Origin of the sequence: Ochrobactrum sp. SSR (genome assembly GCF_030067775.1) — a bacterium.
Taxonomy (GTDB): domain Bacteria; phylum Pseudomonadota; class Alphaproteobacteria; order Rhizobiales; family Rhizobiaceae; genus Brucella; species Brucella teleogrylli.
The window spans coordinates 1-115,343 of record NZ_CP125969.1; the positions used below are offsets into that span (position 1 = coordinate 1).

Genomic DNA, 115,343 nt, shown 5'->3' on the forward strand with positions numbered 1-115,343 from the left:
TCTCCGACGATACCTTTACGGAAGAGGATGACGCATGCCATGAAGATGATGCCGGTGACGATTGTGACGGGGAAGTCGGACGTTGCGAGATAGTTCTGCAAGGCGACGACGAAGGCAGCGCCAACGATGGGCCCGATCAGCGTGCCGATCCCGCCAAGCAGCGTCATCAGGATCACTTCACCCGACATTTGCCAGCCGACATCGGTGAGCGTTGCAAACTGGAAGACGAGCGCCTTCAGACCGCCTGCAAGGCCCGCAAGAGCAGCCGACATCACGAAAGCGGCCAGCTTGTAGCGATTGACGGAGTAACCGAGCGATATGGCGCGGTTTTCATTCTCGCGCACCGATTTCAGGATCATGCCGAAGGGCGAGTTGATGATGCGCCAGATGGCAAACACGCCGAGCACGAACAGCGCCAGCACAAAGTAATACATGTTCATCGGATTGTTGAGATCGATGAAGCCAAACAGATATCCGCGCGGCACGCCCTGCAAGCCGTCTTCGCCATGGGTGAAGGCAGCCTGCAGGCAGAAGAAGAAGAACATCTGCGACAGCGCAAGCGTGATCATGGTCGAATAGATGCCCTGTCGGCGAATGGCCAGATAGCCGATGACGAGGCCAAGCGCTGCGGCGGCAAGAATGCCGAGGATCAGGCCCACTTCCGGCGTCACGCCCCATTCCTTCACCGTATGCGCGGTGATATAGGCCGCACCGCCGAAGAAGGCTGCATGGCCAAACGAGAGAATGCCGGTATAGCCGAGCAGCAGGTTGAACGCCGAGGCAAACAGCGCAAAGCACAGCATCTTCATCAGAAAGATCGGATAGACCACGAAGGGTGCTGCGGCCAGTGCGACGATGGCGATGATGAGGATGGTGGCCGACAGGCTGTTGATCGCCGGTGCCTTGGCGGCATTGACGTCATGCGTCGCAGCCGTTGCTTTAAGAGCGGTATCAGCCATATCAGGCCTCCTTCCCGAACAGTCCGGCGGGTCGCACCAGAAGGACGATAGCCATGATGACGAAGATGACGATGCTGGAGGCTTCCGGGTAGAAGACCTTGGTGAGCCCTTCGGCCAGTCCCAGCACATAGCCGGTGATGATGGCGCCGAGGATCGATCCCATGCCGCCGACAACCACCACGGCAAAGACCACGATGATGATGTTCGAACCCATCAGCGGGCTGACCTGATAGATCGGGGCGGCCATGATGCCGGCAACGCCCGCAAGGCCAGCACCCAGCGCATAGGTGAAGGTGAGAAGCAGCGGCACATTGATGCCGAAGGCCTTGACCAGTGTCGGGTTTTCGGTGGCGGCGCGCAGATAAGCGCCAAGCTTGGTCTTTTCGATCAGAAGCCAGGTGCCAAGGCAGATGATCAGCGAAGCCACCACCACCCAGGCGCGATAATTCGGCAGGAACATGAAGCCGAGATTGTTGCCGCCTGCAAGCGACGGTGGCACCGCATAGGGCTGTCCGGCAGCACCATAATAATAGCGGAACGTGCCTTCGATCACGAGCGCCAGGCCGAAGGTGAAGAGCAGGCCGTAAAGCGGATCGAGATTATAAAGCCGTGACAGCGCCACGCGCTCGACAATCGCGCCGCCGAGACCGACGATGATCGGGGCCAGAATAAGCGCTGGCCAATAGCCGATGCCAAGCCAGCTCAACAGCAGATAACCGACAAAAGCGCCCAGCATATATTGCGCGCCATGGGCAAAATTGATGATGCGCAACAGCCCGAAGATGATGGCAAGGCCAAGGCTCAGCATGGCATAGAACGAGCCGTTGATGAGACCGACCAGCAACTGGCCGAGAAGCGCTTGCAGGGGGATTCCAAAAATCATTGTCATGTCAGACTCCCAGCGCTTCGTTCAGGGCCGCCATGCGGTCGGGCAGCTCGGCGGTTGGGAAGTTCTCCGTCACCACGCCATGGTCCATCAGATAGAAGCGGTCTGCGACCTTGGCGGCAAAGCGGAAGTTCTGCTCGACCAGAAGGATGGTCATGCCGCGCTTCTTCAGTTCCACCAGCACATCGCCGATGCGCTGCACGATGACAGGCGCCAGACCTTCGGTCGGCTCGTCCAGCAGCAGCACCTTGACGCCGGTGCGCAGGATGCGCGCGATGGCCAGCATCTGCTGCTCGCCGCCCGACAGCTTGGTGCCGGGGCTATTGCGCCGTTCATGCAGGTTCGGGAACAGCGCGTAGATCTCGTCAAGCGACATGAGGCTGTCGCCATCTTTGGCGACGACCGGCGGCAGCAGCAGGTTCTCGTGCACGCTGAGCGTGGCGAAGATGCCGCGCTCTTCCGGCACGAAGCCAAGACCCGCATGGGCGATGCGATGCAAAGGCACGCGCATGATGTCTTTGCCCTCCAGCGTGATCGTGCCGGTGCGCTTGCGGATGATACCCATGATGGCGCGCAAGGTTGTCGTCTTGCCGACGCCGTTGCGGCCCAGAAGCGTGATGGTTTCGCCCGGCCAGATGTCGAGATCGACGCCATGCAGGGCATGGCTTTCGCCATACCAGGCATTCAGCCCGCGCACAGACAGGAGCGGTTGGCCTTTATTCATGTTCGGTTCCCATATAGGCGGTGCGCACGCGCTCGTCCTTCGAGACGTCGGCATAGCTGCCGGAGGCGAGGATCTCGCCGCGTTGCAGCACCGTGACATGGTGGGCGATATCGGCCACCACCTTGAGATTGTGTTCCACCATCAAAACGGCGCGGTCCTTCGCGACATCGGCAATGAGGGCGGCAATGGTGTGAACGTCTTCATGGCCCATGCCAGCCATCGGCTCATCCAGCAGCAGCACTTTCGGATCAAGCGCCAGCGTGGTGGCGATTTCGAGCGCCCGCTTGCGGCCATAGGACAGATCGGCAGCCAGTGCATGACGGGCATCGGCAAGGCCGACGCGCTCCAGAAGCTCGACGGCTCTCGCATCCAGCCGGTCCAGCGCGGAAAGCGAACGCCAGAATTGCGTGGCAAGACCGTTCGGGCGTTGCAGCGCCACCTTGACGTTTTCCAGAACCGTCAGATGCGGGAAGGTGGCCGAAATCTGGAACGAACGCACCAGTCCCATCCGCGCCACTTTGGCCGGGTCGGTTTTGGTGATGGTTTCGCCCAGAAGCGTGATCTCGCCGCTTGTCGGCTGCAAAAACTTGGTCAGAAGATTGAACACCGTCGTCTTGCCAGCCCCGTTCGGGCCGATCAGCGCATGAACGCGGGCATGTTCCACATCAAGATCGACATTCTTCACCGCATAAAAGCCGCCAAACGACTTGCCCAAGCCGCGCGCCGACAAAACAGGACGCGCAGCGGTCCGCGATAGAGAAGTCGAGGTCGCCGGCCCTGCTTCACGCAGAGCCGTCACATTGCCAGTCGAAGCTGTCATCCAAAAAGCCTCTTTACTGCGTGACCAAAGGGCAGCCGCTTTCCGAAGGCTTCATGTAAGCCTGATCGCCGGGGATGGTTGCCAGCACCTTATAATAATCCCAAGGCGCCTTGCTTTCATCCGGCTTCTTCACTTCCATCAGATACATGTCATAGATCATGCGTCCATTGGCGCCGACCTTGCCGTGACGGGCAAAGACGTCTTCAACCGGCATTTCATGCAGCTTCTTGGCGACGGCTTCGGTTTCATCCGTGCCTGCTTCCTTGATCGCCTTCAGATATTGTGTGACGGCAGAGTAGGTGCCCGCCTGGATCATATTCGGCATACGGCCGGTGCGGTCGAAGAAGCGCTTGCCGAAGGCGCGCGATTCATCGTCGCGATCCCAGTAGAAGCCTTCGGTGAGCGTCAGGCCCTGTGCGGCTTCGAGGCCGAGACCGTGCACTTCCGACAGGGTGAAGAGCAGGGCGGCGAGGCGCTGGCCGCCGGCCACGATGCCGAATTCTGCGGCTTGCTTGATGGTGTTCGACGTGTCGAGACCCGCATTGGCAAGGCCGACAACCTTGGCGCCTGAAGCCTGGGCCTGCAGCAGGAAGGAGGAATAATCCGTGTTGGACAGCGGATGGCGGACGGAACCGAGCACCTTGCCGCCCTTCGATTCCACGAATTTCGTGGTCTGCTCTTCCAGCGAATAGCCGAAGGCGTAATCGGCGGTCAGGAAGAACCAGGTATCGCCGCCCTGCTGCACGAGCGAACCGCCGGTGCCAACCGCAAGCGCGTGGGTGTCATAGGCCCAATGGAAGCCATAAGGCGTGCACTGCTTGCCGGTCAGTTCCGAAGTGGCGGCACCTGTATTGATGGTGATCTTCTTCTTGTCCTTGGACAAGGCCTGTACGGCGAGGCCGACGGACGAGGTCGTCAGTTCCATGATGGAATCGACCTGTTCGGTGTCGTACCACTGGCGCGCGATGTTCGATGCGACGTCCGGTTTGTTCTGATGGTCGGCGGTGATGATTTCAATCGGCGCATCCAGCACCTTGCCGCCGAAATCCTCGGCGGCCATCTTCGCCGCTTCATAAGACCATTTGCCACCGAAATCGGCATAGACGCCCGACTGGTCGTTCAAGATGCCGATCTTGACTTTACCATCGGAAATTTCCGCAGCCGACGCGATGGCGGTTGCAGCCAGCAGTGCTGCCGTTGCGAGTGCAAGACGCTTCATAAAATACTCCTCCCAATAATTCCCTTGACCCCTCGACAAAATCGAACGGTATCCTCCAGAGAAGCGGCCTTTTCCAGACAGGATGACCGACCTCCTCAGATCGATCATCTTTGTGCTTCCGCCCGATATGTTCCTCCATTCGGGTTTTCGATTGGAACGGTAGCATTGACAAATGCGTACAAGAACAACAATTTTTGAACAGCGTCTGTTCATAAATGTACAGATGCCATAGGGAAAATGCGGGCAGACTATAGGGAGCAGTATGTGCGGCAGTTTACATGGGACGATCTGCAATATTTTCTGGCTGTTGCGCGCACGGGGCAGCTCTCCACCGCGGCGCGGCAATTGCGCACCAGCCACGTGACGGTGCTGCGCCGTATCGACCGGCTGGAACAGGCGCTGGCCACCAAATTATTCGAGCGCAACCCGCGTGGTTATCTGCTGACGCCGATGGGCGAACGTCTGGTCGAGCCTGCGGAAATCATGGAACGCGAGGCCATGAAGTTCCAGACCGAAGCCACCGGCAATCTCGCGGCGCTGTCGGGCGTTGTGCGTCTTTCGACGCTTGAGGGTTTCGGCAATTTCTTTCTGGCCGACCGCCTGCCGGTTCTGGCGCAATCCTATCCGAGCCTGTTCGTGGAAGTGGTGACGATCCAGCAGATCATGTCGCTTTCGCGCCGCGAGGCGGAACTGTCGATTACGCTGCATATGCCGCGCAACGGGCCTTATCACAGCGAGAAGCTCACATCCTACCGGTTGTTCATCTATGGCCATCGCGACTATCTGGCCCGGCATCCGCCGATCCGCAGCAGGGACGATTTGGCGCGCCATCCCTTCATCGGCTATATCGAGGACATGGTGTTCACGCCCGGCCTTGATTACATGCGCGAGATCCTGCCGGGCCAGCGCTGCACGTATCAAAGCTCCAGCATTCACGCGCAGCTTGTCGCCACGCAGACCGGCTATGGCCTGTGCGTTCTGCCGTTTTTCATAGCCAGCAAGCATCCCGAACTGGTGCCTGTTCTGCCGCACGAAATGCATCTGGAGCGCGAATACTGGATGAGCTGCCACGTGGATGTCATGGCAGCGCCGCGTATCCGGGTCATCAGCGATTTCATGGTTCGCGCCGTGCGGGACTTCTCAGGTGATTTTCTCGGCGAAAGTCTTTTGCCTGCGGTCAGAGATTGACGCCCGTAAAGGCGATAAAACACGCCACGGCGAGAGCGATGCAACCAAACAAAATAATGGATAGACTGAGCGTGTTCATGGTCCCCCTCCACTTTACGCAACGTAAAGTGGGTATGCGGGGCTTCGACGTTCGAGTCCAGCTGGAATATCTGCCAGTCAGACGAAAGTCGTAGGCGCAAAATGAAAGCCCCGGACGAACCGGGGCTTTGGATTATTTCTGCTTGGCGAGGCCTTGTTCCCGCATCTGGCTCAGTGACATTTTTGGCGAAAGCGCTTCGGGATCGATGCGGATCTCGATCAAGGCGGGCTTGCCGGATTGTTCGCAACGCTCGAAAGCGGCTGCAAAATCGGCTGTCGCTTCGACCGTTTCGCCGTGCAGGCCGTATGCCCGGGCGAGGGCTGCGAAATCGGGATTGGCGAGGCCTGTGCCGGAAACGCGGCCCGGATAGGTGCGCTCCTGATGCATGCGGATGGTGCCGTACATGCCGTTATTGACCACGACGAAAATCGCCTTCGCATTATATTGCGCGGCGGTCGCCAGTTCCTGACCGTTCATGAGGAAGCAGCCATCACCGGCAAAGGCCACGACGGTGCGCTCCGGCGCCGCCAGCTTGGCGGACACGGCAGCGGGAACGCCATAGCCCATGGAACCGTTGGTGGGTGCCAACTGGCTGCGATAGGTGCGGTACTGATAAAATCGATGCGGCCAGGCGGAATAGTTGCCAGCCCCATTAGTGATGATGGCATCGGCTGGCAGATGCGCGCGCAGCCATTCCATGATTTCGCCCATCTGCACCGCGCCCGGTATGACCGGCGTTTTCATGTTGTCGCGATAATCGGCATTGGCCGTCTCAGCCCATGCCTTGCTGCGCGGTGCGGCGATGGGGGCAAGCTTTGATGCAGCGCGGGCAAAGGCCGGCATGCTGGCATTGATCGGCAGATCGGCGTGATAGACGCGGCCCAGTTCTTCGGCACCCGGATGGATGTGGATCAGCTTTTGCTGCGGCACCGGAATGCTGACAAGCTCATAGCCCTGCGTGGTCATTTCGCCAAGCCGCGCGCCGACCACCACGAGAAGGTCGCTGTCGCGCACGCGCTGCGCAAGCTTCGGGCTGATCGATGTGCCCATTTCGCCCGCGTAAAGCGGATGGGTGTTGTCGAACATGTCCTGACAGCGGAACGAAGCCGCCACCGGCAGATGCATGTTTTCAGCGAATGTTTGCAGGTCGCGCACAGCTTGCCTGTCCCAACCGCCACCGCCGACGATCATCAGCGGGCGCTCGGCCTTTTCGATCAGTTGCACCATGTCCTGCAACTGGTCCTGACCCGGATGCATTTCGACCTTCTTATAGGCCGGGGCATCGCTGACGGCGGCATAAGATGTCAGCATATCTTCCGGCAGGGCAATCACCACCGGGCCGGGGCGTCCGTTGACGGCGCGATGAAAGGCCTGACTGACCAGTTCAGGAATGCGGGCGGCATCGTCGATCTGCACCACCCATTTGGCCATCTGGCCGAACATGCGGCGGTAATCGACTTCCTGAAAGGCTTCGCGTTCCACCTGATCGCTGGCCACCTGACCAATGAACAGCAGCATCGGTGTCGAATCCTGAAACGCGGTGTGCACGCCGACAGAGGCATTGGTCGCGCCCGGTCCGCGGGTGACAAAGCAGATGCCGGGCTTACCCGTCAGTTTGCCATGGGCGTCGGCCATATAGGCAGCACCGCCTTCCTGACGGCAGACGATCAGTTCGATTTCATCCTGCACATCGTGAAAAGCGTCGAGCGCGGCGAGATAGCTTTCTCCGGGAACGCAGAAAACACGGTCCACGCCGTGAATGCGCAACGCGTCTACCAATATCTGGCCCCCGTTACGCGTATTGGGTTTGCTGGTCATCTGATGCATTTCCTCACTCTCAAAATGCGGACGATTGTTCGTCTCTTGTTTGGATGGCATGCGATCCGTAGGTTACTGACATAACAGCATAGCCCCCGGCGCGAATACAGACTAAACATGATGACCAAAACGGATGATCTCATGTCGGGAGGACAAGATGGCGCAAGCAAACTCTGGCAAGATTCGTGTCGGCATTGGCGGCTGGGCGTTCGAGCCGTGGGATGAAAGCTTTTATCCCGAAAAACTGGCGAAGAAGCGCCAGCTGGAATACGCATCCAGCAAGATGACCTCGATCGAGATCAACTCCACCTATTACGGCCCGCAAAAGCCGACGACTTTCGCCAAATGGCACGACGAAACACCGGAAGGCTTTGTCTTTTCGCTGAAGGCGCCCCGCTTTTCGACCAATCGCCGCGTGCTGGCGGAAGCGGGCGAAAGCATCGAGCGCTTTCTCACCGGCGGCGTGATGGAGCTGAAGGAGAAGCTTGGCGTCGTCAACTGGCAGTTCATGGGCACGAAGAAATTCGATCCCAAGGATTTCGAGGCCTTCCTGAAACTCCTGCCGAAACGTCTCGATGGGCGCGATCTGCGCCATGCGGTGGAAGTGCGCCACGACAGTTTCAATGTGCCGGAATTTACAGCGCTTCTGCGGGAATATGGCGTTGCGGTGGTTATTGCAGGCGATAGCGCATTTCCGCAATTTGCCGATATGACGGCACCTTTCGCCTATCTGCGCATCATGGGCACCAAGGAAAGCGAGCCGCTTGGCTATAGCGAGGCCGAACTCGACCAGTGGGCGAAGCGGGCAAAAGCGATTGCCGAAGGCCAGAAGCCGGACGGGCTGAAAACCGTCACGCCGCCGGTGGCCGATAATATAGCGCGCGATGTCTATCTCTATGTCATCAGCGGCTATAAGGCGCATAATCCGCACGCGGCCATGGCCTTGATTGATCGGCTGAAATGATGCCTCCTGACGGCTGTTGATTTTCATCTGAGTCGTCCGAGTTCCATCATGCCGCATCTCGATCTTCCCGCCCTTCGCGCCTTCGTCGATACTATTCCGCAGAACTATAAGGGGCCGGGCGGTGTCGTCGCCGTCGTCAAGGATGGCGAAGTTGTCATCAGCCATGCGTGGGGCTTTGCCGATCTGCGCACGCGCCAGCCGATGACGGCGCAAACGCGGATGCCGATCTGTTCGGTCAGCAAGCAATTCACCTGCGGCGTGCTTCTCGACAGCGTGGGCGAGCCGGAAGCGCTGGACGATGCGCTTCGCACTTATCTTGCCGATTTCGTGGGTGAACGCCCGCGCGCGCGGGACCTGTGCAACAACCAGTCGGGCCTGCGTGATTACTGGGCGCTAACAGTGCTGTGCGGCGGCGACCCGGAAGGCGTGTTTCTGGCCGAAGATGCCCAGAAACTGCTGCGCGGCCTGAAAACCACGCATTTTGCGCCGGGCAGCCATTATTCCTACTGCAATGGCAATTTCCGCATTCTGGCCGATCTGATCGAAAGCCATACGGGCCGTTCACTGGTCGAGCTTCTGGCAGCGCGGATTTTCCAACCGGCTGGCATGAAGACGGCGGAACTCATTCCCGATACGGCGCTTTTCACCGAATGCACCGGCTATGAGGGCGATACGGTGCGCGGGTTTCTGCCCGCCACCAACCGCATTCACTGGATGGGCGATGCGGGCATTTGCGCCTCGCTGGACGACATGATCGCCTGGGAAAAGTTCATCGACGCGACACGCGATGACGCGAACGGACTTTATCGCCGTTTGAGCGGACCGCAGACGTTCAACGATGGCGCAGCCGCCCCTTATGGCTTCGGCCTGAAATTCGAAGAGGTGGGCGGCAAGCGGCTGACCGGCCATGGCGGCGCTTTACGCGGTTGGCGCTGCCAGCGCTGGCATTGCGCCGATGAGCGGATTTCCACCATCGCCATGTTCAATTTTGAAGGCGGTGCATCCGATCTTGCAGCGAAGCTGATGAAGCTCGCGCTCGGTGTGTCATCGGCGGAATCGCAACCCGTTGAGGCCGATGCGGGCTGGTTCGGCTCATGGTTAGATGCCGAAACCGGTCTGGTGCTGAGCCTTGACGATGCCGGGCGTGGGCGCATGAAGGCGCGTTTTGGAACCAGCCCGGAAGTGATGGATGTGGTGAGCAAGGATGAAGCGCGTTCATCCACGACGGCTATCCGTCGCGAAGGCGATGTGGTCCATCTCACTCGTGCGGATGAAAATCTCTCCCTCACCATGCATCGTGTGACGGGCGAGGCCAAACGTGACATTCTTGGACGTTTCCGCAGTGAGGAGCTTGGCGCAAGTCTTCTTCTCGTGGCCGAAGGTGGCGCGATTTATGGCGCTTTCGAAGGGTTCCTTGGCAAAAGTGACATGTATCCGCTTTATGCGGTCGGTTCCGATGTCTGGCTTTTGCCGGTACAGCGTTCGATGGATGCGCCGTCGCCGGGCGAATGGAAGCTGGTCTTCCGTCGTGATGACAAGGGCGATATTTTCGCAGTTTCGGTCAGCTGCTGGCTGGCGCGGGCTATTGATTATCTGAAGGTTTTCGACTGAACGAGGAAATTCATGAGCGAGCTCAAGGTCAGAACCCGCGAGACGGGAGCGTTTGCCGCAATGCCGGATGGCCGGTTGCCGGTGATCACCACGCCGACGGGCGGCAAGGTCGAGCTTGTGACGAGCGTCAGCCAGCCGGGCTTCAACCCGCTTGATCTACTCTATGCATCAGTCGCCGCCTGCATGGCGCTGAGCGCGCGGATCGCTGCGGGCAAGCTTGGCCTGCGCGAAAAGCTGGGTGATGTCCGTGTCGAGGTCACAGGCGACAAGACGCATGAAAGCCCGTCGCGGATCGAGCGGTTCCATATTGCGTTTCACTTCGACGGCGATCTTTCAGCCGAAGAGAAACAACACATCGCCGAACTGGCTGAGGAAATCTGCACCGTCAGCAATACGTTGCGCAGCAATCCCGCCTTTGACCTGAAGGTCGAGTAGCAAAAAGCCCGGTCGGAACCGGGCTTTTCCTTGAGGTGGTTGGCTATCAGACCGCTTCGTCGTTCGCGGGCTTTTCCCAGAGGTTCACGCCGCCTTCGACCGCATATTTATCGATCTCTTTCAGCTCGTCTGCCGAGAAGGAGAGATTTTCCAGCGCCTTGACGTTTTCGACAATCTGCTCTGGCGAGCTGGCGCCGATCAGCGCCGAGGTCACGCGTGGATCGCGCAGCACCCAGGCCAGCGCCATCTGAGCGAGGCTCTGTCCGCGCTTCTTGGCGATTTCATTGAGACTGCGGGCGCGCTCGATATTGTCATCGCTCAGATGGACCGGACGCAGCGATTTATTGCCCGGCTGGTTGATGCGCGCATCCGCCGGAATGCCGTTGAGGTAGCGATTGGTCAGCAGACCCTGCGCCAGTGGCGTGAAGGCGATGACCCCTGCGCCGACATCGTCGGTGGCCGACAGAAGATCTTTTTCGATCCAGCGGTTGAACAGGTTGTAGGACGGCTGGTGGATCAAGAGCGGCACGTTGCGCGCAGCGAGGATTTTGGCGATTTCGCGTGTCTTGCCTGCAGAATAGGACGAGATGCCGACATAAAGCGCCTTGCCCTGTTCGACCGCGCTTGCAAGCGCGCCAGCCGTTTCTTCCAGCGGCGTATTGGCGTCAAAACGGTGTGAATAGAAAATATCCACATAGTCGAGGCCGAGGCGCGACAGGCTCTGGTCGAGGCTCGCAAGGATCGCCTTGCGCGAACCGCCGCCGCGCCCATAGGGGCCGGACCACATTTCCCAACCGGCCTTGCTGGAAATGATCAGTTCGTCGCGATAACGACCAAGATCGCTTTTCAGGATCTGGCCGAAATTGCGTTCTGCCGAGCCGGGAGGCGGGCCGTAATTATTGGCAAGATCGAAATGGGTGATGCCAAGATCGAAAGCCTTGAAAAGCATTGCCTTTTGACGGTCGAGCGGAATTCCGTCGCCGAAATTGTGCCAGAGGCCAAGCGAAATGGCAGGCAGGACGAGACCACTGCGCCCGACGCGGCGAAAGGTGGCGTTGTCGTAGCGATCGGAAGCGGCGAGATAGGACATGAAAAACCCTGTCGTGCATGAGGTGCGTTCGGTGCACCTTGTAGGAATTGTCGGAAGGAATCAGGTTTCTTTCCGGCGGCAAGTTAAGCTCAAACGAATTATAGGTCGAGGCCGTGGCGGATTTCTTTCAAAATCCGCACGACTCTTCTCCTTCGTCAGATCACGTTGCGGATGCGTTCCACCCCGAGCTTGATGACGCTTTCCATCGCGGCGCGGGCTTTTTGCGGATCGCGGGAGGCGATGGCGTGGGCAATGCGCAGATGATTGGCCGCACATTCGGCGATGCCTTCATGCGATGCAGCGGGAGAAGAGAGCTGGAAGGACACGGCGAGCGCCGCCTCGATCAGCCCGCTGACCGAGCGCATGAACGGATTTCCTGACATGCGGGCGACCGCGAGGTGAAACTCCAGATCGACCTTGGCGATCGTTTCCGGCGTGTGCTGCGGATTGTCGAACTTGGCGGCGAGCGCATAGAGTTCCACGATTTCGTCGCTGGTGGCACGCTCGGCTGCGGCTGCGGCTGCAGCGGGTTCGAGCGCCATGCGCATTTCGGCCAGATGATCGACGAAGACCTCGTCGAAGCCGGCCTCGAAGCGCCATGTCAGGACATCGGGATCGAAGAAGTTCCAGCTGGCATGGCCCAGGACACGGGTGCCGACCTTGGCCTTGGGTTCGATCAGGCGTTTGGCGGCGAGCGTCTTCATCGCCTCGCGCAGGACCGTGCGGGAAACGCCGAAGCGCAGCGACAATTCGTTGTCGCCGGGCAGGATCGAACCTTCGGGAATGGTGCCCGCGACGATGCCGCGCCCGAGTTCCCCCACGACGACAGCGTGGCTGTTATGCCGCTTGCGTCCGGTTATGGCCGTTTCCAGCAATCCCAATTCAGGCCTCCTTCATGCGTTGACGCGCCAGTCTTAAGTCGGAGAACCACAGGAGTCCTCGTTGCAGAGCGATGAACAGGAACAGCAATATACCGATTGCGATTTTCGTCCACCAGGAAGACAGCGTGCCGTCGAAAACAATATAGGTCTGTATCAGCCCCTGTATCAGAATGCCGACAAATGTTCCCGCAACCAGTCCCGCGCCGCCGGTCAGAAGCGTTCCGCCGATGACCACCGATGCGATGGCATCCAGTTCCACGCCCACCGTCGCCAGCGAATAGCCGGACGAGGTATAGAGCGTATAGACGATACCGGCGAGGCCGGAAAGCACGCCCGACATGGTATAGATGCCGATGGTCGTGCGACCGATGGGAACGCCCATCAGTTCCGCCGATTGCTGATTGCCGCCAAGTGCATAGATGTTTGCACCAAAGCGCGTGCGATGGGCAATAATGCTGCCGACGATGAACACGGCCAGCATAAGCATGGCGATGAACGTCAGCCTGCCGCCGCCCGGCAGCCGGAAATAAAGCCCCTGCAACGTGTCGATGAAGGGGTGTGAGATCGGCACCGATTCCGTCGAGATCAGGAAGGCCGCGCCGCGCGCGAGGAACATGCCGGCCAGCGTCGCGACGAAAGGCGGAATGCCGAGATAATGGATCATCATGCCCATCCACGCGCCAAAAAGCGCGGCGATGGCGAGAACAAGCGCGAATGCGAGCAGAGGATGCACGCCGAGTTTACCCACGAGAACCGCGACGAAAACGCTGGTGAAGGCGATGACCGAGCCGACCGAAAGATCAATGCCGCCGGAAATGATCACGAAGGTCATGCCGACCGCGGCAATGCCGAGAAAGGCATTGTCGGTCAGGAGATTGCCGATCACCCGTGTCGACAGCATGTTCGGGAATTGCACTGCGCAGATCGCATAGGCGATCAGGAAAATCGCCACAGTGGTCAGAAAGGGCAGGTTGCGAAGAATTCTCATTGTCCTGCTCCTTGATGAGTGTGTCGGGTGCCGTTGACGGCGGCGCCCTTGCGCTGCGAGCGCAGGAAGCCGATCAGGTTGACGATGGCCGCCGACTGGAAGGTGAGCACCACGATGATGATGCCAGCCTTGATGATGAGGTTGAATTCCGGCGGAAAGCCCGCCATCAGAATGCCGGTATTGATCGACTGGATGATCAGTGCGCCGAGCAGCGAGGCGGTGATCGAAAAGCGTCCGCCATTGAGCGATGTGCCGCCGATGACGACCGCCAGAATGGCGTCGAGTTCAAGCCACAGACCGGCATTGTTGGCGTCCGCGCCACGAATGTCGGCGGTGGCGATCAGGCCTGCCAGGGCTGCGCCAACGCCGGAAACGGCATAGACGCTGAACAGCAGGAACCGCGCCTTGACGCCCGCCAGCATAGCGGCGCGCCGATTGATACCGGTTGCCTCGATCAGGAAACCGAGCGCGCTGGAGCGCACCGCAATGCCGACGACCAGCCCGGCCAAAAGCCAGATCAGCACCGGAATGGGTATGCCGAGAAACGAGCCGGAGCCGAGCGCGGCGAAGGCGTCATTGTTGAAGGTGAGGATGGCGCCTTCGGTGATAAGCTGGGCGATGCCGCGCCCCGCCACCATCAGGATCAAGGTGGCGATGATCGGCTGGATATCGAAGACGGCGACCAGAAAGCCGTTCCACAGCCCACACAACAGGCCGACACCGAGTGCTGCGGGAATGACGACAGCCAGCGGATAGCCCGCAACGATCAGCGATGCGGCGAAAGCGCCGCTGATCGCCATGACGGCGCCGACCGAAAGGTCGATGCCGCGAGTGGCGATCACCAGCGTCATGCCGACGGCCAGAATGGCGACCGGTGCTGCGCGCACCAGAATGTCGATCAGGCTGCCATAGAGGCGACCGTTCTGGAACGAAATGTCGAGAAAGCCGGGCGAGATGACGGTGTTTGCGGCAAGAATCAGAATGAGGGCTGCGAGCTGCGGCGCCAGTCTTTTGAATTTTCTGGATATGCGGGCAATCATGCTGCAGCTTCCTTCTGGCTTGCAGAAGCAGTTTTCGGACCGGTCTCCGCAATGGCGCGCACGATATTGTCGGCGGTGATTTCTTCACCGTGCAATTCGGCGACATGGCGACGGTCCGACAGAACCACCACGCGATTGGCGACGGCGGCCAGTTCCTCGAATTCGGATGAGATGATGACGAGCGCCATGCCTTGTCCGCAGAGTTCGCCGATGAGTTTCAGGATTTCGGCATGCGCCCCGATGTCAATGCCGCGTGTCGGTTCATCGAGAATCAGCAGGCGGGGATCGGTGGCGAGCCAGCGCGCCAGAATGGCCTTTTGCTGGTTGCCGCCGGATAGAAACTTGATCGGCTTGTGCGGATCGGGCGGACGGATATCGAGCGCCTTGATGTAGCGGTCCGCGAGCGCGGCTTTTTCGCGCGAGGACAGCGGCTTCGACCAGCCGCGTTTGCCTTGCACGGCAAGCGCGATATTTTCCGCCACCGAAAAATCGCCGATGATGCCATCGGTCTTGCGCTCTTCCGGACAGAAGGCGAAGCGCTCTGAAATGGCGGCAACGGGCGAGGGCAGCTTGATCTCCTTGCCATCGACGGTGAGCTGGCCGCTATCGGCTTCATCAACGCCGAACATGAGAAGCGCGGTCTCGGTGCGGCCCGAACCGAGCAAGCCTGCAATGCCCACAGCTTCGCCGGGCTTGATGGCGAGATCGAATGGCGCAACGCTGCCTTTCTTGCCGTAGCCTGCAAAGCGGATCGGCGCGACCGTGTCGTCGCTGACCTCCTCGGTCAGCTGACGGCGCACGGTTTCCTGCAACTGGTGGCCGAGCATCATGGAAATGAGATCGGTGCGCGGCAGTTCCGACAGGTTGCGGCTGCCGACCAGACGGCCATTGCGCAGTACGGTGGCGCAATCGGCAATCGCATAGACCTGATCCAGAAAATGCGTGATGACGATGATGCCGAGTCCTTCGGCCTTCAACTGGCGCAGAACCGTGAACAGCATTTCGACTTCGCGCGCATCAAGGCTGGCGGTCGGCTCGTCAAGGACAAGCACTTTGCCCGACAGATCGACGGCGCGCGCAATCGCGATGATCTGGCGTATGGCCACGGAATAGGCCGACAGCGGCGCGCTGACGTCGATGTCGAGACCATAACGCGCGAGGAGCGCCGTTGTGTCCTTTTCCATGCGCCGACGATCCACGAAGCCGAAGCGGCGCGGCTGGCGACCGAGAAAGACATTTTCGGCGACGGTGAGGTTTTCCAGCAGGTTTACCTCTTGATAGACGGTGCCGATGCCGAGCGTCTGCGCTTCCGCTACGGAGGCAGGCGCAATGGGCTGGCCGTCAAGCAGGATCGACCCGTCAAAGCCATGATAGGCGCCGGTCAATATCTTGATGAGGGTGGATTTGCCCGCACCGTTTTCACCAAGCAAGGCATGGATTTCGCCGCGTTTGAGCGCGAAATCGACATGGTCAAGTGCGGTGACGCCCAGAAAGGATTTGGTGATCGAGCGAGCTTCGAGAAGCGGTATAACCGACGCCGGTTGAGCGCCTGTTTCGGGGCGAGCCATGGCAGTCTTCCGTTTGCGAATTGCAACGATACCCTTCGCCAAAACGGGCCGAAGGGAAACCGGGCCGCCGAAAGCTGGCGGCCCGAATGACACGAAGATTAGTAGCCGAGGCCCTTCTTGGCTTCGTATACGGCCTTCGGATCGTCAGCCTGTGTGTAGAGCTTGGATTCCGTCTGGATCCACTTCGGCGGAACGGTGCCCTTATCCTTGAACGCCTCGATGGCGTCGAAAGCCGGACCGGCCATGTTCGGCGTGAGTTCCACGGTGGCATTGGCTTCGCCATTGGCCATGGCCTGGAAGATATCCGGCACGGAATCGATCGACACGATCTTGATGTCGGTGCCCGGCTTCAGACCGGCTTCCTTGATGGCCTGAATGGCGCCGACGGCCATGTCGTCATTATGGGCATAGACTGCGCAGATATTCTTGCCGCCGCCTTCAGCCTTGATGAAGCTTTCCATGACTTCCTTGCCCTTGGTGCGGGTGAAGTCACCGGTCTGCGAACGGGAAATCTTGATGTTGTCGTGACCCTTGATCGCTTCCTCAAAGCCCTTCTTGCGGTTGATCGCAGGCGACGAACCGGTCGTGCCCTGAAGTTCGACCACATTGCAGGACTTGTCGCCGATATCCTTCACCAGCCAGTCACCGGCAACCTTGCCTTCATGGACCTGATCGGAGGTCACGGCGGTGAGATAGAGATCTTCCGGCGAATCAATCTGGCGGTCGAGCAGGACGACAGGAATTTCAGCTTCCTTGGCTTCCTTGAGGACCGCGTCCCAGCCGGTGGAGACGACCGGGGCGATCAGGATCGCATCGACGCCCTGTGCGATGAAGCCGCGCACGGCCTTGATCTGGTTTTCCTGCTTCTGCTGGGCATCGGCGAATTTCAGCGTATAGCCGCGCTTTTCAGCTTCCTGCTTGGTCAGGGCGGTTTCTGCGGCGCGCCAGCCCGATTCCGAACCGATCTGCGAGAAACCGACAGTCAGCGATGCGGCGGATGCGCTTGAAATCAGTGCGAGCGAAAATGCGGCTGACAGAGCCGCGAGACTGCGTTTCATAATATTTCCTCCCAATAAGGCCCTCCCGGCCTTGAGGGATATGAAGCATATAATATTACTTTATGGCAAGCACCTTTGAAGAAAATTGCGCGATAATCGCCTGCGACAAACAGGCATTTTGATTATTAGAATATTAAAATCAATGAGTTGAATCTTGTGGAGGGTGTTGAAGACTGCAAGCCTGTGTATGTGGGGTCTTCGCTTGCTTGACAAAGGCGGCCTTGGCAAAATAGTCATATTAATAAGGTGAGCCGTCGCAAGGCATGAAAGTGTTTTCAAACGGCCGGTATGGAGTTTCCGCGATTCGTCGCGGTCTGGGAGGTTTAATGTTACGTCTGGTACAGTTCCGCGATGCGGGCGGTGAAACGCGTGTGGCTGCATGCGGTGATGAGGGTGCGGCCCATATCGTCAAAGGCGCTTCGACGACCTATGAACTGGCCTGGGCGGCAATTGGCGCGGGAATCAGCCTTGCAGAGCAGGTGGAGCGCAATGGCAAGGGCGAAGCCGTCGATATCGACGCCGCTCTGGCTGCGGGCCGCGTGGGCCTGCCGATCACCCATTCCGATCCAGCACATCTGATCGTTGCAGGCACGGGCCTCACGCATCTTGGTTCTGCTGATGGTCGCGACAAGATGCACAAGGCTGCGCAGGCTGCCGAAAAGCCGACCGATTCGATGCGCATGTTCCTGATGGGCGTCGAGGGCGGCAAGCCGAAGTCCGGTCAGACGGGCGTGCAGCCGGAATGGTTCTACAAGGGTGACGGTTCTGCGCTCGTCGCCACCGGTGGCGAACTGGTTTCGCCTTCCTTCGCGGAAGATGGTGGCGAAGAGCCGGAACTGGCGGGCATTTATCTGATAGGCCCGAATGGTCAGCCGCATCGTATCGGCTTCTGCCTTGCCAATGAATTTTCCGACCATGTGACCGAAAAGCAGAATTATCTCTGGCTTGCCCATTCCAAGCTGCGTCAGGCATCGCTTGGACCGGAGCTTTATGTGGGCGCACTGCCGGATCATGTCGAAGGCGTTTCGCGCATTCGCCGCGGCAATGACGTGATCTTCGAAAAGCCGTTCCTGTCCGGCGAAGCGAACATGTCGCACACAATAGCCAATCTTGAACATCACCATTTCAAATATGAGCTGTTCCGCCGCCCGGGCGATATTCACGTGCATTTCTTCGGCACGGCGACCCTGTCCTTCTCGGAAGGCGTGAAGACGCAGACCGGCGACCAGTTCGAAATTTCCGCCAAGCCGTTCCGTTATCCGCTGGTCAACAAGCTGGCTCAGGCGACGGCCAAAGACGTTGCCGTGAAAGCGCTTTGAACATGGCTATCCAATCCAACATCGCCTTAGCAATCGTCGGTCTCGGCAAGATCGCGCGCGACCAGCATCTGCCGTCCATCGAGGCGGTGGATGGTATCGCGCTTGCCGCTGTCGCCAGCCGCAATGCCGGACTGGATAGCGTGCCGTCGTTCAACGATATCGAGCAGTTGCTGGCATCCGACGTGGCCATCGATGCCGTGTCGTTGTGCACGCCGCCGCAGGGTCGCTTCGCCCAAGCCTATGCCGCTTTGAAAGCGCGCAAGCATGTGATGCTGGAAAAGCCGCCCGGCGCGACCATTTCCGAGGTGCAGGCGCTGGACCGTCTGGCCAAGGCGGAAGGGTTGTCGCTTTACACCACCTGGCATTCGCGCGAGGCGGCTGCGGTGGAACCGGCCCGCGAGTTTCTCAAAGATGCCGTGATCCGTTCGGTTGCCGTTGCGTGGAAGGAAGACGTGCGCCATTGGCATCCCGGCCAGCAATGGATCTGGGAGCCGGGCGGGCTCGGTGTATTCGATCCGGGCATCAATGCGCTGTCCATCGTGACGCATATTCTGCCGGAACGCTTTTTCCTCACGCAGTCGGACCTCTATTTCCCGGAAAATCGCGCCGCGCCGATAGCGGCTGACCTTCAGTTCCAGACGGAAAGCGGCATCCCGGTTTCGTTTGAGCTGGATTGGCGCCAGACTGGCCCGCAGACCTGGGATATTCGCGTCGAAACCGACAAGGGTACGCTTCAGCTCAGCCATGGCGGCAGTCGCCTGACTATTGCTGGCGATGAAAAAATGGCTGAGCCGGACCGCGAATATCAGCGCCTTTACAAGCATTTTGTGCAATTGATCGGTGAGGGGCGTTCGGATGTCGATCTCGCTCCCCTGACTCATGTGGCCGATGCGTTCCTGTTCGGAAAGCGCCACGCGGTCGAAGCATTTGTAGATTAGGAAACGGGGTCGTTCGCGGCCTCTTACCCAGCAGGACAAAGACATGAACAAGCCCGTCACTCCGAAAACGCCAAAGTTCCGCTCGAGTGCATGGTTCGACAATCCGGACAATGTCGATATGACGGCGCTCTATCTTGAGCGCTACATGAATTATGGCTTGAGCCAGGAAGAATTGCAGTCGGGCCGCCCGATCATCGGCATCGCGCAGACGGGTTCGGACCTGTCGCCCTGCAACCGTCACCATCTGGAACTGGCCAACCGCGTCCGCGAAGGCGTGCGTGAGGCGGGCGGCATCGTCATCGAATTCCCGGTGCATCCGATTCAGGAAACCGGCAAGCGTCCGACCGCCGGTCTCGATCGCAACCTTGCCTATCTCGGCCTCGTGGAAGTGCTTTACGGCTATCCGCTCGACGGCGTCGTTCTGACAATTGGCTGCGACAAGACCACGCCTGCCTGTCTTATGGCTGCGGCGACGGTCAATATTCCGGCGATTGCGCTTTCGGTCGGCCCGATGCTGAACGGATGGTTCCGTGGCGAGCGCACCGGTTCGGGCACCATCGTCTGGAAGGCGCGCGAATTGCTGGCCAAGGGCGAGATCGATTATCAGGGCTTTGTGAAGCTGGTTGCGTCCTCGGCCCCCTCCACCGGCTATTGCAACACGATGGGCACGGCCACGACCATGAACTCTCTGGCCGAAGCGCTCGGCATGCAGCTTCCGGGTTCCGCCGCCATTCCGGCACCTTACCGCGACCGGCAGGAAGTGGCCTATCTGACGGGCCGCCGTATCGTCGAAATGGTCTATGAAGACCTCAAGCCGTCGGATGTTCTGACCAAGGATGCGTTTGTGAACGCGATCCGCGTGAATTCCGCCATTGGCGGTTCGACCAATGCGCCGATCCATCTGAACGCACTCGCCCGCCATGTCGGCGTTGAGCTGACCGTGGACGACTGGCAGAAATATGGCGAGGAAATTCCGCTTCTGGTCAATCTCCAGCCAGCCGGTGAATATCTCGGTGAAGATTATTACCATGCCGGTGGTGTGCCAGCAGTCGTCAACCAGCTGATGGGGCAGGGCCTCATCAACGAGGATGCGCTGACCGTCAACGGCAAGACCATCGGTGAAAACTGCAAGAACGCCACCATTGAAGACAGCAATGTCATCAAGACCTATGACCAGCCGCTGAAGAAACATGCCGGTTTCCGCGTGCTGCGCGGCAATCTGTTCTCGTCTGCGATCATGAAGCTCAGCGTTATTTCGGACGAATTCCGCAATCGCTACCTTTCCGACAGCAAGGACCCGAATGCCTTTGAAGGCAAGGCGGTCGTTTTCGACGGACCGGAGGATTATCATCATCGCATCGACGATCCGTCACTGGAAATCGACGAGCATACGGTTTTGTTCATGCGCGGCGCTGGCCCGATCGGCTATCCGGGCGCTGCGGAAGTCGTCAATATGCGCGCACCGGATTACCTCTTGAAGAAGGGTATCAGCTCGCTGCCATGCATCGGCGACGGTCGCCAGTCGGGTACGTCGGGTTCGCCGTCGATCCTCAATGCTTCGCCGGAAGCGGCGGCTGGCGGCGGTCTGGCCATCTTGCGCACCGGCGACCGCGTGCGCATCGATCTCGGTCGCGGTACGGCGGATATCCTGATCTCGGATGAGGAACTGGCCGAACGCCGCAAGGCTCTGGAAGCCGCTGGCGGCTACAAATATCCGGAAAGCCAGACGCCTTGGCAGGAAATCCAGCGTGCCGTCGTCGGCCAGATGGAAACGGGCGCGGTTCTGGAAAACGCGATCAAGTATCAGGACATCGCGCATACGCGTGGCCTGCCGCGCGACAACCACTAAGGCTTGTTCGGATGGCTCTCGATAAAAAGCCGTTTGCAGCCGTCGCCGACTGGGGCACAACCCGGTTGCGGCTCTGGACGCTGGATGCGGACGGTGCCGTGCTGGGCGAAAGCCGCGGCGATGACGGTCTGCTGCGGGCGAAGGAAGCCGGTTTCGAGCCAACGCTTGAACGGCATCTGGCTACGCTCAGTGCGCCCGACGATCTGCCTGTGGTGATCTGCGGCATGGCCGGATCGCGCACCGGCTGGATCGAAGCGCCCTATATGAGCCTGCCTGCCGGGCTGGACGGCATCGTCAGGGCTGCGGTGCGCGTGCCTGCGCGCCGTCATGTCATCATGCTGCCGGGCGTTGCGCGGCGGGATGAGGCGGCGCCGGACGTGATGCGCGGCGAGGAAACAAAACTGCTCGGCCTCGTGCATCGCGGCACGCGTGATGCGGTGGTCGTCATGCCCGGCACCCACGCCAAATGGGTGCGGATCGCCGATGGTGGTCTTGCCGATTACCGGACTTTCATGACGGGCGAATTGTTCGCGCTTTTGAAAGACAAGTCGGTGCTGGCCGGGGCGCTGGAAGGTGCAGGCGCGGTTGACCCGCACGGCGCGGCTTTCGCGGCAGGTGTGAAGGCCTCGCTCGAAACGCCTGAACTGATCGCCAATGCGCTGTTTTCGGTTCGCGCGGGCTGGCTTGTGCATGACCGCAAGCCGACCGACCAGCTGGCGCGGCTTTCCGGCCTGTTGATCGGGCTGGAAGTTGCAGGCGGACGCACGCTTTATGGCAAGCCGCAGCAGGTGCTGCTTTTGTCCGATGGCATGATGGGTGCGCTTTATGCCAGCGCGCTTGACATTGCCGGGCTGGCCGTCAAGCGCATCGAGGCGGACGAACTGGTGCGCGACGGTCTGTTCATGGCGGCAAGACACGCTTTTGCGGGAGTTTTACAATGAGCGCGCGTGTTGCATGGCCAAAGCTGCGCTATCCGCTGGTCGCGATCCTGCGCGGCATTCGTACCGAAGAAACCGAAGCAATCGTCGAAGCGCTGATTGAGACGGGTTTTGAAGCCATCGAAATCCCGCTCAATTCGCCGGACCCGTTCGTGTCGATTGGCAAGGCTGCAAAGCTTGCACCGGCCAATGTGCTGATCGGTGCGGGCACTGTGTTGAGCGTCGAGGATGTGGACCGGCTGCACGATGTTGGCGGCAGGCTGATGGTCAGCCCCAATGTCGAGCCGGACGTCATTCGCCGCGCAAGCGGCCATGGCATGGTGACGATGCCGGGCGTGTTCACACCGACGGAAGCCTTTTCGGCAATCCGCGCAGGCGCATCGGCACTGAAATTTTTCCCGGCCAGCGTGCTGGGCGCAGATGGGATCAAGGCGGTTTCCGCCGTCTTGCCGAAGGATGTTCCGCTTGGCGCTGTGGGCGGCGTTTCGGAAAGCGATTTCGCAACCTATGTCGCGGCTGGCGTGAGCTGCTTCGGCCTTGGATCGAGCCTTTACAAGGCTGGTTTCACCGTGGCCGATGTGCGCGAGCGCGCCCGGCGCGCTGTGGCTGCATGGGAGGCAGTTGCGGGCTGAAGGAGGCGCGCAATTTGTTAGGGTTTAGGCATTTTTGAAGAGGGGTTAAACCCTTGTTCAGAAATGGACTTGGAGGCATTCCGCAATCTGCAGGCCAACAATTTGGGCGGGGCGCGGGAGTTTGGGAGAACGGCAGGTTTCGAGGCGAAGCCTGTCCCAATTTTTGGGAGTGTAACAATGGCAGGTATGAAAACTCTAACCCTGGCAGTCGCGATGGCCGCGCTTGCCTTCACGGGCATGGCCCGCGCCGAAGACAAGGGTCTTGTGGCGGTTGCCATGCCAACGAAGTCGTCGGCGCGCTGGATCGCCGATGGCGACAACATGGTCAAGGTTCTGAAGGAACGCGGTTATCAGACCGACCTTCAATATGCTGAAGATGATGTGCCGAACCAGCTGGCGCAGATCGAAAACATGGTGACCAAGGGCGCCAAGGTTCTCGTCGTTGCGTCCATCGACGGCACCACGCTGTCCGACGTGCTGGCCAAGGCGCACGACGCAGGCATCAAGGTTATCGCCTATGACCGTCTGATCCGTGACACGCCGAATGTCGATTACTATGCGACCTTCGACAATTTCCAGGTCGGCGTGTTGCAGGCACAGTCGATTGAAAAGGCACTCGACCTGAAGAACAAGCCGGGCCCGTTCAATATCGAACTCTTCGGCGGCTCGCCTGACGATAACAATGCCTACTTCTTCTACAATGGCGCAATGTCCGTGTTCCAGCCTTACATCGACAGCGGCAAGGTTGTGGTCGCCAGCGGCCAGACCGGCATGGACAAGGTTGCAACGCTGCGCTGGGACGGCGCAACGGCTCAGGCCCGTATGGACTCCATCCTGTCCGCTTTCTATTCGGACAAGCGCGTCGATGCAGTTCTGTCGCCTTATGACGGCATCTCCATCGGCATCCTGTCGTCGCTGAAGGGCGTCGGCTATGGCAGCGGCGACATGCCGATGCCGATCGTTTCCGGTCAGGACGCCGAAGTGCCTTCGGTCAAGTCGATCCTCGCCGGTGAACAGACCGCGACGATCTTCAAGGACACCCGCGAACTGGCCAAGGTCACGGTCGATATGGTCGATGCGCTGATGAGCGGCAAGGAACCGGAAGTCAACGACACCAAGACCTATAACAATGGCGTCAAGGTTGTCCCGGCCTACCTGCTCAAGCCGGTGATCGTCGACAAGTCGAACTGGAAAGAAGTCCTGATCGACAGCGGTTACTACAAGGAAGACCAGATCAAGTAATCTGGTCCTGACAGGGCGTGTCGGCGTGCCGTCCAGCACGCCCGACACCGCCCCTTGCATATGCGCGGTTTCGGGCCGAAAATCCGGTAGTTTTCCGGCTTCGTCCGAAACAGCATCGAATTTCTGTAATGCCATTGCCTCAATCCCAGGCTTACCTCAGTTTTGAACTGGGGTAGGCTGCTAGATTGACAGCGTTGTCTTTTTTAGGCTGTGCTTTGAAAGAAGGCTTTCGCCTGTGCGCAATGGCATTCGGAAAACCTGTGGCATCGCGTGAAGCAACCGGAACGGTTCTTCGGATGGGCAGGTTCAACAGGGTTTGGAGCGTCGTGGTCAGCACCCGGAGGGATGCGGGGCGCTCTATCGGGAGTGAGCGATGAATGTAGCCAATCCTGTCCCGCTTGAGGAGCAGGGCGGCCAGCTGAATGCGGCTGGCAAACCTATTCTTGAAATGCGCGGCATCAGCAAATCCTTCGGGGTCGTGAAGGCGTTGAGCGACGTCAATTTCACGGTCATGCCGGGGGAGATTCACGCATTTGTCGGCGAAAACGGCGCGGGCAAATCCACACTCATGAAGGTGCTGTCGGGCGTTTATCCGCATGGCAGCTATGAAGGCTCGATTTTCTTCGACGGGGAAGAACGACAGTTTCGCGACATCAACGATTCCGAAGCGCTCGGCATTGTCATCATCCATCAGGAACTGGCGCTGATCCCACTGATGTCGATTGCGGAAAATATTTTTCTGGTCAATCCACCGGCCAGCCATGGCGTCATCGACCGCAGTGCGGTGCATATGCGCACGCGGGAACTTTTGAAAAAGGTTGGCTTGTCGGAATCGCCCGACACGCTGATCACCGATATCGGCGTCGGCAAGCAGCAGCTGGTGGAAATCGCCAAGGCGCTGTCGAAGCGCGTACGCTTGCTGATCCTCGACGAGCCGACGGCCAGCCTGAACGAGACGGACAGTGCAGCGCTTCTGACGCTCCTGAAAGAGTTTCGCGCGCAAGGCATCACGTCGATCCTGATTTCGCACAAGCTCAATGAAATTCGCGAAGTCGCCGACAAGATCACCGTGCTGCGCGACGGCAAAGCCGTGGCGACGCTCGATTGTCATGCAGGCGAGGTCGAGGAAGACGATATCATCCGCAAGATGGTCGATCGTGATCTGGAAAGTCGCTATCCGAAGCGCGAGCCGAAGATCGGCGATGTGATTATGGAGGTCGACAACTGGTCGGTCTATCATCCGCTGCATCCGGAGCGCCATTCGGTCAAGAACGTGTCGTTCCAGGTCAAGGCGGGCGAAATCGTCGGCATTGCAGGCCTGATGGGCGCGGGCCGCACCGAATTCGCCATGAGCCTGTTCGGGCGCTCCTGGGGCACGAATATCACCGGCGAGGCCCGCATCAATGGCAAGGCTGCGGATATTTCCACGGTGGCGCGGGCGATCAAGTCCGGGCTTGCCTATGTGACCGAGGATCGCAAGAAGCTCGGCCTCGTACTGGGCGAAAACATTTCGCGCAACATATCGCTGGCTAATCTGCGCGGTGTCAGCCCGAAGGGCGTCATCGACGATATTCGCGAAATGAAGGTTGCCGGTGATTATCGCAATCAGATGAGCATCCGCAGCCACAACGTCTTTCAGCAGACGGGCACGCTTTCCGGCGGCAACCAGCAGAAGGTGGTGCTGTCGAAATGGCTGTTCACCGGGCCGGATGTGCTCATCCTCGACGAACCGACGCGCGGCATCGATGTCGGCGCGAAATACGACATTTACACCATCATCAATTCACTGGCGGAGAGCGGCAAGGGCGTGGTCGTCATTTCTTCGGAAATGCCGGAACTGATCGGCATCTGCGACCGCATCGTCGTCATGCATGAAGGCGCTTTCGTCGGCGAAGTCGCCGGCGAGGAAGCCACGCAGGAAAACATCATGCGCGCCATCATGCGGAACAAGGGAAAACGGCAATGAGCGAGACTATCATCGGAAGCAACCAGACCAGTAGTGTGGGGCGTTATCTCAAGAACAATCTGCGCGAATCCGGGATGCTGCTCTCGCTCGTCGCGATCATGATCTTCTTCCAGATCGTCACCGGCGGCGTGCTGATGAAGCCGCTGAACCTGACCAATCTGGTGTTGCAGAACAGCTATATCGTCATCATGGCGCTCGGCATGCTGCTCATCATCGTGACCGGCCATATCGACCTGTCGGTCGGTTCGGTGTGCGGTTTCATCGGCGCGCTGGCCGCGGTGATGATGGTGAAATGGGGCGTGCCTTTCCCGATTGCCGCCATTCTCTGCCTGCTGGTCGGTGGGCTGATCGGCGCGTTGCAGGGTTTCTGGGTCGCCTATTTCAACATACCGTCCTTCATCGTCACACTGGCGGGCATGCTGGTGTTCAAGGGCCTGATGCTGGCCGTGCTCGGCGGCCAGTCGGTCGGTCCGTTCCCGGTCGTGTTCCAGAAACTTTCCTCGGGCTTCATTCCTGAAATCATCGGCACCACCGCGGGCGGCGTCTATCTCACCTCGCTGATCATCGGCGTGCTTCTGGCCGGTTTCATGATCTGGCAGAATGCCAAGTCCCGTGCGCGCCATATCGCCCATGAGGTGGAAACGGAGCCGTTCAGCCTGTTCGTCATCAAGAACATCCTGTTCTTCGCAGCGATTGCCTATCTGTCGCTCTTGATCTCCATGCATCGCGGCCTGCCGAACGTGCTGATCATCATGGCGGTGCTGATTGCAGCCTATGCGTTCCTCACCAACCGCACGGTGATCGGTCGCCAAATCTATGCGGTCGGCGGCAACCGCCATGCGGCCAAGCTCTCCGGTGTGAAGACCGAACGGCTGACCTTCCTTGCCTTCGTCAATATGGGCGTGCTGGCGGCCCTAGCCGGTCTGGTTTTCGCAGCGCGTCTCAATACGGCAACACCCAAGGCCGGTATCGGTTTCGAACTGGACGTGATCGCGGCCTGCTTCATCGGCGGCGCATCGGCCTATGGCGGTGTCGGTCGCGTGACGGGTGCGGTGATCGGCGCGCTGATCATGGGCGTGATGAACAACGGCATGTCGATCCTCGGCATCGGCATCGACTATCAGCAGGTCATCAAGGGGATCGTGCTGCTGGGTGCCGTCTGCATCGACGTCTACAACCAGAAGCGTTGATATTTCGGCTCTGGCGGCCTGCAAATGGCGTTGTTTTGCGCTTCCGGTGCTCACGTACCTTTAAGTACGCTGCGCGCCGGTTCTCAAACTCCACCATTTTCGGCTCGCCATAACCAAAATACGCCTGATGTTTCGCCTTTGCGGGGGCTGGCGAAGCTCGAAACCGCGCCGGAAGCAATTCCGGCGCGGTTTTGTTTTGAGCGCGACGCATGTCCCTCATCCTGAGGTGCGGAGCGAAGCGAAGCATCATCCTGAGCTTGTCGAAGGGTCGAAGCACGAGGGCAGGCGCTGTGGGTTTTCCCTCAGCCCTTCGATCCTTCGACAAGCTCAGGATGAGGAGGGAGGGAAAATGGGTGCGTCACAACTCAGATCGCGGTGCGGCGTGCGTGGTTGAGATAGATCTCGCGCAGGCGCTGGGCGACCGGGCCGGGCTTGCCGGTGCCAATAGTCTTCTCGTCGATCACGGTGATCGGCGTGACGAAAGTACCTGCGCTGGTGAGAAAAGCTTCCTTGGCCGCATAGGCTTCATCGATGGTGAAGAGGCGCTCTTCCAGCTTCATGCCGGTCTCGGCGATCAGTTGCAGCAGCGACAGGCGCGTGCAGCCGGGCAGGATGGCATTGCTGTTGGGGCGTGTGACGACGACATCATCCTCGGTCACGATATAGGCGGTGGACGATGCGCCTTCGGTGACATAGCCGTCCTCGATCATCCAGGCTTCGTCGCAACCGGCATTTTTGGCGATTTCCTTGGCGAGCGCTTGCGGCAGCAGGCACACCGTCTTGATATCGCGGCGCTTCCAGCGCAGGTCGCCCAGCGAGAGTACGCGCGCGCCGGTTTTCAGCGCAGGCTTGTCGAGCAGGTTCGCTGCCTGCGTGAACAGGACCACCGACGGTTTCAGGTCCTTGCCCGGCACGAAATCGCGGTCGCGACCATCGCCACGGGTGATCTGGAGATAGACCATGCCTTCGGTCAGACTGTTGCGGCGCACCAGTTCGCGCTCGATGGCGACGATTTCGTCTTCGCTCAACGGCATCGGAATGCCGATTTCGCCGGTGGAGCGGCGCAGGCGCGTCATATGCGGGCCGCTGTCAATCAGCTTGCCCTCCAGCACGGCGGTCACTTCATAAATGCCGTCGCCGAAGAGAAAACCCCGGTCGAAGATGGAAATGCGGGCATCGCGCGCGGCAACATAGTCACCGTTGACGTAGACAATACGGTTCTCGAGGTCTTCTGCTGAAACGGCCATTTGGGTTTGTCCTGAAAAGAAAGGGCCGCGACGGATGTCGCAGCCCTTTCATAGAGCATTTCCAGCAAAAGTGCGAAGCGGTTTTGCGTAGGATAATGCGTGAAAACAAATGGATAGAGCAGTTCCGACGTTTCCGTAAAATAGAAACGGCTCTATCCACCCGATATTCTCAAGAAACCGTTATTTTCAGGCAGCCTGTCTGGCTGCTTCAATGGCTTCGCTGCGGATTTCTTCCGTCAGTTTCAGGCGCAGTTCGGAAAATTCCGGGCTTGCCTTGATGTGGTAGGAACGCGGATGCGCGATATCGACCGGCGTGATCGATTTGATCTTGCCCGGCCGCGCCGTCATCGTGACCACGCGCGTGGCCATGAAGATCGCCTCTTCAATATCGTGGGTGACGAAGAGCACTGTCTTCTGCTCGCGTTCCCAGATGCCGAGCAGCAATTCCTGCATCAGACCGCGCGTCTGGTTGTCGAGTGCGCCAAACGGCTCGTCGAGCAACAGGATTTTCGGATCATTGGCCAACGCGCGGGCAATGGCTGTGCGCTGCTGCATGCCGCCCGAAAGCTGTTTCGGCCAGTGATTTTCAAAGCCGCGCAGCCCCACCTTGTCGATATAGCTATCGACGATTTCGCGGGCCTCCTTTTCCGGCGTACCCTTTTCGCGCAGGCCGAAGCCGACATTCTGGCGGATGGTGAGCCATGGAAACAGCGTATAGGACTGGAACACCATGCCGCGATCAGCACCCGGTCCGGTAACTGGCTTGCCTTCCAGCGTCACCGTGCCCGTCGTCGGCTTGTCGAGACCGGCGATGATGCGCAGAAGCGTTGACTTGCCGCAGCCCGAAGGGCCGAGAATGGTGACGAAGTCGTTCTTCGGAATGATGAGATCGGTTGCCTGTAGCGCCAGCGTCGGCTTACCGCCGTGCACGCCGGGGAAGGTACGGCTGACGCCCTTAACAACCAGTTTCTGATCGGTCTTGGGAGCCATTACGCGAACCTCCATGCAAAGAGCCAGCGGTTGAAATATTTGAAGGCAAGGTCGGAAATCAGGCCGATCACACCGATGACGATGATGCCGAAAATGATCTGGCCGGTGGCCATCAGCGCCTGACTGTTGATGATCATATAACCGATGCCCGACGATGCGCCGATGAGTTCGGCGACGATCACATAGGTCCACGCCCAGCCGAGCACGAGGCGCAGCGTTTCGGCAATGTCCGGAGCGCTGGCAGGCATAAGCACGCGGCGGATGATGCCGCTGTTCGATGCGCCAAGCGTATAGGCGGCCTCGACCAGATCGCGGCGGGTATTGGCGACGGTGACCGCGATCATGAGGATGATCTGGAACACCGCGCCGATGAAGATGACAAGCAGCTTTTGCGTTTCGCCGATGCCGGACCACAGGATCAAGAGCGGCACGAAAGCTGAAGCCGGCAGATAGCGCGCAAAGGAGACGAAAGGCTCCAGCAGCGCTTCGATGGGCTTATAGGCGCCCATGGCGACACCGAGCGGGATGGCCACGATGCTTGCAAGCACGAAGCCGCCCAGCACGCGCCAGACCGTCATGCCGATATCGGACAGGAAGCCCTGATTGGCAATGAGGTCATAGCCGTCTTTCATCATGGTGATGGGATCGGCGAGGAAGGTTGAGGAGACGAAGCCGCCAAGCGTGGCGATGCCCCAGAACACAAAAAATAGAATGAAAAACAGGATGCCCAGTAAGATCCGGGTCGTGTTGCCTATCGGCTGCAAAGGCTGCATGACATTGTCCGTTCAGTCGCGCGCCCGTCTTCACAGGAAGACGGAAGGGGAGAGGTCGGTCCGGGCGTCGCCGCCCGGAACTGTTGCAGAAACCGATCTTACTTGATGAAGCTCGTATCCACGATGTCATCGAGGTTCGGCTTCGACTTGATCACGCCAGCCTGCAACAGCAGATCAGCCGCTTCGGCGGAGAATGCCTTGAAATCGCCTTCGAAGAACTTGTGATTGGCGGCCTTGTCCTGCCAGCGCAGATATTCGGCAGAAGCACCGAATTCCTTGCCCGACTGCTTCACGTCCTTGCCCATGATTTCATAGGCCTTGTCCTTGTCGGCAGCGATCAGCTCCAGCGCTTCGAAATAGCTGTCGGCAAGCGCCTTGGCAGCTTCCGGGTTCTTTTCGAGGAAGGCAGGCGTGCAGCCAACCGTATCCGTCACAGCCGGATAGTCGAGCGTGGTGGCGAGAATCTTGCCCTTGTCGGGCGCAGCGCGCACGGTCGAGAGATAAGGTTCATAGGTCATGGCGGCGTCATTCTGGCCAGCCACGAATGCCTGTGCTGCCGGTCCCGGCTCCATGTTGACGACCTTCACATCCTTGGTGGTCATGCCGTTTTTGGCGAGCATGAAGGCCAGCAGGAAGTAAGGCGAGGTGCCCGGTGCGGAAGCGGCAATGGTCTTGCCCTTCAGATCGGCGAAGGAATTGACGTCGGCGCGCACGGCAATGCCGTCGGCACCGTAGGACTTGTCCATCTGAAAAATCTGCTTGGACTTCACGCCAGCCGCGTTCCAGACAATCCAGGTTTCAACGGTGGTGGCGGCGCACTGAATGTCACCCGATGCCAGCGCCAGATGGCGGCTTGCCTGCGGAATCTTGTTCAGCGTGACGTCCAGTCCGTGCTTCTTGAAAATGCCCGCTTCCTTGGCGAGCGTCAGCGGGCCAAAACCCGTCCAGCCCGAAAAGCCGATGGAAACGGCAGTCTCGGCCTGAGCGGCGGAAGCAAAAGCGAATGCTGCCAGTGCAACACCTGCAAACCACGATTTCTTCATGAATAGTACCCCTTTTATGTGATTATAAGCCTATACATATCGATCCGAGCAAATTAGCAGGACCGTCCTTCCTGTCCAGAGATGCCGACAAAGATTTCTTTGCGGGCATTTCTGTTGGAAATTATTTAAATCCCTGATCCGATTGCAATAATCGTAATCAGGAACAGGTCTCCCTTACCCTTTATTTCGATAGCGCTCGCCGCAAGACCGTCTAGGACCACCGCATCATGGGAACCCAGATGCGTGAGCCCGGTATCGGACTTGAGTGCAAATTCTCCTTCTGCACAGAAAATAAGCAGCGTTTCGCCCTTGGCCCTGGTTTCCAACGTCGCCGCAGCTTCGTTGCCGGTGATGCGGCGGACGTGATGTGTATAGCGGCCACGCCGGGTCATGACATTGAGGTCGGTGATGACCGAGCCGATCAGCTGCGCCGACGACTGGCTGTCGGCAGCAAAGGCAAAGGGTTCGCTTTCGCGGGTGAGGGTGCTTTTGTGGCCTTCGACATCAAGCACAATGCCGTCGCCCTCGAGCACCGACAAGCTGCGGTCGATGCCGGGAAAGAGGGAAAACGGACCGTCATTTGCGACGCTCGCCATGGAGACGCGCCAGTCGAAATCATCGACGGACGCCCCTTGCGGGTGGATCGCGATCTCGACCGTCACGCCGCCGCCATTTTTCCACGGCATGCGGCGATGATTTTCAGCTTTTAGAAGAGCGACGGCCATTCGACCTCAGTTCCCCAGAATGCCGGGCAGGCGCAGGCCCTGCTTTTTCGCCCAGTCGAGCGCTTCTTCATAGCCCGCATCGGCATGGCGCATGACGCCGGTGGCCGGATCGTTCCACAAGACGCGCTCCAGACGGCGGTTCGCATCTTCCGTGCCGTCGCAGCAAATGACCATGCCCGCATGCTGGCTGAAGCCCATGCCGACGCCGCCGCCGTGATGCAGCGACACCCAGGTCGCGCCCGAAGCGGTGTTGAGGAGGGCGTTGAGCAGCGGCCAGTCGGATACGGCGTCCGAACCGTCCTTCATGGCTTCCGTTTCGCGGTTTGGCGAGGCGACGGAGCCGCTGTCGAGATGGTCGCGACCGATGACGATCGGCGCTTTCAGCTCGCCATTGCGGACCATTTCGTTAAAGGCGAGGCCGAGACGATGGCGATCACCAAGGCCAACCCAGCAAATGCGCGCGGGCAATCCCTGAAAGGCGATGCGGTCACGCGCCATGTCCAGCCATTTGTGCAGGTGCTTGTTGTCGGGCAGCAGTTCCTTCACCTTGGCGTCGGTCTTGTAGATATCTTCCGGGTCACCGGAAAGGGCAGCCCAACGGAATGGGCCGACACCACGGCAGAACAGCGGGCGAATATAGGCAGGGACGAAGCCGGGGAAGGCAAAGGCATTTTCAAGGCCTTCTTCCAGTGCCATCTGACGAATATTGTTGCCATAGTCGAGGGTCGGAATGCCCATGTTCCAGAAGTCGACCATCGCCTGCACATGGAGTTTCATCGAAGCGCGCGCGGCCTTTTCGACGGCTTTCGGGTCGCTTTCCTGTTTCGCGCGCCATTCGGCGACGGTCCAACCGAGCGGCAGATAGCCATGCACCGGGTCATGCGCGGAAGTCTGGTCGGTGACGATATCCGGCTTCACGCCACGCTTGACGAGTTCCGGGAAGATTTCCGCCGCATTGCCGATCAGCGCGATGGACTTTGCCTCGCCTGCCTTGGTCCAGGCTTCGATCTTGGCCAGCGCCTCATCGAGGCTGTCGGTCTTTTCATCGACATAACGGGTGCGGAGGCGGAAATCGGCGCGGGTTTCGTCACATTCCACGGCGAGGCAGCAGGCGCCAGCCATGACCGCCGCTAAGGGCTGCGCGCCGCCCATGCCGCCAAGGCCGCCGGTCAGAATCCACTTGCCGGTGAGGTTGCCGCCAAAATGCTGGCGACCGGCTTCGACAAAGGTTTCGTACGTGCCCTGAACGATGCCCTGCGCGCCGATATAGATCCAAGAACCGGCGGTCATCTGGCCATACATGGCGAGACCCTTCTTATCCAGTTCGTTGAAATGATCCCAGGTCGCCCAATGCGGAACGAGGTTGGAATTGGCGATCAGAACACGCGGCGCATCCTTGTGGGTGCGGAAAACGCCGACCGGCTTGCCGGACTGTACCAGCAGGGTTTCATCTTCATTGAGCGTCTTGAGGGTCGCGACGATGCGATCGAAATCGTCCCATGTGCGGGCCGCGCGGCCAATGCCGCCATAAACCACCAGCTCATGCGGACGCTCGGCCACATCGGGATCGAGATTGTTCATCAGCATGCGCAGCGGCGCTTCGGTCAGCCAGCTCTTGGCGTTGAGTTCGTCTCCGCGCGGCGCTCGGACTTCGCGCTCGTTATGGCGTGGGTTCGACATGGTGTTCTCCTCAGGATTTCAGGTCGTGCGCGAGCTTTTCCAGCCGCTGCAAAAGGGTTTTGAGATGGACGCGCAGCCTGTCCGCCTTGGCCTCGTCATAGGCGAAGGGAACGGCTTCCGTCGCAAGATGGGTCGATTGGGCAAGCTCCATTTGGATGGCGTGGACGCCGGTTTCCGGCTTGCCGTAATGGCGTGTCGTCCAGCCGCCCTTGAACCGGCCATTGAGGATCGACGTGTAACCTTCCGCCTCGCCGGTCACTTCGACGACCGCCGCCTCGATCTTGGGATCGCAGGTCTTGCCCATATCCGTACCGATGTTGAAATCGGGCAATTTGCCTTCAAACAGGAAGGGAATATGCGACCGGATCGAATGGCAATCATAGAGGATGGCGACGCCGTGGATTGCCTTCACACGGCTGATCTCGGCGGCCAGCGCCGCGTGATAGGGGGCGTGAAAGCGGGCGACACGGTCGGCAATGTCGGCTTCGGTCGGCGCTTCTCCATCCTTCCAGATCGACAGCCCGTCAAAGTCGGTTTCCGGGATCAGCGTGGTGGTGTTCTGCCCCGGATAGAGGCTCACACCTTCCGGGTCGCGATTGGCGTCGATGCAATAGCGGTGGAAGGTGGCGCGCACCATGGTCGCGCCGTCGATGAGACCGTCATAAAGCCTGTGAATATGCCAGTCGGTGTCGGCAAGAATTTTGCCATTGTCGTTGAGCCGCGCAAAAATATCCTGCGGCACATCGGTTCCGGTGTGTGGAAGGCCAAGAATGACGGGCGAAGTGCCCTGACGAACTTCGAACGGGCTCATGATCACGCCTCCAGCGCTGGCAGGATGCGGTCCGAAACCGCCCCGGCAAGCGCACCGTCAGCCACCAGCTCGGCGGCATTCTTCAGGTCGTCGGCCATATAGCGGTCGTCCTCCAGTGTCGGCACGCGCCCGCGCAACACGGCGATGACCTTGGCCAGTTCCGGGCTGGTGGTCAGCGGCTCGCGCAGCTCGACGCCGAGTGCGCCGGTCAGCGCCTCGATGCCGATAATGGCATTGAGATTGGCCGTCATCTGCAACAGGCGGCGCGCACCGTGGCAGGCCATGGACACATGGTCTTCCTGATTGGCCGAGGTCGGCGTGGAATCGACCGACGCCGGGTGCGCCATCTGCTTGTTTTCGCTCATCAGCGCGGCGGAGGTGACTTCCGCGATCATGAGGCCGGAATTGAGGCCCGGCTTGCGGGCGAGGAAGGCCGGAAGGCCAAACGACAGCGCCGGATCGACCAGTAGCGCGATACGGCGCTGGGCGATAGCGCCGATTTCGCAGACGGCAAGCGCAATCTGGTCGGCGGCGAAGGCAACCGGTTCGGCGTGGAAATTGCCGCCCGATACGGCACGTCCGTCCGAGAGAACGAGCGGATTGTCGGTAACCGCATTGGCTTCGATTTCCAGCGTGCGGGCTGCCTGCCGCAGAATGTCGAGGCAGGCACCATCGACCTGCGGCTGGCAGCGGATGCAATAGGGGTCCTGCACGCGCTGGTCGCCTTCGAGATGGCTCTGGCGAATGACCGAGCCCTCGAGCAGGCTGCGCAATGCCCGGCCCGCATCGATCTGTCCCTTATGACCGCGCAGCGTATGGATTTCCTCATGGAACGGCGCATCCGATCCCATAGCCGCATCGGTGGACAATGCGCCGGTGATCAGTGCCGTCTGCGCGGCACGATGGGCGCGGAAAAGCCCGGCCAGCGCAAGGGCAGTCGAAGTCTGCGTGCCGTTGATCAGCGCCAGACCTTCCTTGGCGGCAAGCACGACAGGCTTCAGACCGGCCTTTTCCAGTGCTTTTGCGCCGGAGAGGCGCTCGCCCTGATAGAAGGCTTCACCTTCGCCAATCATGGCGGCAGTCATATGCGCCAGCGGTGCAAGGTCGCCTGACGCGCCGACGGAACCCTTTTCGGGGATCATCGGGATCACGCCTTTTGCCAGCATGTCTTCGAGAAGCGTGATGACTTCAAGCCGCACGCCGGATGCGCCACGACCGAGCGAAATCAGCTTCAGCGCCATGATGAGGCGCACGATATTTTCCGGCAAAGCGTCGCCAACGCCGCAGCAATGCGACAGGATCAGGTTGCGCTGAAGCGTGGCGACATCGCCCGCCGCAATGCGGATCGAGGCGAGTTTTCCAAAGCCGGTATTGATGCCGTAAACAGGTTCGTCACCGGCTGCGATTTCGGCAATGCGCGCAGCCGCCTTTTCGACACCGGCATGAAAGGCGGGGTCAATGCGCACGGGAACCGCAACGCGATAGATGGTTTCCAGCGTTTCAAGCGGGACAGAACCAGGCTTGAGGATGATGGTCATGACAGGCTCCGTTGCGGATAGTTAGATATGGCCCTTGAAAACCCGCTTCCACAGCGGGTTGAAGCCAATGCGATAGACGAGTTCGGCGGGGCGCTCGACGTTCCAGATGGCGAGATCGGCGTCCTTGCCGGTTTCGAGCGTTCCGGTCTGGTTGAGAATGCCGAGCGCCCGCGCAGCCTCGCGGGTGACGCCCGCGACGCATTCATCCACCGTCATGCGAAACAGAGTTGCGCCCATATTCATGGTGAGCAGCAGCGAGGTCAGCGGCGATGTGCCGGGATTGTTGTCGGTGGCAAGCGCCATCCTTGTGCCCGCTGCGCGGAAGGCTTCGACTGGCGGCTTCTGGGTTTCGCGGATGAAATAGTAAGCGCCGGGAAGCAGCACGGCGACTGTTCCGGCCTTGGCCATGGCGGCGGCACCATCCGCATCGGTATATTCGAGATGGTCGGCGGAAAGCGCACCATAGGATGCGGCAAGGGCTGCGCCATGAAGATTGGAAAGCTGGTCGGCGTGAAGCTTGACCGGAATGCCATGCGCCTTGGCCGCATCAAACACACGGGCGATTTCATCCGGCAGAAAGGCGATGCCTTCGCAGAAACCATCCACCGCATCGGCCAGTTGTTCAGCTGCGATGGCGGGCAGCATATCGTTGATGACGCGGTCGATATAAGCGGCCTTGTCGCCGTTCATTTCCGGCGGCAAGGCATGGGCGCCAAGGAACGTGGTGCGGATTGCAACGTCGCGTTCTGCACCCAGCCGACGGGCGGCTTTCAGCGACTTGATTTCGCTGTCGCGGTCGAGACCGTAACCGGACTTGACTTCAACCGTGGTGGCGCCTTCGGCAATCAGCGCATCGAGACGGGGCAGGGTTTCACGCACCAGATCGTCTTGGCTGGCCGCGCGCAGGTTCTTGACCGATGAAACAATGCCACCACCGGCGCGGGCAACTTCTTCATAGGAAGCGCCCTGCAAGCGCAGCTCGAATTCATGCGCGCGATTTCCGGCATGGACGAGGTGCGTGTGACAATCGACGAGGCCCGGCGTGATCAGCCGGTTTTCGCAATCGATTCTCTCATAAGACGCATAGTCTTCGGGCAGAGCGGACTGCGGGCCGACATATGCGATCTTGCCGTCCTTAACGGCAAGCGCTGCATTCTCGATGAGGCCAAGGCCGTCCGCGTCTTCCTCCAGCGTCGCAATCCGCGCATTGATAAAAACGATGCCTGAATTCTTGAGCATGAGCGTTTTCTCGCTTCCCCTGTTTTTTGATAATGTATATACATATCAGAGGCGCAGCCAAGAGAAAAAATGCGCGGGAACATTCGAGGAGTTAATTTTCATGTCAGCAGCCAAGTCTGAACAGCGTTTCATCCATGCCGGTCAGGCGCTTCTCGATAATGGCTGGGCTGAGAATGTTCGCATTGGCATTGCCGGTGGAAAGATCACCTCGTTGGAGGCGGATAAAGCGGCGGGAGCTGGGGACGAGCGCCACGCGGCGATCATCGCAGGCGTGCCGAACCTGCACAGCCACGCTTTCCAGTACGGGATGGCGGGGCTTGCCGAAAGGCGCGGGCCGTCTGCCGATTCGTTCTGGAGCTGGCGCGAGATCATGTACAAATTCGCGCTCGCCATGTCGCCCGAACAGGCCGAAGCTGTGGCTCTGCGACTTTACGTCGACATGCTGGAAGCCGGATTTACCCGCGTTGGCGAGTTTCATTATCTGCATCACGACCGCGACGGCACGCCTTACGCCAATCTCTCCGAGATGGCCGACCGCATTGTGGCTGCAGCCAGCGCGGCGGGCATAGGCCTGACGCTGCTTCCGGTTTTCTATGCGCATTCGGGTTTCGGCGGCAGCGCGCCCAATGAAGGCCAGCGCCGTTTCATCAATGATCCGGACCACTTTGCGCGACTGATCGAAGGCTGCAGCCGAGCGCTGGCCAATTTCGACAGCGCAGTTTTGGGCGTTGCGCCGCACAGCCTGCGCGCCGTAACGCCGGATGAACTGGACGTCGTGACGAAGCTTTTGCCCGATGCGCCGGTGCATATCCATGTGGCCGAACAGGTAAAGGAAGTGGAAGACTGCATTGCCTGGGCGGGCAAGCGTCCTGTCGAGTGGCTTCTCGATAATCAGGAGTTGTCCTCGCGCTGGTGCCTCATCCATGCGACCCATATGACCGACGATGAAACCCGGCGCATGGCCGCAGCCGGTGCTATTGCCGGTCTTTGCCCGGTGACGGAAGCCAATCTCGGCGACGGAACCTTCAATGCGACGGTTTTTGCGGAAGCAGGCGGCAAGTTTGGCGTCGGTTCGGATTCCAATGTGCTGATCGGTATTGGCGACGAGTTGCGGCAGCTTGAATATTCGCAGCGCCTCCAACATCGCGCCCGCAATGTGCTGGCCGAAAGCGAAGCCTCCACGGGGCGCGCCTTGTTCGAAGGCGCGGTGCGCGGCGGCAACATCGCGATGGGTCGCGCCGATGACGGGTTGAAGCTTGGCGCGTCGGCGGATTTTGTCGCGCTGGATATGGCGCGGCTGCCTCATGCCAAGGGCGATGCCGTGCTGGATGGCTGGATTTTTGCCGGTCGAGCCCAGGTCAGTGACGTGTGGGTACGCGGCGTGAAACAGGTGGAGGGCGGTCGTCACCGCTTGCGGGATCAGGCGGAGCGTGCTTTTCAGAAAACGATTGGCGAATTGCTCGGCTGAAGAAATTCCTGCAAAAGTGGGAAACAAAGGGGGGAATAGCATGGCGGATGACGGTTCAGCGGCAAAAGACGGCCCGGTGCTTTCACTGCATCAGCGTATTTTGGACGATATTGAATCGCGCATCCTGTCTGGAGAGTGGGCGCCGGGGCACCGTATTCCGTTCGAACATGAACTGACCGAGCAATATGGCTGCTCGCGCATGACGGTCAACAAGGCGCTGACTCAGCTTGCCAAGGCCGGTCTGATCGAGCGCAAGCGCAAATCGGGCAGCTTCGTTTCGTTTCCGAGTTCGCAGGCCGCCATTCTAGAAATCCATGATATTCGCGATGAGGTTGCAGCACTTGGCGCGCCCTATCGCTTCGAACTGCTCAAGCGCTGGGACCGTCTGAGCGGGCCAGCCGACGCGCAGAAGATCGATATTCCGCGCCACACGCAGATCATCGATTTGGTCTGCCGTCATCATGCCGGGCAGCGGGTGTTTGCGTTGGAAGAACGCATCATCAATCTGGCCGCCGTGCCGGATGCGGCGGGGGCGGATTTTTTCCGAACACTCGCCCGGTCCATGGCTCGTGGCCTGCGTGCCGTGGAGTAGCGCCCAGCACTCCATTCGCGCCATTGCCGCTTCTCCGGAAAATGCCGCATTGCTCGATATTGCGCCGGGCTCGCCCTGTCTGGTGATCGAACGCCAGACCTGGAATGCCGATCTGCCGGTGACGCATGTGCGCTTCACCTATCCCGGCGACAGCCACGCGCTGGTGGCCAGATTCACGCCGTCGCAGGGGTAATTCCAAAAAGAAAAAAGCCGCCGCAGTGGGAGCGGCGGCCAAGAGGCGGCGTGATCGGGGTGGCGATCACACCGCGCGTTTCACTACGCCTTAAGCGGCGCGCTTCAGGGCGTCGCGGATGACCGAAACGATCGTGTCGATCTGTTCCTTTTCCACGATCAGCGGCGGCGACAATGCAATCACATCGCCGGTGACGCGGATCAGCAGACCCTTCTTGAAGCAATCCACGAAGACGTCATAGGCGCGCGCGCCCGGTGCGTCCTTGCGCGACGACAATTCGATGGCGCCGACCAGACCGAGGTTACGGATGTCGGTGACATTCGGCGCGTCCTTCAGCGAGTGCAGCGCTTCCTGCCAATGATCGGCAAGCTGCGCACCACGGGTCAGCAGGCCTTCCTCGGCATAGATTTCCAGCGTTGCGAGACCAGCAGCGGAAGCGACCGGATGGCCGGAATAGGTGTAGCCGTGGAAAAGCTCGATTGCGTTTTCCGGGCCGGTCATCAGGCCGTCATGGACCTTGCGGCTCGCAAAGACCGCGCCCATTGGAATAGCGCCGTTGGTCAGGCCCTTGGCGGTGGTGACGAGATCGGGAATGACGCCGAAATAATCGACCGCGAACGGGGTGCCGAGACGACCGAAACCGGTGATGACCTCATCGAAGATCAGCAGGATGCCGTGCTTGTCGGCGGTGGCGCGGATGCGTTCCAGGTAGCCCTTCGGCGGCAATATGACGCCAGCGGAACCGGACATGGGTTCGACGATGACGGCGGCAATCTTTTCAGCGCCGTGTAGTTGGACCAGACGTTCCAGATCGTCGGCCAGTTCGATGCCATGCGCCGGCAAGCCCTTCGAGAAGGCATTGCGCTCGATATCCAGCGTGTGGCGCATATGGTCGGCGGGAATCTGCGGGAAGACGCGGCGGTTGTTGACCAGCCCACCCACCGAAATGCCGCCGAAACCAACGCCGTGATAGCCTTTTTCGCGACCCAGAACCATGGTGCGGGTGCCCTGACCGATGGCGCGCTGATAGGCGATGGCGATCTTCAGTGCGGTATCGACCGATTCCGAACCGGAATTGGTGAAGAATACGCGATCAAGCTGCGCAGCCGGACCACCCGGCGCAATCGCGGCGAGTTTTTCGGCAAAGTCGAAAGCAACATTGTGGCCCATCTGGAAGGTCGGCGCGAAGTCCATCGTGGAAATCTGGCGCTCAACGGCTTCAGTGATCCGCTTGCGGCCATGACCGGCATTGCAGCACCAAAGACCTGCCGTACCGTCGAGAACCTGATTGCCGTCGGTGTCGGTGTAATACATACCCGAAGCGCTGGCGAGCAGGCGCGGCGCGGCCTTGAACTGCCGATTTGCGGTGAACGGCATCCAGAAGTTTTCAAGGCTGGGCGCGTTGGTTTTGGTGAGCATGGGAACCTCCTATTTTCAGGCAGGAGGACACGCTTTCTTGAAGGCAACAAGCCCTTTTCTTCAAGGATTTAAGCTATTGATTTTATGAGGATGGTTTCAGAAAATTATGCTATATCGAACATGATAAACACAAAGGGGAATGCCCGATGAGCATCGATATCGGCGGAAGGTTACGCTATGTGCGCATGCGGCAGAATCTGTCGCAGCGGGAGCTTGCAAAAAAGGGCTGGTGTGACCAACTCGACCATATCGCTGATCGAGGCCAACCAGTCCAATCCGTCGGTCGGCGCTCTCAAGCGTATTCTCGATGGTATTCCCATCGGCATGGCCGAGTTTTTCGCGCTGGAGCCGGATACGCCGCACAAGGTATTCTATCAGGCGGAAGAGCTGGTGGAAATCGGCAAAGGTCCCATTTCCTACCGGCAGGTGGGCGACCATCTGTTTGCGCGCTCGTTGCAGATATTGAAGGAGCGGTATGAACCAGGCTCCGATACGGGCAAGGTGCTGCTGATGCATGAGGGCGAGGAGGGCGGCATCGTCATATCGGGCCGCATCGAAGTGACGGTGGGCAGCGACCGGCGCATATTGGGACCGGGCGACGCCTATTATTTTTCCTCAAAACTGCCGCATCGCTTTCGCTGTATCGGACCGACAGCCTGCGAGGTGGTCAGCGCCTGCACGCCGCCGAGTTTCTGACGGCGCGCAGGCGGGTCTTTTAGTTGTAGCGCGAGATACCGAGATCGTCGGCGCGGATGTCGGGCTTATTGCCGCTGACCAGATCGGCCAGAAGCTTGCCCGAGCCGCAGGACATGGTCCAGCCCAGCGTACCGTGACCGGCATTGATGAACACATTGTCGTAGCGGGTTCCGCCGATGATTGGCGTGGAATCCGGTGTCATCGGGCGCAGGCCCGACCAGAAGGTCGCGGCCTTGAGGTCGCCCCCGGGGAACAGATCGCTGACCGACAGGTCGAGCGTGGCGCGGCGCGCTGCCGGAAGGTCTTTGGTGAAGCCGGACACTTCGGCCATGCCGCCGACACGGATACGGTCGCCGAGGCGCGTGATGGCGATCTTGTAGCTTTCGTCCAGAACCGTCGAGACCGGTGCGCGGCTTTCGTCGATGATCGGTGCGGTGATCGAATAGCCCTTCACCGGATAGATCGGCGCGTTGAGACCCAGCGACTTGATGAGCGCGGGCGTATAGCTGCCGAGCGCAACCACATAGCGGTCGGCTGTCAGAATACCGTCTGACGTTTCCACGCCGGAAACGCGCCCGCCGGATAGAACCAGCGACTTGATATTCACGCCGAAGCGGAATTTTACGCCCATACCTTCGGCAATCTTGGCCAGCGCATTGGTGAATTTGAAGCAGTCGCCGGTTTCATCATGCGGCAGGCGCAGGCCGCCGACGAACTTGTCCTTCACGCGGGCCAGCGCCGGTTCGATTTTCGCGCAGTCGTCGCGGTCGAGAACTTCGAACGGCACGCCGTCCTGACGCAGCACCTCGATATCCTTGCCGATGCCGTCGAGCTGGTATTGCTCGCGGAAAAGCTGCAACGTGCCCTGCATACGCTGGTCATATTCGATGCCGGTATCCTTGCGCAGCTCGACAAGTACATCGCGGCTATATTCTGCCACGCGCACCATGCGGGTCTTGTTGACCTTGTAACGGCTGTCCGTGCAGTTGGCGAGCATCTGCATCAGCCACACATACTGCTTGGGATCGGAAGTCGGGCGAATGACGAGCGGCGCATGTTTCTGGAACAGCCACTTTGCTGCCTTCATCGGAATGCCGGGCGCGCCCCATGGCGAGGCATAACCGGGCGAAACCTGACCGGCATTGGCGAAGCTGGTTTCCAACGCCGGACCTTCCTCGCGGTCGATGACCGTCACTTCATGGCCGAGCTTGGCCAGATAGTAAGCCGTTGTGACGCCAATAACGCCGCTGCCGAGTACGGTAATCTGCATGTTCGCCTCTTATTGTTATGTGTTTTGGCTCGACAGCGCACTATCCACGTAGATACGAGCATAGCGATGACCGAGCGCAGTCAGAATTTCATAAGGGATCGTGTCGCATTGGCTGGCCACGTCTTCCAGCCGCTGGTGCGGGCCGATCAGTTCCACGAGGCTACCGAGCTTGAGCGTGCCTTCCGGCAGCGCGCTTACATCGAGCGTGATGGAATCCATCGAAACGCGCCCGACGATGGGCAGCCGGGTGTCGCCGTAAAAGGCCGAACCCTTGTTGCTGAGCGCGCGGAACCAGCCATCGGCATAGCCCACCGCAATGGTGGCGATCCGCATGGGCGCTTGTGCGATATAGGTGCCGCCATAACCGATGGCCGCGCCCTTATCCACGTCGCGCACCTGAATGACGCGGGCCGACAGTGTCAGTACCGGCACGATAGCGCTTTTGGGGCCGACGCCATAAAGCGCGACACCGGGGCGGGCGAGGTCGAAATAATAGGCTTTGTCGAGAAAGCTGCCGCCCGAATTGGCGAAGGCCACCGGCAGCTTCGGCAGCCGAGCCAGAGCGGCGCGCATGGTCGCAAGCTGGCTTGCATTGGCCGGATTTTCCGGTTCGTCGCCGCTCGCCAGATGGCTGATGATGAAGCGTACGTCAATGCCGTCGAGCAGCGAAAGATTGTCCGCCAGCCGGTCTAGCTCTTTGGCCGAAAGGCCGAGGCGCGACATGCCGGTATCGACCTGCAAAAGTGCTGGCAGTTTCTTGCCGCTGCTGGCTGCGAGTGCGGCCCAGTTTTCCACCTGTTCCAGCGAGTTGAGCACCGGCACGATGCCTTCGCGGGCGCAGGCAGCTTCCGTTCCGGGCTGCAAGCCGTTCAGGACATAAAGTGTGGCGTCGGGGTTCAGGGCGGGCCGCAGCGCGATGGCTTCGCCCAAATGCGCCACAAAGAAGTCGCGGCAACCCGCTTCATAAAAGGCAGGCGCAACGCGATGCGCGCCAAGGCCATAGGCATCGGCTTTGACGACCGCCGCCGCACGGGTCGGCGCGATATGGCGGGCGACGGCAGTATAATTGTGCCGCAAGGCCGCAAGGTCGATGGTCAACACGCCGCCAGCGGCGAGATCGCTTTGCTCTTTCGAAAAATGCATCGACATTTCAACCATATCCATTGCGCAACGGTCATTGCCCTTATCCGCCGAACGCGTTGCCGCATCCCGACAGGGTATCGAAATATATTAATCGAAGACTATTCGAATGTTTTTGCTATCTGTCGCAGATTATGCGAATTTTGGCACATCTTGCGCACGTTTTAGCTTTTCATTCGAAGAATCTGCATGGCCACACTCGACAGTATAGACCGGAACATCATTCGCTGCCTGCGCCGCGACGGGCGCATGACCAACAGTCAGCTTGCCGCCGAGGTGGGGCTGTCACAATCCGCCTGTCTGCGGCGGGTGCAGATTTTGGAAGAGGGCGGTGTCATCCGTGGCTATACGGCCATTGTGGGTTCATCGGGTGGTGACGAACGGCTGGTCGCCATTGTGCGCATCACGCTCGACCGGCAGACGGAAGAATATCTCAACCGCTTTGAAGAGGCGGTGCGCCGTCACCCGGAAGTGCAGGAATGCTATCTGATGACGGGGGATGCAGATTATATTCTGCGCGTTGAAGCCGAGAATGCGGCGGCTTACGAGATCATTCACAAGGAAATCCTGTCGCGCTTGCCGGGCGTGGCGCGCATCCATTCCAGCTTCGCCATTCGCACGGTGCTGCTTTCGAAAGCGCCGTCATCGCGGGCGTAATGTCATTGATTAATGCATCCGCCACGCATCTCCCTCATCCTGAGGTGCGAAGCGAAGCGAAGCCTCGAAGGGCGAGGGCAGGCGCTGTGGCTGTTTTCCCTCGCCCTTCGAGACGCTCTTCTTCGACAGGCTCAGGAGAGGCTCCTCAGGGTGAGGGAAGAAGAGGCGTGGTCGTTTAAAAATCGACCGAGTGCAGGACCGATGCGTCAATGGTGTTGATATCGCGCTTGCCGCAAAGAGCCATGGTGACGTCGAGTTCCTTACGGATGATTTCGAGCGCCAGCGTGACGCCTTCCTTTCCCATGGCGCCGAGGCCATAGAGGAAAGGGCGACCGATGAAGACGCCCTGAGCGCCAAGCGCGCGGGCTTTCAGCACGTCCTGACCGGAGCGGATGCCTCCATCGACATGCACTTCGATCTGATCGCCAACGGCATCGACAATCGGCTTCAGCATGGAGATGGACGACGGCGCGCCGTCGAGCTGGCGACCGCCATGGTTGGACACGATGATGGCATCGGCGCCGGTCTTGGCGGCCATCTTCGCGTCTTCCACATCAAGGATGCCCTTGAGGATCAGCTTGCCGCCCCATTGTTCCTTGATCCAGGCCACGTCGTTCCAGTTCATCTGCGGGTCGAACTGTTCTGCCGTCCAGGAGGACAGCGAGGACAGATCGGTCACGTTCTTGGCGTGGCCGGCAATGTTACGGAAGGTGCGGCGTTGCGTACCCATCATGCCCATGCACCAGCCCGGACGGGTCGCCATCTGCCAGATATGCTTCGGGGTGAACTTCGGCGGGGCGGACAGGCCGTTGCGGATATCCTTGTGGCGCTGGCCGAGAATTTGCAGATCGAGCGTCAGCACTAGAGCCGAGCAGCCTGCCGCCTTGGCGCGACCGATCAGGTTCTTCACGAAGTCGCGGTCCTTCATCACATAAAGCTGGAACCAGAACGGCTTCTTCGTCACCGAGGCAACATCCTCGATGGAGCAGATGCTCATGGTGGAAAGCGTGAAGGGCACGCCGAAAGCTTCCGCAGCCTGTGCGGCCAGCATTTCGCCATCGGCATGCTGCATGCCGGTAAGGCCTGTCGGCGCAAGCGCGACCGGCATGGCCACATCCTGACCGATCATGGTCGTTGCCAGCGAACGGTTGGTCATGTCGACCAGCACGCGCTGGCGAAGCTTGATCTTCTTGAAGTCGTCCTCGTTGGCACGATAGGTCGACTCAGTCCAGGCGCCCGAATCCGCATAATCGAAAAACATTTTCGGGACGCGGCGCTGGGCGAGCCGCTTCAGATCGGCGATTTCAACGATGTTGGACATGACTCTTGCCCCTTGTGGTAAGTTTTCTTGACCAATCGCATGAAGGATCGCGCGACCGAAATCAAGTGCGAAGCTACAAAACACCGACATCAATTGGTCGTCAATTGAAGGGAGCGGCAATTCTGCTTATGCTATTTGCTTCATGGTATGCGTTCGCAGTGCAACAAGGATTTCGAGATGAGCAAGGATGGCAAGGGTTCCAAAACCGGTTTCATCGGCAAAAGCTCAAGTGCTGCCGGTGGCTGGGGCGCTCTGAAAAGCTGCGGCAAGCAGTTGCTTGCCAGTGGTGCGCCTCTGACGGGCGCCCGTGCCTTGCTCAAGGCCAACCAGCCCGATGGTTTTGACTGCCCCGGTTGTGCATGGGGCGATCCGGAACATGGCTCATCCTTCGAATTCTGCGAAAACGGCGTCAAGGCGGTGGCATGGGAGGCGACCGACCGGCGCACCACGCCCGCCTTTTTCCGCGAGCATACGGTTTCGCAATTGCGCAACTGGACCGATTACGATCTGGAAAACACTGGTCGTCTGACGCATCCGCTGCGCTACAATGCGGCGACTGACAAATACGAGGCCGTCGAATGGGATGCTGCGCTCGCCCGCATCGGCGAGCTTCTGCGCGCCTTCGACAACCCCAATCGGGTAGAGTTCTATACGTCGGGTCGGGCCTCCAACGAGGCCGCCTTTCTCTATCAGCTTTTCGTGCGGTCCTATGGCACCAATAATTTCCCTGACTGCTCCAATATGTGCCACGAAGCGAGCGGCGTGGCGCTGAAGCAGTCGGTCGGCGTCGGCAAGGGCACGGTGCTGCTGGAAGATTTCGAACAAGCCGATGCGATTTTTGTCGTCGGGCAAAACCCTGGCACCAATCATCCGCGTATGCTGGGCGATCTTCGCCGCGCTGCCGAACGCGGCGCGCGCATCGTTGTGTTCAATCCGATCCGCGAGCGCGGGCTGGAGCGTTTTGCCGATCCGCAAAACAAGCTTGAAATGCTGCATGGCGGCAGCGAAGCGATAGCCAGCGATTATTTCCAGCCACGTCTGGGCGGCGATCTGGCGGCGTTTCGCGGCATGGCGAAGGCAGTGTTCGCAGCCGATGACGCGGCGCTCGCCGCAGGTGAGCCGTCCATTCTCGACCGGGAATTTCTGAGCGCCCATACCGCCGAGCTCGAAGCCTATCGCACTGCCGTGGATGCGACGACGTGGGAGGAGATCGAGGATCAGTCCGGTCTGTTGCGGCAATCGCTGGAGCGGGCGGCAGAGATTTATATGCAGGCGGAAAAGGTCATCTGCACCTGGGCCATGGGCGTGACCCAGCATCGCCATTCGGTGATCACCATCCGCGAGATCACCAATTTCATGCTGTTGCGCGGCAATATTGGCAGGCCCGGCGCTGGCCTTTGCCCGGTGCGCGGCCATTCCAATGTGCAGGGCGACCGCACGGTCGGCATCACCGAAAATCCGCCGCAGGCATTTCTCGATGCGCTGGAAAAGGAATTCGGTTTCGATGTGCCGCGTGAGCCGGGCCATAACGTCATCGGCGCCATTGGCGCCATGCTGGACGGAACGGCACAGGCCTTTATCGGGCTTGGCGGCAATTTTGCCCGCGCGACGCCAGACAGCCCGATCATCGCGAAAGCACTGTCGAGCCAGCGTCTGACCGTGCATATCGCAACCAAGCTCAATCATTCGCATCTGGTGCCGGGGCAGGAATCCTTCATTCTGCCGTGTCTCGGACGCACCGAAATCGACCTGAATTCCAAGGGCGTGGCGCAGATCGTCACGGTTGAGGATTCCATGAGCATGGTGCACGGATCGGGCGGCATCAATTCGCCAGCCTCGCCGCATTTGCGTTCGGAAGTGGCGATCATTGCGGGCATGGCCAATGCGACGCTCGGTCCCAAGCCCGTCAATTGGCTGGAAATGGCTGATGATTACGACCTGATCCGCGACCGCATTGCGCGGGTGCTGCCTGATTTCTACGATTTTAACAAGCGTGTGCGCGTGCCGCGCGGTTTCCATCTGCGCAATACGGCGCGTGAACTGGAATGGAATACGACGAACGGCAAGGCCACGTTCTGGACCGGCGCGCTGCCCGAGGCCATCGAGCATCAGCAGGCGCGGGGCAAGCCGGGCCGCTATGTGTTGCAGACCTTCCGCAGCCACGACCAGTACAATACCACTATCTACGGCATGGATGACCGTTATCGCGGTGTCTATGGCGAGCGGCAGGTCGTGTTCATGAACCCGCTCGACATGGCGGATATCGGTGTCGAGGCGGGCGACCGCGCCGATATTGTCGGTGAATTCATCGATGGTCTGGAACGGGTCGCGCGCGACTTCCGCTTCGTGCCCTATGATATTCCGCGCGGCTGCATCGCTGGCTATTATCCGGAAATGAATGTGCTGGTGCCGCTTGGCAGCTCCGGCGACGAGAGTTTCACGCCGACCTCGAAATCGGTGATCGTTTCGTTCCGACCGGTTCAACCGGTCGCCGCTTGATGGATGGAACCGCTGCCGACTATATGGCGCTGGTCGAGAGGCTCGTTGCCACTTCGGAAAATCTTTCACCATTTAGCGCGGGCATCATCGCCGCACTGGCGCTGGGCGTTGCCGCCGACAGCCGGACTTTTGCCCGCGCGCTGGGTATCGAGCATGCGCTGGTGCTGCGTGAGGTGAATCTGCTGGGCGCAGACGGTGGCTATATCCGGATTTCGCAACGAGACCCGCGAACCCAGCGCACACGCTACGAACTCAGCCCTGTTGGTCGGCAGCTGGTTGAGAAAATCTAGAACCAATCCGCTTCCAATTTGAACAGTTCTTCGGGTGCTTCCTGCTTGACGCGGCCCTATTGCGCCGAGCGTTTGCAAAAATAGCCAGCGGGAATGGGCGCTTGCGTATTTCATAAAAACATCACTTGCTATTGGTTCTATATAGGTTCTATTATGTCGGATATGAATAGAACCACCTTAATCACATCCATCGAAGAGCGCGGCCTGCACGATCCGCAGCGGACGGGGCCGCTTTATCGCAATCTGGCGCGTATTCTCGGTGAACTGATTGAAGAGGGGAAACTGGCCCCCGCTGTCGGTCTGCCGCCGGAGCGCGACCTGGCCGAGGAGCTTGGGCTGGGGCGCATCACGGTGCGCAATGCCTATAAGGAATTGCTGGCGCAGGGTGCGGTTGAATCAAGGCGCGGCAGCGGTACATTTGTTGCGGAGCGCCCCGTGCGCATCAGCCAGCATTTGTGGCGGCTGACATCGTTTTCGGAAGACATGCTGTCGCGTGGCAAGGAGCCGGGCGCGCGCGTGGTGACGAACCGCCTCGACAAGCCGTCGCCGGATGAAGCCTTTCGGCTCGGCGTCGGCGTGGATACGTCCATTGTACGGCTCGACCGCCTGCGTCTTGCCGATGGCGTGCCGATGGCTTTTGAACGCGCCGTGGTGCCGCGCCATTATCTGGATACGGATCGTGTCGATGAAGCGTCGCTTTATGGCGCGCTGACGCGGCGCGGTTACAAGCCGGTGCGCGCCTTGCAGCGGTTGACCGCCGTGACTCTCGATCCCGGCACCGCGCGCCTTCTCGGCGTGCATCGCGGCGCTCCGGCGCTTTTGATTGAACGCATCTCGCATCTCGATGACGACCGTATCGTCGAATATACCCGCTCGCATTATCGCGCCGACGCCTATGACTTCGTCGCCGAACTGAAAATTGGAGAATGACCATGGTAAGCCAACCATCCCTGATGTTGCAGGAAACCGAGCAATCGCCTGCGGTGGTTGCAACGCTTCTGGAAAAGGAAGCCGGCACGCTGGCCGAGATCGCAAAGATTTTCGCGAAGAATGAACCGGCAGTCATCACCACGGCGGCGCGCGGTTCTTCCGATCATGCGGCGACATTCTTCAAATATCTGATGGAAATCACGCTCGGTATTCCGGTCGCCTCCATCGGGCCTTCGGTTGCTTCGGTCTACGGCTCGAAGCTGAAGCTTGCGCGCGGCGTGCATTTTACCGTTTCACAGTCCGGTGCCAGCCCCGACATCGTGGCAGCACAGGCCGCAGCCAAAAAGGGCGGCGCGACGACGATTGCCGTGGTCAATGTGGTGGACAGCCCCTTGGCGAAAGAGGCGGATCTCGTGCTTGCGCTGAATGCCGGTGAGGAAAAGAGCGTCGCGGCCACAAAGTCCTTCATTGCCGCAGTGGCTGCCCTGTCGGGCGTGGTCGCGGCTGCAAGCGGCGATGCCGATCTGCGCGCCGGTTTAGAGCGTCTGCCGGAAGCGCTTGCCGCAACCCGCCCCGATGGGCGCGAAGCTGTCGAAAACCTTCTTTTCAATGCGCGCTCGCTTTACACGGGCGGTCGCGGCACGGCCTATGCCATCGCGCTGGAAGCCGCCCTGAAGGCCAAGGAAACCGCCAATATTCATGCGGAAGCCTTTTCGCTGGCCGAACTGATGCATGGCCCGATGCGACTGGTGGAGGAAGGTTTCCCGATCATCTCCTTCTTGCCGCGCGACGAGGCTTTCGACACCAATATCGCGGCCTTGAAGCGGTTGCATTCCTTCGGCGCCAGCATCGTGACCTTGTCCGATGCCGAAACGCCGGGCTTCCGTCTGCCATCGGCCAGCACGGGGAGCCCGCATCTTGATCCGCTGGTTTCGCTCATCAATTACTACCGCGTCATTGAAGCGGTTACGCGCCGCAAGGGTTTTGATCCCGACAAGCCGCGCAATCTCAACAAGGTGACGGTGACGGTATGACAAAAAAATCAGCAATAGCCGGTGCGCGGATTTTCGACGGCGAGCGGTTTCACGATCAGTCTGCCCTTGTTTTCAGCGACGGCAAGGTCGAGGCCATTGTACCGGAGGCGGCACTTGGCGAGGCCCATCAGGTCGAGCGCGTGAAGGGTGGCGTCATTGCGCCGGGTTTTATCGATGCGCAGGTCAATGGCGGCGGCGGGCGGATGCTCAACGATCAGCCGACGCCGGAAACCATGTTCGTGATTGCCGAAGGGCATCGCAAATATGGCACCACCAGCCTGCTGCCGACGCTCATTACCGATACGACTGTCGTGCGTGACCGCGCCATTGAGGCGGCCGTTGAAGCGGTGAAAGCCGACAAGGGTGTCGCAGGCCTGCATCTTGAAGGGCCGCATCTGGCGCCTGCACGCAAGGGCGCGCATCTGGCCGAACTGATGCGTCCGGTCGATGACGCCGATATCGCTCTTTATATCCATACGGTCGAACAGATCGGTACATTATTGGTGACCATGGCCGCCGAACAGGTGACGCCGGAACAGGTGCGCCGTTTGAGCGATGCCGGTGTGGTGGTCAGCATTGGCCACAGTGACACGACGGCGGAAGAAGCTTTCAAGCGTTTCGATGCCGGTGCGCGCAGCGTTACCCATCTCTTCAACGCGATGAGCCAGATCGGCCATCGCGCGCCCGGTCTTGCCGGGGCGGCGCTCGACCATCCGGAGATCTGGTGCGGGATCGTTGCCGATGGCCACCATGTTGATCCGATGGCGCTGCGTCTGGCGCTGCGCGCCAAGCGCGGCGACGCGCATCTGTTCTTCGTCACCGACGCTATGGCGCTGGTCGGCTCCAATGCGGAGAGTTTTGAAATCAACGGTCGCGCCGTGCGGCGCGTACCGGGCGGCATCTGCTCCAAGCTGATCCTGTCCGATGGCACCATTGCCGGTTCCGACCTCGACATGGCCTCGGCGGTTCGGTTCGGCGTGGCGGAACTGGAATTGACGCTAGCCGAAGCCCTGCGCATGGCAAGCCTTTATCCGGCCCGTTATTTGCGGCTCGCTGATCGCGGATTGCTGCGCCCCGGCACGCGCATGGATGCGGTGCATCTTGATGACGGGTTGTTCGCGAAAACAACCTGGCGCTCCGGCGTGAAACAGGCAGCCGGGTAAGGGGCAGACAGATGACAGCTATTACCGACCGTTATTTCAACGATCTGATTGCCCGTCTGGCGAGCCTGCGTGACCGCCTGGCCGAACCGATGGAAAAGGCCGCCGACCTGATTGCCACCGCCGCGCGCGCCGACCGTCGGGTCTATGTGTTTGGCACCGGCCATTCTCACATGATGGCGGAAGAGCTGCATTATCGCGCCGGCGGTCTGGCGATCACCGTGCCGATCCTTTGCGGTGCGATCATGCTGCAGGATGGGGCCGTAGCCAGCTCGCATTTCGAGCGTATCGAAGGCGCGGTGCTGCCGATCCTCGACCGCTACGGCATTCAGGAAGGCGATGTGCTGATCGTCGTGTCCAATTCCGGCGTCAATGCCGCGCCAATCGAAGCGGCGCGCTATGCCCGCGAGAAGGGCGCTGCGGTGATCGCAGTCACTTCGGTGACTTATTCCAGCGCGATTGCCAAAGGACGCACGCAGTTGCTTTCGCTGGCCGATGTCGTTCTCGACAATGATGCGCCTGCGGGCGATGCCGTGTTGGAAGTGGAGGGCAGCGCTCTGAAAGTCGGGCCGGTTTCAACGGCACTGGGCGTTACGATCCTGAATGCGATCTTTGCCGATGTTGCGTCCCGCCTCGTGGATGACGGCAGTGCGCCGATCTATCTCAGCGCGAATATGCCGGGTTCCGGTGATGTGAACCGGGAACTTGTCGCGCGGTACAGGGACCGCAATCCGCATCTTTGATCAAATAAGAGCAATCTTTCTTCCAAAGTTGCTTGATAGCGCAATCCGGTCAGTGCATTACGCATTCTGGCATGGCGGAGACCGCATCGTGAACTAGTTTCAAGGCGCGCGCTTTGGCCTGCGCCTTCGAAAACTGAGGAAGTCCGATGCATAATTTTGTCCTGACCGTCACCTGCAAGTCCACCCGCGGCATCGTTGCCGCAATTTCGGGTTACCTTGCGGCTAAGGGTTGCAACATCATTGATAGCGCCCAGTTCGACGATCTCGATACGGGTCGTTTCTTCATGCGCGTCAGCTTCATTTCGGAAGAAGGTGTGGCGCTTGAAACCCTTAGCGAAGGCTTCCAGCCGGTTGCGGCACCATTCGAAATGGATTTCGATTTCCACGACAACGCCAAGCGTACCAAGACGCTTCTGATGGTCTCGCGTTTCGGCCATTGCCTCAACGATCTGCTCTATCGCTGGAAGATCGGCGCGCTGCCGATCGACATTGTCGGCGTGGTGTCGAACCATTTCGATTATCAGAAGGTGGTCGTGAACCACGATATTCCCTTCCATCATGTGGCCGTCACCAAGACCAACAAGCCGGAAGCCGAACAGCGCCTGATGGATATTGTCAACGATACCGGCACGGAACTGGTCGTGCTGGCGCGTTACATGCAGGTTCTGTCCGACCAGCTTTGCAAGCAGATGTCCGGCAAGATCATCAATATCCACCACTCGTTCCTGCCATCTTTCAAGGGGGCGAACCCCTACAAGCAGGCCTATGAGCGTGGCGTGAAGCTGATCGGCGCGACGGCGCATTACGTCACCGCCGATCTCGATGAAGGCCCGATCATCGAGCAGGACGTGGCGCGCATCACCCATGCGCAGAGCGCTGCGGATTACGTCTCCATCGGTCGCGATGTCGAGGCGCAGGTACTGGCCCGCGCAGTCCATGCGCATATCCACCACCGTTCATTCCTCAACGGTAATCGCACGGTCGTCTTCCCGGCGAGCCCGGGGTCGTTCGCTTCCGAGCGTATGGGGTGATATTGCCGCTCTGGCGCCCTGCAAATCGCGTCTTTTTGCGTTTCCGATACTCACGTGCTTCAGTACGTTGCGCGCCGGTTCTCAAAAGCCACGATTTTCGGCTCGCCATAACGACAATCTCGCTAGTCGCCAATACAAATCCAATAAAGAACCCCGCTTTTGCGGGGTTTCTTTTTTATCAATATTTGTGAGTGAGTTCTTGGAGTGGATTTTAAGAAAAAATAATATAAAATCTAAAATGTAAATAAATATTAGAGGGTTTTATGAAAAAGTATTCTTTATTTTTCTTTGCATTGTCGACTTTTATCGCTTCAGGATATGCTTATGCCGGACAACAGGCTTCAGTACAGATGGCATCACCTTCGATAAACAACACATCACAACAGGTGTATCGGGTTTCTCAAGCGGTGCCGAAGAAACGGCGCTTCGTTTCAGATCGCAAGCAAGTGCATCATTCTTCGACGCAATATCCCACTCTTGATGCATGCAAGAACAGCGGGTGCCCTGAATCTCATTGCCTCCAGACATGCCATGGGTGGCAGTGTGCAAGTGAGTAGAGAGCCTTCGGCAGTTGAAATAGCAAGCGATGGTGTCAAACCAATCCGCAGCTTGATCCCGGTCCGAAAATACGTAGGACTACAACACAAAAAAACCCCGCCGAAGCGGGGTTTTCTTTTGAGCTTATTTCAAGATCAGTCGATGTCGAAGGAAACGCCCTGTGCCAGCGGGAGTGCCTTCGAATAGTTGATGGTGTTGGTTGCGCGGCGCATATAGCCCTTCCACGCATCCGAACCGGACTCACGACCGCCGCCGGTTTCCTTCTCACCGCCGAATGCACCGCCGATTTCGGCGCCCGAAGTGCCGATATTGACGTTGGCGATGCCGCAATCCGAACCTTCAGCCGAAAGGAAACGTTCCGCTTCCTGCAGGTTTAGCGTGAAGATCGAGGACGACAGGCCGGCGCCAACTTCGTTATGGCTCGCCAGAACGTCGTCGAAGTCGGAATATTTCATCACATAAAGGATCGGAGCGAAGGTTTCTTCGAGAACCGGGCCTTCCTGTTTCGGCATTTCGACGATGGCCGGACGCACATAGTAAGCGTTTTCATGGCCGGTATCGACGCGCTCGCCGCCCTGAACCTTACCGCCATGGGCGGAAGCTTCCTTGAGGGCCTTCTGCATGTTGTCGAAGGCAACCTTGTCGATCAGCGGACCGACCAGAGCGGTGGTTTCAAGCGGCGAACCGACGGAAACGCTGGCATAGGCTTTCTGCAGACGTGGGACGAGAGCGTCATAAACGCTTTCATGAACGAACAGGCGACGCAGCGTGGTGCAGCGCTGGCCAGCGGTGCCCATGGCGCCGAAAGCAATTGCGCGCAGTGCCATGTCGAGATCGGCCGACGGGCAGACGATGCCGGCATTGTTGCCGCCGAGTTCGAGGATCGCGCGAGCGAAACGCTTGGCAAGACGCGGGCCGACTTCGCGGCCCATGCGGGTCGAGCCAGTGGCCGAGAGAACCGGAACCTTCGGGCTGTCCACGAGCACTTCGCCGATTTCGCGGTCGCCGAGCAGGACCTGCGAGAGGCCTTCCGGCGCATCGCCGAAACGCTTCAGGGCGCGCTGGAAGATCGCGTCGCAGGCGAGAGCGGTGAGGAGGGTCTTTTCAGACGGCTTCCAGACAACCGAGTTGCCGCAAACGATGGCGAGAGCCGCGTTCCACGACCAGACGGCCACAGGGAAGTTGAAGGCGGAGATGACGCCGACAACACCGAGCGGATGCCAGGTTTCCATCATGCGATGGCCAGCGCGTTCGGTTGCGATGGTAAGGCCGTAAAGCTGGCGCGACAGACCGACGGCGAAATCGCAGATGTCGATCATTTCCTGCACTTCGCCGAGGCCTTCCGAAGTGATCTTGCCAGCTTCGATCGAAACGAGACGGCCCAGATCTTCCTTGGAAGCGCGCAGTTCTTCGCCGAGCAGGCGGATCAGTTCGCCGCGCTTCGGCGCCGGAACGTTGCGCCAGACGCGAAAGGCTTCGTCGCCCTTGTCGATGATCTTGGCGGCGTCGTCCTTGTTGTGGGTCTTGACCGATGCGATCTGCTCGCCCGTGACCGGGCTGAAACCGGCAAGGTTGCCTGCGGTGTAAACGGCAGCGTCAACACCGAGCTTGGCGAGAAGCTCTGCGGCTTCCTTCTTCACGTCGACTTTTCTGACAGCGGTGTTCATAGCTTTCCTCTCTATGTCTTAACTTTATTCTGCCGCTTCAAGGCCGCCGAGGCGGGCCTGTACGGCTTCGATGGATTCGCGTTCGATGCGGGCATAATGCTCGAATTCGTTGAGAACCTTGGCGCCAAGGTCTTCTTCAAAACGCTTCTGGTTCGGGCTTTCCACGAATTCCTGCGTGTCGTCATCGCCCAGATTGGACTGGAATATACCGGCTGCACTGACCGGCAGGAAGTCTTCATAGGTCAGCGGGTCGAACTGCACCGCGCCAGCGGCGACGAGAAGCTCGATATCCGTGTTCGGCTTGAAACTTGCAAGCTTCGCGGCATCTTTGACCGAATAGGCGAAGTAGCCGAGACCCGCTTCGCGAATGCCAGCCCAGGTGTCCGGGAAAGCCGCAAAGGTGTCGCTCAGCGCCTTGACGTAAGCGCTTGCATTGGAGCCATCCGGAGCCGGACGGGCAATGGCGCGTGTGTCGTTGAGAAGCTTGTCGTAAAGGCCGCGACCTTTGGGCGTCAGCGCAATGCCGCGCTGTTCGATTTCACCAAAACGGGCAGTGTGCGAACCGGCGGTCCATTGGCCGTCGCTGCCGATGAAGGAGACTTCTTCTTCCAGCGCCTTGAACGAGGTTTGGCGCAACAGGATCGGGCACTTGCGGGTTGGCGGGCCTTCAACGACAGCCTTCGGATTGATGCCGCGTTCCGGCATCTGGTCCTGCACGGCGTCGATGTCGAGCGTGCGCGGCGTCAGATGGTTGATGTGCGGGCCCTTGAACGACACAACGTCGGCAATCAGGCGATGCGCATCATGCAGGCGATGGTAAAGCTCGGCGGAAACATTGGCGTGGTCGTGCCAGCGGAAGGTTTCCAGTACTTCAGCCACGAAAGCCTTGGCGTCGGCATCGTTGAGGCCGCCATTGGCTTCGGCCTTCTCGACCAGAGCAACGGCGCCAGTGGTGAAGATGTTGCGCTTGGCAAGAACGTCTTCAGACTCTGCGCGCAGCTTCTCGTCGGCAATGAGGTCGAGACGCAGAAGCGAGGTGAAGACGCGGAACGGATTGTGTTTCAGCGCGGCATCGTCGATCGGACGGAAAGCGGTGGAATGCACGGGAACGCCAGCCGCACTCAGATCGTAATAGCCGACCGGGAACATGCCCATCACCGCGAAGACGCGGCGCATCATGGAAAGTTCGGCGGCGGTGCCGAGACGGATGGCGCCATGGCGCTCTTCGGAAATACGCTCCAGCGAGTCAGTTTCCGTCAGGCGTTCGTGCAGATGGCTGTCGTCGGCGAGAACCTTGCTGTTCACGTCCGCGACGAGTTCCATCAGCGTGCCGTAGGCAGGCACTTCTTCCCTGTACATGCCGGACATCGCAGCCGAAAAAGCGGAACGAATGGCGTCTGGCGATACGAATTTCTGCGCGTTCATGGCGTATGCTTCCGTGGAACCTAAACTGTCTTTGTAGGGGTCATATTCAGCAATGCGAAAACATGACGGGATTATGATGAAAATGTATCATATCAGCCGTTTTCCGGTTATGATCGCGCTGAAAGCAACTATGTTAATGCGAGATTGGAATGAAGCTAAGCAGGAGACTGATTCCGGACATCGCCACTTTGCAAGCCTTTGAATGTGCTGCGCGCCATGGCAGTTTTACCCAGGCGGCCAATGAACTCAATCTCACCCAGAGCGCCGTCAGCCGCCAGATCAAGGATCTGGAAAGCCAGCTCGGCGTGCTTTTGTTCGAGCGTATCCGCCAGCGCATTCTCCTGTCCGATGCCGGGCGCAAGTTTCTGCCGGAAGTGCGGCGTCTTCTCAACCAGACCGAAGATACGATGTTGCGCGCGATGGCTTCAGCACAGTCCACGTCTTCGTTCAGCGTCGCCACGCTGCCGACATTCGGCTCGCGCTGGCTGATGCCGCGTATTCCGGATTTTGTCGAGAAGCACCCGGGCATCGCGATCAATGTCGCGTCGCGTTCCGGCGTGTTCGATTTCGAGGAAGAGCCGCACGATCTTGCCATCCATTACGGGCAGCCGGTCTGGGCGCATGCGACCTGCAGCTTTTTGTGCAGCGAGGTGATTGTGCCGGTTGCAAGCCCGCGCCTGCTGGAAACCCGCCATCCTTCCGCGCCGGAAGAACTTGAAAGCGAACCGCTTCTGCATCTCGCGACACGCCCGAAAATGTGGGCGCAATGGTTTGAAAGCTGCGGTGTCGAGGGGCAGTCGGCCTATCGGGGGCATCGTTTCGACCAGTTCTCGATGGTGATTGGCGCGGCTCTGGCCGGTCTCGGCTTTGCGCTTCTGCCGCTTTACCTGATCGAGCAGGAACTGCGCGATGGCGAGCTGGTGCTGCTTTTCGAGAAGCCCATGCGCACCGAGAATGACTATTATCTCGTCGTGCCGGAAGGAAAACTGGAAAATCCGCTGACGCAGATATTCTGCCAGTGGATTGCCGGTCAGGTCGGCAATACGGACTATTCGGCACTGGTTCATTCCAAACCGGAATGAATTGTTGCGCAATTAGCGCTGTCCAACCGGCTTTCGCGGCGTGAAATAGATGCAGTCCGGCACGCGATGTGCCTTCCACGATACGAAATGGTTGTTGCTCTCAATGTTGAACGATCCGCGCTCTCATGGTCTTTGGGAAAAGACCGCTCCGGCTGCTCCGAAGACGACCTCGCTGCAAGGCGACCTGACGGCGGATGTGGTGATTGTGGGCGGCGGTTTCTCCGGTCTTTCCACGGCCTTGCATCTGGCGGAAAAGGGCGTCAAGGCGATCGTCCTTGAAGGCATCGAGATCGGCTATGGCGGTTCGGGTCGCAATGTCGGTCTGGTCAATGCGGGCATGTGGGTGATGCCCGATGATCTGCCGGGCGTTCTCGGCGAAAAATACGGTGCGCGCCTGCTCGATGTTCTAGGCAATGGCCCGAAGCTGGTTTTCGAAATAATCGAGAAAAACAAGATTGCCTGCGAAGTCGAAAAGCAGGGCACGCTTCATTGCGCTGTGGGCGCGAAGGGTCTCAAGGAACTGGAAGACCGCTGTGAGCAATGGGCGCGCCGCGGCGCCAATGTGAAGCTGCTGGACGCGAAGGAAACGGAAGCCAAGGTCGGCACCAGGGCCTATGCGGGTTCGCTGCTTGATCTGCGCGCCGGAACAATCCAGCCGCTGGCCTATGTGCGCGGTCTGGCCCATGCGGCCGTTGCCGCAGGCGCACAGATTTTCACGGGCAGCCCGGTGGTCGGCGCAAGCGAGCAGAACGGCAAGTGGACGGTCAAGACCGCCAAGGGTTCGGTCACGGCGGATTGGGTGGTCGTCGCCACCAATGCCTATACCAACGCGCCATGGGCCGAAGTCCGAGCCGAACTGGTGCATCTGCCCTATTTCAATTTCGCGACCACGCCGCTCTCGGACAATCTGAAGAGGACCATTCTGCCGGAACGTCAGGGCGCATGGGACACGAAAGAAGTTCTGTCGTCCTTCCGTTTCGACCAACAGGGTCGTCTGGTTTTTGGCAGCGTCGGCGCGCTGCGCAATACGGGCGCTGCCGTGCACAAGGCCTGGGCGAAGAAGTCGCTCAAGCGCCTGTTCCCGCAGATCGGCAATGTCGAGTTCGAGGCGGAATGGTATGGCAAGATCGGCATGACCAATGACAGCCTGCCAAAGTTCCATCGTCTGGCGCGCAAAGTGGTGGGTTTCTCCGGCTATAATGGTCGCGGCATCGTGCCGGGCACCGTGTTCGGCAAGATATTGTCGCAGCTCGTTTCGGGAGAAATCACCGAAGACGATCTGCCGCTGCCGGTCAGCGATCCGAAGGCGCAGAATTTCCGTGGTGTTCGCGAAGCCTATTACGAGGCGGGCGCACAGATCGCGCATGTCGCAGAAATGGTCATCTGATTTTTTTGCCCCTCTGCGGCTTGTCATAAAACCGCAGCGCAAATCCTCTATTGCGGTGCGCGTCGCCTTCATGTCGAAGGGATGCGGATCGCTGATAGGCAAAAATATTCAATGCCTTATAAGCCTTCCGATGGACGTGATTCCGCCGGAAGGCTTTTTGTTTTCCGCAGACCAGATCGCAGGATGTTTGACAGGTGCACCATGAATGGAAATGATCGTGCCTATCGCCATAACAGTATCTGCGCGTTATCAGTTCGCACGCGGCAGGGCTGCGCTGGCATTGCCGGCCATGCTGGCGAGCATTACACCGAAATCCGAGGAGCAAATCCCATGAACAAGATGCTGAAGCGGGCCGTTGCCGTACCTGCGCTTCTTGCTCTATCCATCGCTGTGGCACAGGCCGACACGCTGACGCTTTATACCTCGCAGCCCGAAGCGGATGCGACCAAGACCGTCGAGGCTTTCCGCAAGGCCAATCCGGAAACGGAAGTGCAGATTTTCCGCTCCGGCACCAGTGAACTCCTCACCAAGCTTGCCGCCGAATTCGCCGCCGGTGCGCCGCAGCCCGACGTGCTTTTGATCGCCGATGCCGTGACCATGGAAGGACTGAAGAAGGACAAGCGCCTGCTCGCCTATCCGGAAGCCAAGGTCGATGGTTTTGCCGCCGACTCCTATGACGCCGACAAGACCTATTTCGGTTCCAAGCTGATTACCACCGGCATTGCCTATAACACCGGCGCTACGCAGAAGCCGGAACATTGGGCCGATCTCGCCAAGGCCGAGTATAAGGGGCAGGTGGTGATGCCGAGCCCGCTTTATTCGGGGGCTGCGGCCTATCTCCTCAGCGGCTTTGCGCTCAACAAGGATCTGGGCTGGGATTATTTCAAGGGCCTCAAGGCCAATGAACTGGCAAGCGTGAAGGGCAACGGCGCGGTACTGAAGTCGGTTGCCAGCGGTGAAAAGCCTTATGGCATCCTCGTCGATTTCATGGCGCTCAATGCCAAGGCCAAGGGCTCGCCGGTCGAGTTCGTGTTCCCGTCGGAAGGCGTGCCAGCCGTGACCGAGCCGGTCGCCATCATGGCCACTGCCAAGAATGTCGATGGCGCCAAGAAGTTCGTTGATTTCATCCTCTCCGACGGCGGCCAGAAGCTGGCGCTGGAACAGGGCTATCTGCCTGCCAAGGAAGGCGTTGGCCGTCCTGCCTGGCTGCCGGAAGGCACCAAGATCAACATCATGTCTATCGACACCCAGAAGGTTCTCGATCAGACTGATGCCGACAAGAAGCAGTTCTCCGAGCTGTTTGGCGGATAAGGCATTTCGATGCGTATCATAAAGACCTTCAGGGCCGCGATGCGGCCCTGATTGTTGGCGTAACGCTGATCGTGGCGGTTCTGTCGCTTCTGCCGATGGGCCGACTGCTGGTGGAACTTGTTGCGCCGCAGGGGCAGTTTTCGACTTCCGTTCTGGTGGAGACACTGGGCAGCCAGTCGACATGGGTTGCAACCTGGCATTCCCTGCAAATCGGCATTGGCGGCGCGGTGCTGGCGCTTGCCTTTGGCATTGCTGCTGCCTTGCTGGTCGGTCTCACCAATATGCGCGGGCGCAATGTCTTCGTGCTTTTCTATGTGACGCCGCTTCTGATCGCGCCGCAGGTGACGGCGCTGGCCTGGCTGCAGCTTTTTGGGCCATCGAGCCAGTTTCTCAAACTCCTCGGCATGGCGCCGCCGCTTGGCAGCCGCAATCCGCTCTATTCCGTCTGGGGCATTATCTTTCTGCTCGGCGTGCAATATGGGCCGCTGGTTTTCCTCATTGTGCGGGCGGGTCTGCGCAAGCTGCCGCGTGAACTGGTCGAGGCCGGTTTGAGCGCAGGTGCCGGCAAATGGACCGTGCTGCGCACCATCATATTGCCGCTGATGACGCCATCGATCATCGGCGCTGCCGCTCTGGCCTTTGTCTCCTGTGTCGGCAATTTCGGCATTCCGGCCTTTCTTGGCATTCCGTCGAATTATCTCGTCCTGCCGACGCTTATTTATCAACGCCTTGCCGGTGGCGGGCCATCGGTTCTGTCGAGCGTTGCTGTGCTGTCGGTGCTGATTGGGCTGATCGCCATGGCGGGCATCGCGGCGCAGGACTATGCGTCACGCAGGCGCGATTTCCGCATCGTCTCCACATCGCTGCCCGCAGCGCCCTTTGCGCTCGGACGCTGGCGACTTCTGGCGGAAGTGGCGGCATGGCTGATGATCGTCATCGTGCTGCTGCTGCCGCTGATCGGACTGACGCTTTCGGCGCTGGTCCCGGCCTATGGCGTACCGTTGACTTTTGCCACCGCGACATTTGAAAATTTCCGCTTTGTGCTCATGGAACATGGTGGGGCTGCGCGCGCCTTCGGCAACAGCATTCTGCTGTCGCTGGTTGCAGCACTCTTTGCGGTTCTGATCGCCGTACCGCTCGCTTATATGCTGGCATGGCGCAAACGGCGCTGGACCCCGGTGCTCAATTTCGCAGCCGAGCTTCCCTATGCGCTTCCGGGCGTCGTGCTGGCGATTGCCTGCCTGTTGATGTTCCTGAAGCCGCTGCCCGTGATCGGCGTCAGCCTCTACAACACGCTCTGGATCATCCTTTTTGCCTATCTGGCGCGGTTTTTTGTGCTGGCGCTGCGTCCCACGGTTGCCGGACTGCACCAGATTGACCGCGCCATGGAGGAAGCGGCACGGGTTGCGGGCGCGGGGCTTTTCTATCGGCTGCGCACGATTATATTTCCTCTTGTCGCACCGGCGACGCTTGCAGGCGGCGTGCTCATCTTCATGACCGCGTTTTGCGAGCTGACGGTTTCGGCACTTCTCTGGGCGTCGGGGTCGGAAACGCTGGGTGTGGTGATGTTTTCTTTCGAACAGGCGGGTGATTCCGCCTATGCGGCTGCCATATCCATTCTGGCCGTTGCGGTGACATTCATGCTGATGCTTGCAACAAATCTGTTTGCGCGGCGTCTTCCAAACGGAGTCCTGCCATGGCGCGACTGAAGATCGACCAGGTATCCAAGACGTTCAACGGGTTTCAGGCCCTGTCCGGCGTGACGCTGGATGTGAATGACGGCGAGTTCGTTGCCATTCTCGGGCCTTCCGGCTGCGGCAAGACCACATTGCTGCGCATGATTGCGGGCTTCGAAGAAGTGGACGGCGGCGAAATCCATATTGGTGACAGCTGCGTTTCCCATGCGAGCGGCAATGTGCCTCCGGAAAAGCGGCAGGTCGGCATCGTCTTCCAGAATTATGCGCTCTGGCCGCATATGACCGTGGCGGAAAATGTCGGTTACAGTCTGCGCGTGGCCAAGGTCGCCAAGGCCGAGCGTGAACGCCGGGTGAGGCAAGCACTGGCGCTGGTCGATCTCGACGGGTTCGGTGATCGCCGCCCCGCCAATCTTTCCGGCGGGCAACGCCAGCGCGTGGCGCTCGCCCGCTGTCTGGTGGCAGCACCGTCGCTGGTACTGTTCGATGAGCCGCTGGCCAATCTCGACGTGCATCTGCGCGCTTCGATGGAAGACGAGTTTGCCGCTTTCCATAAGCGCACCGGCACGACGATCATCTACATCACCCACGATCAGGCGGAAGCCATGGCGCTGGCCGACCGCATCGCGGTGCTGGATCACGGCAAGCTGCAGCAGTTCGATACGCCGCGAAAGCTCTATGAAGAACCCGCCAGTGAAATGGTGGCCTCCTTCATTGCGCATGGCATGGTTCTGCCTGCCGAAGTGCTATCTTTTGCGCAAGCGGGCCATTGCGAAGCGCTGGTGCTGGGCAGCCGCGCACAGGTGCGGTGTTCGGGCACCGAAATGCCGCGCGCCAATGCACAGCTCTGCGTGCGGGCCGCCGACCTGAAACTCACCGAAACCGGCGGCATTCCGGTCCGCGTGAAGCGTTCTGTCTATCGCGGCGGAGGCTCGCGCCTTGAGGCCGAAGTCATCGCCAAGCCAGAGATTTCCTTGCATTTCGAAGTGCGTGATCCCGTCCGGCTGGAAGAGGGCGACGAGGTGCGCATCGCCATTTGCGGCGGCTGGATCATCCCCACCGAGGACATGCCGGTGAGAAAAGCCTCAACCGGCTTTCCGATCGGCAACAAGATCTAACTTAACTCCAACAGACTGATCGTGAGCTTGGCTCAGCCCTAGCCACAGCCCAGCCCCTCATCCTGAGGGGCTCCTTGAGTTTTGCGAAAGGAGCCGTCTCGAAGGAGAGGGGCGGTTTCTGTGTTTTTCCTCGCCCTTCGACCCTTCGACAAGCTCAGGGTGAGGGCGAGGGGGAAGCTGAGGGGTGAGGGCGGGCGGAGGCTCAGCGCGAGAGCGAGCCAACGCCCGGTAGACTGCCTTATTTCTTCTTCATCGCTTCCAGTAGCGCTGCGCCAAAACCGCCGGTCGAAGGCTGTTCCTGTTTGCGTTGCGGCGTGAAGTTCTTGGCAGGCCTTGGATCGCGTTGCGCGTTGTTGCGCGGGGCAGGCGCTTCGCCGCCATCCTTGCGCATGGAAAGGCCGATGCGCTTGCGCGGCACATCCACTTCCACCACGCGCACCTTCACCACATCGCCCGCTTTCACCACTTCATGCGGGTCCTTGATGAAACGGTCGGCCAGTTGCGAGACATGGACGAGGCCGTCCTGATGCACGCCGATATCCACGAAGGCACCGAAGGCGGCCACGTTTGTCACGGTGCCTTCCAGCATCATACCGGGCTTCAGGTCCTTGATATCGTCGATACCGTCGGCAAAGGTCGCGGTCTTGAACTCCGGTCGCGGATCGCGGCCCGGCTTGTCCAGCTCGGCAATGATATCGCGCACGGTCGGCAGGCCGAAACGTTCATCCACGAAAACACGAGGATCGAGGCTTTTCAGCGCCACGCTGTCGCCCATCAGCGAGCGCACATCGCGACCGCAGGCGGCAACGATCTTCTTCGCCACCCCATAGGCTTCCGGGTGAACCGATGATGCGTCGAGCGGTTCGGTGCCGTTCGGAATGCGCAGGAAGCCCGCGCATTGCTCGAAAGTACGGTTGCCAAGGCGGGCGACTTTGAGCAGTTCCTTGCGGTTCTTGAACGCGCCTGCGGCATCGCGATGCGCCACAATGGCCTCCGCAATCGATGCGCCAAGTCCCGAAACGCGGGCAAGCAACGAGGCGGAAGCCGTATTGAGATCAACACCAACTGCATTCACCGCGTCTTCCACCACGGCGTCGAGCGCACGGGCGAGGCGTATCTGATCGACGTCATGCTGGTACTGGCCGACGCCGATGGATTTCGGTTCGATCTTGACGAGTTCCGCCAGCGGGTCTTGCAAGCGGCGCGCGATGGAAACCGCACCGCGCAGGGACACGTCCAACTGCGGGAATTCGGAGGCGGCAGCTTCAGACGCCGAATAGACCGATGCTCCCGCTTCCGACACGATGACTTTCAGCGGTTTTGGAGCTGGCATGTCCGACAGCATGTCCACCACGAGACGTTCCGTCTCGCGGCTGCCGGTGCCATTGCCAATCGCGATCAGTTCGATCTTGTGTTTGCGGACAAGGCTTGCCAGTTCCGCCTGTGTGCCGCGCACATCATTCTTCGGCGGGAAGGGGTAGACCGTGGTGGTGTCGAGCAGCTTGCCCGTGCCATCGACCACTGCCACCTTGACGCCGGTGCGGATGCCCGGATCGAGACCCATGGTGGCGCGGGAGCCTGCGGGCGCGGCCAGCAACAGGTCTTTCAGATTGCGGGCGAAAACATTGATCGCTTCTTCTTCGGCGCGCTCGCGCAGGTCGCGCATCAGATCGAGAGACAGCGAGAGAGAAAGCTTCACGCGCCATGCCCAGCCTGCCACTTCCATCAGCCAGCGGTCGCCCGGAAGCGTGCCGCCAATCGCATAGGCGGCGGCGATCTTGCGCTCGACCGGTTTCACGGCTGAGGTGTCGTCGGCATCGATTTCAATGTCGAGCGACAGGAAATCCTCGTTGCGTCCGCGCAGCATGGCGAGCGCACGGTGACCCGCAACGGTGGCCCAGCGTTCGAAATGATCGAAATAATCGGAGAACTTCGCACCCGCCTCCCGCTTGCCGTCCACGACACGCGAGCGCAAAACAGCGCGATCTTTCAGATAGTTGCGCAAATTGCCGATCAGCTCGGCATTTTCCGCAAAACCTTCGGCGATGATATCGCGTGCGCCATCGAGCGCGGCTTTCACATCAGCAACTTCGCCGCTGACATAGGACGCGGCAATGTCGGCGGGCACAAGGCTGCGGTCTGCGAGGATCGCTTCGGCCAGAGGGCCAAACCCGCGCTCACGGGCGATTTCCGCACGGGTGCGGCGCTTCGGCTTATAGGGCAGATAAAGATCTTCCAACTCAGCCTTGGTCTGGACATTGGCAATCTTCAATTCCAGTTCCGGCGTCAGCTTTTCCTGACCGCGGATCGATTCCAGAATGGAGGCGCGGCGCGCTTCCAGTTCACGCAGATAAGCGAGGCGTTCAGAAAGTTGACGCAGTTGCGTGTCGTCCAGCCCGCCGGTGACTTCCTTGCGGTAGCGCGCCACGAAGGGCACGGTTGCGCCTTCGTCCAGAAGGCCGATGGCGGCCATTGCCTGTTCCGGCTTTGCGTTGATTTCCGCCGCGATAATCGCGGCAATGCGCCTGCTGTCGTCCGCCATATGTATTCCAATCCCAAATATTTGCAGCGAACATAGTCGGATGTCTGTTCGGCGCAATCAAGGCGATATCGATGTTCCACAGGAAAGGCGGCAGTTTGGCCGTTCACGCGCATGTGAACGCTGCGCCTCTTTTTAAATCGAAACTAAGCGATATCTATATCGTGAAATGACGATATGCATCGGATCAGCGAGGTGAGTGCAATGTCGAAAGTTCAATCGATAAAGCAGCAGACAGCCTTGCCAGTGCCCTTGGATGAGATGCTGAAAGCGCTTAGTCATCCGGTGCGTCTCGACATTTTGAGCTGGCTCAAAGAGCCGGAGAAACACTTCTCCGCTCAGCACATGCCATTGGAGATGGGCGTGTGCGCGGGCCAGTTCGAGCGGTGCGGTCTTTCCCAATCCACCGTTTCAGCCCATTTGTCCGTGCTGACAAAAGCGGGGCTGATCACGCCCCACCGCGTCGGCCAATGGACGTTTTATAAGCGCGACGAAGAGGCGATAGCCGCCTTCATCGCAACCCTATCCGATCTTTGACCAACTTTTCCAACTTGCCCACCTTTTCCAACTTGAAGGAAATGCCCATGGCCACCTTGTTCGATCCTGTCACCGTTGGTGATCTGAAGCTTGCCAATCGCGTTGTGATGGCGCCGCTGACGCGCAATCGCTCGCCGCGCGCCGTGCCGAACGATCTCAACGTCACCTATTACGAGCAGCGCGCCAGCGCTGGCCTCATCATCACCGAGGCAACGCCGATCAGCCATCAGGGGCAGGGCTATGCCGATGTTCCGGGCCTTTATTCGGCCGAGCAGCTGGCCGGCTGGAAGCGCGTAACCGATGCCGTTCACACAGCCGGCGGCAAGATCGTCGTGCAGATGTGGCATGTGGGCCGTATTTCCCACAACACCTTGCAGCCGAATGGCGGCAAGCCGGTTGCGCCGTCCGCGATCACCGCCAAGTCGAAGACCTATCTGGTCCATCCCGATGGCACGGGCGAATTCGCACCGACCTCCGAGCCGCGCGCGCTGGAAAAAAGCGAGATTGCAGACATCGTCGCCACCTATGCCAAGGCTGCGAAGGACGCGATTGACGTTGCCGGTTTCGACGGTGTCGAAATTCATGCGGCCAATGGCTACTTGATCGACCAGTTCCTGCGTTCGGGCAGCAATCACCGCACCGACGAATATGGCGGCTCGATTGAAAACCGCGCGCGCTTCCTGTTCGAAGTGGTCGATGCAATCACCAAGACGGTGGATGCAGGCAAGGTCGGTATCCGCCTTTCGCCGGTTACGCCCGCCAATGACGCATCGGATTCCGATCCGCAGCCGTTGTTTGACTATGTGGTCGACAAGCTTGCGCCTTACGGTCTTGCCTATGTTCATGTCATCGAAGGCGCAACCGGTGGTCCGCGTGACTTCCAGCAGGGCCCGCAGCCGTTCGATTATGCGCGTCTGAAGCAGGTCTATCGTGACGCTGGCGGCGATGCCGCCTGGATGGTCAATAATGGCTATGACCGTGAACTGGCGGAGGAAGAAATCACCAGCGGTCGCGCCGATTTGGTTGCTTTCGGCAAGCCGTTCATTTCCAATCCGGATCTCGTGCGGCGTCTGAAGGAAAATGCGCCGCTCAACGAGCTGGATCAGCAGCATATGTATGGTGGTGGCGCAAAGGGCTATACGGATTATCCGGCTCTCGCCTAATCCTGAGAACGAAAAAGCCCGGTCGCGAGACCGGGCTTTTTCTTTGCACATGCGTGAATAGCTAGAGCCGCGCCCGCGTTGAACGCGGTGTGGCAAGCAATAAGTTTGTTTCGCTGGCCTTGATGCCGGGCACGAGACGGATACGGCGCAGCACCGCATCGAAATCGGCGAGGGTCGCGGCGCCCAGTTCGACCACCAGATCAAAACGACCATTGGTCGTGTGGACGGCGGAAATTTCCGAGAAACCACCAAGGGCCTTGACCACACGGTCGGCGACATGACCTTCGATTTCGATCATCATGATGCCGCGCACCGGCAGGTCCACGGCGTCCGAGCGCAGAATGACCGTATAGCCCAGAATATCGCCGGAGCGTTCCAGCCGTTCCATGCGCGCGCGGATCGTTGCGCGGGAAACGCCAAGATCGATCGCAATGTCGGAAATGCTGCGGCGGCCATTATGGCGCAAAAGCGTAATGAGCTTTTCATCCAGATCGTCCATAGTTTCTCCATTTTGAAAAGCCAATCCGACATTCTGATAAACCAAACCGATAAAATTGCCAATCCGGTTGGTTCACATCGCCAAATAAAAATGATGAATCTTATGACAATAATCAGAAGGAACCTTGTTTTATGCATTGCAAGATTTTGGGACTACCCGTTCAGGAAGGAACTGGCCGCGCAGGCTGCAATATGGGTCCCGATTCCTACCGTGCCGCAGGCATTGCCGATGCCATACGCGAGCTTGGTCACGGTTTTACGGATCTCGGCAATCTGGTTCCAAGCCCGGCTCAGATCAAGCAAGCGTCGCGCGAACATCCAAACCATGCGATCAAGGCGCTGCCAAGCGCTGTTGCCTGGATTGAAGCAATCAGCGAAGCCGCTTTCCGCGAGAGCGAAGAGGGCTTCCCGATTTTCCTTGGCGGCGATCATCTTCTGGCTGCCGGAACGGTTCCGGGCATTGCGCGCCGCGCCGTCGCAAAGGGCCGCAAGCAGTTCGTGCTCTGGCTCGATGCGCATACGGATTTCCACACGCTGGAAACGACAACCAGCGGCAATCTGCATGGAACGCCGGTTGCCTATTACACCGGCCAGAAAGGCTTTGACGGCTTTTTCCCGAAGCTTGAAGCCGCCATCGATCCGCACAATGTCTGCATGATGGGTATTCGAAGCGTCGATCCGGCGGAACGTCTGGCTATCCAGAAGACCAAGGTTTCGGTTTTCGACATGCGCATGATTGACGAGCATGGCGTTGCCGCGCTGCTGCGCCGTTTCCTCGACCGTGTGAAAGCGGAAGACGGCCTGCTGCATGTCAGCCTTGACGTTGATTTCCTTGATCCGTCGGTGGCGCCAGCTGTCGGCACGACGGTGCCGGGCGGCGCGACTTTCCGCGAGGCCCATCTCATCATGGAAATGCTGCATGACAGCGGGCTCGTCACGAGCCTCGATCTGGTTGAATTGAACCCGTTTCTGGATGAGCGCGGCCGCACGGCTACCGTCATGGTGGACCTGATGGCCAGCCTTTTGGGCCGCAGCGTCATGGATCGTCCGACGATCAGCTATTAAGGCGCGTCTTGCCGAATGACGCTCCGATCATTGTATCAATGCGCAATACGCTCCGAAGGCCGTGTCAGCCTTTCGGAGCGTGTTTAAGGAGAATATGAATGACCCAGCCGAACCTCAACATCGTCCCCTTCGTCAGTGTCGACAACATGATGAAGCTGGTGCTTTCCATCGGCGTCGAGACCTTTCTGAAGGAACTGGCCGCATATGTGGAAGAGGATTTCCGCCGCTGGGAAAATTTCGACAAGACGGCGCGTGTCGCGTCCCACTCCCGCGAAGGCGTGATCGAGTTGATGCCGACGAGCGACGGCACGCTTTATGGCTTCAAATATGTCAACGGCCATCCGAAGAACACACGTGAAGGTCTTCAGACTGTCACGGCTTTCGGCGTTCTGGCCGATGTGGGCAGCGGCTACCCGATGCTCCTGACCGAGATGACGATCCTGACGGCGCTGCGCACGGCTGCCACGTCAGCGGTTGCCGCCAAATATCTGGCGCCAAAGAATGCCCGCACGATGGCGATCATCGGCAATGGCGCACAGAGCGAATTTCAGGCCATAGCATTCAAGGCGCTGCTCGGCGTGGACAAGCTTCGCCTTTACGACCTCGACCCGGAAGCGACCGCAAAATGCATGCGCAATCTTGCCCATGCAGGTTTCGACATTGTCGCCTGCAATTCGGTGGAAGAAGTGGTCGAGGGCGCCGATATCATCACGACGGTCACGGCGGACAAGGCCAATGCCACCATCCTGACCGACAATACGGTCGGCGCTGGCGTGCATATCAATGCGGTGGGCGGCGATTGCCCGGGCAAGACCGAATTGCACGGCGATATTCTCCGCCGCTCCGACATTTTCGTCGAATATCCGCCGCAGACCCGCATCGAAGGTGAAATCCAGCAGCTCCCGGCAGACTATCCGGTCAACGAGTTGTGGGAAGTCATCACCGGCAAGGCGCAGGGCCGCAAGGATGCGCGCCAGATCACGCTGTTTGATTCCGTCGGCTTTGCCACGGAAGATTTTTCGGCTTTGCGTTATGTGCGCGACAAGCTGAAGGATACGGGCCTGTATGAGCAGCTCGACCTTCTGGCCGACCCGGATGAGCCGCGCGATCTGTTCGGCATGCTGCTGCGTCACGAAAAGCAGCTGGAGGCCGAAAAGTCGAAGCCTGCCGCCTGATCAGGCTGATCAATCAGAGCGGACGGCGCGCATGACGCGGGGCGGCGATACGCCCCGCTTGCGTTGCAATGGCCATTTCAAAACTGTCGGCAATGCGCCGCGCGCGATCAATGAAAATGATCGCCGCTTCCGCAGGATAAATCTCGCGTGCGGTTTGCTCGAACAAGGCAAGCCAGCGGTCGAAATGCTCGCCTTTCAGGTTGAGCTTCAGATGCGGCGCCATGGGTCGCCCGTCATAACCGCCGGTTCTCAAGATGACCGACGACCAGAATTGCGCAATCTGCGCGATATGGTGATCCCAGTCATGCACGGCTTCCGCAAAAATCGGCCCGAGCAGCTCGTCCGCCCGCGCGCGTCCATAAAATGTCGCCACCAGTTCCTGAATGGATGCGGGGTCAATCGAGGGATGCGGCTGGTTGATGAGCAGGGTCATGGCGAGGCTTTCCGGGTTGTTCCAGCCGGATATAGGCGCTCGCCTCGCGTTTATCCAGCGTATCAATACAGTTGCATTCTTCGCCATGCCGGGCTGCAACGAGCAATTTAAGTTCTGCATTCGCATAATCTAATCCGAAAAGTCTGCAACTTTTCGGGATCATGCGAGGCTCCGGTGCTCACGTACGTTGAAGTACGCTCCGCTCCGGTGCTCGAAAATCACTCGTTTCGCTACGGCCTGACGAATTTGCAACTGTAGTGTTAGCTTTGCCGCATACCGGCGCTATTCCTCGAAGCGGCCATCATTTTCGCGGTCGCGCTCATAACGCTTTTTCAGCGGAAATGGCGGCAACCAGCTTTCGCGGCGGATCGTCCACAATTCGTAGGTCGGCACCAGCTGGTCGGGAGCATCGAGCGAACCCAGATGCACCTCGATTTCATCATCGGAACGGGAAAAGACCGAGGAACCGCAGCGCGGACAAAAATGACGCCCGGCATAATCGCGCGTTTCGCCATCGATCGTGACCGCATCTTGCGGGAACATTGCTGATGCCAGAAAAAGCGCCCCATGATGTTTGCGGCAGTCGAGACAGTGGCAAAGGCCGACCCGATAGGGACGCCCCGAGGCGACAAGCCGGACATCGCCACACAGACAGCCACCGGTAAATTGTTCCATGGTTTTCCTCCTCAATTCAACCGGATCATGCTTTTCAGAAGAAATATATGAAGCGGTCAACCAGTAATTCAACCGGCACGGCGCGCGTCTAAATAGGCTTTTCGTGACTCGCTCCGCATGGGCCCGCGATCATCTTTCAGAGCGGCGAATGCCGCAAGGCGGCGGGTGTCTTGATATTGATATGTAACGGTTTTTTTGGCTTTTCCAGAGTGAAATGTCAGCTATGGTGAATCTGGAGGGCGTTGGGATTTATCGAATGAAATCAACAGCTTATTTGCTATTAAATCATTTCCTCTAATTTTTGTTTATCTTTTATGATGTTTTGAAATTCTCTACTGGGAATTTAAGTATTGCCCATCAAAATAAATTCGTTTTTTAATGTCGCGGGGGCTTTATGCAATGAACTGAGGGGTTTCGATGCATTTAGATATTCGCAGGGTTTCGGCCACCCTGCTGCTTTCCACGACGGCACTGTTCACGGTGGGTGCCGTGCTTTTGCCATCTGGAAATGCGCAGGCCGCATGTTCGTTTTCACCAACGGCCGGTGATGACGTTTTCATCTGCGACAGCGGTACATCCGCATCCGGTCTGACCGATACGAGCGGCAACAACACGCTCCTTCTGCCCACAGGCGGCAGCGGTACGGTCAATGGCAATGTGACCTTCGGTGCCGGAACGGACCGCGTCGAGTTACATTCGGGATCGATTGCGGGAAGCATCGATCAGGGCGATGGCGCGGATGCATTCATTATTTCTGGCGGCTCGGTTGTCGGTAATGTGCAACAGGGCGGCGGCATCGACGATTTTCAGATGACGGGCGGCCAGATTATCTCGCTCAATCAGGGCGACGGGCTCGACACGTTTTTCATGTCCGATGGCCGCATTATCGATGCTTTCGATGATGGCGATTATGCTGTGATGACCGGCGGGCGCATCGGTCGCGTCAACATGAAGCTGGACAACAATTATTTCAACATGTCCGGCGGCACCATCGATCGCAATCTGGTGACCGGTTTCGGCAATGATACGATCATCATCTCCAGCGGCATGATTGGCGGTAGTATCAGTGTCAGCGGTGGCACCGACAGCGTGACCATTACCGGTGGTACGGTTGCCGGTGACATCATGCTGAGCTTCGGCACCGACACGTTCAGCTGGAACGGCGGCGGCATTCTATATGGAAATGTCGATCTTGGCGCTGATAACGACGTGGCCACGCTGACCAACCTGACCGACGCCAATATGGGGTCGACCAAGTTCATCACCGGTGGCGAAGGCACCGATAGTCTGAGCTTCAGCAATGTCAAAACTGGCGCGGTTTATCGCTTCGGCGGATGGGAAACCATCAATCTCACCAACGATACGCGTCTGGTTTTCAATGCTCCGCTGACGCTTGGTGATGCGGGAACCGGAACGGGCACGCTCAACATCGATGCGACCAGCACCATTTATGGTGGTTCGGCCCAGTCGGTTATCAAGCCCTATGCCGCAACGCAGCTGACCAATGTGTTTAATGCAGGCCGCATCGACCTGACCAATGGCGGCTCCAGCACGACCGATAGCCTGACCATTCGCGGCAACTATACCGGGCAAAATGGCCTGCTGTTCCTCGACACGGTGCTTGCGGGTGATGCGTCGCCTTCGGACAAGCTGGTGATCGATGGCGGTTCGGCTTCCGGCAATACCGGCATTGTCGTGGAAAATATCGGTGGCGCAGGTGCTTCGACAGTGTCGAATGGCATCATGGTCGTTGAGACGCTGAATGGCGCAACCACCACTGCGGGCGCCTTCACCTTGAATGGCCGTGTCGCGGCTGGCGCCTATGAATATTATCTGTTCAAGGGTGGTGTTTCTGCCGGAACGACAGAAAACTGGTATCTGCGCTCAACGCTGGTGAACGGTAGTCAACCGGCTGCCGTGGGTTCGGAAGCGCCGGAACCAGAGGCTCCGGAAACGGTGGCCGCTCCGCCGCCATTGGATCAGCCGGCTGCGGTGCTGCCAGTCGATCCGAACGATCCCGACCCGCAGGACAATTCTGCTCCGGTCGCCGGAAACTCCGCCGCGCCCACTGCGCCTCCGGCTCCCCAGGCCGCAGATGTTGCCGACCCGCCAGACAATTCCGTTGGTGGTTTGATGCAGCCTCCACTGCCCGGCAATGGCGTCGCGCCGCCGTCAGCAGGGGCGACGCGCGTGGAAGGCGATGTCGTCAATCTCTATCGTGAAGAAGTGCCGGTCTATTCGGCTCTGCCGCCCGTCGCGCATCATCTGGCGCTGTCGACGCTCGGCACATTCCATGAGCGCCGGGGCGAACAGGACCTGCTCGAAAGCGGCGGTTATCTGCCGTCGAGCTGGGTGCGGGTGTTCGGGCAGGACATCGACATGAAGTGGAGGGGCACCGTTGCGCCGGGGGTCGATGGCAGTCTTCTCGGTATTCAGGCCGGGCAGGACCTGTTCGGACGTGAATCCGACGGCGGCCATTTCGACCGTTTCGGCGTCTTCTTCGGTTATGCGCGCGCCTCGGGCGATATTACCGGGCAGGCGCTCGGCTGGAACGATCTTGCCGTCGGCGACCTTGACGTTACCGGCACCAGTTTCGGCGGCTATTGGACCCATATCGGCCCGCAAGGCTGGTATCTCGATGCGGTGGTGATGGGAACATGGTTCGATGGCAGCGCCAGCTCCAACGCGCAACAGGGCATAGACCTTGAGGGCCACGGCGTGACGGCCTCGCTGGAAGGCGGCTATCCGGTGGCACTCGGCGGCAACTGGACGCTGGAACCGCAGGCGCAACTGATCTGGCAGCATCTCTCGCTGGACGATCAGGCTGACCGTTATTCCACGGTGACGTTCGATTCCGACAATGCGTGGACGGGCCGTATCGGCATGCGGTTGCAGGGCGCGGAAGAAACCTCGTTCGGCAAGCTGCGCCCCTATCTGAAGGCCAATCTCTGGCAGAATTTCTCATCGGACGAGACCGTATCCTTCGGCACCGATCCGATTGTCACCAATCTGAAAGGAACGTCGCTGGAAGTCGGCGGCGGGATAACGGTCGATATCACGGAAAAGGCCAGCCTTTTTGCAACTGCCGACTACACAACCAATCTCGGAGGAGAGCGAACGCGGATCTGGGAAGGCAATATTGGACTGAATGTAAAATGGTGATTCAAGAGCACATTCCGAAAAGTGTGAAACGGTTTTCGGAGCAGATGTGCGTCTAATGTGGCGGCTGACGGCGTCGCCATTGCATTTTGAAGGAGAGGGAAAACGTCAATGGGCAGACGGGCTTATGACAAACTTGCGAAGATTTGTGCATCTCTGAAGACCTCTGAACAGGAACTGGCTTACGCGCTCGGCATATCGCGCATCGCGCTAAAGGCAATCAATCGTCCAGATACCCCCCTTTATCTGCGTCTGGCGCTTGCTGCACTCCTGTCGGAAATCGACCCGGATAAGGTGCTGAATGCGACGCATTCGCCTCCTGCAATGGAAGTGCCAGTGCATCTTCTGTAACCCCGATAGAAAGTCTCAAGTCATCCCCCAGGGCTGAGGATAGTATCGTGACTAAGTTTTACGTCCTGCTTTTTCTGATAGGTCTTGTGAGTTACCCGCAACTGGCCGCTGCGGCCTGTTCGGGTGCTGCCAGCGCTGCCGATCTGGCAGCGCAAAGGCAACTATCCGCCCTGCGCGCCATGGAGCGCGGGCGTGGCTGCAAGGGTGATGGCGGCGGGGGCTTGTTCAATGCCTGCCGCGATCTGTCGGTGCGCATTGCGGAAGTGCAGCGGCAGATTTCCGCCGGGCTGGCCGCAAGGTCATGTTCCGAACCATCGGCCACGACACAACGCAGCGCGCGACTGGATCGGCCAAAGGTGACACCGGCGGCTGTCACGTCGAATGCGACCGAGAAACCCAAATCCTGGGCCGGCAAAGGCGCACTGACCTATTGCGTGCGCCTTTCGGACGGTTATCTGTTCCCGGCGCCGCACTCTCAATTCGACAAAACGGAAAGCACAACGGAAACGCTGGCTCAATGCCGCTTCATCTGCCAGAACGAGAGCGTCGATCTCTATGTTCTCAATGATGTGAATGGCGAAACAGCGGATATGATTTCCGCGACCAGCGGCAAGTCCTATGCGGAACTGCCGACGGCCTATAATTATCACGAGAGCAGCGATTTCAAAAAATGCGACTGGGCGGGTTATGTCGCCAAGGTCAGCGAACTGCGCGCCAGCAGTCGGTCGGCGAGAGCCATGCGCAACGTCGTGATGCCGATGCCGGACAGCCGACCGAGCCGCAATGCCGATATGGTCGATACGGTTGCTACGGCAACCTTTGCGCCGCTGACGGACCGAAAGGTGCGGGTGGTCGGCCCGGCCTTCATCTTCGATCAGGGCATAGCACCGGAAACTGTCCAGCAGTAGCTGCGAGCAGGACCGGCGCTGGTCCAGTCCAGAAAATCGCCCCGTGGATAACGACAAGATATGGCGCGGGGGCGCTTTTCTCCATTGGTTGTTTTTCACCCCCTATGTCCTAAGAGGTGCGCGACAAGGGGGCTGAAGTGAAGTGCTATTTGATAAATCTGGAGCGGAGCCAGGACCGTCTGGCCTATATGGCATCCCAGTTTAATCGCATGGGTCTAGAATTCGAACGTGTTGAGGCTGTCAATGGTCGGGTTATGCCCGAACAGGAGCTGGCTTCATTCAACACGTTCAGCAAAAACTGGCCCGATCCGCTTTCGCCAGCGGAAATTGGCTGTTTCCTGTCTCACCGCAAGTGTCTAGAAATTATAGCGACCGGTATCGATGCTTACGCGGTCATTTTTGAAGATGATATCAAGCTGAGCAGCGGGGCTGCGCAGTTGCTGCCTTCAGACAAATGGATACCGAAAGACGCGGATATTATCAAAATCGATGCCTACGGGCATGAGGTCTTGATATCCCGTTCGGTTGCAAGCGAAGGACCCTATGCGGTGGCGCGGCTTCGCTCCAGACATTTGCTGACGGGAGGCTACGTCGTGTCTCGCGACGCTGCGCGCAAACTTCTGCCGCTTATGCAGAAAGCGCCTGCTCCCATCGATCATTTCCTGTTCGACCCCAATGATGGTCCTTTCGACGAATTGAATATCTACCAGATCACGCCAGCCATTTGCCGACAGGCAGGATTGGAAAGCACGATCGGCAAGAACCGACGTGAGCAAAAGCGGCCGGCGCTTTTTCGACTGCTCATACGGGAATTGAAAAGGTTCGGGACGCGCACAATGCGCAATTCCCTCGGCTTATGGGTGAACTTCACCAAAACCGGACGTTGGGGCCCCATTCCCTATGACCACGATATCCGATAGCCAGTGAGCGGGCCTTCAGGCCCGTCAATATTTAGCGGGCCACTTGTCATCGGATGAGTCGGCATCACAACGGCAGCTCTAAAGCCGTGCGAAAGGCTGCGAGCGCAACTACCTACGATGATGTTGGAAAGAGAATTTTTCGGTAGCGGTTAGCGAATGGTAGCGGAGGAGGGATTCGAACCCCCGACACAAGGATTATGATTCCTCTGCTCTAACCTACTGAGCTACTCCGCCACGCGTCGCTTTGCAGAAGTTTTGTCGTCGCCGTTTCCGGTGGGACAAAGCATTGTTCCTGCAAGGAATGGCGGCGGTATATGTGGGGAATGAAACCCTGTCAAGCACTCTTCGCACAGGTTTCGTCTTGTTTTCCATCATTTGCACCGATAAGGAACTGTGCATAAGCAAAGGCATAGTTTCATGGCACCTCGTATTGCGGTTTTGGGTTGCGGCTATTGGGGCGGCAACCACATTCGTACCCTGAAGAGCCTCGGCGCCCTTCAGGCGGTCTCCGACGCCAACCCGGCAAATGCCGAACGATTCGCTTCCGAATTTGGCGTTCCCAATGTTCCGGTTGATGAATTGTTCACCCGTCCCGACGTGGACGGCATCGTTCTGGCCCTGCCTGCACAGTTCCACGCGCAATATGCGACCGAAGCTGTGAAGAACGGCAAGGATGTTCTCGTCGAGAAACCTATTGCGCTCGACGTCCCTTCGGCGGAAGCCGAAGTTGAAGCCGCGCGCGAAAATGGTCGCATCTTCATGGTCGGCCATGTTCTGCGGTTCCATCCGGCCTTCGAAAAGCTTCTCGACATGGTCAAGAGCGGTGAACTCGGCGATATCCGCTATGTTCATTCGCATCGCGTCGGTCTTGGCAAGTTTCACGCGCAGTTCGATGCGCTGTGGGACCTGGCGCCGCACGATCTGTCGATGATTCTCGCCATCACCGGCGAAGAGCCCAGCGCCATTCGCGGCGAAGGCACGGCCATCATCGACCATCTGAACGATTTTGCCCATGTTCATCTGGAGTTCCCGGGCGGCATTCGCGGGCATCTTTTTGCCTCGCGGCTCAATGCCTATCGCGAGCGGCGCCTGAGCGTGACCGGCACCAAGGGCATGGCCGTTTTCGACGACGGCGAGCCGTGGGACCGCAAGCTTGCCTTCTACAAACACGAAGTCTGGCGGGAAAACGACCAGTGGGCTTTCAAGTCGGCAGAGCCGATCTATATACCCGTCGAGGAAGGCATGCCGCTCACCCGCGAGTTGCAGCATTTCCTGCATTGCATCGAAACCCGTGAAACCCCGCGGACTGACGGCAAGGAAGCCATCAGTGTCTTGCGGATCTTGACCGAAGGTTCGGTGCAGCACACCAGATAAGGCGTTCGCGGACGGAGCTTTACGTTTCGTCAAGCGGTGTTACAGCATTCGCAAAACTTTGAACGCCCCGGCCATGGCAGGACGGCGCGCAAGCGAATAAATAGGTGCCAGGGATCCGCACGTTGGTTCGTGCGAGGCCAACTCTATGGAGCCAACATGCAGTTTATTGATCTTGGGGCGCAGCGCGCGCGTATCGAAGACCGTCTCAATGCCGCCATTTCCAAGGTTGTTGCGGAAGGCCGCTATATTCTCGGGCCTGAAGTGGCGGAGTTCGAGAAGAAGCTCGGTGAATATCTGGGCGTTGAACATGTGATCGCCTGCGCCAATGGCACCGACGCCTTGCAGATGCCTCTGATGGCGCGCGGCATCGGTCCCGGCCATGCCGTTTTCGTTCCGTCCTTCACCTTTGCTGCGACTGCGGAAGTTGTGGCGCTGGTCGGAGCAGAGCCTGTTTTCGTCGATGTCGATGCCAACAGCTACAACATGAATGTCGAACAGCTTGAAGCTGCCATTGCCGCTATCCGCAAGGAAGGCCGTCTGGAGCCGAAGGCAATCATTCCGGTCGATCTGTTTGGCCTTGCTGCCGACTATAACCGCATCACCGCGATTGCCGAGCGCGAAGGCCTGTTCATCATCGAAGACGCTGCGCAGTCCATCGGCGGAAAGCGCGACAATGTCATGTGCGGCGCATTTGGCCATGTGGGCGCGACCAGCTTCTACCCGGCCAAGCCGCTCGGTTGCTATGGCGACGGTGGCGCGATGTTCACCAACGATGCCGAGCTTGCGGATACGCTGCGTTCGGTGCTGTTCCACGGCAAGGGCGAAACCCAGTACGACAATGTCCGCATTGGTATCAATTCGCGTCTGGACACGATCCAGGCTGCCGTTCTGCTGGAAAAACTTGCGATTCTCGAAGACGAGATGGAAGCGCGCGATCGTATCGCCAAGCGTTACAACGAAGCGCTGAAGGATGTGGTGAAGGTTCCGGCTCTTCCCGCTGGCAACCGTTCTGCCTGGGCGCAATATTCCATCGAAAGTGAGAACCGCGACGGGTTGAAGGCGCATCTTCAGGCTGAGGGCGTTCCGTCGGTGATCTATTATGTGAAGCCGCTGCATCAGCAGACGGCCTATAAGCATTATCCGGTTGCGCCGGGCGGCCTGCCGGTTTCTGAAGCTCTGCCATCGCGCATTCTGAGCCTGCCGATGCATCCCTATCTGTCGGAAGCCGATCAGGACAAGATCATCGGCGCCATCCGTGGTTTTCACGGTAAGAAGGCCTGATCTGATCAGTTCGTTGAAGAAAAAACCCGGCGAAAGCCGGGTTTTTTTTATTTGCCAGTTTTTTCCAGCCGTTTTTCGACGCGTTTGGCGACGAAGCGTGCAATCGCCGGTCCGGCGAAAAGCACCACGAAGAACCGGCTTGTCTGCATGGCGATGATGAAGGGCAGGTCGACATTGGTGGATGCCGCGATAATGGCAACTGTGTCTGCGCCACCGGGGCTTGTCGCGAGGTAAGCGGTGAGGGGATCAAGATCGAGCATATGGCCAAGCGCCATACCGAACAAACCGCAGACGGCGATCAGGATCAGCGTCGAAGCCAGAACGGCGGGAAAAGCCCGCGCCGCATGGGCGATGATTGCGCGTGAGAAGCCAAGCCCGATGCGCCAGCCAATTAGCGTATAGCTGATCGCCAGCAGCCATGGCGGCAGATCGATGGTCATGACGCCGGTATCTTGCAGGATCGCGCCCAGCACCAGCGGCACCAGCATGGCGCCCGTTGGTATGCGCGAGATATGCCCCAGAAAGGCACCGCCAAGGACGAGAAGCAGCGTTGCGCCGAGGCTGGACGGGTTGAGCGGTGGAAACCAGTCTACAGCGGCAGGGGCCGCCATCTCCACGCCCGCGCCAAGGCGCACGACGAGCGATGCCGTGGTCGCAACCAGCACGACGCGGAGATACTGCATGAAGGCGACGAGGCGCGCATCCGCGCCGAAGGATTCCGCCATCAGGGTCATGGCGGTGGCAGCACCCGGTGACGAACCCCACACGGCGGTGGTTCCCGGCAGGACGCGGAACCGCGCCAGCAGATAGCCGATCAGTGTGCTGGCAAAGAGCACGAAGAGCATCGAGACCAGGATAATCGGCAGGTGCCTGCCCATATTGGAGAAGAACTCGGGCGTGATGGCGCGGGCAATCAGCAGGCCGACCACCGCCTGCGCAAATGTCGAAAGCTGGCTGTGGACGCGCACGGTACTTTCGCCAGCCGCCATCAGGATGCCGCCGACCATTGCGCCCAGCAGCAGGGCTGCCGGAAGATGCAGAACTTCGCCTGCAAAAATCAGGACAGCCGACACCAACAGAAGCAGGCCCCACTGGAGCAGCTTCGGGATTTTCCTGAAATTGAATTTGTCTGGGGCTGGTTGAAGCCCTGAGGGGGCGGATTTTTGCATTGCCCTTCTTCCCTACATGCGGGTGAGGCGGGATGCAAACCAAGTTTCCATGACTGCGACGGCGTTTGTTGGTAACGGATTGCCGTTCGGTGGGCAGGCTATGCATAGACGAAAAGACGCCGCCCCTCGCAAGAAGGGCGACGCCTGAAAAAGAACAATCGTTTTGCCGTGGATCAGCCGATCATAGCGCGACGCTGATTGGCCGGGCGCTCGACGACTTCGCGTGGCGCCTTGCCGCCGTCGCGCTCTTCCAACGCTTCCGCCTTGGAGAGTTCGATCTCGGCCACGGCCAGTTCTGCCTCGGCTGCTTCCTTCTGCGACATCAGATCGCCGATCGAACCGAACAGGTTGTCACGCCGCTGGCGTGCAGCCTTGGCGAAGGTCGGATAGGCAAAATGATTGATATCGGTGATGCCAGCCTTCTTTTCTTCCGACAGGATCTGAGCGTCGAGTTCCCCCGCCATTCGCTCGAACTCGCCGATCATCAGGTCAAGCTGGCCCAGTTGACGGCGCTTTTCCTTCACCTGGAACAGTTTAAGCCTCACCAGGCTTTCACGTGGCTTCATACGCAATACTCCTTGAACACCAACCAGCTTCCATGTGTTGGGGCGTTCCCCCGGACTTGAAGCACAATCGTATCGACTTCATTTCAAGTCGATCTGATTGGGCTTTATTAACAGGTGTGAATAAACAAAAAACGTCCGTTCACACCGCGAATCCCCGCGAATCCAGCCCCTACAGGGGGAAAGCGTCGCGGCCGTTGTCAGAAATCACCGTTTACAACGAAACAAAAAGTTAAGATTTTGCTCGTTTGGTAACCATTCCTTTACCGGCGAGGTTAATCATACGCGTTAGGACTTAAGGCTCGGTAAACCTAATGTGCTTTTTGAGCAACAGGTGAAAGCTAGAGTCGAATGAATCGCTTAGCGAAGATTCTTAAAGCGATGCTTTAGAGTCAGGGAGACGTGAATCTCTTTATGATTCAAATCGCTATAAGAATTTTCTAAACAGGGCATAAATATGCTTGCCAACCAGAATCATATTTTGTTAACCATTTGCTGGCACCTTCATACAGAGGCAACGACGGTTCCGTGTGCCGCCTTGAGGGACATCTGGTCGGCTGCGGAAAGGGGATAAGAGATGCGCGTCCTTTTGATTGAAGACGACAGTGCTATCGCACAGAGCATTGAGCTGATGCTCAAGTCCGAAAGTTTCAATGTCTACACGACCGATCTGGGCGAGGAAGGCATCGATCTCGGCAAGCTTTATGATTACGACATCATCCTGCTGGATTTGAATCTGCCGGATATGTCTGGTTACGAAGTTCTTCGTACATTGCGCCTTTCCAAGGTGAAAACGCCGATCCTGATCCTCTCCGGCATGGCCGGCATTGAGGACAAGGTTCGCGGCCTTGGCTTTGGCGCCGACGATTACATGACCAAGCCTTTCCATAAGGATGAGCTGATCGCGCGTATTCATGCGATTGTTCGCCGCTCGAAGGGCCATGCACAGTCGGTCATCACCACGGGCGACCTGATCGTCAATCTGGACGCAAAGACGGTGGAAGTTTCCGGCCAGCGCGTTCACCTGACGGGTAAGGAATACCAGATGCTCGAGCTTTTGAGCTTGCGCAAGGGTACGACGCTCACCAAGGAAATGTTCCTCAACCACCTTTATGGCGGTATGGACGAGCCGGAACTGAAGATCATCGACGTCTTCATCTGCAAGCTGCGCAAGAAGCTTGATGCGGTTTCCGGTAGCCAGAGCTACATCGAGACCGTCTGGGGCCGCGGCTATGTGCTGCGCGAGCCGGATGCCGAACTGCGCGAAAGCGCCTGATCGGTCCAGACTTTACGGTCAACGAAAAAAAGCTCCGCTTCGGCGGAGCTTTTTGCTTTTAGTCCTATTGGATCAGGCTGGCTTATCGCGGCGTTTCGCCAACAGTCGGGCGAGGGCGTTTTTGCGGCTCGGCGCTCATCAGAAGAGTGAATTGCTCGGTGAGATAAGCGCGGTCGAAGGGCTTCAATATATAGCCATCGGCGCCGGAACGCTTGGCGCGCATGATGCGCGTGACGTCGAGCTCATAGAGGCAAACGATAATGCGCGGATGCTGGCCGTCGGGCAGGGCGCGCAGGTCGGGAATGACTTCAAGGGCCGTCATATCCGGCAGATCGAAATCGAGAAGAATGATATCCGGCATGCGCGATGCGCAACTGTCGAGCGCTTCATGCCCGGTGGAGACTTCGGCAAATTCTGCGATGGAATCGGACAGGATACGGCGCGCGACCTTGCGGATGACGGATGAATCGTCAACCAGCAGGCAATAACCGGCCATCGCTTCGTCTCCCATCGACTTTCCCCCAGAGCGGCAACGAAGCTGCCGAAACATCTTACCGCGACACGATATTTGCCTGCTGTCTTGTCAGCAGGAGCGCGGGCGGACCCGCGCGCCTAAACCGCTCACTCGGCGGAGAATACGATATCTTCTGCCGTTGCGTGAATGGAAATCGTCATGCCGGCTTCTTCAGCGAGCAGCAGGGTGTAATAAGGCTGGACGGAATGCGCATCGATCGGCTCTTCCGGGGTGGCGCCGGAATGCAGCTCCAGGAACTTCGGCGGAACACGCAGCATGCGGCCCTTGACCGTGATGACAAAGCGCGGCTCTGTATCGCCGCCTTCCAGACGCACCGCCAGCGAGCCGCCACGCGGGATCGCGCCATTGGCGATCAGAAGCATGTTGAGCAGCAGCTTCACCTTGTTCTTCGGCAGAAGCACGCGGGTGCCTTCCCAGGTCAGCTCCGGCTTCTCGTTCTTGAAATATTCGGAGGCGACAGTCTGCGCGTCGCCCGTGTCGATCTGCACGCCTGCCGAACCGGCGGCGCCAAAGGCAATGCGGGCGAACTGGAGACGGGCGGAGGCATTGCGCGCGCTCGACTTGATCAGCGCCATCGCATCTTCGTCTGCGCCGCCTTCTTCCAGCAGTTCAAGACCATTGTTGATCGCGCCAACCGGCGAGATGATGTCATGACAGATCCGGCTGCACAGAAGCGCACCGAGATCGAGTGCGGAAAGGGTAACGGGTAGTGGCATGGCGCTTTCTCCGGAACACGGATGGACCCGGCTCCGCGGCGCTTCGGCCGGACGGTCGCGTCCTGATCGGTTAACGAAACCGCACGTAAACCTGTCGTTTCCCGCGCGGCATGATGGCGGGCGAATCGCCCTGAATGTCGGTTTAACTGGATACACGCCATGCTGGAAAGCCGCAACAAAGCTGTCTTTTTCGAAAGCCGGATCGCCTGTCGTGCGCTAATGTTTTCCGCGTCGGCATTTCGCCTTTCAAACGCCAATTTCGTTTCATAAAGATTTGGACAACATATTAGCGCGTACAATATGCGCGATTCGACGCGAAAGCCCGGAAGAGGCAGCGTCGTGCTTTTAACAGGGCGTCAGACAGAGAAGCGGTAGCCAGAAGGAATTAAAAATGGCCATACCATCCCTGTCGCAAACCAGTTTCCGCAATGCGGCGTATTCTATTGCGTTTCTTGCGGCACTGATTGTCTCCATCCTCGCTCTGCCGCATCAGGCACGGGCGCAGAACACCTACACCGCCGAGGAAATCGTCGATTCCGGTCATCGGTTTTTCGGTTCGGCTTCAGGCGGACTTGCCAGCGCTGTCGAAAAAGCGTTCCAGAGCTTCGGCCTGCCGAACGGCTATGTTCTTGGCGAAGAAGGTTCCGGCGCTTTCATCGGCGGCCTGACCTATGGCGAAGGCACGCTTTATACGAAGAATGCCGGTGACCATAAGACCTACTGGCAGGGGCCTTCCCTTGGCTGGGATTTCGGCGGTCAGGGCTCGCGCGTCATGATGCTCGTCTATAATCTGGACGATATCCAGAACCTCTACGGCCGCTATGCGGGCGTTGCCGGTTCGGCTTACGTGGTCGCAGGCGTCGGGTTCAATGTGCTGAAGCGCGAAAACATCGTGCTCGTACCGATCCGCACCGGCGTCGGCGCAAGGCTCGGCGTGAATATCGGCTATCTGAAGGTTTCAGCTGCCCCGACCTGGAATCCGTTCTAAGTCGTTGTGAATTGCTGGTTGCGCGAAGGCTGTTCTGCACCCGGAATGTTTCGGTGCGAGAAAGCCTTTTGCGCATTCCAGACCTATGCGCTACCATCGCTTGATGGTTCTGTTTGGCTGCAAAAAGCTCAACTTCGTGTGAAACCTTGATCCAGTCGGCACTTTTCTTCCTGCTTGGCGTTCTTGTGACGGTTTTCGTCCTGATCCTGCTCGGGCCATCGGTCTGGCGGCGCGCTTTCTTTCTGGCGCGACGGCAGGTTCAGGCCGAGTTGCCGATTACGCTTGCGGAAATCCGCGCTGACAAGGACGGTTTGCGCGCCGAATTTGCCGTGGCCATCAGCAAGCTGGAGCAGCAGTTGAAGCGGGAACGCCAGAAGGCTGCCGAACAGGCCGTCGTGCTTGGCCGCCAATATGAAGAGCTGAAGCGCATTCCCTTGCTTGAGGAAGGCCAGTCCGCCATTGAAAAGAAACTGGCTGAACAGGATCAGATGCTGTCGGACGCTAGGTCGTCCCGGCAGGCGGCATCGGAAAAGTCTGAAATCCTGCAAGCCGAGCTGGAACGAATGCAAAGCCATTACACTGCGCTGGAGGGGCTTGCGGATACGCTGCGTATCGAGATAAGCGCTAACGAGGCCGAACGTGGCCGCTTGTCGAGCGAGATGACCGAAATGCGCCGTGACCGTAAGGAAGCAACTGCCCGCTATAATGAGCTTTCAACGCAGCTCACCTCGGCGCAGACGGAACTGAAGAGCGAGAAACGCCGGAATGGCGATTTGCAGCAGAAGCTGGAAAAGCTGATTTCCGAACTGTCGGATGCACAGGAAAAGCTGGAACGTTTTTCGCGTGGTGGTGCCGTGGCCCATGCGCTGACCGATACGGATCACGCGGAAATCATGCGCCAGAATGCAGCACTTCGCGAAGAAATGGCGGAGCTTGCTGCGCGCATGGTCGCTGCAACCGCTGAAAAGGAAGGCCCCGATTCGCCCATTCACGGCATTCTGCAAGCGGCAGAAACAGCGGCGGGCGGTAAGAGCGTGAAGAACGGCAAAGCCGTTTCCAAAAGTCTCGCAAGCCGCATTCAGGAATTGCCCAAAGCCTGATCGATCCCTGATCCGTTATGAATCGGAAACACCGGGCCAGAGCGGCTACGATGAAGACGGAATCGTGGAACCGCACTATCTATTTGTTTTTACGCATTATCCTGCGCATCGAAGCGGGACCAGAAATCAGTCCAGTGGACTGATTTCCCCGCGTAGGCGCTACGCACTTTTGCTGGAAATGCTTCAAATGCGTCTGGCCGGTGTTTCTGTTGTTTGGCGATTCGTATCAGCCGTTGGTAATCACATCCGACCAGTCAGGGTGACGGGTCGCCTGTGCATGCATGAAGCTGCAACGCGGAATGATTTTCCAGCCATTGCGGCGCGCATCAAGAATGGCGTTCTTGGCCAGCGCCTGTGCGGCACCTTTGCCACGCATCGCTTCGGGCACGCGCGTGTGATCGACGGAAATGAGGGACGGCCCCAGCCTGGTGTAGGTCATTTCGGCTTCGCTGCCATCCAGCGACGCCACATAGCGTCCGCCATCGGAACTGTCTTCCTTGCGAATGTCGATATTTCCGCTCATGCCATCCTCCAGTGTGAACGCATACAGTCTTCAACATAGCACTACAGTTGCATTCTTCGTGATGCCGGACTGCAAAGAGCAATTTTCTGCGTCCGGTGCTCACGTACCTTGAAGTACGCTCCGCTCCGGTACTCGAAAATCACTCTTTTCGCCACGGCCTGACGAATTTGCAACTGTAGTGATAGGAATGAATTGCGCAAACAAAAAACCGGCCCAGTGGGCCGGTTTTCAATTTATCAGATCCATAGGCTGGATTGGCGCGGATGATTGAACACAAGGGTTCAACCCCGGCCCGATCCATCAGTGCCGATATTGCTGAATTCTGGTCGTCCTGAGACCGGCGAGACCATGCTCGTCGATTGAGGATTGCCAGCCAAGGAACTCCTCCACCGTCAATGTATAACGCTGGCATGCCTCCTCAAGGCTCAGAAGCCCGCCGCGAACAGCAGCGACAACTTCGGCCTTGCGGCGGATGACCCAGCGCCTTGTATTGGCGGGGGAAGGTCCGCAATGGTCAGCGGGCTGCCATCGGGACCAATTACATACTTTATACGCGGTCTTACCAGATCGGTCATTGTACTCTCTACACAACACTCAAGGACCTAATCGAGTGTGAGACTAGCGCCACAGCTTTAAAAATTACCTAAACCGCCGGTAACACTCTGGTAACACTTGAAAAAATTTTGACGAAAAATGAGCCGACCGAAGCAATTCGGCCATTTTTCTGCGAATTTCACGGGGAAGTGTGGGGGCCGGGTCGCAATTCGACCAATGTTTATTCTGCGACACCTTGGCAAATTGCCGCAGTTTCGCCTATATAGGCCTTAGAAATCTGAATTTTGAGAAGCAGGGCGCATGCCCGGAAGCTGGAATCAATCATGAGCCTGAACAGCCTCGATCTGCCGGGAAAGCCGGAAGACACGCGCGTTGTCGTCGCCATGTCGGGCGGCGTCGATTCATCTGTTGTGGCCGGGATTCTCAAACGTGAAGGTTATGACGTCGTTGGCGTGACGCTGCAGCTTTATGATCATGGCGCAGCGGTTCATCGCGCCGGCTCCTGTTGTGCAGGACAGGATATCGAAGACGCCCGCCGCGTTTCGGAAAGCCTCGGCATTCCCCACTACGTCCTCGATTACGAAGCGCGTTTCCGCGAAGCCGTGATCGATCCGTTTGCGAATTCCTATGTCAGCGGCGAGACGCCAATCCCATGCGTTTCCTGTAACCAGACGGTCAAGTTTGCTGACCTTCTCCAGACCGCGCGCGATCTTGGCGCCGACGCTCTGGCGACCGGGCATTATATTCGCAGCCGTGCAAATGGTGCGCATCGCTCGCTCTATCGTCCCGTCGATACCGACCGCGACCAGAGCTATTTCCTTTTCGCGACCACGCAGGAGCAGATTGATTATCTGCGTTTCCCGCTCGGCCATCTGCCGAAGGCGCAGGTGCGTGAAATCGCCGAGGAAATGGGCCTGACGGTTGCTAAGAAGCAGGACAGCCAGGATATCTGCTTCGTGCCGCAGGGCAAATATTCCGACATTATCTCCAGGTTGAAGCCGGAAGCCGCCAATCCGGGCGATATCGTCCATATCGACGGTCGCACGCTTGGCCGTCACGACGGCATTGTGCATTACACGGTCGGCCAGCGCCGCGGCATCGGCGTGGCCACCGGCGAGGCGCTTTATGTCGTGCATCTCGATGCCGCCAATGCGCGCGTCATCGTTGGTCCGCGTGAGGCGCTGGAAACGCACAAGGTGTTCCTGCGTGATATCAACTGGCTGGGTGATGGCCCGATCAGTGATCTGCCGGAAGGTGGAATGGAAGTTTTCGCCAAGGTTCGCTCCACGCGTCCGCCGCGCCCTGCCGTTCTGCGTCATGGGGATGGCAAGACCTGGGTTGAACTGGTCGATGGCGAAAGCGGTATTGCTCCGGGACAGGCCTGTGTGCTTTATTCCGACGAGAGCAATACGGCGCGCGTCTTCGGCGGCGGCTTCATTGGCCGGTCCGAACGCGAACCACAGGCGGAAGAAATGCTGCGTCGTCTGGTGGCCGGAACGGCAAACGCTTCGGCAGCCTGACCCGTTTCAAAAGCGATTGAAAAACATCAAGGCGGGTGTGAAAGCACCCGCCTCTTTCTTTGCGCGCGAATTATTGAAACCGGCTGAAGCGCGACAGGGCGATGCCGGAAGCGGTGGCGACATTCAGGCTGTCGAATTCCTTCGACATGGGAATGCGGGCCGTCTGCAGACGCGCCAGAAGCCGTTGCGGCAGTCCTTCGCCTTCTGTGCCAAGCAGCAGTGCCTGACGATCATGTCCGGTTGCCTGATAGATGCTGGTTTCCGACGATGGGCTCAGCGCCAACACGTTGAAGTCCGCATCTTGGAGCGCACCAAGAATCTCATCGATACGCCCGCCATGAAAATAGGGTACTTTCAGCGTTGCGCCGACTGAAACGCGAATGGCCTTGCGATAAAGCGGATCGCAGCAGGTTTCATCCATCAGCACACAATCGGCCTCGAAGGCGGCAGCGTTGCGGAAAATGGAACCGACATTGTCGTGATTGGATATGCCGCACAGCACCGTGACCAGTGACCGTTGCGGAAGCGTGGCCAGCAAGTCAGCCAATTCCGGCTGCGGCTTGCGGCGACCAACGGCGAGAATGCCGCGGTGAACGTGAAAGCCCGCGACGGCATCCATGACGGTCTGCGGCACGCAATAGACCGGGGTGCCCGCAGGGATCTGTTTCAGCTGTTCCGTCAGTCCGTCGAGACGATTTTCCAGCACGAGCAACGATTCTGTCTCAAAGCGCGCGGTGGAAGAGAACAGCACATTGATGACGACCTTGCCTTCGGCGATGAAACGCTTCTGGCGTCCGACGAGGTCTTTTTCGCGAATGTCGCGATAGGGGGAAAGACGTTCGTCAGCCGGATCGTCTATTCTTTGGAGACAGCCGTGCAAATGATCTTCTTGTTTCATTGCACGGCTGTAACCTCATGCTTTAGGCGATGGCTAATACCGGCTGTTCCTGCCGGCGCGGTGTCGGACTCATATAGAGGCTTGAGAGCGTCGACAACATCAACTCGATATGCGGTGACGAAACCATGTAGTAAATGGTCTGGGCATCGCGTCGGGTCGAAACAAGGTCGAGAGCGCGCAATTTGGCCAGATGCTGCGACAACGCCGACTGACTGAGGTCAATGGCTTTGGCGAGCGCGCCAACAGACATTTCATTGTGTAGCAGCTTGCATAAAATCAATAGTCGCTTGTTGTTTGCGAGTGCTGAAAGAAAATCTGCTGCCTGATCTGCATTTTCTGTTAAATCACAAAAAAGTATGTTCTTTATTCATCTGCTGTCATACCCCCGTAAGACCGCTGGTAGGTTCAAATGACGTTTCCATTTTGGAACACGCAGGTCAAATTTAATGGTTGGTATTTGGTTTGAAAAGACCTTGCTTAAATTCGCCCATGTTTAAATCGCGCAAATTTGTCCCAAAAAGAGCATGAATCCGTTTCAGGCGGGCGAGGCGGTCATTTTTAGCAGTTCTGCGCGCACTTCGGCTGCGCTGGCGCAGCTCCGCGAGAACGGGAGTCGAACGATCTCATTGCCAGCTGCGATGTCGAGACCATCGGGGTCTATCCCCACCACCTTCAACGGCCTAGTCGCTGTGCCGGTCATCTGGCTGATGCGGGCAGCGATGGCATCTTCTCCGTTTTCTTTGACACTATCAAGAATGTCCTGTTCGTTGGGAGCTATACTTTCGGCGGTGGCGGCGGGACAGATCAGGTCCTCGGTTGCGAGGATGAAGGCTTTGCCGAAGCCGCCATTCAGGCTGGCGCCAAGCACATTCATGCGGAAGAACGCGAAGTCGCCAAGATCGACATAAAGCGCGCCTTTTGGATTGTGGTTGAGATAGCGGCGGCGCAGGCGTGGATAATCATCGGCCGTCCGCTCGACCCTTTCGGCGTCGCAATGCAACGTAATGCGCGGATGGGCGAGCGGGTCGCCTTTACCGGGTTCGCCCAGTAGCAGAGAACAGGCGGGATTGGCGATGAGGCCCGGCGTGTGCGCGGCCAGCCCCGAAACCAGAATGAGCGGCGTGCCATCCGTGTCGGTCGCGACTGCAACGCGGCTTGCCAGCGGGCGGCCTGTTTTCGCATCCAGCACTGCCAGCGCGCCATAGCGCGCCGTGCGCATCAGCGTCTTTGCCAGCTGAATGGCTTCCGGCGTTGTCGGCCTGATGGGAGAATCGATTGGCTCTTTGGTCTGGTTCATCGCGCTGTCATAAACTTGAGTAAGATAATCCGCTATTAGCTGGTTTCTGCACAATGGAACAGGCCTGCGCACTGATATTGCCCGCAATTTCAGCGATTCCAAAGATGCCGTGCAACCGCTGCGTGACGTTATGCGAAAATTTGCGCAAATAATATTATGATTTGACCGCCTTTAGCGCAATATTCCGCAATATGGCAATTTGAAGAAATTAAAATCTAAAAATATAGGTGATAAACGCATAAGAATGTGAACTGGTTCTAACAATTGCGCTTGCAAAGTGGGGAACCAAGCGTTTCGATAGGCCAGGCTGCGGGCAATGGGGCGCGCGCGGCACACTTTTCCGTGGAGGCGGACAATAAATGAAAATGTACAAAACACTCCTGGCTGCAACCGCGCTGGTGGCTCTTATGAGCGGTGCTGCTTCGGCAAAGACTTTTGTGTATTGCTCTCCGGCATCGCCTGAAGGCTTCGATCCGGCGGCATATACGGGCGGTGACACGTTCGATGCGTCTGCGCATCCGGTTTATAATCGTCTTGCCGAATTCGAGAACGGAACGACCAAGGTTGTGCCGGGTCTCGCTGAAAGCTGGGACGTTTCCAGCGACGGTCTGGAATACACCTTCCATCTGCGCAAGGGCGTGAAGTTCCATTCGAACGACTATTTCACGCCGACCCGCGAATTCAATGCGGATGACGTGATCTTCTCGTTCGATCGCATGCGCAACAAGGACAATCCATGGCACCAGTATACCGCAGGGATCACCTACGAGTATTTCGACAGCATGGAAATGGGCGCGCTGATCAAGGACATCGTCAAGGTTGACGATTACACCGTCAAGTTCGTGCTGAACCGTCCGGAAGCACCGTTCCTCGCCAATATCTCGATGCCTTTCGCTTCGATCATCTCGAAGGAGTACACCGACAAGCTGGCTGCCGACGGCAAGAAGGACGATCTCAATCAGATTCCGGTCGGCACTGGCCCGTTCCAGTTCGTCGCCTACCAGAAGGACGCCGTCGTTCGCTTCAAGGCCAATCCCGACTATTGGGGTGGCAAGCCGAAGATCGACGATCTCGTCTTCGCAATCACGACCGATCCGGCTGTGCGCGCGCAGAAGTTGAAGGCTGGCGAATGCCACCTGATGTCCTATCCGGCTCCGGCTGACATCAAGGGCCTTCAGGCCGATTCCAACCTCAAGGTTGACGAACAGGCTGGCCTGAACGTGGCTTATTTCGCGTATAACACGCTGAAGGCGCCTTACGATAAGCCGGAAGTCCGCAAGGCGCTGAACCAGGCTATCAACAAGCAGGCCATCGTCGACGCCGTGTTCCAGGGTCAGGGCCAGGTTGCCAAGAACCCGATCCCGCCGACAATGTGGGGCTATAACGACAAGGTCGAAGACGACAAGTACGATCCGGAAGCTGCCAAGAAGGCTCTTGAAGCCGCTGGCGTCAAGGATCTCAAGATGAAGCTGTGGGCGATGCCTGTCAGCCGTCCGTACATGCCGAACGCGCGTCGTACCGCTGAACTCATGCAGTCCGATCTTGCCAAGGTTGGCGTCAGCGCCGAAATCGTTTCGATGGAATGGGGCGAATACCTCAAGAAGTCGTCCGACAAGGACCGCGACGGTTCCGTCATCCTCGGCTGGACCGGCGACAATGGCGATCCGGACAACTTCATGGGCACGCTTCTCGGCTGCGCTGGCGTTGGCAACAACAACCGCGCCCAGTGGTGCTACAAGCCGTTCGAAGACCTGATCCAGAAGGCCAAGGTTTCGACCAGCCAGGAAGAACGCACCAAGCTTTACGAAGAAGCGCAGGTGATCTTCAAGGAGCAGGCTCCTTGGAACACCATCGCTCACTCGACGGTCTTCGTGCCGATGTCGGCCAAGGTTACGGGCTTCAAGCAGAGCCCGCTTGGTGACTATCGCTTCGAAGATGTTGATATCTCCGAGTAAAGTCTAACAACACCAGCGGCCGGGTGTGGAGGGTTCCTCCGCACCCGGTCGGAGTTTTTGTATGTTTCGTTTTATATTAAACAAACTCATCTATCTGGTGCCGACCTTCATTGGCATCACGATCGTTGCTTTCGCTTTCGTCCGGGTCCTGCCCGGCGATCCCGTCCTGCTGATGGCAGGCGAGCGCGGCGTCAGCCCGGAACGCCATGCAGAACTGATGGCGCAGCTCGGCTTTGACCGCCCCATCTGGCAGCAATATCTGGATTATGTCTGGAACCTGCTGCACGGCGATTTTGGCCAGTCTCTGGTGACCAAGAAGCCTGTTCTCGTTGAATTTTTCACGCTGTTTCCAGCTACGGTAGAGCTGTCGATCTGCGCGATCATTGTGGCGATCTGCCTTGGCATTCCGGCAGGCGTCATCGCCGCCGTCAAGCGCGGTTCCTGGTTCGATCAGGGCCTCATGGGCATTTCCCTGGTTGGTTACTCGATGCCGATTTTCTGGTGGGCGCTTTTGCTCATCATCTTCTTCTCGGGCATATTGCAGTGGACGCCGGTTTCAGGCCGCATTTCGCTCCTCTATTTCTTCCCGTCGGTGACGGGTTTCATGCTGATCGACAGCCTGATGTCGGACCAGAAGGGCGCGTTCCTTTCGGCGGTCTCGCATCTCATCCTGCCGACCATCGTGCTGGCGACCATTCCGCTCGCGGTCATTGCGCGCCAGACGCGCTCGGCGATGCTGGAAGTGCTGGGTGAGGACTATGTGCGCACCGCCCGCGCCAAGGGTCTGCCGACGCGCCGCGTCGTGGGCATTCACGCGCTGCGCAACGCCATGATCCCCGTCATCACGACAATCGGCTTGCAGGTCGGTGTGCTGATGGCCGGTGCGATCCTGACGGAGACCATCTTCTCCTGGCCAGGCATCGGAAAATGGATGCTCGATTCCATTTTCCGCCGCGACTATCCGGTCGTGCAGAGCGGTCTGCTGCTGATTGCCGCCATTATCATGGTGGTCAATCTGGTGGTCGATCTGCTGTACGGCCTGATCAATCCGCGTATCCGGCATAAGTGAGGGTATCATGACACACTCAGCTATTCAGCCGGAAGCCGCAAACGACATCGGCAAGATGCGCGCGCTGAAGGATTTCTGGTTCTATTTCAGCGTCAATCGCGGCGCGGTTATCGGCCTCTACGTCTTTATGGCGGTCATTCTCGTGGCCATTCTGGCGCCGGTCATTGCGCCGCATAGTCCTGTCGATCAGTTCCGCGATTACATCAAGCTGCCGCCTTTCTGGCAGGAAGGCGGCTCGACCCAGTTCTTGCTTGGAACGGATGAGGTGGGCCGTGATATTCTGTCCCGCCTGATCTATGGCGCGCAATATTCGCTGCTGGTCGGTTTCGTCATCGTCATCATTTCGATGTGCCTCGGCATCACCATCGGCCTCATCACCGGCTATTTCGGTGGCGGCGTCGATACGGTGTTCATGCGCATCATGGACGTGATCCTGGCATTCCCGTCGCTGCTGCTGGCGCTGGTTCTGGTGGCTATTCTGGGACCGGGCCTCATCAATGCCGTGCTTGCGATCACGCTTGTCTTGCTGCCGCATTTTTCTCGTCTCACCCGCGCCGCCGTCATGGCGGAAAAGGAACGCGAATACGTGACCGCGGCCAAGCTTGCCGGAGCAAGCAGGCTGCGCCTGATGTTCAAGACCATCCTGCCGAACTGTCTCGCGCCCCTCGTGGTGCAGGCGACGATGTCGTTTTCCAACGCCATCCTCGACGTGGCGGCATTGGGCTTCCTTGGCATGGGCGCACAGCCGCCAACGCCGGAATGGGGCACCATGCTCGCATCGGCGCGCGAGTTCATCACCAGCGCCTGGTGGATTGTGACCTTCCCGGGTCTGGCAATCCTGATCACTGTTCTCGCCATCAATCTGATCGGCGACGGTCTGCGCGATGCGCTTGACCCGAAACTCAAGAGGAGCTGATCGGTGGCTTTGCTTGAAATCAAGAACCTTACGGTTTCGTTCGATACTTCGACTGGTCCTTTCAAGGCGGTCGATGGCATCGATATCACGGTCGACAAGGGCGAAGTTCTGGCCATTGTCGGCGAGTCCGGTTCGGGCAAGTCGGTCGGCATGCTCGCAGTGATGGGCCTTCTGCCCAAGACCGCGACCGTGACGGCGGACAAGATGTCGTTCGACGGCAAGGATTTGCGCACGCTTTCCAGTTCGGAGCGCCGCCAGATCATTGGTCGCGACATTTCGATGATCTTTCAGGAGCCGGTTGCGAGCCTCAATCCGTGCTTCACGGTCGGCTACCAGCTTGAAGAAGCGCTCAGGCAGCATATGGGCATGAACGGTTCGGCGAGCCGTGCTCGCGCGATCGAGCTTCTCGAACTGGTTGGAATCCGCGATGCCTCTGAGCGTCTCGGCAGCTTCCCGCATCAGATGTCGGGCGGCCAGTGCCAGCGTGTTATGATTGCTATCGCGATTGCCTGCAATCCGAAGCTACTGATCGCTGATGAGCCGACCACGGCTCTCGACGTGACGATCCAGAAGCAGATCCTCGATCTGCTGATGCGGCTTCAGGTGGAGCATGGCATGGGCCTGATCATGATTACCCACGATATGGGTGTCGTCGCCGAAACGGCGGATCGTGTCATCGTGCAGTATAAGGGTCACAAGATGGAGGACGCCGACGTGCTGTCGCTGTTTTCCGCACCGAAAAGCCCTTACACGCGCGCGCTTCTGTCGGCTCTGCCGGAAAATGCGACAGGCGACCGTCTGCCGACGGTGTCGGATTTCGCTTTTGACGAGACCAGTGCAGGAGAAGCGCGATGAGCGAGATCGTTCTCGAAGCGCGCGATATCAAGCGCGATTACCATGTCGGCGGCGGCCTGTTCGGCAAGCCGAAGGTGGTTCATGCCGTCAAGGGCGTCAGCTTCAAGCTCGAAAAGGGCAAGACGCTGGCGATCGTTGGCGAATCGGGTTGCGGCAAGTCCACACTGGCGCGCATCCTCACCATGATCGATCCGCAGACTTCCGGCGATCTGACGATCGGCGGCAAGGATGTGAACATCGCTCGTGACGGGCTGACCGCCGAAATGCGCCAGAAGGTGCAGATCGTGTTCCAGAACCCTTACGGTTCGCTCAATCCGCGCCAGAAGATCGGCGACGTGCTGGCCGAACCGCTGCTGCTGAACACGAATATGTCGGCGGAAGAGCGTCGCGCCAAGGCGATGCAGATGTTGTTGAAGGTTGGTCTCGGTCGCGAGCACTTCAACCGCTATCCGCATATGTTCTCGGGCGGCCAGCGCCAGCGTATCGCCATTGCGCGCGCGCTGATGCTCAATCCGAAGCTGCTGATTCTCGACGAGCCGGTTTCTGCGCTCGATCTGTCGGTGCAGGCGCAGGTGCTGAACCTGTTGTCCGACCTGCAGGAAGAGTTCGGTCTCACCTATGTCTTCATCAGCCACGACCTTTCGGTGGTGCGCTATATCGCCGATGAGGTGATGGTGATGTATTTCGGTGAGGTGGTTGAATACGGGTCGCGTGACGACGTGTTCAACAATCCGCAGCACGATTATACGAAGAAGCTGTTTGCCGCGACGCCGCGTGCGGATGTGGATGCCATTCGCGCCCGCGTCGAGGCGCGTGCCGCCGCCAGACAGGCCGCACAGGCTTAACGGGCTACCGCAAATCCTGAAACAAAAACGCCGCCTGTAAATGGCGGCGTTTTTGTATGTTCAGCCAGCGCGTTGCTGGTGCCAGGCGAGCGCCCGGACGATATCGTCCGCCGCGACCTTCCCGATGATGTTGCCATTCTCGACGATGCCGACATCGCCGCCGCTGTCGGCAACGGCATTCATCAGCTCGCGCACCAGCGTTTCCCGTCGCGCTGTGGCCGCAAAGGGGCGAGGGGCGGCGTTACGGTCGAACGGCGTCATGATATCGCCCGCGCGCAGCACGCCAAGCGGATTCATGTGAGCGACGAAATCGGCGACATACTGGTCGGCGGGTTGCAGCAGGATTTCCTGCGGCGTTCCGCATTGCACGATGCGCCCACCCTCCATAATGGCGATGCGATTGCCGATCTTCATGGCCTCATCAAGATCGTGACTGACGAAGACAATGGTTTTCTTTAAGCGCGACTGGAAGGCCAGAAGCTCGTCCTGCAACCGCGTGCGGATCAGCGGATCAAGCGCCGAGAAGGGTTCGTCCATCAGCAGGATCGGCGCGCCGGTGGCAAAGGCGCGGGCGAGACCGACGCGCTGCTGCATGCCGCCGGATAATTCACCGACCTTTCGCTTGGCCCAGTCCTGAAGCCCGACTAGTTCGAGCTGCTGGCGGGCCTTGGAAATGCGCTCTTCCTTGCCCATACCGGAGATTTCCAGCCCGAAGGCGACATTCTCCTCGACGGTGCGCCAGGGCAGCAGGCCGAATTGCTGAAAGACCATCGAAACAAGTTCGGTGCGCAAATGGCGCAGCGTGTTGCGATCCGCCTTGCCGACATCGATGCCCCGGTCACCATCCCGCACCGTGACGCGGCCGCGCGAAATCGGGTTGAGCCGGTTGATGGCGCGCAGCAGCGTGGACTTGCCGGAACCGGACAGGCCCATTAGGACGAGGATTTCGCCTTCCTCGATATTCAGCGTGCAGTTGTGCACACCCAGAACATGGCCGGTTTCGGCCTGAATCTGGGATCGCGTTGCACCGCGATCAGCAAGCGCCAGCGCATTATCCGTGTTCTTGCCGAAAATGATGCAGACATCTTCAATTGCGATAATGGTCATCCGCGATCTCCTATTTCTCGCGCCCAGCGCGGAAGATGCGGTCGAGCACAATGGCGACCACGACGATGACAAGGCCAGCCTCGAAGCCGAGCGCGGTGTTGACCGAGTTCAGCGCGCGGACGACCGGAACGCCAAGACCATCGGCCCCCACGAGAGCGGCGATAACCACCATCGAAAGCGACAGCATGATCGTCTGGGTCAGGCCCGCCAGAATTTGCGGCATGGCATAGGGCAGCTCAATCTTCCAGAGAAGCTGGGACCGGGAAGCGCCGAAGGCTTCGCCAGCTTCGATCAAGGAGGATGGCGTGGACGAAACGCCGAGATGTGTCAGACGCACCGGCGCGGGCAGAACGAAAATGGCTGTGGCGAGCAGGCCGGGCACCATGCCAATGCCGAAAAAGACGATGGCCGGGATCAGATAGACGAAGGTGGGCAGCGTCTGCATCAGATCGAGCACCGGTCGCATGGCCGCGTAAAGCGTCGGACGATGCGCTGCGGCAATGCCGAGCGGAACGCCGATGGCCATGCAGAGAACACAGGACGAAAGCACAAGCGTCAGCGTTTCCAGCGTGCGGTCCCAGTAACCCTGATTGAGAATGAACAGAAAGCCCAGGATCGTCAGCACGACCACCGAAATGCGGCGCTGGATCAGCCAGGCAATCACTGCGAATATGGCGATCAGCAGCAGCGGGTGCGGCAGTTTCAGGACGAAAAGCAGGGCGTCGATCATGCTTTGCATGACCGCTGCCAGCAGGTCGAAAAAGCCACCCATATTGTTCGTCAGCCAGTCAACGACCGTCTTTGCAGTCGGTCCAACCGGAATTTTATAGTCCGTCAGCCAGTTCAACGATGAAGTCTCCTGCTGCGTGCCTGAGTATCTACAGATGGAAAGGCCGCGGGTTTAACCGCGGCCTGCGAGTGCTTCACATCAAAGGCCGAGGGCCGATTTGACGGCAGGCAGACCATCCTTGCCGTCAACCGTCGTCACGCCTGCGAGCCACTTGTCGAGCGCAGCGGGATTGGCCTTGAGCCAGTCGGTCGCAGCCTTCGAAGGCTCTGCGCCATCGTCCAGAATCTTGCCCATGATCTCGTTTTCGAGGTCGAGGTTGAATTCGAGATTGGTCAGGAACTTGCCGACATTTGGGCATTCCTGCGTGTAGCCTTTGCGCACATTGGTTTCGACCTTGGCGCCGCCGAGGTTCGGACCGAAGAAGTCATCGCCGCCGGTGAGATAAGTGATCTCGAAGCGCTTGTTCATCGGATGCGGTTCCCATGCGAGGAACACAACCGGCTCTTTGCTCTTGATGGCGCGCGCAACCTGCGCAAGCATGCCCTGTTCGGAGGATTCCGCCAGTTCGAACGACTTCAGGCCGAAAGCGTCCTTGTTGATCATGTCAAGGATCAGGCGATTGCCGTCATTGCCCGGCTCGATGCCGTAGATCTTGCCGCCGAGCTTGTCCTTGAAGGTGGCGATATCCTTGAAATCCTTCAGGCCTTCGTCGGCGGCATATTTCGGCACGGCAAGCGTATACTTCGCGCCGGTGAGGTTGGTACGCAGCGTCTCAACGCTCTTGTCATCGAGATAAGGCTTCAGATCAGCGCTCATGGAAGGGTTCCAGTAGCCGAGGAAGACGTCGATGTCCTTCTTGCTCAGCGACGCATAAGTCACCGGCACGGATAGAACCTTGATATCGGTCTTGTAGCCGAGGCCTTTGAGAATTTCGGTCGCAACCGCAGTTGTCGAGGTGATGTCGGTCCAGCCGACATCGGAAAAGCGCACGGTCGAGCAGCTTTCCGGTTCGGCCGCGAAGCTGGCAGCAGGTGCCGCGAGCATTGCCGTTCCCGTGGCAAGCGCAGCAAAGGCAAGCGTATAGGTCAGTTTCATTGTTCTCTCCATTTCCGGGCCGTTTTGACGGTTTGCTTATTTTTCCGGTTCCGGCTTTAGCAAACACCAAAGATTGCGCCGTTCAAGTACCACAGCGGCGAAAATATTCTCGATTGCGACGTCTGTCTCTTTTGTCGTGATGAGAACGAAAAAATATCCCGCACTTTTACCGGAACGGCTCCAAGTTGCGCCATGTTACGGATCGGCCCCCCGGTTTCAACCCTGTCGCGCCAAAATGCCGGATAAAATCAGTTGGATGAGCGATCGCGGTTGTCGAAAAGACGGGCGCACTCTATTTGAAGAGGAACAGCGTTTCTTGCTCGCTGCTTTTCGGGAAACGGCGTTTTTTACGACGGCCCGACGCGCGAGCGAGAATAGTTCGAAGCCCCGGAATTGCGGGCCAATGGAAGGATGATTGATAGTGTGGAATGCAGTACGGGCCGTTTTCTCCTTCCTTGGTCGCATGATTGCGGGTTTGGCCCGGCTGATAGCCGTTCCACTGGCCGCTTTATGGCGGGTTTATCTGAAGTTCGGAATATTGTGGAAAGCCGTGATTGGCGTCGTCGTGGTCGGTCTGGCCGCGCTCTATATTTATTTTATCTGGCAGACTCAGGTCTGGACCAATTTCGACCCGGACTATCCGGCAAAGTATAGCTATCAGACGGCGAACACGCCGGGCGAGGAAGTGAACTCGACGCCTGCCGTCGCGCCGGAGCCAGCACCTTCCACCGCGCCCGCGATCGAGAACAGCAATCAGCCATCTGCTGAAACACCGGCGGCAAGCCAGCCGGTTCAGGCGGCGCAGATACCGTCATCGGCCCGCAAGTGCTCGCGTTCGGCGATTGCCGAGGTTGCCGCCGACCTTACCGATTTCAACGTGAACCAGAATGCGTGGATTTCTTCCATGCTGCTCTACAAGACCGGTTTCTTCGGTCTGGACTGGGATCGCACACCGTTCCTCGATAATAAGGCTTCGTTCCAGCGCGGCATCAATGCCGCTGTGCGCCGCACGGCGATTGAACTGGTGGACAATATCGGTCGTCTGCGCGGCACGTCGCAGATTGATGGCGATCTGCAAAAGGCCCGTGGCAATCTGCAGTTTGCGGAGGATTCCTGGTATTTCGGCCTGAGTCCGTTCGGCCCCAAGACCCCGACGCCCAGCTATTATCGCTCGGCGATCAAGGATCTGCGTTCGTTCAACACGCGTCTTGAAAACTGTCAGGCGACCTTTGATGCCCGCGCCGACAATCTGATCCAGTTTGTCGATCGCATCGCCAGCGACCTTGGTTCGACGTCCGCAATTCTCAAGGACCGGGCGGAAAACTATCATAATGGCTGGTTCGACACCCGTGCGGACGACCGTTTCTGGTTCGCCTATGGCCAGCTATACGCCTATTACGGCCTGCTCCGCTCGGCGCATTCCGATTTCCGCGGCGTGCTGGCCGAAAAGCACCTTGATGGCGTGTGGGACGAGATGGAAAAGCAGATGCGCTCGGCGCTCGACATGCAGCCTTTCATCGTTTCCAACGGTAGCCCGGATGCATGGTTTACACCGTCGCATCTGACCACGATGGGCTTCTATATTCTGCGCGTTCGTTCCAATCTGGTCGATGTGAAGCAGGTTCTGGAGCGCTGACGGGCAATGGAACTGCCTCCGATTTTGCGTCAGGCGGTAGATGCCGCGCTTGAGGGCGTGGCATTGGCCGATCTCAAACGCGCTTCCGATCTTCTGTCGCGCCGCTATCGGGCGGAGACGCGGGACGGTCGGCTGCATATTTCCGACGATCTGGCCGCGAAGGCCTATCTGGCGGCGCGTCTGCCCGCCACTTATGCGGCGGTGCGGGCCAGTCTCGACAGTGCTGCGGAAGTCCGCCCGGATTTTGCGCCGCAATCCATGCTCGATGTCGGGGCAGGGCCAGGGACGGCCCTGTGGGCAGCCCGCGGATGCTGGCCGTCGCTTGAAAACGCCACGATGATCGAGGCAAGCCCGGCCATTCGCGCGGTCGGCAGCAGCCTTGCCGGAAACAGTGGCTTTGCATCGCTCGACTGGCGGGCGGGCGATGTGGTGAAGGAAAAGCTCGATTTTCCGCAGGCCGATCTCGTCACCATCGCCTATGTGCTCGATGAACTGGCCCCCGATGACCGTCGCAAGCTGGTTGCGCAGCTTTGGGCGTCCACGCGGCAGATGTTCGTGATTGTCGAGCCAGGCACACCTGCGGGCTGGCAGCGTATTCTCGATGCGCGCAAGGCGCTGATCGAATTGGGTGCTGTGATTGCCGCGCCCTGTCCGCATCAGCTGGAATGCCCGCTGGTCGCACCGGACTGGTGCCATTTCTCGCGGCGTGTGGCGCGTTCGCGCATTCACCGCATGACCAAGGATGCGGAAGTGCCGTGGGAAGATGAAAAATTCATCTATCTGGCGGCAGTGCGCCAGCCGTCCGAGGCGGTTGAAGCGCGGGTCATTGCGCCGCCGCGGGTCGGCGGCGGCAAGGTTTCAGTGAAGCTCTGCAAGGGTGACGGAACAGCGGAAGAGCGCCTGTTCACCAAGCGCGATGGCGATTTCTTCCGCTGGGCGCGCCGCGCCGATTGGGGCGACGCTTATCTTGAAGAGCCTGCGCGTTAGGAAGCCTGTAGCACCACACGCGGGGCAGGGCGGTTGATGTTGAACACCATCGCCGCCGCCGCAAGGCACATGGCGCCAGCCAGAATGAGCGCTGGCGTGTAGCTGTCATAGTCGGTGCGGACGAATCCCGCAAAACCGGCAGCCGCTGCCGCGCCGATCTGGTGTCCGGTGAACACCCAGCCAAAGACCAGACCGGCCTTTTCCGGGCCGAAACGTTCGGCGGCGAGCTTTACAGTTGGCGGCACCGTTGCGACCCAGTCCAGACCGTAGAAGACGGCGAACAGCGCCAGTTCATAGACCGAGAAGTCGGTGAAGGTCAGATAGATCAGCGATAGGCCGCGCAGCGCATAGAACCAGAACAGCAGCCAGCGATTGTCGAAACGGTCCGACAGCCAGCCGGACATGATCGTGCCGATCAGGTCGAAGGCGCCGATGACGGCAAGGATACCAGCCGCACCGACCGGCGCGATGCCATAGTCGCCGCAAAGCGTGATCCAGTGGGTCTGGATGAGGCCGTTTGTCGAAAAGCCACAGACGAAGAAGGTCAGGAACAACACCCAGAATGTTGCCGTCGAGGATGCTTCACGCAGGGTGACGAGTGGCGAGGCGAGCATGGCACCAAAACTCTTCTTCGGTTCCGGCGCGGGCAGCGGTGCCGTGCGGCCATAGGGCTTGAGGCCGATATCTGCCGGGTGATCGCGCATCAGCGCCAGAACCAGCAGCAGCGCAACGGTTAGAAACCCGATGACGATGGTGAGCGATGTGCGCCAGCCGATGGTCTGGCTGACACTGGCGAGGATCGGCATGAAGACGAGCTGGCCGGTTGCATTGCTGGCCGTCATCAGGCCAACAACGAGGCCACGGCGCTTTTCAAACCAGCGCGCGGCAACCGTCGCGCCCAGCACAAGCGCAGTCATGCCGGTGCCGACGCCGATGACGATGCCCCAAAGGCCCACCATCTGCCATTCCTCGGTCATGAAGATGGAGCCGACGAGGCCGCTGGCAATCAGGATCAGCGCTGCGGTTACGACGCGGCGCAAGCCGAACTGGTTCATGAAAGCGGCGGCAAAGGGACCCATCAGGCCGAACAGAACCAGACGCAGTGCCATGGCGAAGGAGATATTGGCGTTGGTCCAGCCGAACTCGCGCTGGAGCGGTTCGATCAATATACCTGCCGAACCCATGGCGGCAGCCGTTGCCAGCATGGTCAGGAAGGTGATGGCGGCGACAACCCATCCGTAATGGATGTTTCTCTGTTCGAGAACGCGTGCGAGGCGGGCAGATATCATCTTGAGCGCTTTCGGTTAGGACCATTTTTGCAAAAATGGCCACGGATAGGAAGGCGAGCGGCGGCGTTCGTAGCGATCACAGCTCGCCCCGTCATTGTTTCCAGTCAATTTTAAGTAGGGGATCGCGTCCAACGACTTCAGAGTGCCTGAAGCAGTGCCTGCAACTGTTCGACCCCGTCATTTCCAAGTTTGGTCTCGATTTCTTCCTGGGCTTTGTCCCAGAGCGGACCGCCACGGGCGAGAAGGTCCCGGCCCGTATCGGTTAATCTGATATTGGTTTCGCGGTGATCCTGACCGTCGCCGGGCTCGATCAGGCCCATCCGCTGCAGCACCTTGGCATTGCGCCCCATGGTTGAACGATCAAGCTCCGCCATGCGCGCCAGTTCGGTGATCGACAGCGTTCCCGCACGGTCGAGCCGACGCAGCAGACTGAACTGTGCGACATTGATGCCAAGCGGTGCCAGCGCCTCGTCATAGATGGCCGAGGTCTTGCGTGATGCCTGACGCAGAAGGATGCAGAAACAGGAATGTGCCATGATGCGGGTATATACCCGTAATCATCTTTTGACAAGCACTCTCTTGCAGGGAAGGTGATGATCCTGACAGCAGCTGACCGCGATAAGCGGCCTTTTAAACTGCGATATGCGCGGTTTCCTTGACTTCTTCCATGACGGCATAGGTGTGCGATTCCCGCACACCGGGCAGCGAAAGCAGCGCTTCGGAGAGAAAACGACGATAATGGTCCATATCGGAAACGCGGGCTTTGACGAGATAGTCGAAGCCGCCCGCCACCATATGGCATTCCAGAACGTCGGGATTGTTGCGCGTAAAAGTCGCAAAGGTCTCGAAGACTTCCGGCGTCGTGCGGTCGAGTTTGATCTCGATGAACACAAGCATGGCGCGGTCGAGCATCTTGGGCGACAGCCGTGCCGAATAGCCCAGAATGTAGCCTTCGCGCGTCAGGCGCTTGACGCGTTCGGCTGTGGCTGTCTGCGAGAGATTGATGCGATCGGCAAGCTCGGTATTGGTCAGGCGCCCGTTCTCCTGAAGGGCCTGCAGGATATTCCGGTCCATGGCATCAAGGTTCTTCATGCGTGTGTCCCCAAATGGTCGCCTGTTCGTGGCGACTCTTTTCTTCATGCATTCATTCTGAATTAAGTCACGGGAATGAATCTGAAATCGGGGCTGGGCGCAAGACGAAACTTGGTGGAAGGCCGACAAATTTACGGGGGCAGTCGCGGCTTGTGTCAAATACGAACAGGTAAGATCGAATCAATTACTAGTTGCCAAGAATATGCAACCCATGGTAGTGTTTGGCCATACTAAAAATCGTATTACACTTATAAATTTAGTCATTTGGGGGGCGAGGAGCCTCGTTGTGATCAGGCAAGGCACCCCGCTTCCTTGTCTGTATGTCCTCATTAAGGACAGGGGAAAGTCCGGACCTTCCGTGGTGTCCGGACTTTTCTTTTGCCCGCTGCGCAGGTCTAGCAATAATTCTGACAGGTGTATGCCTGACAGAATTATCAGGTATCGCATTGCTGCCGCCGTGGAAAAAGCGGGCTTGAAATTTTCCGGTTGCAAGGGGCGGGGCGGAGCGCTAACACTAGCGCCCATGAACATTTCGCACATTCGCATCAACGGTTGGTGGTGGGCTCGCTAAAAGCGGCCACGCAGGCGTTTGCGCATATGCGTTCAGGAGACAGGGCCGCTGGGATTATCCGGGCGGCCTTTTTGTTTGGCTGCCCGAATGGGACCGAAGCCCGGAAATATTCGAAAAACCAAAGCAATTGGGATTAGCCGACCATGAATGCGAAGATAGCGGATAGCGAGATATTTCAGCACGAAACGGCCGGCGGCATTGTCGTCGAGCGCGTGCGCCATCTCACTGCGTATAAGGGCGCCATCGAAACCTACATCGATGTGCTCAATGAAAGACGCGGTGCAGTGTTCTCGTCCAATTACGAATATCCGGGCCGCTACACGCGATGGGATACGGCAATCGTCGATCCGCCGGTGGTCATCACCTCGCGCCAGCGCACCATGCGCATCGAGGCATTGAACGCCCGCGGCGTGATCCTGCTGCGCCCCATTTTGGAGACCGTGCAGGCCTTGGGCGAAGTGACGGTGGACGCCTCCACCGAGGACCGCATCGAACTGACCATCGCGGAGCCGACAGGCGCATTCACCGAAGAAGAGCGCTCGCGTATGCCTTCGGTATTTACCGTACTGCGCGCCATTGTCGGGCTTTTCTTCTCGGAAGAAGACGCCAATCTCGGCCTCTACGGTGCTTTCGGCTATGATCTGGCATTCCAGTTCGATCCGATCCAGTACAAGCTGAAGCGCCCCGAAACCCAGCGCGATCTGGTGCTGTTCATTCCCGACGAAATCTTCGTCGCCGACCATTACGCCGCACGCGCTTGGGTGGATCGCTATGAGTTCAGCTGCGGCGGGTCTTCCACGCATGGTCTGGCACGGGCAACGCCTTCCGAGGCGTTCAAGCCATCGGAGCGCACCTTGCCGCGCGGCGATCACAATCCGGGCGAATACGCAAAGCTCGTCGAGCGTGCCAAGGATAGCTTCAAGCGGGGCGACCTGTTCGAAGTGGTGCCGGGCCAGACTTTCTATGAGCGCTGCCACACCGCACCGTCGGAAATCTTCCGCCGCCTGAAGACGATCAATCCGTCGCCTTATTCCTTCTTCATCAACCTTGGAGAAAACGAATATCTGGTCGGCGCATCGCCGGAAATGTTCGTGCGCGTCAATGGACGCCGCATCGAAACCTGTCCGATCTCGGGCACGATCAAGCGTGGTGAAGACGCGATTTCGGATTCGGAGCAGATCCTGAAACTGCTCAATTCAAAGAAGGATGAATCCGAACTGACCATGTGTTCGGATGTGGATCGCAACGACAAAAGCCGCGTCTGCGAGCCGGGTTCTGTGCGGGTGATCGGTCGCCGCCAGATTGAAATGTATTCGCGCCTGATCCACACGGTCGATCATATCGAAGGTCGCCTGCGCGACGGCATGGACGCCTTTGACGGCTTCCTCAGCCACGCATGGGCTGTGACCGTGACCGGCGCGCCGAAATTGTGGGCGATGCGTTTTCTGGAAGAAAACGAGCGCAGCCCGCGCGCGTGGTACGGTGGTGCCATCGGCATGATGCATTTCAACGGCGACATGAATACCGGCCTGACGCTGCGCACCATTCGCATCAAGGATGGCGTGGCTGAAATCCGCGCCGGTGCGACGCTGCTGTTCGATTCCAACCCGGAAGAGGAAGAAGCCGAAACCGAGCTGAAAGCATCGGCTATGATCGCGGCTGTCCGTGAGGCACAGAAGAGCAATCAGATCGCGGAAGAACGCGTTGCCGCCAAGGTGGGCGAGGGCATCTCGGTCCTGCTGGTGGATCACGAAGATTCCTTCGTGCATACGCTGGCCAATTATTTTCGCCAGACGGGTGCAACCGTATCCACGGTGCGTTCGCCGGTTGCCGACGATATTTTCGACCGCGTCAATCCTGATCTCGTGGTGCTTTCGCCCGGACCCGGCTCGCCGCAGGATTTCGACTGCAAGGCGACCATCGACAAGGCCCGCAAGCGCGAACTGCCAATCTTCGGCGTCTGCCTTGGGCTGCAAGCGCTGGCTGAAGCCTATGGCGGCACACTGCGCCAGTTGCGCATTCCGATGCACGGCAAGCCGTCGCGCATTCGCGTGTCGAAGCCGGAACGCATTTTCTCCGGTCTGCCGAAGGAAGTGACGGTCGGACGTTATCATTCGATCTTTGCCGATCCGGAGCGTCTGCCGGACGATTTCCTCGTCACGGCGGAAACCGAAGACGGTGTGATCATGGCTTTCGAGCATAAGAAGGAGCCGGTGGCGGCTGTTCAGTTCCACCCGGAATCGATCATGACGCTCGGCCATAATGCTGGTATGCGCATGATCGAAAATGTGGTCACGCATCTGGCGGGCAAGCATAAGAAGCGTCGCAGCAACTACTGAGCGGGCCCGTAATCATCGGCATAATCAACCGGTCGCAGGCATCCTGCGGCCGGTTTTGTTTTGAGGTGTCGAAGGCGCATTTTCGCTGCTTGCTGTAGCAACTCATTTGCAACTGTAATGCCTTGCATTTGCAGAAGAAAATTAAATGCGATAACTGAAAAAACAGGGGTACGAACTTGGATCAAACTGGGCTATAGAGCGGTCATTAAAATGCTATTGCATAGGACTTGACCGGCTTCGGGAAGTTATTCCGGGTTCGAGCCGATACGCATGAGTGATGGGCCTCGAATTGGCCAATTCCCGATTTTCGGGCCGTAATTAAGACAAATCAAAGGTTCGTCATGGACGCGAGTGCAAGAGTTCGGCGGCTAGCCGCTTGGTCGATTCCGGTTGCTCTGGGAGTGATGGGTCTGAAATATGTGGCCTATCTGCTCACCGGCTCCGTGGCTCTATATTCGGATGCGCTCGAATCCATCGTCAATGTAATTGCGTCCATGGGCGCGTGGTGGGCGATCAGCGTCAGCTATAAGCCCGCCGACGAAAACCACCCCTTCGGCCATCATAAGGCGGAATATATATCGGCTGTTGTTGAAGGCGTGCTGATCAGTGTCGCGGCGCTGTTGATCTTTCGGGAAGCCTGGTTTGCACTGGAAACGCCACGCCAGCTCGAAGAGCCATGGCTTGGCCTTGGCATCAACGCTGTCGCTGCCGCCATCAACGCTGTTTGGGCGATGCTGCTGATCCGCATCGGGCGCAGCGCGCGCTCCCCGGCGCTGGAAGCCGATGGCAAGCATATCATGACCGACGTTGTCACCTCGGCTGGCGTGCTGGTTGGCTTGGTTGGGGCGGTCGTCACCGGCTGGGCGATACTTGATCCACTGCTCGCCATTGTCGTGGCGCTGAATATTCTGTGGCAGGGCTGGCATGTGATCAATTCGTCGGTGCAGGGCCTGATGGATATTGGCGTCGAGCCTGTCGAAGAAATGCGCATCCGCGATGTCATTTCGGCCAATGCCGCTGGCGCCATCGAAGTGCACGACCTGAAAACCCGTATTGCCGGACGCGTCACCTTCATCGAGTTTCATCTGGTTGTCGCAGCCGACATGAGCGTTGGCGATGCGCATGTGATCTGTGACCGCATTGAGGATGCGCTGAAGCAGCAGATCAGTAGTGCCCGCGTGGTGATCCATGTCGAGCCGGAGGACGAAGCGAAGCTGCCTTTGGGGACAAGTGCTGTGCCATTCGCCTGATTTAAAAACAGGTATGACTGAGGCAGCTGTCGTAAATCCATCTTGCGTCGGCCAAATCGCGCGTGTAAAAGCTTGACCATGATGACGAAGAACGCAACATCTCTGGAACATTCGGCTGCCGCCACTGGCGCGCGCGTCGATGTTTGCGTTCTCAACTCGCTTCTTACCCTCGGCCTTAGCGGCGATCGCCGGGCTCGTTGAAGGAGCGTCCGGCGGTCGAAAACGGTCCCGCTGGCCTGTGCTCCTTTTCAGAAAACCCTTATAATCGATCATGAATATCCGTGCTTGACGAGCTGTAATGCCGTCCAGAAGCCGGGAGGAAACGAGAAATGAACCAGTCCGTTATCACGCCGCAATCCGTAGCCAAAGCCGAACGTAAAGGCATGCGGGACGCAGCCACCAAATATTCGCCGTTCCCGGCCCCGAAGCTCGATGACCGTACCTGGCCATCGAAGCGGATCGAAAAGGCGCCGATCTGGTGTTCGGTCGATCTGCGTGACGGCAATCAGGCTTTGATCGACCCGATGGGCCATGACCGTAAGGAGCGCATGTTCCGTTTGCTGGTCGATATGGGTTTCCCGGAAATCGAGATCGGCTTCCCATCGGCCTCGCAGACGGATTTCGACTTCTGCCGGTGGGCGATTGAACAGGGCAATGTTCCGGACGAACTGGATTTGCAGGTCCTGGTGCAGTGCCGCCCGGAACTGATCACCCGCACATTTGAGGCTTTGGAAGGCGCAAAGACGCCGATCATCCATTTCTACAATTCCACCAGTGAATTGCAGCGCCGCGTGGTTTTCGCCAAGGATGTGGGCGGAATCAAGCAGATCGCGACCGATGCCGCCAAGATGATCATGGATATGGCTGCCAAGGCAGGCGGCGGCTATCGCTTCCAGTATTCGCCGGAAAGCTTTACCGGCACGGAACTGGATGTGGCGCTGGAAATCTGCAATGCGGTCATCGAGATCGTGAAGCCGACGGCGGACAACAAGCTGATCGTCAATCTGCCGTCCACGGTGGAAATGAACACGCCGAATGTCTATGCCGACCAGATCGAATGGATGTGCCGCAATCTCGACAATCGCGAAAACCTGATCATTTCCCTGCATCCGCACAATGACCGCGGTACGGGCATCGCTGCGACGGAACTGGGCCTGATGGCCGGTGCCGACCGCGTCGAAGGCACTTTGTTCGGCAATGGCGAGCGCACCGGCAATGTGGACGTGGTGACGCTGGCGCTGAATATGTACACGCAGGGCATCGATCCCGAGCTGGATTGCACCGACATCAATCGGATGAAGGATGTCTATGAATATTCGAACCAGCTGAAGATCGCGGAGCGCCACCCCTATGTCGGCGAGCTGGTCTATACCGCCTTCTCCGGTTCGCATCAGGATGCGATCAACAAGGGCATGAAGGCGCGCAAGTCGGCCAATTCGCCGGTTTGGGAAGTGCCTTATCTGCCGATCGATCCGCAGGATGTGGGCCGCTCCTATGAAGCGATCATCCGCATCAATTCGCAGTCGGGCAAGGGCGGTATCGCCTATATCCTGCAGGCCGATTACGGCTTGAACCTGCCGCGCAATCTGCAGGTCGAGTTCCGCGAAATCATCCAGCAGATCACCGATGACGAAGGCAAGGAATTGCCGTCGAAGCGCATTCATGAAGAGTTCCAGAAGCTCTATGTGACGCAGCCCGATGCCCGCATCAAGTTCGTGGATCACCACACCATTCCCGATCCGGAACAGAAGGGCCGCCGCATTCTCACCGCCGAAATCACCGATAACGGCGTGACGAAGAATATCGAAGGCAAGGGCACCGGTCCGATCGACGGCTTTGTCGACGCGCTGTCCAAATATCTCGGCGTGAAGATGTCGGTCGTGGATTATTCCGAACATTCGCTCCAGCAGGGATCGGACGCATCGGCCATCTCCTATGTCGAAATGGCGCATCCGGGTGGCAAGCTGTTCGGCGCGGGCATCAATGACAATATCGTCAGCGCCTCGCTGGAGGCCATCGTATCGGCGGCTAACCGCGTGATCGGCAAATAGGCCGAACGTCTGTACGAGTTGAAAAGGCGGCCATTGGCCGCCTTTTTTCATGTGTAGAGTTCCTGTTCGGAGATCTTGAAAATGCGCTCGCTCACATCTTCAATGCCGTGCTGTTCCCACAGGCAATGCCAGCCGCCGTCCGGTTTGCGGTCGATGTTGAAAATATTGTAGCGGGCAGGGGGCTTGTGGCCGCCATAGTTCTGGCTGGCCGATGGGACGCAGATCACCGGCACTTGGCCGTTCGGTCCGTCGATTTCATATTTCGTCGCCAGGTGGGTGTGGCCGTGAATGACCAGCTCCGCGCCGTGCTTGCGAATGATCTTCTGAAAGCGGCGGATACCGTATAGGCGCTTGTGCGTCGGCGTTGCGCCGTGGATCGGCGGATGGTGGATCATCACAACCCGGAAAAGCCCGTGCGCGCCTGCCTCATCCAGTGCTGCGGCGAGGCGTTTGGCCTGCGCGGAGCGAAAATCACCGCTCGCCATGAAGGGTGCTGTGGCGCGCGCCGACGAGACGCCGATCATCGCGACATCATCGCGCACCCGCATATAGGGAAATTGCGGCCGCTTGCCCCTGTTGTCGATGCCGTCGCCGCGCATCCACGGCTCCCATTTGCGGCAGGCCCGGTCGAGTGCGCCGGGCACATAGGCGTCGTGATTGCCGGGCACGACCGAAACATCGTCGGGATTGCCCAGCTTCGACAGCCAGTCGGCGGCGATGTCTATTTCCAGATTGAGAGCCAAATTGACCAGATCGCCGGTGACGGCAATATGATTCGGCGCTTGCGCCAGCATGTCGGCTACAAGTTTATCGAGTACCGTTCCATGCATTGCACCCTTGCGGTTGCGCAGCCAATTGATATAACCAGTGATGCGCTTTGATGCCAATTCGCGATATCTCACACGCGGCAGTGGCGAAAGGTGGATATCGGAGATGTGAGCGAGGCGAAACATATGGCCCGTTTACTGGATAATTTCTGAAATAGAAACCGTATTTAGCGACTTTTTGTTGATGCGATTGCTGCATTGATAGCTGCATATAATGTTTGCTGGAGAGTCGGAATGCGCTTTCGTCATTTTATATTTCATTCATATTTTCTTTTGCGACGCCCCATGACCCTTGGGGTGAGGGCAATTGTGTATGATGAAAAGAATAACTCGGTTTTTTTAGTGAGACATACTTACGTGCCGGGTTGGCAGTTACCAGGCGGCGGTGTTGATAGTGGGGAGACTTTTCAACAGGCGCTGGAAAAAGAACTGCGGGAAGAAGGTAATATTATCCTGAAAAGTCGCCCGCAACTTCTTGCTCTTTACAAGAATGCCCATGCTTCGCCACGCGATCACGTTGCACTTTATGTATGCCGTTCCTTTGAACAACTTGCACCGAAAGAGCCGGATAGAGAAATCGCCGAAAGCGGTTTCTTTCCTCTGGATGATCTACCAGAAGGCACCACGGCCTCCACCAAGCGGCGCTTGCAGGAAGCGCTGTATGATCTGGAACCGCTGCCGATGTGGTAATACCACGGCGCCTCGCGTTATTGTTTGATTCTGAGTGGGGATACTGAGTAATACTTTGGTATAAAGGGCGCGCAGTGCGCGCCCTTTTTAATAGCACTGAATTAAAAGCGGTAGGTAATACCCGTACCGATCAACCAGGGGTTGAGCTTGGCCTTGCCGCTCAATTCCTGCCCGCCGACGGTGACGTCGAATTTCGGTTCGAGGAACAGCTTCTTCACGTCGAAGTTCAGGCCCCAATGTTCGTCGATCATATAATCGACACCGAACTGGAGCGCGCCGCCAAACGTGTTCTTGACCTTCAGATAATCCGCGCTGCCCGCATCTTGATTGTAGAAGATCGTATAGTTGACGCCTGCACCGACATAAGGCTTGAACGCGCCGAAATTGGTGAAGTGGTACTGCAGCGTAAGCGTTGGTGGCAGAATCCACGTCTTGCCGACCTTGCCCAGACTACTGATCGAGCCTGCGCCATTGATATTGGCATAGGTCGTGCCGAGAATGAGTTCAGCGGCGATATTGTCGGTGAAATAATAGGTGATATCGAGTTCCGGCGTGATCGACTTGGAATAGTCGAGATCGGAACCCGGAACGCCGTTCACATGACCCTTGTTTTCCGCAATCACGCCGAGCGCGCGCACGCGAATCTGCCAGGGCGAAAGCGCTTCGGGCACCGCCTGAATTTCAGAGGCCGGCGGGGCGACCACACTATCGGCGGCAAAGGCTGCCGGTGCGGCAAAGGTCAGCGCGGTTGCTGCGAGCAGCCCTTTCGCAAAACGGTTCATCAAATCTCTCCTTGGTCACGGTCTCAGTCTTGGATTTCGTCCTTGGGGGATGCATCCAATCTGAACTGCGTCGCCTCGCGCCCCATTGATCGAGATCAAAGGGGCACGAGAGAATGAGAGAGAACTGAATTAGGAATCCGGACTGTTGCAGGAAAGGCGCAGTGCGGGTCGGAAGGGTTAGCTCTTTGAAAACCGATCCCGGTCATGCGGGGCGGTAAAGTCTATCTCAGGGCCTGTTGGCACAATGCCGGTCGGGTTGATCGTCTTGTGACTGCGGTAATAATGGCCCTTGATGTGCTCCATATTCACCGTCGAGGCAACGCCCGGCACCTGATAAAGCTCGCGCGTATAGTTCCACAGGTTCGGATAATCGGCGATCCGGCGCAGATTGCACTTGAAATGGCCGACATAGACCGGATCGAAACGCAGCAGCGTCGTGAACAGACGCCAGTCTGCTTCCGTCAGGCTTGATCCCGCCAGGTAGCGCTGGCGGGACAGACGGTCCTCCAATGTGTCGAGTGCGGCGAACAACTGCTTGAACGCTTCCTCATAAGCATCCTGCGAGGTGGCGAAGCCTGCGCGGTAAACGCCGTTATTGATATTGGGATAGATGAAATCGTTGAGCGTATCGATCTCAGCGGCCAGCGCGTCCGGGTAGAAGTCGAGCGAGGCATCGCCGAATTCATTGAACGCTGTGTTGAGCATACGGATGATTTCTGACGATTCGTTGGAAACAATCGTCTGGCGCTGCTTGTCCCACAGAACCGGCACGGTAACGCGACCGGAATAATTCGGATCAGCGCGGGTGTAGATTTCATAAAGGCGCTTGGAGCCGTATAGATCATCACCGGTGCTGCCGGTGGTGCCGTAAAAGGTCCAGCCTTCTTCCACCATCAGATAGTCCACGACCGAAACTGAAATGACATCTTCAAGCTTCTTCAGCGCGCGGAAGATCAGCGTGCGATGTGCCCATGGGCACGCATAGGAAACATAAAGATGGTAGCGCCCCGGTTCAGCCTTGAAGCCGCCTTCGCCCGTTGGCCCGGCACTGCCATCCGCGGTTACCCAGTTGCGGAATTGCGATTTCGAGCGCTCGAAGCGGCCTTTTGTGCTTTTGGTGTCGTACCAGACATCCTGCCACTTGCCATCGACCAGAAGTCCCATGTGATTTCTCCTTTTGGAACTCAAAATAGAGCGAAACCGGCGATTTTACAGCACGACAAGTCGTGAACAGTGCGTCACGCTGCCAAAAAAGAGAAGCAGAAACTGCCAATTTGAAAAAAATGGTTTTACCGCTGCTCAATTTGGTGTAATGGGGTTTCCAATTTGCGATCATCCAAAGGTTAGGTCGCCCAGGAGACACATAATGGAAATGCTTTTCATCCGACGATGAAACTCAAACCGCGCTGCGAGCGCGGCGTGCATTCCATTGACCTGACGGTCCCCGAAGTCTCCAATTGTGATCTTAAGCCCATGCAGCAGCTTGAACTGACCTACGCGCAGGAATGCCCGGCGCACGACATTGAAATCGAAGCCATCAATGCCGAAGCTTTCGGACCGGGACGCTTTACCCGCGCTGCGCATTTCATTCGCGAAGGCGGTCCGCATGATCTGAATCTTTCCTTCGTTGCCCTGATGGGCGGCATCGTGGTGGGTTCGGTACGGCTGACGCCGGTCGTGATCGGCAAGACGCCAGCGCTTCTGCTGGGTCCGCTTGCCGTGCGGCCGGAATGGAAGAAGCGGGGCATTGGCGGCACGCTGATGCGTCTATCGCTGGAAGCGGCGACGAAGTTCGGTCACAAGCTGGTTATTCTGGTCGGTGACGAACCTTATTACGGTCCGTTCG

The 115,343-nt window shown here is 58.7% G+C and carries 101 protein-coding genes, 1 tRNA gene and 3 pseudogenes (1 of these 105 running past the window's edge); 54 read left to right on the plus strand and 51 right to left on the minus strand.

Going from position 1 to position 115,343, the window contains the following annotated elements; translation table 11 throughout:
• The 5 genes from QLQ11_RS00005 to QLQ11_RS00025 form a co-directional block, all read right to left on the minus strand.
• Nucleotides 1-959, minus strand: a 959-nt coding sequence (locus QLQ11_RS00005) for a branched-chain amino acid ABC transporter permease (protein WP_371835882.1), incomplete at its 3' end; no start/stop codon positions are given.
• A gap of 1 nt (nt 960) precedes the next feature.
• Entirely contained in the window at nt 961-1,848 is an 888-nt protein-coding gene (locus tag QLQ11_RS00010; protein ID WP_094513372.1) for a branched-chain amino acid ABC transporter permease, read from the minus strand.
• A gap of 1 nt (nt 1,849) precedes the next feature.
• Complete coding sequence (locus QLQ11_RS00015; RefSeq protein ID WP_094513371.1) at nt 1,850-2,569, minus strand: ABC transporter ATP-binding protein; 720 nt, start codon at nt 2,567-2,569, stop codon at nt 1,850-1,852.
• On the minus strand, nt 2,562-3,389 hold the full coding sequence (locus QLQ11_RS00020) for an ABC transporter ATP-binding protein (protein WP_109369605.1): 828 nt from the start codon (nt 3,387-3,389) through the stop codon (nt 2,562-2,564). The genes QLQ11_RS00015 and QLQ11_RS00020 overlap by 8 nt, the downstream gene beginning before the upstream one ends.
• Before the next feature lie 13 nt (nt 3,390-3,402).
• Complete coding sequence (locus tag QLQ11_RS00025) at nt 3,403-4,608, minus strand: ABC transporter substrate-binding protein (protein ID WP_109369604.1); 1,206 nt, start codon at nt 4,606-4,608, stop codon at nt 3,403-3,405.
• A 264-nt stretch (nt 4,609-4,872) separates the two neighbouring features.
• On the opposite strand from QLQ11_RS00025, the gene QLQ11_RS00030 reads away from it, so the two are divergent.
• Nucleotides 4,873-5,796, plus strand: coding sequence for a LysR family transcriptional regulator (locus QLQ11_RS00030; protein ID WP_121536616.1), 924 nt, complete (start codon nt 4,873-4,875; stop codon nt 5,794-5,796).
• Between the two features lie 211 nt (nt 5,797-6,007).
• On the opposite strand, the gene QLQ11_RS00035 is transcribed toward QLQ11_RS00030, so the two are convergent.
• Nucleotides 6,008-7,693, minus strand: coding sequence for a thiamine pyrophosphate-binding protein (locus QLQ11_RS00035; protein ID WP_109370287.1), 1,686 nt, complete (start codon nt 7,691-7,693; stop codon nt 6,008-6,010).
• A 157-nt stretch (nt 7,694-7,850) separates the two neighbouring features.
• Between QLQ11_RS00035 and QLQ11_RS00040 the strand changes: the two genes are divergently transcribed.
• Genes QLQ11_RS00040 through QLQ11_RS00050 form a run of 3 tightly spaced genes read left to right on the plus strand, consistent with a single transcriptional unit; the run spans nt 7,851 to nt 10,703 of the window.
• Entirely contained in the window at nt 7,851-8,657 is an 807-nt protein-coding gene (locus tag QLQ11_RS00040; RefSeq protein WP_109369602.1) for a DUF72 domain-containing protein, read from the plus strand.
• 48 nt (nt 8,658-8,705) lie between these two features.
• Nucleotides 8,706-10,268, plus strand: coding sequence for a D-aminopeptidase (locus QLQ11_RS00045; protein WP_109369601.1), 1,563 nt, complete (start codon nt 8,706-8,708; stop codon nt 10,266-10,268).
• A gap of 12 nt (nt 10,269-10,280) precedes the next feature.
• Nucleotides 10,281-10,703: an OsmC family protein gene (locus tag QLQ11_RS00050; RefSeq protein WP_283735935.1), complete on the plus strand. Its 423-nt coding sequence runs from the start codon at nt 10,281-10,283 to the stop codon at nt 10,701-10,703.
• A 46-nt stretch (nt 10,704-10,749) separates the two neighbouring features.
• On the opposite strand, the gene mgrA is transcribed toward QLQ11_RS00050, so the two are convergent.
• The 6 genes from mgrA to ytfQ all read right to left on the minus strand — a co-directional run bounded on the left by mgrA (nt 10,750) and on the right by ytfQ (nt 17,328).
• Complete coding sequence (gene mgrA, locus QLQ11_RS00055) at nt 10,750-11,793, minus strand: L-glyceraldehyde 3-phosphate reductase (protein ID WP_109369599.1); 1,044 nt, start codon at nt 11,791-11,793, stop codon at nt 10,750-10,752.
• A gap of 155 nt (nt 11,794-11,948) precedes the next feature.
• Nucleotides 11,949-12,674, minus strand: a complete 726-nt coding sequence (locus QLQ11_RS00060; protein WP_109369598.1) for a FadR/GntR family transcriptional regulator — start codon at nt 12,672-12,674, stop codon at nt 11,949-11,951.
• A 1-nt stretch (nt 12,675) separates the two neighbouring features.
• The gene (gene yjfF / locus QLQ11_RS00065) at nt 12,676-13,662 is read right to left on the minus strand and encodes a galactofuranose ABC transporter, permease protein YjfF (protein ID WP_109369597.1); all 987 of its coding nucleotides are present in this window, start codon (nt 13,660-13,662) and stop codon (nt 12,676-12,678) included.
• On the minus strand, nt 13,659-14,702 hold the full coding sequence (locus QLQ11_RS00070; RefSeq protein WP_109369596.1) for an ABC transporter permease: 1,044 nt from the start codon (nt 14,700-14,702) through the stop codon (nt 13,659-13,661). Before QLQ11_RS00070 ends, yjfF begins: the two co-directional genes overlap by 4 nt.
• The gene (locus QLQ11_RS00075) at nt 14,699-16,270 is read right to left on the minus strand and encodes a sugar ABC transporter ATP-binding protein (protein WP_109369595.1); all 1,572 of its coding nucleotides are present in this window, start codon (nt 16,268-16,270) and stop codon (nt 14,699-14,701) included. The genes QLQ11_RS00070 and QLQ11_RS00075 overlap by 4 nt, the downstream gene beginning before the upstream one ends.
• A 98-nt stretch (nt 16,271-16,368) precedes the next feature.
• Nucleotides 16,369-17,328 carry a galactofuranose ABC transporter, galactofuranose-binding protein YtfQ gene (gene ytfQ, locus QLQ11_RS00080; protein WP_109369594.1) on the minus strand — a complete coding sequence of 320 codons (960 nt, stop codon included), beginning with the start codon at nt 17,326-17,328 and terminating at the stop codon, nt 16,369-16,371.
• Nucleotides 17,329-17,654: 326 nt separating this feature from the next.
• Between ytfQ and araD1 the strand changes: the two genes are divergently transcribed.
• From araD1 to mmsB, 8 genes are all read left to right on the plus strand, one after another.
• A complete protein-coding gene (gene araD1, locus QLQ11_RS00085; protein WP_109369593.1) occupies nt 17,655-18,647 on the plus strand; it encodes an AraD1 family protein in 993 nt (330 codons plus the stop codon).
• A gap of 2 nt (nt 18,648-18,649) precedes the next feature.
• Complete coding sequence (locus QLQ11_RS00090; RefSeq protein WP_109369592.1) at nt 18,650-19,585, plus strand: Gfo/Idh/MocA family protein; 936 nt, start codon at nt 18,650-18,652, stop codon at nt 19,583-19,585.
• Between the two features lie 43 nt (nt 19,586-19,628).
• Nucleotides 19,629-21,434: an IlvD/Edd family dehydratase gene (locus QLQ11_RS00095; RefSeq protein WP_283735934.1), complete on the plus strand. Its 1,806-nt coding sequence runs from the start codon at nt 19,629-19,631 to the stop codon at nt 21,432-21,434.
• 11 nt (nt 21,435-21,445) lie between these two features.
• A complete protein-coding gene (locus tag QLQ11_RS00100) occupies nt 21,446-22,375 on the plus strand; it encodes a 2-dehydro-3-deoxygalactonokinase (RefSeq protein ID WP_121536610.1) in 930 nt (309 codons plus the stop codon).
• Entirely contained in the window at nt 22,372-23,004 is a 633-nt protein-coding gene (locus QLQ11_RS00105; protein WP_109369589.1) for a 2-dehydro-3-deoxy-6-phosphogalactonate aldolase, read from the plus strand. The genes QLQ11_RS00100 and QLQ11_RS00105 overlap by 4 nt, the downstream gene beginning before the upstream one ends.
• A gap of 177 nt (nt 23,005-23,181) precedes the next feature.
• Nucleotides 23,182-24,246 carry a multiple monosaccharide ABC transporter substrate-binding protein gene (gene chvE / locus QLQ11_RS00110; protein ID WP_109369588.1) on the plus strand — a complete coding sequence of 355 codons (1,065 nt, stop codon included), beginning with the start codon at nt 23,182-23,184 and terminating at the stop codon, nt 24,244-24,246.
• A 373-nt stretch (nt 24,247-24,619) separates the two neighbouring features.
• A complete protein-coding gene (mmsA, locus tag QLQ11_RS00115) occupies nt 24,620-26,212 on the plus strand; it encodes a multiple monosaccharide ABC transporter ATP-binding protein (protein WP_121536608.1) in 1,593 nt (530 codons plus the stop codon).
• On the plus strand, nt 26,209-27,402 hold the full coding sequence (gene mmsB, locus QLQ11_RS00120; RefSeq protein ID WP_109369586.1) for a multiple monosaccharide ABC transporter permease: 1,194 nt from the start codon (nt 26,209-26,211) through the stop codon (nt 27,400-27,402). Before mmsA ends, mmsB begins: the two co-directional genes overlap by 4 nt.
• Before the next feature lie 365 nt (nt 27,403-27,767).
• On the opposite strand, the gene QLQ11_RS00125 is transcribed toward mmsB, so the two are convergent.
• The 9 genes from QLQ11_RS00125 to hutI form a co-directional block, all read right to left on the minus strand.
• Complete coding sequence (locus tag QLQ11_RS00125) at nt 27,768-28,649, minus strand: D-amino-acid transaminase (RefSeq protein WP_109369585.1); 882 nt, start codon at nt 28,647-28,649, stop codon at nt 27,768-27,770.
• Nucleotides 28,650-28,835: 186 nt separating this feature from the next.
• Nucleotides 28,836-29,639, minus strand: a complete 804-nt coding sequence (locus QLQ11_RS00130) for an ABC transporter ATP-binding protein (RefSeq protein ID WP_109369584.1) — start codon at nt 29,637-29,639, stop codon at nt 28,836-28,838.
• A complete protein-coding gene (locus tag QLQ11_RS00135) occupies nt 29,639-30,412 on the minus strand; it encodes an ABC transporter permease (protein ID WP_109369583.1) in 774 nt (257 codons plus the stop codon). Before QLQ11_RS00135 ends, QLQ11_RS00130 begins: the two co-directional genes overlap by 1 nt.
• Before the next feature lie 98 nt (nt 30,413-30,510).
• Nucleotides 30,511-31,455: an ABC transporter substrate-binding protein gene (locus QLQ11_RS00140; protein ID WP_109369582.1), complete on the minus strand. Its 945-nt coding sequence runs from the start codon at nt 31,453-31,455 to the stop codon at nt 30,511-30,513.
• 125 nt (nt 31,456-31,580) lie between these two features.
• Nucleotides 31,581-32,180, minus strand: a complete 600-nt coding sequence (locus QLQ11_RS00145; protein WP_109369581.1) for a HutD family protein — start codon at nt 32,178-32,180, stop codon at nt 31,581-31,583.
• Nucleotides 32,181-32,186: 6 nt separating this feature from the next.
• Complete coding sequence (gene hutU / locus QLQ11_RS00150; protein ID WP_109369580.1) at nt 32,187-33,860, minus strand: urocanate hydratase; 1,674 nt, start codon at nt 33,858-33,860, stop codon at nt 32,187-32,189.
• 10 nt (nt 33,861-33,870) lie between these two features.
• The gene (gene hutG, locus QLQ11_RS00155; RefSeq protein WP_109369579.1) at nt 33,871-34,671 is read right to left on the minus strand and encodes an N-formylglutamate deformylase; all 801 of its coding nucleotides are present in this window, start codon (nt 34,669-34,671) and stop codon (nt 33,871-33,873) included.
• Nucleotides 34,672-34,673: 2 nt separating this feature from the next.
• Nucleotides 34,674-36,209 (minus strand): histidine ammonia-lyase, encoded by a 1,536-nt coding sequence (gene hutH / locus QLQ11_RS00160; protein ID WP_109369578.1) that lies wholly within the window; start codon nt 36,207-36,209, stop codon nt 34,674-34,676.
• 21 nt (nt 36,210-36,230) lie between these two features.
• Nucleotides 36,231-37,448: an imidazolonepropionase gene (gene hutI / locus QLQ11_RS00165; RefSeq protein ID WP_121536606.1), complete on the minus strand. Its 1,218-nt coding sequence runs from the start codon at nt 37,446-37,448 to the stop codon at nt 36,231-36,233.
• Between the two features lie 100 nt (nt 37,449-37,548).
• On the opposite strand from hutI, the gene QLQ11_RS00170 reads away from it, so the two are divergent.
• Nucleotides 37,549-38,916 (plus strand): formimidoylglutamate deiminase, encoded by a 1,368-nt coding sequence (locus QLQ11_RS00170; protein ID WP_121536604.1) that lies wholly within the window; start codon nt 37,549-37,551, stop codon nt 38,914-38,916.
• Between the two features lie 40 nt (nt 38,917-38,956).
• Nucleotides 38,957-39,701, plus strand: a pseudogene (gene hutC, locus QLQ11_RS00175) (histidine utilization repressor).
• Nucleotides 39,702-39,791: 90 nt separating this feature from the next.
• On the opposite strand, the gene QLQ11_RS00180 reads toward hutC, so the two are convergent.
• Nucleotides 39,792-41,120, minus strand: a complete 1,329-nt coding sequence (locus QLQ11_RS00180) for an aspartate aminotransferase family protein (protein ID WP_109369574.1) — start codon at nt 41,118-41,120, stop codon at nt 39,792-39,794.
• 146 nt (nt 41,121-41,266) lie between these two features.
• Between QLQ11_RS00180 and QLQ11_RS00185 the strand changes: the two are divergent.
• A pseudogene (locus QLQ11_RS00185) lies at nt 41,267-41,816 on the plus strand (cupin domain-containing protein).
• A 19-nt stretch (nt 41,817-41,835) separates the two neighbouring features.
• Here the strand turns inward: QLQ11_RS00185 and QLQ11_RS00190 are convergent.
• On the minus strand, nt 41,836-43,086 hold the full coding sequence (locus QLQ11_RS00190) for a D-amino acid dehydrogenase (RefSeq protein ID WP_109369572.1): 1,251 nt from the start codon (nt 43,084-43,086) through the stop codon (nt 41,836-41,838).
• Nucleotides 43,087-43,101: 15 nt separating this feature from the next.
• A complete protein-coding gene (gene alr, locus QLQ11_RS00195; protein ID WP_121536656.1) occupies nt 43,102-44,244 on the minus strand; it encodes an alanine racemase in 1,143 nt (380 codons plus the stop codon).
• A gap of 171 nt (nt 44,245-44,415) precedes the next feature.
• Between alr and QLQ11_RS00200 the strand changes: the two genes are divergently transcribed.
• Nucleotides 44,416-44,883 carry an Lrp/AsnC family transcriptional regulator gene (locus QLQ11_RS00200; RefSeq protein ID WP_078338830.1) on the plus strand — a complete coding sequence of 156 codons (468 nt, stop codon included), beginning with the start codon at nt 44,416-44,418 and terminating at the stop codon, nt 44,881-44,883.
• A 175-nt stretch (nt 44,884-45,058) separates the two neighbouring features.
• On the opposite strand, the gene QLQ11_RS00205 is transcribed toward QLQ11_RS00200, so the two are convergent.
• The gene (locus tag QLQ11_RS00205; RefSeq protein ID WP_109369570.1) at nt 45,059-46,204 is read right to left on the minus strand and encodes an alpha-hydroxy acid oxidase; all 1,146 of its coding nucleotides are present in this window, start codon (nt 46,202-46,204) and stop codon (nt 45,059-45,061) included.
• Nucleotides 46,205-46,381: 177 nt separating this feature from the next.
• Between QLQ11_RS00205 and QLQ11_RS00210 the strand changes: the two genes are divergently transcribed.
• From QLQ11_RS00210 to purU, 7 genes are all read left to right on the plus strand, one after another.
• Complete coding sequence (locus QLQ11_RS00210; protein WP_283735932.1) at nt 46,382-48,703, plus strand: FdhF/YdeP family oxidoreductase; 2,322 nt, start codon at nt 46,382-46,384, stop codon at nt 48,701-48,703.
• Nucleotides 48,703-48,993 carry a hypothetical protein gene (locus QLQ11_RS00215; protein WP_371830791.1) on the plus strand — a complete coding sequence of 97 codons (291 nt, stop codon included), beginning with the start codon at nt 48,703-48,705 and terminating at the stop codon, nt 48,991-48,993. Before QLQ11_RS00210 ends, QLQ11_RS00215 begins: the two co-directional genes overlap by 1 nt.
• Before the next feature lie 162 nt (nt 48,994-49,155).
• On the plus strand, nt 49,156-49,923 hold the full coding sequence (locus tag QLQ11_RS00220) for a GntR family transcriptional regulator (RefSeq protein ID WP_121536652.1): 768 nt from the start codon (nt 49,156-49,158) through the stop codon (nt 49,921-49,923).
• A 2-nt stretch (nt 49,924-49,925) separates the two neighbouring features.
• The gene (locus QLQ11_RS00225; protein WP_121536598.1) at nt 49,926-50,957 is read left to right on the plus strand and encodes an SIS domain-containing protein; all 1,032 of its coding nucleotides are present in this window, start codon (nt 49,926-49,928) and stop codon (nt 50,955-50,957) included.
• Nucleotides 50,954-52,120, plus strand: coding sequence for an N-acetylglucosamine-6-phosphate deacetylase (nagA, locus tag QLQ11_RS00230; protein WP_121536596.1), 1,167 nt, complete (start codon nt 50,954-50,956; stop codon nt 52,118-52,120). The genes QLQ11_RS00225 and nagA overlap by 4 nt, the downstream gene beginning before the upstream one ends.
• 11 nt (nt 52,121-52,131) lie before the next feature.
• Nucleotides 52,132-52,860: an SIS domain-containing protein gene (locus QLQ11_RS00235; protein ID WP_121536594.1), complete on the plus strand. Its 729-nt coding sequence runs from the start codon at nt 52,132-52,134 to the stop codon at nt 52,858-52,860.
• Nucleotides 52,861-53,006: 146 nt separating this feature from the next.
• Nucleotides 53,007-53,891, plus strand: a complete 885-nt coding sequence (gene purU / locus QLQ11_RS00240) for a formyltetrahydrofolate deformylase (protein WP_109369565.1) — start codon at nt 53,007-53,009, stop codon at nt 53,889-53,891.
• 692 nt (nt 53,892-54,583) lie between these two features.
• Here purU and QLQ11_RS00245 read toward each other — a convergent pair.
• A complete protein-coding gene (locus tag QLQ11_RS00245) occupies nt 54,584-56,116 on the minus strand; it encodes an aldehyde dehydrogenase family protein (protein ID WP_121536592.1) in 1,533 nt (510 codons plus the stop codon).
• Nucleotides 56,117-56,140: 24 nt separating this feature from the next.
• A complete protein-coding gene (locus QLQ11_RS00250; RefSeq protein ID WP_121536590.1) occupies nt 56,141-57,541 on the minus strand; it encodes a VOC family protein in 1,401 nt (466 codons plus the stop codon).
• A gap of 149 nt (nt 57,542-57,690) precedes the next feature.
• Here QLQ11_RS00250 and QLQ11_RS00255 point away from each other — a divergent pair, with 149 nt between their 5' ends.
• The 5 genes from QLQ11_RS00255 to QLQ11_RS00275 all read left to right on the plus strand — a co-directional run bounded on the left by QLQ11_RS00255 (nt 57,691) and on the right by QLQ11_RS00275 (nt 64,133).
• Nucleotides 57,691-58,623 (plus strand): LysR family transcriptional regulator, encoded by a 933-nt coding sequence (locus QLQ11_RS00255; protein ID WP_121536588.1) that lies wholly within the window; start codon nt 57,691-57,693, stop codon nt 58,621-58,623.
• Between the two features lie 103 nt (nt 58,624-58,726).
• Nucleotides 58,727-60,010, plus strand: a complete 1,284-nt coding sequence (locus QLQ11_RS00260; protein ID WP_121536586.1) for an FAD-binding oxidoreductase — start codon at nt 58,727-58,729, stop codon at nt 60,008-60,010.
• 330 nt (nt 60,011-60,340) lie between these two features.
• On the plus strand, nt 60,341-61,321 hold the full coding sequence (locus QLQ11_RS00265; protein ID WP_121536582.1) for an ABC transporter substrate-binding protein: 981 nt from the start codon (nt 60,341-60,343) through the stop codon (nt 61,319-61,321).
• Between the two features lie 95 nt (nt 61,322-61,416).
• Nucleotides 61,417-63,030 (plus strand): ABC transporter permease, encoded by a 1,614-nt coding sequence (locus QLQ11_RS00270; RefSeq protein ID WP_371835952.1) that lies wholly within the window; start codon nt 61,417-61,419, stop codon nt 63,028-63,030.
• On the plus strand, nt 63,018-64,133 hold the full coding sequence (locus QLQ11_RS00275; RefSeq protein ID WP_121536578.1) for an ABC transporter ATP-binding protein: 1,116 nt from the start codon (nt 63,018-63,020) through the stop codon (nt 64,131-64,133). The genes QLQ11_RS00270 and QLQ11_RS00275 overlap by 13 nt, the downstream gene beginning before the upstream one ends.
• A 238-nt stretch (nt 64,134-64,371) precedes the next feature.
• Here the strand turns inward: QLQ11_RS00275 and QLQ11_RS00280 are convergent, their stop codons facing one another.
• A complete protein-coding gene (locus QLQ11_RS00280) occupies nt 64,372-66,675 on the minus strand; it encodes a Tex family protein (protein ID WP_121536576.1) in 2,304 nt (767 codons plus the stop codon).
• Between the two features lie 201 nt (nt 66,676-66,876).
• Between QLQ11_RS00280 and QLQ11_RS00285 the strand changes: the two genes are divergently transcribed.
• Nucleotides 66,877-67,209, plus strand: a complete 333-nt coding sequence (locus QLQ11_RS00285) for a helix-turn-helix transcriptional regulator (RefSeq protein ID WP_109370283.1) — start codon at nt 66,877-66,879, stop codon at nt 67,207-67,209.
• 47 nt (nt 67,210-67,256) lie between these two features.
• The gene (locus QLQ11_RS00290) at nt 67,257-68,372 is read left to right on the plus strand and encodes an alkene reductase (protein ID WP_109369555.1); all 1,116 of its coding nucleotides are present in this window, start codon (nt 67,257-67,259) and stop codon (nt 68,370-68,372) included.
• Between the two features lie 61 nt (nt 68,373-68,433).
• Here QLQ11_RS00290 and QLQ11_RS00295 read toward each other — a convergent pair whose 3' ends face one another.
• Nucleotides 68,434-68,871 carry an Lrp/AsnC family transcriptional regulator gene (locus QLQ11_RS00295; protein WP_109369554.1) on the minus strand — a complete coding sequence of 146 codons (438 nt, stop codon included), beginning with the start codon at nt 68,869-68,871 and terminating at the stop codon, nt 68,434-68,436.
• Nucleotides 68,872-69,002: 131 nt separating this feature from the next.
• Here QLQ11_RS00295 and rocF point away from each other — a divergent pair, with 131 nt between their 5' ends.
• Together rocF and QLQ11_RS00305 are read left to right on the plus strand one after the other, a co-directional pair.
• Nucleotides 69,003-69,935 (plus strand): arginase, encoded by a 933-nt coding sequence (gene rocF / locus QLQ11_RS00300; RefSeq protein WP_109369553.1) that lies wholly within the window; start codon nt 69,003-69,005, stop codon nt 69,933-69,935.
• Nucleotides 69,936-70,033: 98 nt separating this feature from the next.
• Nucleotides 70,034-71,110: an ornithine cyclodeaminase gene (locus QLQ11_RS00305; RefSeq protein ID WP_121536574.1), complete on the plus strand. Its 1,077-nt coding sequence runs from the start codon at nt 70,034-70,036 to the stop codon at nt 71,108-71,110.
• Between the two features lie 13 nt (nt 71,111-71,123).
• Here the strand turns inward: QLQ11_RS00305 and QLQ11_RS00310 are convergent, their stop codons facing one another.
• The 3 genes from QLQ11_RS00310 to QLQ11_RS00320 all read right to left on the minus strand — a co-directional run bounded on the left by QLQ11_RS00310 (nt 71,124) and on the right by QLQ11_RS00320 (nt 72,218).
• A complete protein-coding gene (locus QLQ11_RS00310) occupies nt 71,124-71,543 on the minus strand; it encodes a group III truncated hemoglobin (RefSeq protein WP_121536572.1) in 420 nt (139 codons plus the stop codon).
• Nucleotides 71,506-71,706, minus strand: coding sequence for a hypothetical protein (locus QLQ11_RS00315; protein ID WP_209445960.1), 201 nt, complete (start codon nt 71,704-71,706; stop codon nt 71,506-71,508). Before QLQ11_RS00315 ends, QLQ11_RS00310 begins: the two co-directional genes overlap by 38 nt.
• Before the next feature lie 119 nt (nt 71,707-71,825).
• Nucleotides 71,826-72,218, minus strand: a complete 393-nt coding sequence (locus QLQ11_RS00320; protein ID WP_121536570.1) for a GFA family protein — start codon at nt 72,216-72,218, stop codon at nt 71,826-71,828.
• Between the two features lie 417 nt (nt 72,219-72,635).
• Here QLQ11_RS00320 and QLQ11_RS00325 point away from each other — a divergent pair, with 417 nt between their 5' ends.
• The 4 genes from QLQ11_RS00325 to QLQ11_RS00340 all read left to right on the plus strand — a co-directional run bounded on the left by QLQ11_RS00325 (nt 72,636) and on the right by QLQ11_RS00340 (nt 77,556).
• Nucleotides 72,636-75,380 carry an autotransporter outer membrane beta-barrel domain-containing protein gene (locus QLQ11_RS00325; RefSeq protein WP_121536568.1) on the plus strand — a complete coding sequence of 915 codons (2,745 nt, stop codon included), beginning with the start codon at nt 72,636-72,638 and terminating at the stop codon, nt 75,378-75,380.
• Between the two features lie 108 nt (nt 75,381-75,488).
• Nucleotides 75,489-75,728 carry a hypothetical protein gene (locus QLQ11_RS00330; protein WP_109369549.1) on the plus strand — a complete coding sequence of 80 codons (240 nt, stop codon included), beginning with the start codon at nt 75,489-75,491 and terminating at the stop codon, nt 75,726-75,728.
• A 47-nt stretch (nt 75,729-75,775) separates the two neighbouring features.
• Entirely contained in the window at nt 75,776-76,636 is an 861-nt protein-coding gene (locus QLQ11_RS00335; protein ID WP_235858888.1) for a DUF2865 domain-containing protein, read from the plus strand.
• 137 nt (nt 76,637-76,773) lie between these two features.
• Nucleotides 76,774-77,556 (plus strand): glycosyltransferase family 25 protein, encoded by a 783-nt coding sequence (locus QLQ11_RS00340; RefSeq protein WP_121536650.1) that lies wholly within the window; start codon nt 76,774-76,776, stop codon nt 77,554-77,556.
• Nucleotides 77,557-77,713: 157 nt separating this feature from the next.
• Here QLQ11_RS00340 and QLQ11_RS00345 read toward each other — a convergent pair.
• Nucleotides 77,714-77,790: transfer RNA gene (locus QLQ11_RS00345), tRNA-Met, on the minus strand.
• A 183-nt stretch (nt 77,791-77,973) separates the two neighbouring features.
• Here QLQ11_RS00345 and QLQ11_RS00350 point away from each other — a divergent pair.
• Together QLQ11_RS00350 and QLQ11_RS00355 are read left to right on the plus strand one after the other, a co-directional pair.
• A complete protein-coding gene (locus QLQ11_RS00350) occupies nt 77,974-78,930 on the plus strand; it encodes a Gfo/Idh/MocA family protein (RefSeq protein WP_109369546.1) in 957 nt (318 codons plus the stop codon).
• A 156-nt stretch (nt 78,931-79,086) separates the two neighbouring features.
• Nucleotides 79,087-80,211, plus strand: coding sequence for a DegT/DnrJ/EryC1/StrS aminotransferase family protein (locus tag QLQ11_RS00355; RefSeq protein ID WP_109369545.1), 1,125 nt, complete (start codon nt 79,087-79,089; stop codon nt 80,209-80,211).
• A 47-nt stretch (nt 80,212-80,258) separates the two neighbouring features.
• Here QLQ11_RS00355 and QLQ11_RS00360 read toward each other — a convergent pair whose 3' ends face one another.
• Both QLQ11_RS00360 and QLQ11_RS00365 read right to left on the minus strand, forming a co-directional pair.
• Complete coding sequence (locus tag QLQ11_RS00360; protein WP_121536564.1) at nt 80,259-81,380, minus strand: AbrB family transcriptional regulator; 1,122 nt, start codon at nt 81,378-81,380, stop codon at nt 80,259-80,261.
• 173 nt (nt 81,381-81,553) lie between these two features.
• A complete protein-coding gene (locus QLQ11_RS00365; RefSeq protein ID WP_078338800.1) occupies nt 81,554-81,946 on the minus strand; it encodes a flagellar export protein FliJ in 393 nt (130 codons plus the stop codon).
• A 574-nt stretch (nt 81,947-82,520) separates the two neighbouring features.
• Between QLQ11_RS00365 and ctrA the strand changes: the two genes are divergently transcribed.
• The gene (gene ctrA / locus QLQ11_RS00370; RefSeq protein ID WP_078338799.1) at nt 82,521-83,219 is read left to right on the plus strand and encodes a response regulator transcription factor CtrA; all 699 of its coding nucleotides are present in this window, start codon (nt 82,521-82,523) and stop codon (nt 83,217-83,219) included.
• An 82-nt stretch (nt 83,220-83,301) separates the two neighbouring features.
• Here the strand turns inward: ctrA and QLQ11_RS00375 are convergent, their stop codons facing one another.
• Together QLQ11_RS00375 and chpT are read right to left on the minus strand one after the other, a co-directional pair.
• Entirely contained in the window at nt 83,302-83,730 is a 429-nt protein-coding gene (locus QLQ11_RS00375) for a PleD family two-component system response regulator (protein WP_121536562.1), read from the minus strand.
• 110 nt (nt 83,731-83,840) lie between these two features.
• Nucleotides 83,841-84,470, minus strand: a complete 630-nt coding sequence (gene chpT, locus QLQ11_RS00380; protein ID WP_121536560.1) for a histidine phosphotransferase ChpT — start codon at nt 84,468-84,470, stop codon at nt 83,841-83,843.
• 391 nt (nt 84,471-84,861) lie between these two features.
• On the opposite strand from chpT, the gene QLQ11_RS00385 reads away from it, so the two are divergent.
• Nucleotides 84,862-85,458 carry a DUF1134 domain-containing protein gene (locus QLQ11_RS00385; protein ID WP_121536558.1) on the plus strand — a complete coding sequence of 199 codons (597 nt, stop codon included), beginning with the start codon at nt 84,862-84,864 and terminating at the stop codon, nt 85,456-85,458.
• Between the two features lie 170 nt (nt 85,459-85,628).
• Nucleotides 85,629-86,558, plus strand: coding sequence for a hypothetical protein (locus tag QLQ11_RS00390; RefSeq protein WP_209445962.1), 930 nt, complete (start codon nt 85,629-85,631; stop codon nt 86,556-86,558).
• A 226-nt stretch (nt 86,559-86,784) separates the two neighbouring features.
• Here the strand turns inward: QLQ11_RS00390 and QLQ11_RS00395 are convergent, their stop codons facing one another.
• Nucleotides 86,785-87,081, minus strand: coding sequence for a GNAT family N-acetyltransferase (locus QLQ11_RS00395; RefSeq protein ID WP_109369539.1), 297 nt, complete (start codon nt 87,079-87,081; stop codon nt 86,785-86,787).
• Nucleotides 87,082-87,381: 300 nt separating this feature from the next.
• Nucleotides 87,382-87,656, minus strand: a pseudogene (locus QLQ11_RS00400) (DUF1153 domain-containing protein).
• A 303-nt stretch (nt 87,657-87,959) separates the two neighbouring features.
• On the opposite strand from QLQ11_RS00400, the gene mnmA reads away from it, so the two are divergent.
• The gene (mnmA, locus tag QLQ11_RS00405; RefSeq protein ID WP_180917913.1) at nt 87,960-89,156 is read left to right on the plus strand and encodes a tRNA 2-thiouridine(34) synthase MnmA; all 1,197 of its coding nucleotides are present in this window, start codon (nt 87,960-87,962) and stop codon (nt 89,154-89,156) included.
• Between the two features lie 70 nt (nt 89,157-89,226).
• Here mnmA and QLQ11_RS00410 read toward each other — a convergent pair whose 3' ends face one another.
• From QLQ11_RS00410 to QLQ11_RS00420, 3 genes are all read right to left on the minus strand, one after another.
• Nucleotides 89,227-90,054, minus strand: a complete 828-nt coding sequence (locus tag QLQ11_RS00410) for an RNA methyltransferase (protein WP_121536554.1) — start codon at nt 90,052-90,054, stop codon at nt 89,227-89,229.
• A 22-nt stretch (nt 90,055-90,076) separates the two neighbouring features.
• Entirely contained in the window at nt 90,077-90,421 is a 345-nt protein-coding gene (locus tag QLQ11_RS00415) for an ArsR/SmtB family transcription factor (RefSeq protein ID WP_371835953.1), read from the minus strand.
• Nucleotides 90,422-90,589: 168 nt separating this feature from the next.
• Nucleotides 90,590-91,351, minus strand: coding sequence for a HugZ family protein (locus QLQ11_RS00420; protein ID WP_109369536.1), 762 nt, complete (start codon nt 91,349-91,351; stop codon nt 90,590-90,592).
• A 359-nt stretch (nt 91,352-91,710) separates the two neighbouring features.
• On the opposite strand from QLQ11_RS00420, the gene QLQ11_RS00425 reads away from it, so the two are divergent.
• From QLQ11_RS00425 to QLQ11_RS00445, 5 genes are all read left to right on the plus strand, one after another.
• Nucleotides 91,711-93,306: an ABC transporter substrate-binding protein gene (locus tag QLQ11_RS00425; protein WP_109369535.1), complete on the plus strand. Its 1,596-nt coding sequence runs from the start codon at nt 91,711-91,713 to the stop codon at nt 93,304-93,306.
• A gap of 61 nt (nt 93,307-93,367) precedes the next feature.
• On the plus strand, nt 93,368-94,375 hold the full coding sequence (locus QLQ11_RS00430; RefSeq protein ID WP_109369534.1) for an ABC transporter permease subunit: 1,008 nt from the start codon (nt 93,368-93,370) through the stop codon (nt 94,373-94,375).
• A gap of 7 nt (nt 94,376-94,382) precedes the next feature.
• On the plus strand, nt 94,383-95,291 hold the full coding sequence (locus tag QLQ11_RS00435; protein WP_104756074.1) for an ABC transporter permease subunit: 909 nt from the start codon (nt 94,383-94,385) through the stop codon (nt 95,289-95,291).
• Nucleotides 95,292-95,294: 3 nt separating this feature from the next.
• A complete protein-coding gene (locus QLQ11_RS00440; RefSeq protein ID WP_109369533.1) occupies nt 95,295-96,146 on the plus strand; it encodes an ABC transporter ATP-binding protein in 852 nt (283 codons plus the stop codon).
• Nucleotides 96,143-96,991, plus strand: coding sequence for a dipeptide ABC transporter ATP-binding protein (locus tag QLQ11_RS00445; RefSeq protein WP_121536552.1), 849 nt, complete (start codon nt 96,143-96,145; stop codon nt 96,989-96,991). Before QLQ11_RS00440 ends, QLQ11_RS00445 begins: the two co-directional genes overlap by 4 nt.
• A gap of 60 nt (nt 96,992-97,051) precedes the next feature.
• On the opposite strand, the gene choV is transcribed toward QLQ11_RS00445, so the two are convergent.
• From choV to QLQ11_RS00460, 3 genes are all read right to left on the minus strand, one after another.
• Nucleotides 97,052-98,098 (minus strand): choline ABC transporter ATP-binding protein, encoded by a 1,047-nt coding sequence (choV, locus tag QLQ11_RS00450; RefSeq protein ID WP_121536550.1) that lies wholly within the window; start codon nt 98,096-98,098, stop codon nt 97,052-97,054.
• 10 nt (nt 98,099-98,108) lie between these two features.
• Entirely contained in the window at nt 98,109-98,945 is an 837-nt protein-coding gene (gene choW, locus QLQ11_RS00455) for a choline ABC transporter permease subunit (protein WP_109369530.1), read from the minus strand.
• Between the two features lie 81 nt (nt 98,946-99,026).
• Nucleotides 99,027-99,995 carry a choline ABC transporter substrate-binding protein gene (locus tag QLQ11_RS00460; RefSeq protein ID WP_109369529.1) on the minus strand — a complete coding sequence of 323 codons (969 nt, stop codon included), beginning with the start codon at nt 99,993-99,995 and terminating at the stop codon, nt 99,027-99,029.
• Between the two features lie 403 nt (nt 99,996-100,398).
• On the opposite strand from QLQ11_RS00460, the gene QLQ11_RS00465 reads away from it, so the two are divergent.
• The gene (locus QLQ11_RS00465; RefSeq protein WP_121536548.1) at nt 100,399-101,619 is read left to right on the plus strand and encodes a DUF2333 family protein; all 1,221 of its coding nucleotides are present in this window, start codon (nt 100,399-100,401) and stop codon (nt 101,617-101,619) included.
• Between the two features lie 6 nt (nt 101,620-101,625).
• Nucleotides 101,626-102,606, plus strand: coding sequence for a small ribosomal subunit Rsm22 family protein (locus QLQ11_RS00470; RefSeq protein WP_121536546.1), 981 nt, complete (start codon nt 101,626-101,628; stop codon nt 102,604-102,606).
• On the opposite strand, the gene QLQ11_RS00475 is transcribed toward QLQ11_RS00470, so the two are convergent.
• From QLQ11_RS00475 to QLQ11_RS00485, 3 genes are all read right to left on the minus strand, one after another.
• Complete coding sequence (locus QLQ11_RS00475; RefSeq protein WP_283735931.1) at nt 102,603-103,895, minus strand: MFS transporter; 1,293 nt, start codon at nt 103,893-103,895, stop codon at nt 102,603-102,605. The two genes, QLQ11_RS00470 and QLQ11_RS00475, sit on opposite strands and share 4 nt — an antisense overlap.
• A gap of 137 nt (nt 103,896-104,032) precedes the next feature.
• A complete protein-coding gene (locus QLQ11_RS00480; RefSeq protein ID WP_109369525.1) occupies nt 104,033-104,431 on the minus strand; it encodes a MarR family winged helix-turn-helix transcriptional regulator in 399 nt (132 codons plus the stop codon).
• A gap of 94 nt (nt 104,432-104,525) precedes the next feature.
• Nucleotides 104,526-104,987: an Lrp/AsnC ligand binding domain-containing protein gene (locus QLQ11_RS00485; RefSeq protein WP_078338776.1), complete on the minus strand. Its 462-nt coding sequence runs from the start codon at nt 104,985-104,987 to the stop codon at nt 104,526-104,528.
• 714 nt (nt 104,988-105,701) lie between these two features.
• Between QLQ11_RS00485 and QLQ11_RS00490 the strand changes: the two genes are divergently transcribed.
• From QLQ11_RS00490 to leuA, 3 genes are all read left to right on the plus strand, one after another.
• A complete protein-coding gene (locus QLQ11_RS00490) occupies nt 105,702-107,897 on the plus strand; it encodes an anthranilate synthase component I (protein WP_109369524.1) in 2,196 nt (731 codons plus the stop codon).
• A 341-nt stretch (nt 107,898-108,238) separates the two neighbouring features.
• On the plus strand, nt 108,239-109,147 hold the full coding sequence (locus tag QLQ11_RS00495; protein ID WP_121536542.1) for a cation diffusion facilitator family transporter: 909 nt from the start codon (nt 108,239-108,241) through the stop codon (nt 109,145-109,147).
• 329 nt (nt 109,148-109,476) lie between these two features.
• Nucleotides 109,477-111,198 carry a 2-isopropylmalate synthase gene (gene leuA, locus QLQ11_RS00500; protein WP_121536540.1) on the plus strand — a complete coding sequence of 574 codons (1,722 nt, stop codon included), beginning with the start codon at nt 109,477-109,479 and terminating at the stop codon, nt 111,196-111,198.
• 47 nt (nt 111,199-111,245) lie between these two features.
• On the opposite strand, the gene QLQ11_RS00505 is transcribed toward leuA, so the two are convergent.
• Complete coding sequence (locus QLQ11_RS00505) at nt 111,246-112,151, minus strand: metallophosphoesterase (protein ID WP_283735930.1); 906 nt, start codon at nt 112,149-112,151, stop codon at nt 111,246-111,248.
• A gap of 108 nt (nt 112,152-112,259) precedes the next feature.
• On the opposite strand from QLQ11_RS00505, the gene QLQ11_RS00510 reads away from it, so the two are divergent.
• The gene (locus tag QLQ11_RS00510; RefSeq protein ID WP_109369520.1) at nt 112,260-112,715 is read left to right on the plus strand and encodes an NUDIX domain-containing protein; all 456 of its coding nucleotides are present in this window, start codon (nt 112,260-112,262) and stop codon (nt 112,713-112,715) included.
• Nucleotides 112,716-112,816: 101 nt separating this feature from the next.
• Here QLQ11_RS00510 and QLQ11_RS00515 read toward each other — a convergent pair whose 3' ends face one another.
• Both QLQ11_RS00515 and QLQ11_RS00520 read right to left on the minus strand, forming a co-directional pair.
• Entirely contained in the window at nt 112,817-113,497 is a 681-nt protein-coding gene (locus QLQ11_RS00515; protein ID WP_140024236.1) for an OmpW family protein, read from the minus strand.
• Nucleotides 113,498-113,674: 177 nt separating this feature from the next.
• Nucleotides 113,675-114,661 (minus strand): glutathione S-transferase family protein, encoded by a 987-nt coding sequence (locus QLQ11_RS00520; RefSeq protein ID WP_121536534.1) that lies wholly within the window; start codon nt 114,659-114,661, stop codon nt 113,675-113,677.
• 309 nt (nt 114,662-114,970) lie between these two features.
• Between QLQ11_RS00520 and QLQ11_RS00525 the strand changes: the two genes are divergently transcribed.
• Nucleotides 114,971-115,343: the 5' portion of a GNAT family N-acetyltransferase gene (locus tag QLQ11_RS00525; protein ID WP_121536648.1), read on the plus strand. Its footprint extends 134 nt past the window's final position; 373 of the gene's 507 nt are visible here — the first part of the coding sequence; the start codon lies at nt 114,971-114,973; the stop codon falls past the right edge of the window.

Coding starts and splice junctions, on each gene's coding strand:
- QLQ11_RS00010 (WP_094513372.1), bottom strand. CDS start 1,848: ATGACAATGATTTTTGGAATCCCCCTGCAAGCGCTTCTCGGCCAGTTG.
- QLQ11_RS00015 (WP_094513371.1), bottom strand. CDS start 2,569: ATGAATAAAGGCCAACCGCTCCTGTCTGTGCGCGGGCTGAATGCCTGG.
- QLQ11_RS00020 (WP_109369605.1), bottom strand. CDS start 3,389: ATGACAGCTTCGACTGGCAATGTGACGGCTCTGCGTGAAGCAGGGCCG.
- QLQ11_RS00025 (WP_109369604.1), bottom strand. CDS start 4,608: ATGAAGCGTCTTGCACTCGCAACGGCAGCACTGCTGGCTGCAACCGCC.
- QLQ11_RS00035 (WP_109370287.1), bottom strand. CDS start 7,693: ATGACCAGCAAACCCAATACGCGTAACGGGGGCCAGATATTGGTAGAC.
- QLQ11_RS00040 (WP_109369602.1), top strand. CDS start 7,851: ATGGCGCAAGCAAACTCTGGCAAGATTCGTGTCGGCATTGGCGGCTGG.
- QLQ11_RS00045 (WP_109369601.1), top strand. CDS start 8,706: ATGCCGCATCTCGATCTTCCCGCCCTTCGCGCCTTCGTCGATACTATT.
- QLQ11_RS00050 (WP_283735935.1), top strand. CDS start 10,281: ATGAGCGAGCTCAAGGTCAGAACCCGCGAGACGGGAGCGTTTGCCGCA.
- mgrA (WP_109369599.1), bottom strand. CDS start 11,793: ATGTCCTATCTCGCCGCTTCCGATCGCTACGACAACGCCACCTTTCGC.
- yjfF (WP_109369597.1), bottom strand. CDS start 13,662: ATGAGAATTCTTCGCAACCTGCCCTTTCTGACCACTGTGGCGATTTTC.
- QLQ11_RS00070 (WP_109369596.1), bottom strand. CDS start 14,702: ATGATTGCCCGCATATCCAGAAAATTCAAAAGACTGGCGCCGCAGCTC.
- QLQ11_RS00075 (WP_109369595.1), bottom strand. CDS start 16,270: ATGGCTCGCCCCGAAACAGGCGCTCAACCGGCGTCGGTTATACCGCTT.
- ytfQ (WP_109369594.1), bottom strand. CDS start 17,328: ATGAAACGCAGTCTCGCGGCTCTGTCAGCCGCATTTTCGCTCGCACTG.
- araD1 (WP_109369593.1), top strand. CDS start 17,655: ATGTTACGTCTGGTACAGTTCCGCGATGCGGGCGGTGAAACGCGTGTG.
- QLQ11_RS00090 (WP_109369592.1), top strand. CDS start 18,650: ATGGCTATCCAATCCAACATCGCCTTAGCAATCGTCGGTCTCGGCAAG.
- QLQ11_RS00095 (WP_283735934.1), top strand. CDS start 19,629: ATGAACAAGCCCGTCACTCCGAAAACGCCAAAGTTCCGCTCGAGTGCA.
- QLQ11_RS00100 (WP_121536610.1), top strand. CDS start 21,446: ATGGCTCTCGATAAAAAGCCGTTTGCAGCCGTCGCCGACTGGGGCACA.
- QLQ11_RS00105 (WP_109369589.1), top strand. CDS start 22,372: ATGAGCGCGCGTGTTGCATGGCCAAAGCTGCGCTATCCGCTGGTCGCG.
- chvE (WP_109369588.1), top strand. CDS start 23,182: ATGGCAGGTATGAAAACTCTAACCCTGGCAGTCGCGATGGCCGCGCTT.
- mmsA (WP_121536608.1), top strand. CDS start 24,620: ATGAATGTAGCCAATCCTGTCCCGCTTGAGGAGCAGGGCGGCCAGCTG.
- mmsB (WP_109369586.1), top strand. CDS start 26,209: ATGAGCGAGACTATCATCGGAAGCAACCAGACCAGTAGTGTGGGGCGT.
- QLQ11_RS00125 (WP_109369585.1), bottom strand. CDS start 28,649: ATGGCCGTTTCAGCAGAAGACCTCGAGAACCGTATTGTCTACGTCAAC.
- QLQ11_RS00130 (WP_109369584.1), bottom strand. CDS start 29,639: ATGGCTCCCAAGACCGATCAGAAACTGGTTGTTAAGGGCGTCAGCCGT.
- QLQ11_RS00135 (WP_109369583.1), bottom strand. CDS start 30,412: ATGCAGCCTTTGCAGCCGATAGGCAACACGACCCGGATCTTACTGGGC.
- QLQ11_RS00140 (WP_109369582.1), bottom strand. CDS start 31,455: ATGAAGAAATCGTGGTTTGCAGGTGTTGCACTGGCAGCATTCGCTTTT.
- QLQ11_RS00145 (WP_109369581.1), bottom strand. CDS start 32,180: ATGGCCGTCGCTCTTCTAAAAGCTGAAAATCATCGCCGCATGCCGTGG.
- hutU (WP_109369580.1), bottom strand. CDS start 33,860: ATGTCGAACCCACGCCATAACGAGCGCGAAGTCCGAGCGCCGCGCGGA.
- hutG (WP_109369579.1), bottom strand. CDS start 34,671: ATGAGCCCGTTCGAAGTTCGTCAGGGCACTTCGCCCGTCATTCTTGGC.
- hutH (WP_109369578.1), bottom strand. CDS start 36,209: ATGACCATCATCCTCAAGCCTGGTTCTGTCCCGCTTGAAACGCTGGAA.
- hutI (WP_121536606.1), bottom strand. CDS start 37,448: ATGCTCAAGAATTCAGGCATCGTTTTTATCAATGCGCGGATTGCGACG.
- QLQ11_RS00170 (WP_121536604.1), top strand. CDS start 37,549: ATGTCAGCAGCCAAGTCTGAACAGCGTTTCATCCATGCCGGTCAGGCG.
- QLQ11_RS00180 (WP_109369574.1), bottom strand. CDS start 41,120: ATGCTCACCAAAACCAACGCGCCCAGCCTTGAAAACTTCTGGATGCCG.
- QLQ11_RS00190 (WP_109369572.1), bottom strand. CDS start 43,086: ATGCAGATTACCGTACTCGGCAGCGGCGTTATTGGCGTCACAACGGCT.
- alr (WP_121536656.1), bottom strand. CDS start 44,244: ATGGTTGAAATGTCGATGCATTTTTCGAAAGAGCAAAGCGATCTCGCC.
- QLQ11_RS00200 (WP_078338830.1), top strand. CDS start 44,416: ATGGCCACACTCGACAGTATAGACCGGAACATCATTCGCTGCCTGCGC.
- QLQ11_RS00205 (WP_109369570.1), bottom strand. CDS start 46,204: ATGTCCAACATCGTTGAAATCGCCGATCTGAAGCGGCTCGCCCAGCGC.
- QLQ11_RS00210 (WP_283735932.1), top strand. CDS start 46,382: ATGAGCAAGGATGGCAAGGGTTCCAAAACCGGTTTCATCGGCAAAAGC.
- QLQ11_RS00215 (WP_371830791.1), top strand. CDS start 48,703: ATGGATGGAACCGCTGCCGACTATATGGCGCTGGTCGAGAGGCTCGTT.
- QLQ11_RS00220 (WP_121536652.1), top strand. CDS start 49,156: ATGAATAGAACCACCTTAATCACATCCATCGAAGAGCGCGGCCTGCAC.
- QLQ11_RS00225 (WP_121536598.1), top strand. CDS start 49,926: ATGGTAAGCCAACCATCCCTGATGTTGCAGGAAACCGAGCAATCGCCT.
- nagA (WP_121536596.1), top strand. CDS start 50,954: ATGACAAAAAAATCAGCAATAGCCGGTGCGCGGATTTTCGACGGCGAG.
- QLQ11_RS00235 (WP_121536594.1), top strand. CDS start 52,132: ATGACAGCTATTACCGACCGTTATTTCAACGATCTGATTGCCCGTCTG.
- purU (WP_109369565.1), top strand. CDS start 53,007: ATGCATAATTTTGTCCTGACCGTCACCTGCAAGTCCACCCGCGGCATC.
- QLQ11_RS00245 (WP_121536592.1), bottom strand. CDS start 56,116: ATGAACACCGCTGTCAGAAAAGTCGACGTGAAGAAGGAAGCCGCAGAG.
- QLQ11_RS00250 (WP_121536590.1), bottom strand. CDS start 57,541: ATGAACGCGCAGAAATTCGTATCGCCAGACGCCATTCGTTCCGCTTTT.
- QLQ11_RS00255 (WP_121536588.1), top strand. CDS start 57,691: ATGAAGCTAAGCAGGAGACTGATTCCGGACATCGCCACTTTGCAAGCC.
- QLQ11_RS00260 (WP_121536586.1), top strand. CDS start 58,727: ATGTTGAACGATCCGCGCTCTCATGGTCTTTGGGAAAAGACCGCTCCG.
- QLQ11_RS00265 (WP_121536582.1), top strand. CDS start 60,341: ATGAACAAGATGCTGAAGCGGGCCGTTGCCGTACCTGCGCTTCTTGCT.
- QLQ11_RS00270 (WP_371835952.1), top strand. CDS start 61,417: ATGGGCCGACTGCTGGTGGAACTTGTTGCGCCGCAGGGGCAGTTTTCG.
- QLQ11_RS00275 (WP_121536578.1), top strand. CDS start 63,018: ATGGCGCGACTGAAGATCGACCAGGTATCCAAGACGTTCAACGGGTTT.
- QLQ11_RS00280 (WP_121536576.1), bottom strand. CDS start 66,675: ATGGCGGACGACAGCAGGCGCATTGCCGCGATTATCGCGGCGGAAATC.
- QLQ11_RS00285 (WP_109370283.1), top strand. CDS start 66,877: ATGTCGAAAGTTCAATCGATAAAGCAGCAGACAGCCTTGCCAGTGCCC.
- QLQ11_RS00290 (WP_109369555.1), top strand. CDS start 67,257: ATGGCCACCTTGTTCGATCCTGTCACCGTTGGTGATCTGAAGCTTGCC.
- QLQ11_RS00295 (WP_109369554.1), bottom strand. CDS start 68,871: ATGGACGATCTGGATGAAAAGCTCATTACGCTTTTGCGCCATAATGGC.
- rocF (WP_109369553.1), top strand. CDS start 69,003: ATGCATTGCAAGATTTTGGGACTACCCGTTCAGGAAGGAACTGGCCGC.
- QLQ11_RS00305 (WP_121536574.1), top strand. CDS start 70,034: ATGACCCAGCCGAACCTCAACATCGTCCCCTTCGTCAGTGTCGACAAC.
- QLQ11_RS00310 (WP_121536572.1), bottom strand. CDS start 71,543: ATGACCCTGCTCATCAACCAGCCGCATCCCTCGATTGACCCCGCATCC.
- QLQ11_RS00315 (WP_209445960.1), bottom strand. CDS start 71,706: ATGATCCCGAAAAGTTGCAGACTTTTCGGATTAGATTATGCGAATGCA.
- QLQ11_RS00320 (WP_121536570.1), bottom strand. CDS start 72,218: ATGGAACAATTTACCGGTGGCTGTCTGTGTGGCGATGTCCGGCTTGTC.
- QLQ11_RS00325 (WP_121536568.1), top strand. CDS start 72,636: ATGCATTTAGATATTCGCAGGGTTTCGGCCACCCTGCTGCTTTCCACG.
- QLQ11_RS00330 (WP_109369549.1), top strand. CDS start 75,489: ATGGGCAGACGGGCTTATGACAAACTTGCGAAGATTTGTGCATCTCTG.
- QLQ11_RS00350 (WP_109369546.1), top strand. CDS start 77,974: ATGGCACCTCGTATTGCGGTTTTGGGTTGCGGCTATTGGGGCGGCAAC.
- QLQ11_RS00355 (WP_109369545.1), top strand. CDS start 79,087: ATGCAGTTTATTGATCTTGGGGCGCAGCGCGCGCGTATCGAAGACCGT.
- QLQ11_RS00360 (WP_121536564.1), bottom strand. CDS start 81,380: ATGCAAAAATCCGCCCCCTCAGGGCTTCAACCAGCCCCAGACAAATTC.
- QLQ11_RS00365 (WP_078338800.1), bottom strand. CDS start 81,946: ATGAAGCCACGTGAAAGCCTGGTGAGGCTTAAACTGTTCCAGGTGAAG.
- ctrA (WP_078338799.1), top strand. CDS start 82,521: ATGCGCGTCCTTTTGATTGAAGACGACAGTGCTATCGCACAGAGCATT.
- QLQ11_RS00375 (WP_121536562.1), bottom strand. CDS start 83,730: ATGGGAGACGAAGCGATGGCCGGTTATTGCCTGCTGGTTGACGATTCA.
- chpT (WP_121536560.1), bottom strand. CDS start 84,470: ATGCCACTACCCGTTACCCTTTCCGCACTCGATCTCGGTGCGCTTCTG.
- QLQ11_RS00385 (WP_121536558.1), top strand. CDS start 84,862: ATGGCCATACCATCCCTGTCGCAAACCAGTTTCCGCAATGCGGCGTAT.
- QLQ11_RS00395 (WP_109369539.1), bottom strand. CDS start 87,081: ATGAGCGGAAATATCGACATTCGCAAGGAAGACAGTTCCGATGGCGGA.
- mnmA (WP_180917913.1), top strand. CDS start 87,960: ATGAGCCTGAACAGCCTCGATCTGCCGGGAAAGCCGGAAGACACGCGC.
- QLQ11_RS00410 (WP_121536554.1), bottom strand. CDS start 90,054: ATGAAACAAGAAGATCATTTGCACGGCTGTCTCCAAAGAATAGACGAT.
- QLQ11_RS00420 (WP_109369536.1), bottom strand. CDS start 91,351: ATGAACCAGACCAAAGAGCCAATCGATTCTCCCATCAGGCCGACAACG.
- QLQ11_RS00425 (WP_109369535.1), top strand. CDS start 91,711: ATGAAAATGTACAAAACACTCCTGGCTGCAACCGCGCTGGTGGCTCTT.
- QLQ11_RS00430 (WP_109369534.1), top strand. CDS start 93,368: ATGTTTCGTTTTATATTAAACAAACTCATCTATCTGGTGCCGACCTTC.
- QLQ11_RS00435 (WP_104756074.1), top strand. CDS start 94,383: ATGACACACTCAGCTATTCAGCCGGAAGCCGCAAACGACATCGGCAAG.
- QLQ11_RS00445 (WP_121536552.1), top strand. CDS start 96,143: ATGAGCGAGATCGTTCTCGAAGCGCGCGATATCAAGCGCGATTACCAT.
- choV (WP_121536550.1), bottom strand. CDS start 98,098: ATGACCATTATCGCAATTGAAGATGTCTGCATCATTTTCGGCAAGAAC.
- QLQ11_RS00460 (WP_109369529.1), bottom strand. CDS start 99,995: ATGGAGAGAACAATGAAACTGACCTATACGCTTGCCTTTGCTGCGCTT.
- QLQ11_RS00470 (WP_121536546.1), top strand. CDS start 101,626: ATGGAACTGCCTCCGATTTTGCGTCAGGCGGTAGATGCCGCGCTTGAG.
- QLQ11_RS00475 (WP_283735931.1), bottom strand. CDS start 103,895: ATGATATCTGCCCGCCTCGCACGCGTTCTCGAACAGAGAAACATCCAT.
- QLQ11_RS00480 (WP_109369525.1), bottom strand. CDS start 104,431: ATGGCACATTCCTGTTTCTGCATCCTTCTGCGTCAGGCATCACGCAAG.
- QLQ11_RS00485 (WP_078338776.1), bottom strand. CDS start 104,987: ATGAAGAACCTTGATGCCATGGACCGGAATATCCTGCAGGCCCTTCAG.
- QLQ11_RS00490 (WP_109369524.1), top strand. CDS start 105,702: ATGAATGCGAAGATAGCGGATAGCGAGATATTTCAGCACGAAACGGCC.
- QLQ11_RS00495 (WP_121536542.1), top strand. CDS start 108,239: ATGGACGCGAGTGCAAGAGTTCGGCGGCTAGCCGCTTGGTCGATTCCG.
- leuA (WP_121536540.1), top strand. CDS start 109,477: ATGAACCAGTCCGTTATCACGCCGCAATCCGTAGCCAAAGCCGAACGT.
- QLQ11_RS00505 (WP_283735930.1), bottom strand. CDS start 112,151: ATGTTTCGCCTCGCTCACATCTCCGATATCCACCTTTCGCCACTGCCG.
- QLQ11_RS00510 (WP_109369520.1), top strand. CDS start 112,260: ATGCGCTTTCGTCATTTTATATTTCATTCATATTTTCTTTTGCGACGC.
- QLQ11_RS00515 (WP_140024236.1), bottom strand. CDS start 113,497: ATGAACCGTTTTGCGAAAGGGCTGCTCGCAGCAACCGCGCTGACCTTT.
- QLQ11_RS00520 (WP_121536534.1), bottom strand. CDS start 114,661: ATGGGACTTCTGGTCGATGGCAAGTGGCAGGATGTCTGGTACGACACC.